Genomic DNA, 110,996 nt, shown 5'->3' on the forward strand with positions numbered 1-110,996 from the left:
CTGTCTCGCCCGCCAATAGTCGGCGGACCGCCTCAAGCTTGAATTCTCGATCGAACTTACGGGGAGATTTGTTGGGCATCCGTTCTCCTTTAGAGAACTGTCCCCGGTTTTTCTTGTCTCACTTTTGGGGTGCACTCCAGCGCATCGAAACGTCGGTCCCGGATTGCGCTGCGCTCCATCCGGGCTACGGCACCACGCCCTCGGCTACAGCCGAAACTCGTTCGTGAGCTCACCGATGCCGTCGATCGCGACGGTCACCGTGTTCACCGGCTCCTTCATCACGCCGACGCCGACCGAGGTGCCGACCGCGATGAGGTCGCCGGGCAGCAGGGTCATGTCATGGGAGATCTTGCTGACCAATTGCTGGGCGGTGAAGATCATGTCCGAGATCGGATAGTTCTGCCGCTCCGCCCCGTTGAGGATGGTGCGCACCACGAGCTTCGCCGGATCGAGGCCGGTCGTGATCACGGGGCCGAACGGGCCGTAATCGTCGATGCCCTTGGCGCGGGCCCATTGCGGGAAAGTCGGGTCGCTGGTCAGGATGTCGTTCGCGGTGATGTCGTTGACGCAGGTGTAGCCGAAGATGAAGCTGTCCGCTTCGTCAGGCGAGACGCGGGCGCAGGTCTTGCCGATGACGATGCCGAGCTCGCCCTCATAGGTGGTCTTGCCGTCGTAATAGGAGGGACGGCGGATCACGGCGCCGGGCGTCGTGATCGTGGTTGTGGCCTTGAGCAGATAAAGCGGCTCCGGCGGTTCGGGCTGGTTGAGCTTCGCGGCGAGCGCATGGAAGTTATTCCAGAGCGCGACGATCTTGCTGGGGGCGCAAGGCGCCAGCAGCTCGACCTCCGACACCGCCAGCGTTTTGCCGGTCGCGGCATTACGGCCGAACATCTCGCCTTCATGCACGCTGATATCAGATGCGGTCAGCGTGCCGAAGCCGGTCGCGCCGGCATGGCGGAAACGCAGCCATTGTTTCATCTCGCCCGCCATCACGCCACCGCCAGTGCGCGAGGATCGTTCGGGGCGGAGACGCCGTCATAGAGGCCGGCGATGCGGGCGCGCTGGGTCACCATCGCCAGCACCGAGTCGAGCGCGGGCGTGGCGATGCCGGTGAGGCGGCCCATCTCCTGCACCACGGTGACGAGCGGGTCGATCTCCATCGGGCGGCCACGCTCGAGATCCTGCAGCATCGAGGTCTTGTGTGCGCCGACCTTGCGGGCGCCTTCGATGCGGCGTTCGACGTCGACGCGGAATTTGACGCCGAAGGTCTCGGCGATGCCTTGCGTCTCCACCATGATCGCGCGCGACAGCGCGCGGGTGGACGGATCGGTGCAGATCACGTCGAGGGTTGCATGGGTCAGCGCGCTGATCGGGTTGAAGCAGACATTGCCCCACAGCTTGAGCCAGATCTCGTCGCGGATGCGGTCGAGCACCGGCGCCTTCAGCCCGGCGGCGACGAAGAGGTCGGCGAGGCGCTGCACGTCGGAAGTGATCTCGCCGGAGGGCTCGCCGAGCGGAAAATTGTTGCCGTAGACGTGGCGGATCACGCCGGGCGCCTCGATCTCGGTGGCGGGATAGACGATGCAGCCGATGGCGCGCTCGGCGCCGATCTCGCGCCACTGCCGCCCGCCGGGATCGATGCTCTCCAGCGTCGAGTTCTCGTACTGGCCGCCGTGCTTGTAGAAGTACCAATAGGGGATGCCGTTGACGGCGGTGACGATGCGGGTGTGCGGCCCGAGCAGCGGCTGCATCTTCTCGATCACGCCGGTGATCGAATGCGCCTTCAGCGTGATGATGATGTAGTCCTGCACGCCGAGCTCGGCGGGATCGTCGGTGCAGCGCGGATGCACGGTGTGCTTCTCCTCGCCCGCGAGCAGCGTCAGGCCGCGCTCGCGCATGGCGGCAAGATGCGCGCCGCGGGCGACCAGGCTGACGTCGGCGCCAGCGCGCGCGAGCTGAACCCCGAGATATCCGCCGATCGCGCCGGCGCCGTAGATGCAGATCTTCATGAAATCCTCGCGAGCAGTGACCGGATTTTGGGACGAAGGATCCGGTCCGGCTCGGAAGGGTCCGAGCCGGGGCCGGTAGTCGCAGGGGAAGTGTTATGCTCTAAAGCGCGATGCGCTTTAGTTCAGGCGGCTGCTTGCGGGGCGCCGTTGATCGCTTCGTCAACGGCAGCGGCGATGTCGCGCATGCTGATGACGGAGACGAGGCTGTAATCGTCGATCACGGGCAGGTGGCGGATGTGATGACGGTTCATCAAATGCCGGACGTGCTCGATCGTGTCGCTCGACGCGCAGGACACGAGCTGCTGCACCGAGACGAGCTGCGAGACCTTCACGTTGATGGCGTTGGCGCCGTGCTCGGCGACCGCGCGCACCACGTCGCGCTCGGTGAACATGCCGACCGCGGTGTTTCCTTCCGAGCGGACCACGTCCTTGACCACCAGCGCGCTGATGTTGTTCGCGCGCATCAGCTTGGCGGCGATACCCACCGTTTCGTTCATTCGCACCGTGACAACGCGCGGCGTCTTCTTGCGCAGAATGTCTCCGACCAGCATGGCAACCTCCCTGGGTGAACGATGAGGGAAATGTGGTATACATAATGCCAATCGTCAAGCATTGGATTTGGCTGATCCGAAAATTCTTGCGACAGCGATGCTGACGTTTGTCGTCGCGGCAAAAGAAAAAGGGGCGCATCGCTGCGCCCCTTTCTGACCGATGGACAGGCGTGTGGCGCCTTACGCCGTCTCGGTCTTGGCGTTGGCCGTCGCGTTGCTCTCGCTCTCGGCTTCCTTGCCGAGGATGAAGGAGCGGCGCAGCGGCTTGATCACGAACAGCGCCATCAGCGCCGCCGTCGCGTTGAGCGCCACCGCCACCACGAACACGGCCTTCCAGCCATAGGCGGCCGAGATCACGCTGGCGAGCGGGACGAGCAGCGATGCCGTGCCCTTCGCGGTGTAGAGCATGCCGTTGTTGGTGGTCGCGAACTTCGAGCCGAACGTGTCGCCGCAGGTCGCCGGGAACAGCGAGTAGATCTCGCCGAACACGCCGAAGTAAATCGCGGTCGCCAGCACGAACACGATCGGAATGTGACCGTAGGCCGACAGTGTCAGCAGCATCACCGCGGCGGTGCCGAAGGCGATGAACATGGTGTGCTCGCGGCCGATCGTGTCGGACACGAAGCCGAAGAACGGGCGGCCGAAGCCGTCGAAGATGCGGTCGAGCGAGATCGCGAACGTCAGGGCCGCCATCTGGAAGCCGGCGAGCGTGACCGGCGTGTCGGCGATCTTGAAGTCGTGCGCGATCGGGGCGATCTGCGCCGCGGTCATCAGGCCGCCGGAAGCGACCATGACGAAGACGAGATACATCACCCAGAAAATAGGGGCGCGCAGCACTTGCGGCGGGGTGAAGTCGATCTTGGTCTGCGGCAGGTTGAGCTGCTTCTTCTTCGGCGGGATCGAGAGCCGCGGCGGCTGGATGAAGAAGGCGAGCACGAACACGATCACGCCCTGGCCGATGCCGAAGACGAGGAAGGCGTGCTGATAGCCGCTCGAGGCGATCATGGTCGCGATCGGCACGATGGTGAGCGCAGCGCCGGCGCCGAAGCCGGCGGCGGTCGCGCCGGCGGCGAGGCCGCGGCGGTCAGGGAACCATTTCAGCGCGTTGCCGACGCAGGTTCCATACACCGCGCCCGCGCCCATGCCGCCGACCACGGCCGCCGTGTAGAGCAGGGCCAGCGAGTTGGCGTAGGAGTTGAGGATCCAGGAGAGCGCGATCATCACGCCGCCGAACATGATGACGATGCGCGGGCCGTATTTGTCGACGAACCAGGCCTCGACCGGCACCAGCCAGGTCTCGGTGACGACGAAAATGGTGAAAGCGAGCTGGATCGCGGCGCGACCCCAATGGTACTCGTGATCGATCGGATCGACGAACAGCGTCCAGCCGTATTGCAGGTTGGCAATCATCGCCATGCAGACGATGCCCATCGCGAGTTGGAGCCAACGGAAACCTGTGCGAAGCGGCGCGGCCGTGACGGCGCCATCCGTGCTGGAAATCATCAACAACCTCCCAACGCGCCTGATTGATTGCGACCTGGGATTGCAAGATGACCCGGTGTCGCAAATATTGTGGCTTATCGTCGCAAGCGCGGCGGGGACATTGGTATACCATATTCCAGAACGCAAGCCCAATCTTGTGATGCGCCGCAAGAAAAGTGCGTGGGTTCCCCGACGTCAGCGGTAGCGGGGCACGCGTTCTGCAAAAACGAAACGCCCGGCCGTGAGGCCGGGCGTCGTTGCTTGAAGGAGCTCGTCGCGCGTCAGGCGGTCGATTTGGCGACCACGATCCTGCGCCAGGGCTTGAGCACCGCGATCGCCAGTGCCGAAGCCAGGATGTTGGCGCCGGCTGCGATGATGAACACGCTGTCCCATGTGCCCGACGATTGCTGCATGTAGTTGGCGATCGGCACCAGCAGCGCGGCGGTGCCCTTCGCGGTGTAGAGCAGGCCGGCATTGGTGGTCGCGAACTTGGCGCCGAACGTGTCGGTGCAGGTCGAGGGGAACAGCGAGTAGATCTCACCCCAGGCGAAGAACACGAAGCCCGAGAGCAGCACGAACCAAACCGGATCGTGGCCCCAGAGGTAGAGCATCCAGATGCCGAAGCCTTCCATGCCGAAGGCGATGAACATCGTGTTCTCGCGGCCGATCATGTCGGAGATCCAGCCGAAGAACGGACGCGTCAGGCCGTTGAGCACGCGGTCGATCGTCGCCGCGAACGTCACCGCCGTCATCGTCACCGCCATCAGCGTGACCGGAACGCTGTCGACCTTCCAGTCCACCGCGATCGGCTTCAGGTTCGCCGTCACCATCAGGCCGCCGGCGCCGACGATCACGAACATGAAGTACATCAGCCAGAAGATCGGCTGACGCAGCACCTCGGTCGGCTGGTAGTTGCGACGCGTCTGCACCAGCGCGGCGTTCGCCACCACGGCCGGCACCTGGCCCGGCTTCGGCGCGAGCAGGAAGAAGGCGAGGATGCAGATGACGATGCCTTGTCCGAGGCCGAAATAGAGGAAGGTGGTCTGGAAGCCACTGTCCTTGATCATGGCCTGGATCGGCGCGACGGTCAGTGCGGAGCCTGCACCGAAGCCCGCGGCGGTGATGCCGGCCGCAAGACCGCGCTTGTCCGGAAACCACTTCAGCGCGTTGCCGACGCAGGTGCCGTAGACGCCACCGGCGCCGATGCCCGCGATGATCATGCCGAGATAGTAGCCGTTGAGCGAGGTCGCCTGCGCGTTGATAGTCCAGCCGAGGGCGCAGAGAATGCCGCCGATCAGCACGACGATGCGCGGGCCGTATTTGTCGACGAACCATCCTTCGACCGGCACGAGCCAGGTCTCGAACAGCACGAAGAGCGTGAAGGCCCATTGGATCGATGCGCGATCCCAGCCGAACTTCTTCTGGATGTCGGGGACGAAGAACGTCCAGCCGTATTGATAATTGGCGATCATCACCATCGCCGCTACACCGATCGCCAATTGCGCCCAGCGATACGTGTCGCTAACGCGCGCGGCTGTAGGGGCCGTTGCCTGCACCATGTCCGTCATAAAGCCTCCCGTGGCGCCTCTAATTTTTATGCGAGCGCTGGAGAGGCATTCTTGTATTCATTATGCCAAGGTTCAAGCGCTGGTCCGGTCACCGTGCGCAAATGCCGCAGGACCTTGCCCGGCTGCGGCTGTGACTCAGGGACAGCACAAGTAGAAATGGCCCCGCGCTGCGGGGCCATTCATCAAAAGTAGCATGTTGACGGTTCTAAAACCGGCGCGTCGTTCCCGCGATCGGGAATCGCCTGCTTACAGGCCGAAGCGCGGCAGGTCGCCGTTGTGATTCGAGATCTCGGCGCTGGCCATCAGGAAGCGGTCGACTGCAGCCATGAAGCGGGCGAACAGCGAGGCGGAGGGGGCGAGGGCGACGGCGGCGGTCTTGGACATCTGAATTTCCTTTCCCGAGACAGTCAGTATTGCTGTCTCATTTCGGAAGCCAATCTATGTATACCAGATGCCACTGTCTATGCATGCCATTGCATAGCAGCATTCGCCATCTCGCATTGCAGCATAATGCTGCGTTAACGGGGCCGGTTCGGCCTTAACGGCCACTGAGGCGACGCGATGCCGGCGAAAAAGCCTCCATCCAGCGCCAAAACGGGCCCGGAATCGCAGGAACCAAGCGAATTCCGACTGGAACCCGCCGGAGCGGGGTTGGCACCGCAGTGCAAAAACGTTAGTGGTTCGCCCCCTTTTCCAATCAACTGTCAGAGTGGTTCATGTCGAGCGCCTCGCCCGCCGTCTCGATCGGCATCGATTTTGGGACCAGCAACACGGTCGTCGCGCTTGCGGCGGACGACCGCCGGGTCGAGGCCATCCGTTTCGACCATGGTGGACAGCGCCACAGCGTCTACGTCTCGGCGCTCTGCTTCTGGGAGGACCGGCCGGGCGCCGGCGCCCAGGCCGAAGGCGGCCCGTGGGCGATCGAGACGTTCCTCGAAGGCCGCCACGTCTACCGCTTCCTCCAGTCGTTCAAGACCTTTGCCGCGAGCTCGAGCTTCCAGACCACCCAGGTGTTCCGGCAGCGCTTCAAGTTCGAGGACATCCTGGCGGCGTTCCTGCGCACGCTGGCGCGTCATGGCGGCGAGAAGTTCGGCTTCGAGACGTCCAACATCACGGTCGGCCGTCCCGTGCGCTTCGCCGGCGGCAATCCCGACGAGGCGCTGGCGATGCAGCGCTACCGCGCCGCGTTCGAGCGTTTGGGGGCCGGCCACGCGCGCTATGTCTACGAGCCCGTCGGCGCGGCGTTCTCGTTTGCGCGCCGGCTGGAGCGCGATGCGACCGTGCTGGTGGCGGATTTCGGCGGCGGCACCAGCGACTTCTCGGTGATGCGCTTCTCGCGCGCGGGCGGCACGCTGCGCGCCGAGCCGCTCGGTCACGCCGGTATCGGCATTGCCGGCGATACGTTCGACTATCGTATAGTCGACCACGTCGTCTCGCCGCGGCTCGGCAAGGGCTCGAGCTTCCGCTCGTTCGACAAGGTGCTGCCGGTCCCCAGCGGCCACTACACCAACCTCGCGCGCTGGCATCAGCTCGCGATGATGAAGAGCAACGGCGATCTGCGCGAGCTCCGCGAGCTGGCGCGCACCGCGCTGAAGCCGGAATTGCTCGAGGACTTCATCACCATCGTCGATCTCGACCTCGGCTTCTCGCTGTACCGCGCGGTGTCCGATGCCAAGGTCGCGCTGTCGGGCCACGACGAGGTCGACTTCCGCTTCAAGGGCGGCGGCGTCGACATCGGCGCGGCCATTCCCCGGAAGAATTTCGAATCCTGGATTGCCGACGACATCGCCCGGCTGGGCGCCACCGTCGACAAGGTGCTGGGCGAAGCCGGCATCACCGCGCGCGAGGTGGAGAAGGTGTTCCTGACCGGCGGCACCTCCTTCGTGCCCGCCGTGCGAAAACTGTTCGCCGATCGCTTCGGCAACGAGCGGCTGATGTCGGGCGACCAGTTCGAGTCGATCGCCTACGGCCTCGCGCTGATCGGACACAGTCCCGAGCCGGACAAGTGGACCGCGGATGGCGGGCTCAAGCCGAAGGGCATGTAGGCCTTTTTGCGCGATTTGAGTGCGCGCCTCGTCCTTCGAGACGACCGCTTCGCGGTCTCCTCAGGATGAGGCTAAGCAGCATCGGCGCCCGCTGAAATTGCGGCCGCGCCCTCCCTCCTCATCCTGAGGAGCCCGCAAAGCGGGCGTCTCGAAGGATGGCCGCGCAAAGGCTGCGCGCCAGGTCATTCCGCTCTTACTGATTGATCTCGGGCTCGACCAGCTTCGCCAGATTCCGCAGCGATTCCTGCCAGCCGAGATAGCAGGCCTCCGGCGGGATGACGTCGGGAATGCCCGCCTGCGTGATGTCCACCTCGGTGCCGACCGACACCTTCTTCAGGATCACAGTCACCTGGATCTCGCCGGGCAGATTGGGATCGTCGAACTTGTCAGTGTAGCGCAGCCGTTCGCCGGGAACGAGCTCGAGATATTCGCCGCCGAACGAGTGGCTGTTGCCCGTCGTGAAATTGCGGAACGACATCTTGAACGTGCCGCCGACCTTGGGCTCGAGATGGTGGACGGTGCAGGTGAAGCCGTTCGGCGGCAGCCACTTTGCAAGCGCGTCCGCCTCGATGAAGGCGCGGTAGACTTTCTGCGGGCTGGTGGCGAGAACGCGGTGCAGGCGGACAGTGCTCGGCATGTTCGTTTCCCTGTGAACTGATGGGCCCGACATTAACGTCTGTTGCCCCTTCATGCGCCGAGGACGAACGAGGTGCCGCCGATCCGACATCGCATCGCAAATAAAGCGAATAAAGAAGAGCCGCCGGAACCGCCGGCGATCGATCCGTCAGGCCGCGGCCACATCCTGCGACGTCATCGTGAACCCCAGCCTGTAGCGGCCGGTCATCGGGTCTTCGCGGCCGCCTGCCGTCTGCAGCGATGACGGTGAGAGCTGACCGGCGATCACAGCGTCAACCGCGTCAGGATCGTAGCCGGACAGCAGCACGATCCAGTCGGCCGCACCGTCCCTGCCGCGGATCTGCTGCTCGGTCGTGGGCGCGCTCGTCCGCGGCGTGTCGGTCAGGAGGAGGTGGGCGCCTGTCAGTCCCGGCTTCTGCGCCAATCCTGCCAGCGTCTCCGCAAGATGGGCCTGCAACTCCGCCTCGCGTCCGCTCTCCGGCGAGAGCCTGATGGTGGCGAGCGAGGTCGCGACGCCGCCGCCAAAGCTCGCGACGATCCGGCACTGGCTGCGGACCATGCCGACATGATGCGGCATCATCTTGGTCGACCAAAGCGTTGGTGCATTGAGCCGGTCGAGATAGCCCTTCGACGTGAGAACGTCATACTGTTCGAGCTCGTAGAGCACGAAAAAGCCATCGGCATCATCAGTGCTGGTCCAGCGCGATCCCCGCCGGAAGCCGGGAATGCTCATGCGCTCCGGAAAATGCTCGTGCGAGTGCCAGTCGCCGAACTCCGCGCGCTGCTCGGGGCGGATCGTCCACCACATCGCGACGGCTGCCTTGCCCAGCAGTGACATGCTGACCTCCCCCGTTTTCCGGCAGATTGCGTCAGGACGCGCGCCTGATCAACCGAAGCCACAATTTCGCTCTCGTTTCCCGCTCAACTCCTGCGCGAAATCGGGGGGACTTCCGTGCGCAGGATGCTTTGGGCTTTCGCCGTTACACTCTGCTGCCTTGGCTCACCCGCGCAGGCTGCGGGCATTCAGCTTCTCGAATCCGATCCGGCACTGTCAGGCGCGATCTGGTATCCGTGTGCGGCAGAGCCGGCGCATGTGGCGCTTGGACGTCTCTCGGGCGGGGTCGATTTCGACCTGAAGGGCGTCAGAGATTGTCCGGCCACGGGTGCGAAGCTGCCGCTGATTGTCTTCTCGCACGGTCGAGGCGGATTTTTCGGCCAGCACCACGACACCGCGGAGGCGCTGGCCGATGCCGGCTTTGTCGTCGCCGCCATCAATCATCCCGGCGACTCCCTCAACGACTCCTCGCGGCGCGACACCCTGTCGGTCTGGGGATCGCGGCCGGCGGACATGATCCGCCTGCTCGATTTTGTGCTGAACGACTGGAAGGATCGAGCGGTGATCGATCCCGCCAGGGTCGGCTTCTTCGGCTTTTCGCTCGGCGGCTATACCGGCCTGGCGCTGATGGGGACCAAGCCGGATTTCACCGCGCTTGCCCGCTTTTGTAACGAGACGATGCCGGCTTGCGTCCAGCTTCACAACGGAGAGGCGCCGCCCAATCCGCCGCAGGATGCGCGCATCCGCGCGGCGGTCATCGTCGACCCCGCGCCGATCGTCCTGACACGGGAAAATCTTGCCGCGGTCAAGCTTCCTTTCCAGTTCTGGCGCTCGCAGTTAGGAGGCCCCGGCGTCGGCGACGGTTCGCCCATAGCGCGCGTCGCCGAGTGGTTGCCGGGCAAGCCGGAAATCCATGTGGTCCCGGCCGGACACTTCGCGTTCCTCGCGCCGTGCTCCGCCGAGCTTGCGGCAGCCATCCCACGCATCTGTACCGACGTGCCCGCGAGGTTCGACAGGGCAGGCTTCCACCGCGAGTTCAACGCTGCGGTGGTGAAGTATTTTCGTGAGCAGCTCGGAGAGCACTGAGCATTGCGAAGCGACGACGTGTGAACCGCGGAGGCTGCGATGCGATCACGCTCGCCGATGGCAGCGAGGTGAGGCTCGGGCCATGATCCTCCGGCCGCACCGGCCCGGGGTGAGACCTCAGCTGAGATCGATGCGACGCGAAGCACGTTCGATGGAGGTCTTGCCTGCGCCTTCGACCAGTGCCGCCGTCAGCAGCGCGATCTTCCGGTCGAGCTGCCACACCTCGACATTGCCGCGCAACGCGAACTTCTGCGCATGGATGAGCGCGGCGGCATCGGAGGCCGCCTCGAAAGCCTCGGCGGACTGGAAGATGCCGTTCGCGCCAAGGAGATAAGCGCGATACTGCAGCGTCATGTCGGCGCTCTCAGGCCAGGAGAGCTGAGCCACGCATCGATCTGCATCGTTGTCTCGTCCTGCTGCGCCCTGCGCAGCAACATGTCGCGGCGAGGGCTTGGAGGAAGCATGCGCGCCTCTTCGCGCAGACGATTGATGTCGTCGACCAGCCGCTCCTCGAGCGATCGAGCTTGTTCGAAGTGACGGTGTTTCATGGCGAAGCTCCCTGGTTTCGGACAGGGCGGGAGCGCAATTGGCGTTCTCATCACCGGTGGAAGCCACGGGCCGGGCGGTGATCACGAACCATACCACGAATCCGCAGCATGTATGTTCACAAAGACACCCTGATCGCGCGGAACTTTCCGAGTCTCGGCGTTTGCAAACTACCTCAGTGGTACTTCCACATTCTGCCGGACTGGTGAGCTCGATGTTGCGATGCCCCGTTTGTTGCCGGTCGCGATCGGCTTTTTCGGCTTGACCACGATCAGTCCGTCGCGAATGGCCTGCTTCCGCGCCAGCTTTCGCAGGCGCCGCACGGCGTCGGATTTCCGTCGCACCGTCGCAGCCGACGGCTTCTCGTAGAAGCGTGCGCGACGCATCTCCTTGAAGAGGCCTTCACGCTGCATCTTCTTCTTCAATATGCGCAGTGCTTGATCGACATTGTTGTCGCGGACGAAAACCTGCATCGGCGGCTCCCTGTGTTGAGGCTGCCTTGGTCGACCAGGACTGCGCGACAGCCGCGTGCGCAGGGATGATTGGATCGTGGGAAGCAGGAGCCGCGATGACGTCGATCCGACATGGTCGCGCGGCTGCGTTCGTCGAGGTGATGCGAATTGGCTGCAGATGTCAAATCGAGGCTCGCGAAGCTCCGTCCGCCTCGCGTGAACTGCCTTGAGGTCTGAGTCCTCAAACCGGCAAAGGTTCCACGGAGGCCACGGCCCGATTAAATCTGCCCGAAGCCTTGCTAATGCCGATGGCGAGGTATAGCTTGACTGTGTTCGTTCAGCCGCTGTGCCTTGTTGAATGCGCCCGCGGGCTCCTTTTCCAGAGACATCGACGAATTGAAACGATCTGCGTGAGCGTCACGCGGAATGCGCGTCTATGCGCTTTGGAGAAGAAGAATGGCAACAGGTACTGTGAAGTGGTTCAACGGCCAGAAGGGCTTTGGATTCATTCAACCCGACGACGGCAGCAATGACGTGTTCGTTCACATCAGCGCAGTCGAGCGGGCCGGTCTTGCGGGTCTCGCCGAGGGCCAGAAGGTCAATTTCGAGACCAAGACCGACAAGATGCGGGGCAAGGTCAGCGCCGAGAATCTCTCGCTGGTCTGAGCTCTCGAAGGCGCGATGAGAACCCGACGAATGGTCATCGCGCTTCAGGTTGTTGTTCAAGTGCCGTTTCACGGATGTACTGAAACGGCCATGCGACCCGCTCGATCCCTGGGATTGAGCGGGTTTTGTCCGTTTGCCGGGCAGGGATCAGAGATGAGCGCCAAAAGATGAGCGCGAAGAGATGAACGCGAGGAAGTCGGCCGAACCGTCACCCGAAGCCATCGCGCGCTCGGAGCGTCAGCGTCTGGCGGCTGCAGAAGGCGCGCAGGCGATCGCGGATGTCGAGAGGCAGGCGATCGACGTTCGCAAGAACATGGCGCGGCTTCGAGAGCTGCGTGAAGCCAGGGAAGCGGCGGACGCCGATCTTCGTGCATCTTCGCCGCCGGAGCCGGCATTGAAGAAGCGCAAGAGGAAGCCGCCGCGGTAGCCGGCTTCAACGGCGCGGCGATCATTTCGAGGGGGCACTTCACATGCAAAAGAGTGCGGCTCGTGCCTAGGATCAAGCCGGATGGCGGCGGCACGATCACCTTCTTTCTCGCACACGGCGCCGGCCGGCAGATGTGCCGTCTCGCGACGACCTTTGCGACGCAGAAGCAGGCCTTCAGCTATCTCCAGAAATACCGGACGGAGTTCGAGCGTATCGCACGGGCGCGCCTCGCCTCGGGCGAGCTCGAAGACGGAGTCGTCGTCCTCTCGATGCTCTGAGGCATGATCCGGAAAAGTGCGCAGCGGTTTTCCGGAAAGATCTTCAGGCGACGAGAAATGCCGCTCGAAAGATCAGACCGTCGGCGTCGCGCACCTCGATGGCCAGACCGCGCCCGCTCGCGGACGGCGGAAGGTCCTTGGCGGAATCGGCAAGCGACAGCGCGGCCTCGATCTCGGCAGCCCTCCGGTTCGCCAGGGTCAGCCCCTCTTCGTCCACAGAGAGTGCGTTGCCGTCCCTGATGTCGAAGTAATAATGCGGCACCGGCATTCCCTTACCTGGGGCGCTTTCCCTGCTTGGCCTCTCGGGCCAGTCGTTCGGCTTTCAGGCGCTCGCGATTTTCGTGAAGGGATTGCTGCGTCTTCGCATAGTCGGTCATCGGCTTCTTCGTTTCGACCGGCTTGAACGCTTTATGGGCCTCCCGCAGAGCCCGGGACTCGGGATGATCTCTCATCATCTTGACCTCGATTGGGTGAACAGGCGCGATCTCGAAACGCGCCAGACCCGGCGTCGGCTCGCGGGCGGGTAACGATCGACTTGTTGTCGTTGGATGGCCGCCTGCGATTCCGCGGCGCGCCGGTGCAGGGAACAACGGGGCGACATCTCGTCTGTTCCTTGGAGACAGCCTTAAATCGGCATCGATCGCTCCGGGCGTCGTGCGAGCCGGTGCCGTGTGGGACAGAACATGCGCTGTTTCGGATGATGGCATCATACCCCTGTTTTGCCCGACGAGTCAAAATAAATTCGCTAAATACGAAATTCATTGGCAGCCAATGGGTTGGCTACTGTGCATGGGGTTGTTTTTCGACTTTTTGGTTTTGGCCTGCCATCACACGACACTGCGCATGCAAAAAGGGCCGCCCCGAGGGCGGCCCTTTCGTCTTGATCGAGGCAGTGTCGCTTACTCGGCGGCCTGCTTCTGCGGCGGGTCGAGCGCGCCGGACTTGTGGATATCGGCGACCTGGTGATCCGAGAAGCCGAGCACCGCGCGCAGGATCTCGTCGGTGTGCTCGCCGAGCAGCGGAGAGCGCGTGACGTCGGAGGGGCTGTCCGACAGCTTGATCGGGTTGCCGACCGAGATGTATTTGCCGCGGGTGGGATGATCGACCTCGACAACGGTGCCGGTCGCGCGCAGCGACTGGTCCTCGGCGATTTCCTTCATCGACAGGATCGGTCCGCAGGGGATGTCGTCCTTGTTGAGGATTTCCATCGCCTCGAACTTGGTCTTGGTCATCGTCCACTGTTCGATGCGGGCGAAGATCTCGTTCAGGCGCGGCAGGCGGGCGGCCGGCTTGGCGTAGTTCGGATCGGTCTTCCAGGTGGGCTCGCCGATCACGTCGCAGATCTTCTCCCAGACCGGGGCCTGGGTGATGAAGTAGATGTAGGCGTTGGGATCGGTCTCGTAACCCTTGCACTTCAGGATGCGGCCGGGCTGGCCGCCGCCGGAATCGTTGCCGGCGCGCGGCACGGCATCGCCGAACGGAATGCCTTCGCCGAACTGGCTGTATTCCTTGAGCGGACCGTGGGCGAGGCGCTGCTGGTCGCGCAGCTTGACGCGGGCGAGGTTGAGCACGCCGTCCTGCATCGCAGCCGTGACGCGCTGGCCCTTGCCCGAATGCGTGCGCTGGTAGAGCGCGGTGACGATGCCGAGCGCCAGATGCAGGCCGGTGCCGCTGTCGCCGATCTGCGCGCCGGTGACGAGCGGAAGACCGTCGCGGAAGCCGGTGGTGGAGGCGGCGCCGCCGGTGCACTGCGCGACGTTCTCATAGACCTTGCAGTCTTCGTACGGGCCAGGGCCGAAGCCCTTGATCGAGGCGACGATCATCTTCGGGTTGATCGACTGGATCTTCTCCCAGGGGAAGCCCATGCGGTCGAGCACGCCGGGGCCGAAGTTCTCGACCAGCACGTCGCACTTCTTGATGAGCTCGGTGAGGACTTCCTTGCCCTTGGGGTTCTTGGTGTCGAGCGTGATCGAGCGCTTGTTGTGGTTGAGCATGGTGAAATACAGGCTGTCCACGTTCGGGATGTCCTGCAGCTGGCCGCGGGTGATGTCACCCACGCCGGGGCGTTCCACCTTGATCACGTCGGCGCCGAACCATGCGAGCAGCTGCGTGCAGGTCGGTCCGGACTGGACGTGGGTGAAGTCGAGAATGCGAACGCCCTCGAGCGCTTTGGTCATTATGTTGCTCCGTACTCTGTGTCTGCCCCTGCACCCGGCAGGGAATAAGGGTTGAGGGGTGGACTTACTTCTTCTTCTGCAGAACGCTTTGCGGATTGAGGTTGCCGATGCGGCCGCTCTCGGAACCTGCAGCCGGATCGATCACCGCGTTGATGAGTGTCGGCTTGCGCGACGCCATCGCCTCGTTGACGGCGCGCTTCAACTCGTCCGGCGAGGTCGCATTCACGCCGACGCCGCCGAAGGCTTCCATCATCTTGTCGTAGCGCGCGCCCTTGACGAACACGGTCGTCGCGGGATCGGCGTTGGCGCCGTTGACGTCGGTGCCGCGATAGATGCCGTCATTGTTGAAGATGACGACGCAGATCGGCAAATTGTAGCGGCAGATGGTCTCGACCTCCATGCCGGAGAAGCCGAAGGCCGAGTCGCCTTCCACCGCCAGCACGGGGTGGCCGGTCTCGAGCGCCGCCGCGATCGCCTGGCCCATGCCGATGCCCATCACGCCCCAGGTGCCGACGTCGAGACGCTTGCGCGGGCGGTACATGTCGATGACGCCGCGGGCGAGGTCGAGCGTGTTGGCGCCTTCGTTGACGAGGATCGCCTCGGGGTGATCCTTGATGACGTTCTTCAGCACACCGAGCGCGCCGTGATAGTCCATCGGCGACTTGTTGTTCATCAGCTTCGGCGCCATCTTGGCGACGTTCTCGTCGCGCTTGGTCACGATGGCCTTGGTCCATTCGGCGGGCGGGGCAGTCCAGCCCGTTCCCATCGCCTGGTTGAAGGCGGAGACGACCGAGCCGATGTCGCCGACGACGGGCGCGACGATCTCGACGTTGGAGTCCATCTCACGCGGCTCGATGTCGACCTGGATGAACTTCTTCGGCGATTCGCCCCAGCTCTTGCCCTTGCCGTGCGAGAGCAGCCAGTTCAGCCGCGCGCCGATCAGCATGACGACGTCGGAGTCCTTCAGCACCGTCGAACGCGCCGCACCGGCGCATTGCGGATGCGAGTCGGGCAGCAGGCCCTTGGCCATGCTCATCGGCAGGAACGGCACACCGCTCTTCTCGACGAAGTTCTTGATCTCCTCATCGGCCTGCGCGTAGGCCGCGCCCTTGCCGAGGATGATGAGCGGGCGCTTTGCGCCCTTGAGCACGTCGAGCGCGCGCTTGACCGAAGCGGGCGAGGGGATCTGCGCGGGAGCTGCGTCGATCACCTTGACCAGCGACTTCTGGCCGGCATCGGCGTTCATCACCTGGCCGAACAGTTTTGCCGGCAGGTCGAGATAGACGCCGCCGGGACGGCCCGAGACCGCGGCGCGGATGGCGCGGGCGAAACCGATGCCGATGTCCTGGGCATGCAGCACGCGATAGGCCGCCTTGCACAGCGGCTTGGCGATCGCGAGCTGGTCCATCTCCTCGTAGTCGCCCTGCTGGAGGTCGACGATCTCGCGCTCGGAGGAGCCGGAGATCAGGATCATCGGGTAGCAATTGGTGGTCGCGTGCGCGAGCGCGGTGAGACCGTTGAGGAAGCCGGGCGCGGACACCGTGAGGCAGACGCCGGGCTTCTTGGTGAGATAGCCGGCGATGCCTGCGGCGTAGCCGGCGTTCTGCTCGTGGCGGAAGGAGATCACGCGAATGCCGGCGGCCTGCGCCATGCGGCCCAAATCCGTGATCGGGATGCCCGGCACATTATAGATGGTGTTGATGCCGTTCAGCTTGAGCGCGTCGATGACGAGATGGAAGCCATCCGTCAGTTCCTGCTCGGTGCCCGGTGCTTCGGACTTGGTCGCGGTGTTCAGCATGGGCCTTGTCTCCCTGGTCTCAATACTGGGGCGAGTTTTTCGCCCTTCTGGTGAAGGTTGCTAGGTGAAGAGTTCCTGGCCGTGCGCTTCGACGTAAGCGGCAAGGCCAAGGGTGTGGTCGCGGGCGCGCTTCTCGGCGAGCTCGGTGTCGCGCGCTTCCAGCGCCTCGATCATGGCGAGATGCTCGGGCAGGGAGGTCGCGGTGCGGTCCTTGCGTCCGATGGTGAGCTGGCGGTAGCCGCGCACGTGCAGCAGCAGGTCGTTGGTGAGGTCGACCAGCACCGGCGATTCCGACAGCGAGATCAGCGCCTGATGGAAGGCGATATTGGCGCGCGAATATTCCTCGACGTGATCCTCGGGCAGGCGGTCCTTGCCGAAGTCCTTGAAGTAATCGCGCAGCGCGGTGATGTCCTTCTTGCGCGCGGTGGTGGTGATGAGGCGCGCAGCCATGCTTTCCAGCGCCGCCCAGGCGCGGATCATGTCGACGATCTCGCTCTTGGTCCTGCGCACCACCATGATGCCGCGGCGCGGAACCGTCTTCACGAAACCGTCCTGCTCGAGCATCGCGATGGCTTCGCGGATCGGCGTGCGGCTGACACCCAGACGTTCGGACAACGCGCGCTCGTCGAGCATCACCGGCTCGGGCGTCGAATAGATGTCCATCTTGAGGATGGCTTCCTTCAAGGCGTCATACGCCTTGTTCTTGAAGCTGCTCTCCGGGGCAATACGAACGATTGCGATATCTGCCTCGGCCATGTTCGGCAACGCCTTGGTTGGTTTCCGCAGTGACACGACGAATCTCCTCCAGTGGGAGTCGTCTTTTACCCGATTATTAACGGGAAAGTTTTTGGCATACCACATGCCAGAATGTCAAGCTGCCTATTTTTTGCGGCGTTCTAAAGCATGCAGTAGCTTGACAAGTTGGCTTCTGGCATACCAAATGCCATCGCCAGCCATTTTTGATCCAAGGCGGCGGAGTAATCTCGGCTTTATGCCACTCCGTTCCGCGACATGGAACAGAGCGCGGCGAATGGCAAGCATTCACGGGCAGCCGCAACATGCGCGCGCTTTGAAAAGAACGAACTGAGGTCAAGGGAGAAGCCACATGTCCAATTCCAAAGATGCCGTCCGCAAAGTGCTTGACCAGGTCAAGGCGGACAACCGCACCAGCCTGACGGCGCCGGAAGGCAAGCTGGTCTGCGACGCCTACGGCATTCCGGTGCCGAAGGAGGGCGTGGCCAGGTCGGCGGGCGAGGCCGGCAAGATGGCCTCCTCGATGGGCTTCCCGGTGGTGATGAAGATCGTCTCGCCGGACATTCTCCACAAGACCGAAGCCGGCGGCGTCATCGTCGGCCTCAAGACGGCCGAGGATGCCGAGAAGGCCTACGAGACCATCCTCTCCAACGCCAAGAAATATAAGTCCGATGCCAAGATCGAAGGCGTCCAGGTGCAGCAGATGCTGGCCGGCGGCACCGAGGTCATCGTCGGCTCGATCACCGACGGCTCGTTCGGCAAGCTGGTCGCCTTCGGCCTCGGCGGCGTGCTGGTCGAGGTGCTGAAGGACATCACCTTCCGCCTCGCGCCCGCGACCAAGGAAGACGCGCTCTCGATGCTCGACGGCATCCAGGCCCACGAGATCCTGAAGGGCGTCCGCGGCGGCGAGCCGGTGAACCGCACGGCGCTCGCCGACGTCATCGTCAAGGTCTCGCAGCTCGTCACCGATTTCCCTGAAATCGTCGAGCTCGACCTCAACCCGGTGTTCGCGACGGCAAAGAGCGCGATCGCCGCCGACGTCCGCATCGTCGTCGACTTCGCCTACAAGCCGAAGCCCAAGCCGCGCCCGACCGAAGAGATCGTCGCCGCGATGAGCCGCATCATGCAGCCGAAGGCGGTCGCCGTGGTCGGCGCCTCCGCCGAGGACGGCAAGATCGGCAACTCCGTGATGAAGAACCTCATCAACGGCGGCTACAAGGGCGACATCTATCCGATCCATCCCAAGGCCGCGGAGATCCTCGGCTACAAGGCCTACAAGAGCGTCAAGGACGTGCCGGGTGTGATCGACACCGCGGTGTTTGCGATCCCCGCAAAATTCGTCGCTGCAGCGCTGACCGAATGCGGCGAGAAGAAAATCCCCGGTGCGGTGCTGATTCCCTCGGGCTTTGCTGAAGCCGGCGCGCCGGAGCTGCAGGCCGAGATCGTCGAGGTCGGCAAGAAGTACGACATCCGCCTGATGGGGCCGAACATCTACGGCTTCTACTATACGCCAGCGAATCTCTGCGCGACCTTCTGCACGGCCTACGACGTGAAGGGCCACGCGGCGCTGTCGTCGCAGTCGGGCGGCATCGGCATGGCCATCATCGGCTTCTCGCGCTCTGCCAAGATGGGCGTCTCCGCGATCGTCGGCCTCGGCAACAAGTCCGACATCGACGAGGACGATCTGCTCGCCTTCTTCGAGCAGGATCCGAACACCAACCTGATCGCGCAGCACTGCGAAGACCTCAAGGACGGCCGCGCCTTCGCGGAAGCCGCCAAGCGCGTCTCCAAGAAGAAGCCGGTCGTCGTGCTCAAGGCCGGCCGCACCTCAGCCGGCGCGAAGGCGGCCTCGTCGCACACCGGCGCGCTCGCCGGTAACGACAAGATCTACGAGGACGTGCTGGCGCAGTCGGGCGTGATCCGTGCCCGCTCGCTTCGTCAGTTGCTCGAATTCGCCCGCGGCGTGCCGGTGCTGCCGACGCCGAAGGGCGAGAACGTGCTGATCATCACCGGCGCCGGCGGTTCGGGCGTGCTGCTGTCGGACTCCTGCGTCGATAACGGACTGTCGCTGATGTCGATGCCGCCGGATCTCGATGCGGCCTTCCGCAAGTTCATCCCGCCGTTCGGCGCGGCCGGAAATCCTGTGGATATCACCGGCGGCGAGCCCCCGATCACCTACGTCAACACGGTGAAGCTCGGCCTGTCGGACGAGCGCATCCACTCGCTGATCCTCGGCTACTGGCACACCATCGTCACGCCGCCGATGGTGTTCGCCCGCAACATGGTCGAGGTGAAGAAGGAGATGGAGGCCAAGGGCTTCGTGAAGCCGATCGTCGCCTCGCTCGCCGGCGACGTCGAGGTCGAGGAAGCCGCCGAATATCTCTACCAGAACGGCATCCCGGCCTACGCCTACTCGACCGAGCTGCCGGTCGAGGTGCTCGGCGCCAAGTACAAGTGGGCGCGCGGGGCAGGGCTGCTCTGAGACTGTGTTCGCCTCTCCCCGCTTGCGGGGAGAGGCCGGAATTTGCGCCGCAAATTCCGGGTGAGGGGGACTCTCCGCGAGTCTAACTGCTACTGTCGCCGCAGAGACTCCCCCTCACCCTGACCCTCCTAGCGCGAGCGAGGCTCGTCGCGGCCCCGCAAGCGGGGAGAGGGGAAGAAGAACGAATGCAGGTCGCGATGAGGAAAAACGTGATCCGCCGCAGGACCGTCGAGCCGAAAACCGAGGCCGACCATGAGCCTGAGACCCGCGATGGCGGCGTGCAGTCGGTCGACCGCGCGCTGTCGATCCTCGAAACACTGGCCGAGGACGACGAAGGCTATCGCCTCAGCGATCTCGCCGTCCGCACAGGGCTATCGGCCTCCACCGTACATCGCCTGCTGGCGACGCTGGAAAGCCGCCGCTTCGTGCAGTTCGACCGCGCCGAATCCAAATGGCATGTCGGCGTGCGCAGTTTTACCGTGGGTGCGAGCTTTGCGCGGCGGCGCAATTTCTCCACCCAGGCGATTCCATATCTGCGCAAGCTGCGCGACCTCACCCGCGAGACCGCGAATCTCGCTGTCGTCGACGATGAATTCATCATCGTGCTGACCCGCATGGAGAGCCGCGAGATCATGCGCTCGCTGACCCAGGTCGGCGGGCGCGTCGCCATGGTGACGTCGGGGGTCGGCAAGGCGGTGCTCGCGACCTATTCCGACGAGGAGGTCGGCGCGGTCATCCGCCATCACGGCATGCCGCGCCTGACCGAGAAATCGATCGTACGGCCGAGCGACCTGTTCAAGGAGCTCGAAAAGATCCGCAAGCAGGGTTTTGCGCTCGACGATGAAGAGGCCTGTATGGGCCTGCGCTGTATTGCCGCAGTGGTCTACAACGACTGCGCCGAGCCGCTCGCGGCGATTTCGGTCTCGGGCATGACCAGCCGCCTGACCGACGATAGACTGCCTGAAATCGGCCAGATCGTGCGCGAAGTCGCGGGCGAGTTGACGCTCGCACTCGGCGGGGTGATGCCTAAATCAGGCTGACGGAGAACAGGCGCTGTCGCTGGACAGCATAGGTCGTTTTGGCTGATATGCGACCAAACGACACAATGCGGCAAACGATCAACACGTCCGCAAGAGCCTGGAGAATGCCCCGATGTTTCAATTTCCCGCGCGCCTTGTCGGCGCAGCCGTCGCGCTGACCCTTGCGGCGGCGACGCCTGCCTTTGCCCAGCAGCTCGAGCTCAAGCTGATGGCGCCGGCGGCTCCGGGCGGTGGCTGGGACCAGACCGCGCGCTCGATGCAGCAGGCGCTGGTGGCTTCCGGCGTGGCGCGCAGCGTGCAGGTCATCAACGTTCCCGGCGCCGGCGGCAGCGTCGGCATCGCCCAGTTCGTCAACGGTGCCAAGGGCGACGGCAACCAGCTGATGGTCAACGGCTTCGTCATGGTGGGCGCGCTCGCCATGAACAAGTCGCCTGTCACCCTCGAGCAGGTGACCCCGATCGCGCGCCTCACCGAGGAAATCCAGGTGATCGTGGTGCCCGCGAACTCGCCGATCAAGACAGCGCAGGATCTCGCCGCGGCGGTGAAGGCCGATATCGCCAAGGTCACCTTCGCCGGCGGCTCGGCCGGCGGCGTCGACCATGTGATGGCGGCGCTGTTTGCAGGCGCGGTCGGCGCCGACGCGAAGAAGATCAACTACATCCCGTTCTCCGGCGGCGGCGAGTCGCTCGCCGCGATCCTCGGCGGCAAGGTCACCGCGGGCATTTCGGGCTTGAGCGAATATGAAGGCCAGATCAAGTCCGGCAAGCTGCGCGCGATCGGCGTGACCTCGGAGAAGCGCATCGCCGGCAGCGACATCCCGACTTTCAAGGAACAGGGCATCGACCTCGTGATCGCCAACTGGCGTTCGGTGGTCGCGCCTCCCGGCATCACGCCTGAGCAGAAGAAGACGCTGAGCGATGCGGTCGAGAAGATGGTGAAGTCGGACGCCTGGAAGGAGATCCTCAAGCAGAAGGGGTGGGAGGATGCCTATCTCGGCGGCGACGCCTTCGCCGACTTCCTGAAGAAGGAAACCGTGCGCGTCACCGACGTGCTGAAATCGGTCGGCCTCGTCAAGTCATGAGCTCAGGCGATCCCGCCCAGCCGCCGCGGCGCGTCGACCGCGCCGGCATCGTCATCGCTGCATTGCTTGCGGCTCTTGCCGCGGTGCTGGTCTGGGACGCACGCGGCCTGCAATCGACCGCGATGTACGGCATGGGGCCGGAAGCGATGCCGGTGGTGATTGCCACCGGCCTTGCGCTGCTGGCGATCGGCAACTTTGTCGACGCGCTGCGCGGCAATCTGCCGGCGCGCGAGAGTGCCGATCCGGTGCCGGTGTTTCTGATCCTCATTGGCCTCGCACTGCTGATCGCCATCATCGGCTTCGGCGGCGGCTTCATCCTGGCGACGTCGGCGCTGTTCGTGACGACCTCGGCGGCCTTCGGGCGCCGTGCCATCCTCGTCGACAGCGTCATCGCGCTCGTGATGTCGACCCTCATCTATCTCGCGTTTGACCGGCTGCTCACGCTCAGCCTTCCGACCGGCCCGCTGGAGCGACTGCTGTGATGGACACTTTTGCGGCGCTGGCCCACGGCATGGCGGTCGCCATCCAGCCGATGAACCTGCTTTATGCGCTGATCGGCGTGTTCCTTGGCACGGCCGTCGGCGTGCTGCCTGGCATCGGCCCGGCGCTGACCGTCGCGCTGCTGCTGCCCGTCACCTACAAGCTCGACCCCGGCGGCTCGCTGATCATGTTCGCCGGCATCTATTATGGCGGCATGTATGGCGGCTCGACCACCGCGATCCTGATCAACACGCCCGGCGAGAGCGCCTCGATGGCGACCGCCCTCGAAGGCAACAAGATGGCCAAGGCCGGCCGCGGTGGGCCGGCGCTGGCGACCTCCGCGATCGGCTCCTTCGTCGCCGGCACCATCGCCACCATCGGGCTCGCCTTCCTCGCGCCATGGCTGGTGGATTTCGCCGTGCGCTTCGGCCCCGAGGATTATTTTGCCCTGATGTGCGTCGCCTTCGTCACGGTGTCCGCAACCTTCGGCGATTCCCCGGTCCGCGGTCTGACCAGCCTGTTCATCGGGCTGACGCTCGGCCTCGTCGGCATCGACAAGCTGACCGGACAGGCGCGGCTTGCATTCGGCGTGCCCGAGCTGCTCGACGGCGTCGAGGTGACGACGCTGGCGGTCGGCCTGTTCGCGGTGGGCGAGGCGCTCTACGTCGCTTCGCGTCGCCACCACACCGAGGAGAAGCTCGAGCCGGTGCGCGGCTCGCTATGGATGACCAAGGAAGACTGGAAGCGGTCGTGGAAACCGTGGCTGCGCGGCACGATGTTCGGCTTCCCGATCGGCGCGCTGCCGGCGGGCGGCGCGGAGATCCCGACCTTCCTGTCCTATTCGACCGAGAAGCGTCTGACAAAGCATCCCGAGGAATTCGGCAAGGGGGCGATCGAAGGCGTCGCCGGGCCTGAGGCTGCCAACAATGCTTCCGCTGCCGGCACGCTGGTGCCGCTGCTGACGCTGGGACTGCCGACCTCGGCAACCGCCGCGATGATGCTGGCGGGTTTCCAGCAATACGGTCTCAACCCGGGGCCGCTGCTGTTTGCCGAGCGGCCTGATCTGGTCTGGGGCCTGATCGCCAGCCTGTTCATCGCCAACTGCATGCTGCTCGTGCTCAACCTGCCGCTGGTCGGCCTGTGGGTGCGGCTGCTCGCGATCCCGCAGCCCTGGCTCTATTCCGGCATCCTCGTGTTCGCGACCATGGGCACCATCGCGGCAAAGCCGTCGGTGGTGGAATTGTCGATGCTGGCCGGTTTCGGCGTGCTCGGTTTCCTGATGCGCCGGTTCGATTTTCCGATCGCGCCTGTCGTCGTCGGCCTGATCCTCGGGCCGATTGCCGAAAGCCAGTTGCGAAGAGCGCTCGCGATCAGCCTCGGCGATCCCATGACGCTGCTGCAGAGCCCGATCTCGGCGACGCTGCTCGGAATCGCGCTGATCGCGCTGCTGGCGCCGTTCGTGCTAAAGGGGCTGGGGCGGTTCAAGGCGAACGAGGATTAGCCGTCCCGCCGCACGCATCTTCCGATGCTGCGTTCATCTTGTGGGGAAACGCCATGCCGTCGGAACTTCGCTCGCCTCGTCTCGCCGTCCTGATCGACGCGGATAATGCCTCCGCAAAAATCGCGGATGGACTGTTCGAGGAGATTGCCAAGATCGGCGAGGCGAGCGTGCGTCGCATCTACGGCGACTTCTCCAACGCGAGGTCCAGGGGGTGGGCCGATATCCTGTCGAAGCATGCGATCATCCCGCAACAGCAGTTCGCCTACACGACGGGAAAGAATGCCTCGGACATAACTCTGGTCATCGACGCAATGGACCTGCTTCACAGCGGCCGGTTCGATGGCTTTTGCCTGGTGTCATCCGATAGCGACTTTACCCGTCTCGCCGCCCGTATCCGCGAGCAGGGCGTCGATGTCTTTGGGTTCGGGGAGCAGAAGACACCGGAAAGCTTCAGGCAGGCTTGCCGAAGGTTCGTCTATACCGAGAACCTGCTCGCGGGCACCGCGACCACCCAGGATGCCGGCTCGAAGTCTGCGCCGCTGCAGCCGCCCGATGCGGCCACGCCGATTATCAAGAAAGTCATTACCCAGATGGAAAGCGAGGACGGTTGGGTCGCGCTCCGTGAACTCGGGCAGCGGCTCGCCAACCTGGCTTCCGATTTCGATCCAAGAACGTTCGGTTTCCGCAAGCTCAGCGACCTCGTCCGAAAGACGAATTCGTTCGAGATCGATGAGACGAACGGGCGGTCGGTGCGGATCCGGGTCAAGGCCGCCGCCGCGCCACCGCCGACAGCAAAGAAGTCGCGCAGACGTCCAAGGTCGAGGGCGGCAGGCGGTTCGGCGCCTAAGGCGTAAGCAGGGCGTGCCGTTATATTTGAGTTTGCCCGGTCTGGCGCAGGGCGTAACTATCGTTCGGCCGTAACGCCAAGCGAGGGTTCCCATGACCAAGCTCACCCGTTTTGCCGTCGCGCCGCTGCATAGCATGACGCGGCGCCTGGCCGATGTCGCCTCGGCGCGCGTCGCGCCGGAACTCGTCATCACCGGCGCGCGGGTGCTCTCGACCTATTCGGAGCGCATCCACGCGGACCGCGAGGTCTGGATCACCGGCGGCCGCATTGCGGCAGTGAAGCCGGCCGGTGCGGCGAAGAAGATCTGGAGTGGCGTGCCATCCTATGACGCAGCCGGCGGCATCGTCGCGCCGGGGCTGGTCGATCCGCACATCCACATCGAATCCTCGATGGTGACGGCCTGCGCCTATGCCGAGGCCGCGCTGCTCAACGGTACCACCACGATCTTCTGCGACAGCCATGAGATCGGCAACGTCATGGACGTTGCCGGTGTCGAGGCGATGCTGGAGGACGCGCGCGAGGCGCCGCTGTCGATCTTCCTGACGGTGCCGAGCACGGTACCGGCGACATCGGCCGCGCTGGAGACGGCGGGCGGCGATCTCACGCCCGACAAGATCGCCGGTCTGTTCGACCGCTGGCCTGAAGCCGTCGCGCTCGGGGAGAAGATGGATTTTGTCCCCGTCACGATGGGCGACGAGCGCAGCCATGCGATCCTCGCCGCGGCCTTGAAGCGCGGGCGCCCGGTGTCCGGGCATATCTATGGCCGCGAATTCGTCGCGGCCTATGCGGCCTCCGGCGTCACCGACACCCATGAGGCGATCGACCGCGACATCGCCGATGATCTGCTCGACGCCGGCGTCTGGATTTTCCTGCGCGGCGGCCCGCCGACCACGCCCTGGCATTCGCTGCCGCAGGCGATCCGGACGATCACCGAGCTCGGGGCCTCGCACAAGCGCACGGCCGTGTGCACGGATGATCGCGATGCCGACGATCTGCTGCTGTTCGGCCTCGATTGGGTGGTGCGCGAAGCGGTGAAGGCGGGAATGTCGCCGGAACAGGCCTGGTCGATGGGCTCGCTGCATGGCGCCACGCGCTTCGGCATGGAGGGCGATATCGGCGGTCTCGGCGGCGGCCGCCGCGCCGATCTCGTGCTGATGGACGATCAGCTCAAGCCGCAATGCACCTGGTATGGCGGCGAGCTCGTGGTCGAGCACAGCAAGATCACGCCGCTTCTCGATCAGGCGTTGTCACAGCGCTATCAGTATCCGAAGGCGGCTTATGCGACGGTCAAACTGCCGGAGACGATGAAGCTGACGCCGGAGCTTCCGGCGAAGGCCTGCACCGTCAACGCGATCAAGACCGCGCTGCCCGGCATCACGCTGATCCATGAGAAGGTCAGGATTGAGCCGGCCAAGGACTGGCCGTCGCTGTTTGAGCGCTACGGCCTCTGCTTCGTCGCGGTGGTCGAGCGTCACGGCAAGTCGGCCGGCAACGTCGCCCATGGCCTGCTCAAGGATTTTGGCCTGAAGCGCGGCGCGGTCGCCTCCAGCGTCGGGCATGACAGCCACAACATCATCGTTGCCGGAACCAATGAGCCGGATATGCAGGTCGCGATTTCGGCGATCAAGGAAAAGCAGGGCGGCGTCTGCGTCGTCGCCGACGGCAAGGTGAGGGCGCTGGTCCCGCTGCCGATCGCCGGCCTGCTCTCCGACAAGCGCGTCACCGAGGTGGCCGAAGAGGTCAAGGTGCTGAAGAAGGAATGGGCCGAGGCCGGCTGCACCATCCCCTACATGGGCTTCAATTTGATTCCGCTATCGGTCATTCCGGAAATTCGCATCACCGACAAGGGCCTCGTGCTTGTCCCGCAGATGGAGCTGGCGCCGCTGTTCGAGTGAGGTGCTTTCACGGATATCGCGGCTTAACCGATTGAGAGGGCCTTGCTTTTTCCACGGCTGCCGCATCGTGGAAAATAAAATCGATCTCGTTGAGATCGGTTTCTGCGCGCCCGATGATCTCGCTCGCTGACGTAACCGAGGGAGATCCGATATGGCGAAGATGCGTGCCATCGATGCTGCCGTGCGAATTCTGGAGAAGGAAGGCATCTCCACTGCCTTTGGCGTTCCCGGGGCTGCGATCAACCCGCTTTACTCGGCGCTGAAGAAGCGCGGGTCGATCCGCCACATCCTCGCGCGCCACGTCGAGGGTGCCTCGCACATGGCGGAAGGTTATACGCGGGCCAAGGCCGGCAATATCGGCGTCTGCATCGGCACCTCGGGGCCGGCCGGCACCGACATGATCACCGGGCTCTATTCGGCGATCGCCGATTCCATTCCGATCCTCTGCATCACCGGGCAGGCGCCGCGGGCGCGGCTCTACAAGGAGGACTTCCAGGCGGTCGACATCGAGTCGATCGCAAAGCCCGTGACCAAATGGGCGGTGACCGTGCGCGAACCGGCGCTGGTGCCGCGCGTGTTCAGCCAGGCGTTTCACGTGATGCGCTCGGGCCGGCCGGGGCCGGTGCTGATCGACATGCCGCTCGACGTGCAGCTCGCCGAGATCGAGTTCGACGACGAGACCTATGAGCCGCTGCCGGTCTACAAGCCGACGGCCACGCGCAAGCAGGTCGAGAAGGCGCTCGAGATGCTCAACGCCGCCGAGCGGCCGCTGATCGTCGCGGGCGGCGGCATCATCAACGCCGATGCCTCCGATCTGCTGGTCGAGTTCGCCGAGATCGCCAACGTCCCCGTTGTCCCGACGCTGATGGGGTGGGGGGCGATCCCCGACGACCACGTGCTGATGGCCGGCATGGTCGGCCTTCAGACCAGCCACCGCTATGGCAACGCCACGCTGCTGGAGTCCGATTTCGTGCTCGGCATCGGCAACCGCTGGGCCAACCGGCACACCGGCTCGGTCGAGACCTACACCAAGGGCCGCACCTTCGTGCATGTCGATATCGAGCCGACCCAGATCGGCCGCGTGTTCAATCCCGATCTCGGCATCGTCTCGGACGCGAAGGCTGCCCTCGAGCTGTTCGTCGCCGTCGCCAGGGAGTGGCGCCGGTCAGGCAGGCTTCGCGAGCGCCAGGCGTGGCCCGCGGCCTGCCGCGATCGCAAGAAGACGATGCTGCGCAAGAGCCATTTCGACAACGTCCCGATCAAGCCGCAGCGCGTCTATGAGGAGATGAACAAGGCGTTCGGCCGCGACACCACCTATGTCACCGTGATCGGCCTGTCGCAGATTGCCGGCGCGCAGTTCTTGGGCGTCTACAAGCCGCGCAACTGGATCAATGCCGGGCAGGCGGGTCCGCTCGGCTGGACGCTGCCCGCCGCGCTCGGCGTGCGCGCGGCGTGTCCGGATCGCGAGATCGTCGCGCTCTCCGGTGACTACGACTTCCAGTTCCTGATCGAGGAGCTTGCAGTCGGGGCGCAGTTCAATCTGCCCTACATCCACGTCGTCGTGAACAATTCCTATCTCGGCCTGATCCGCCAGGCCCAGCGCGGCTTCGAGATGGACTATCACGTCCAGCTCTCCTTCGAGAACATCAACGCGCCGGAGATCGGCGTCTACGGCGTCGATCATGTCACGGTCGCCGAAGGTCTCGGCTGCAAGGCGATCCGCGTCACCGATCCCAAGGACACCCAGGCGGCGTTCGCCACTGCGCGCGAATTGATGAAGAAGCACCGCGTGCCTGTCGTCGTCGAGTTCATCCTTGAACGCGTCACCAACATCGCGATGGGCACCGAAATCGACAACATCGTCGAGTTCGAGGAGGTGCTGGATCTGCCGCTCGACGAGGTCGGGACCAGGCAGCCCGGCGTGCTGCAGCCGGCGGAATAGGGGAGAGCACCATGCCGAAATTCGCCGCCAATCTCACCATGCTCTTCAACGAGATGCCGTTCCTCGACCGCTTCGCTGCGGCGAAGTCGGCCGGCTTCTCCGGAGTCGAATATCTCTTCCCCTATGATTTCGACAAGGCGCAGCTCCGCGAGCAGCTCGAAGCGCACGGGCTGACGCAGGTGCTGCACAATCTCCCCGCCGGCAACTGGGCCGGCGGCGAGCGCGGCATCGCGATCATGCCCGATCGCACCGCCGAATTCCGCGACGGCGTGTTCCGCGCCATCGACTATGCCAAGGCGCTCGATTGCGACCAGCTCAACTGTCTCGTCGGTATCGCGCCTGTCGATGCCGATCCACGCGAGCTTCAGGAGACGCTGGTCGGAAACCTGCGCTTCGCCGCCTCGACGCTGGCACGGGAGAACATCAAGCTGCTGGTCGAGCCGATCAACACACTCGACATTCCCGGCTTCTACCTCAACGGCACCGAGCAGGCGGTGCAGCTGATCTCCGAGGTGCGGTCGAACAATCTGTTCGTCCAGTACGACATCTATCACATGCAGATCATGGAGGGCGATCTCGCCCGCACCATGCAGGAATATCTGTCGCAGATCGCGCATATCCAGCTCGCCGACAATCCCGGCCGTCACGAGCCTGGCACGGGCGAGATCAACTATCCCTTCCTGTTCCGCCATCTCGACGCGATCGGTTATCGCGGCTGGATCGGCTGCGAATACAAGCCGCGCACCACGACCCTGGAAGGCCTGTCCTGGCACGCCGCGCAAACCTTCGAGACCTGAGGAACGAGTGACATGATCGACATCGGCTTCATCGGACTTGGCACCATGGGACGGCCGATGGCCGGCCATCTTCTGGCCGCGGGCCATCGCGTTCTCCTGCACGACGTCGCGCCGGTCCCGCCGGAGCTGGTCACCGCGGGCGGCGTTGTCTGCAAGTCGGCCAAGGAGGTCGCGGAGGAGGCGGATGCCGTCATCATCATGGTGCCGGATACGCCGCATGTGGAGGCCGTGCTGTTCGGCAAGGACGGCGTTGCGAGCGGCATCTCCAAGGGCAAGATCGTCGTCGACATGAGCTCGATCTCGCCGCTGGCGACCAAGGAGTTCGCGAAGAAGATCGAGGCGCTCGGTGCGGATTATCTCGACGCGCCGGTGTCGGGTGGCGAGGTCGGCGCGAAGGCTGCGAGCCTCACCATCATGGTCGGCGGGCCCGAGCGCGCCTTTGGCACCATGAAGCCGGTCTTCGACAAGATGGGCAAGAACGTCACCCATGTCGGCGCCAATGGGGACGGCCAGACGACCAAGGTCGCCAACCAGATCATCGTCGCGCTGACCATCGAAGCGGTGAGCGAGGCGCTGCTGTTCGCGTCCAAGGCGGGGGCTGACCCTGCGCTGGTGCGCAAGGCGCTGATGGGCGGCTTCGCCTCCTCGCGCATTCTCGAAGTGCATGGCGAACGCATGGTGAAGCGCAATTTCGATCCCGGCTTCCGCATCGAGCTGCATCAGAAGGATCTCAACCTCGCGCTCGAAGGCGCGCGCGCGCTTGGCCTGTCGTTGCCGAGCACGGCGGTGGCGCAGCAATTGTTCTCGTCCTGCACCGCGCATGGCGGCAAGGCCTGGGATCATTCGGCGATGGTGCGGGCGCTGGAACTGATGGCGGGTCACGAGATCGCCGCGGCCTGAACTGTTACGCGGTAACACTCTCCAGATGTGATGCAATTTTCGTCGCGGCGGAACTGGAACATTGGTTCGGCCCCGCGGTTGAAGGCGCATCAATAAACACTGGCAATAAACACTGGAGAGTGTGGACATGAAAACCCGTCTTGCGATTTCGTTGGCTGCTGTGTCGCTGCTGGCGTCGAGCGCAGCCTTTGCCCAGTCGACGACCGAACAGGGCGCCAGGGATGGCGCGCGTGCGGGCGGCGACATCGGCGGTCCCATCGGCGCAATGGTCGGCGGCACCGTCGGTGCGGCCGTAGGCGCCGGATTGGAAATTCCGAATGCGGTGCTGGGCGGAATCCCGCGCGATGATTCCGTCGTGATCCACGAGCGTGTCGTGGTCGGCGAGCCGCTGCCTCCGACCGTGGTGCTGCGCCCGGTGCCGAACTACACCGAGTATCGCTATGCGGTCGTGAACGATCGTCGCGTGATCGTCGAACCGCGCACGCGCCGCGTCGTCAAGATCATCGACTGATCGATCAGAGCGCAGGCTTTGAACAGCTGGGCCCTGCGGAGCATCGCTCCGCGGGGCCTTAGCTTGTGAGGGCGGAATTGGCGCGGACGCGGGTCATCACCCAGTCGGCGATCGCCGCGAGCGCAAAGCCGATGCAGGCCGTGCCGGCATCGACCAGAAAATCCTCCAGCCGCGCATGCCGGCCCGGCGCCAGGAACTGCATCAGCTCGAGCACGCCGATCAGGACTACCGCGACGGCGGCAACAGTCCAGCGCCGGTTGCGATAGGCGAGGCCAAAGGCCAGCCCCACCAGAATGAAGGCAAGCGCGTGCTCGCCGTCCTGACCGAGGTCGGAATGGGGCCGCAGGCCCGGGGGCCCGAGGGTTGCGAAGGTCACGGCGGCGGCGAGCAGCCAGGCAAAAGACCGAACGAAAATGGACATCCGATGCCAATAGCACGGATTTTGCAGCAGCCTGTCGCGGAGGCGGGATCAGATCGTCGTGTAGTTAATGACGAAACGTTAAAGCGGCTCACGCACGCCGAGGCCGTGCATGAAGCGTTCCCGGATCTGGACCGGATCGCGCCGCGTGGTTCCAACACCCGGCTTGTCGTCGATACGGACGGCGATCAGGCTCGGCTCCGAGGCGGCCATGGCCTCGTCCACCAGGCGATCGAAATCCTCCTCGTCCGCGGCCCAGGCACTGTTGGCAAGCCCCGAAGCGGTGGCGATGCCGACGATGTCGGCCACACTCGCAGCCGGCGTCGGCTGCGCTCCGGTAATCTGGTAGATGCCGTTGTCCATCACGATCATGATCAGGTTCTTCGGCTTCAGCGTCGCAATCGTCGAGAGCGCGCCGAGCTGCATGAGCAGCGAGCCGTCGCCTTCGAGCGCGAAGACGCGACGATCGGGCTGCGCCAGCGCCACGCCGAGCGCGATCGGGAAGGCGAGGCCCATGCTGCCGAGCATGTAGAAATTCTGCGGACGATGGCCCGCGGCCCAGAGATCGAAATTGGTGTTGCCGATGCCGCCGATCACCGCTTCCTCGTGCTTGAGTTTTGCGATCAGGCGCGAGGTCAGATCGAACCGGTTCATCACCTTGGTGTTGCGATTGGTCATGGCTGCGCTCACTTGTCGAAGGTCTTGCCGCCGGTGAGCAGCGGATTGAGGATCAGCGCCACCGGCGCCTGCGTGGTGACGGCCTGCTTGATCGAGCGGTCGGCGATGAATTCGAGCTCGTCGAGCCGGGTGATGGTGTGGTGCTCCAGCGCCAGCGAGTCCAGCACCGGGCGCATGGTGCGGCAGACCAGCGACTGGCCGTAATTGAACTCGCCCAGCGTGCCGCGTTCGGACACGAACATGATCAGCGGGATCTGGTAGGGCACCGCCAGCGAGGCCAGCACATTGGCGAGCGTGGCAAAGCCGGAGGTCTGCATCAGCACCGCGCCGCGCCGTCCGCCCATCCAGGCGCCGGAGACGATGCCGACGGCTTCTTCCTCGCGGGCAGTGGCAAAGGTCGTGAAGAAGGGATCGGCGTGGAGGTTCTTGATCAGCGGCGTCAGCACCCGGTCGGGCACGTAAGGAATGAGGCTGATCTCGTTCCGCTTCAGGGTCTGCAGGACGATGCCATGCCAGCTCTTGTCGCTGGACGCCTGTCCCGCCGAGGCCTGCTGTTCCGCAATCCCCATCGCGTTCTCCCTCATGCCGCGCATGCTTCTTCTTGGTCCGTCGCGGCGATCTGCCGAACTTGACGGAGCGGGCGGGATTGTCAACATGTCCGGGCCGGCACCGTGATCTGCGCCAGACGGCCTGCCGTGGCCGGCACCGCCATGTCATAAGCGGCGACAACGAGAAAACGGGAGGGACGCATGGACGGGGCGCGGGTTGCGCTGGCCTTGCGGGTCTCCGCGAGAGAGCCGGAAGGGTCCTGATGTCCGTCAACAGCAAGCGCGTCTTCTACGTCAAATACCTGGCCAATCCGATCTATATCGACATCCTGAAGGCGCGGCCCGACGTGCGGCTCGATCGCATCGAGAACGAGAGCCCCGAGGACTTCTACGCACCGATCCTGAGCGCGGCCCATGTCTACCAGATCGGCGCGGCCCGCGACGAGCTGGCGCCGCATTTCCATGTCGATGCCGCTCTCCTCAAGCGCACGCCGAACCTGCTGCTGGTCTCCAGCAACGGCGCGGGCTTCGACCCCGTCGACGTCGAGGCCTGCACCGATGCGGGCGTGCTGGTCGTCAACCAGTCCGGCGGCAACGCCCATTCGGTCGCCGAGCACGCGCTGGCGATGATGCTGACGCTGTCCAAGCGCATCATCCAGTCCGACCGCAAGCTCCGCCGCGAGGCCAACGTCAACCGCAACGACCTCGTCGGCAACGAGATCGAGCACAAGACCGTCGGCATCATCGGCCTCGGCAATGTCGGCCGCCGCATCGCCGCGCTGTGCAAGGGCCTGTTCGGCATGAAGGTGCTGGCCTACGATCCCTACCTCACGGCCGAGGTCATGGCCGAGCGGGGCGGGGAGAAGGTGGAGCTCGACGAGCTGCTGCGCCGCGCCGATTTCGTCTCGATCTCCTGTCCGCTCGACAAGCGCAGCCGTAACATGATCAGCACGCGCGAGTTCGCGCTGATGCAGCCGCATGCGTATTTCATCACCACGGCGCGCGGCTTCATCCACGACGAGGATGCGCTGCTCCAGGCCTTGCGCGACAAGCGCATTGCCGGTGCCGGCCTCGACGTCTGGTCGAAGGAGCCGCCGCCCCCGGAGCACCCGCTGCTCCAGTTCGACAACGTGCTGGCGAGCCCCCACACCGCGGGCGTCACCATCGAGGCGCGCCAGAACATGGGCCGCATCGCCGCCGAGCAGGTGCTCGATACGCTCGACGGCAAGCGTCCGCCGCGCATCATCAATCCCGAGGTCTGGCCGCGCTATGCCGAGCGCTTCAAGCAGGCCTTTGGCGTGATGCCGGGGTAGGGCGCGCGACGCCGGATCGCGCTCCGATCGCTGGTTACGAGGATCAAAACAGAAAGCTGCGGATTTTACTGATGGCGTGAATGAAGACGTATGACTTGTCCTGTAAATCAGGGGGCATGAGCATACTTTCGATCGCGACCTCAGGACTTTCCGCAGCGAGCTTGCGCGTCAGCGTGGCCGCAAGCAACATCGCCAATGCCAACACGACCGGCCCGCTGCCCGCGTCGGGCGGATCGGGCGCGTCGGCCGGTGCGGGCATTGCTCCGACCTTTCCCGCGGCCTATGTGCCGCTGCGGGTCGACCAGGTCTCCCAATCGAGCGGCACGATTCCGGGCGGTACGGCCGCGACCGTGTCGACGGTGTCCCCGAGCTTCACCGCCCAATACGATCCGAGCGCTCCCTACGCAAACCAGGATGGCCTGGTCGCCGCGCCGAATGTCGATATTGTCGGTGAATTCGTTGAGCTGGAGACTGCAAAGTACAGCTTCATCGCCGATGCGAAGGTCATCAAGGCCTACGCGGAAACGACGGACACGCTCCTCGACATCAAGACGTGACGGCTGACGCCGGGTAGCGCGTCTAGCCCAGCTTCGCGCCGAGCTGCTGGAACACGGCCTCGCACGTCATGAGGTCGAGATGGCCGCCGCCCGCGTTCTTGAAGAAGGTGATGTCGGACGGTGAGGTGCGCCCCTGCACGCGACCGCTGGCGAGATCGTAGTGATCGCCGAGGACGTCTGTCTCGCTGATCGCACCGCTCGCGATCGGTTGCAGGATGTCGCCGACGCCGTGGAAAGCGGATTCCCGCATGTCGACGAACACCCGCGACATCCTTGCTGCGTCATCATCAGCCTCGCGGGTTTGCGGCGTGTAGCCGCCGACGAGGTCGAGATGCGTGCCCGGCCGCAGATTGCGGCCCTTGATCAGCGGCTGATGCGCCCGGGTGCAGGTGGTGATGACATCAGCCTCGCGCGTCGCCGCATCGAGATCCGTGATCGTCTCCGCCTTGACGCCGTCCTTCGCCAGGCGCTGGACGAGCTCCGCGGCGCGATCCGGGCTGCGATTCCAGATCAGCACGCGCTGGAGCGAGGGTCGCGCGGTGCGATGTCCCCGGATCAGCCATTCGGACATCTCGCCGGCACCGACGCAGAGCAGCGTCTCGGGATGGGGCGGGGCGAGCAGCTTCGTGCCGAGCGCGGAATCCGCGGCAGTGCGCCAATGCGTGATCTCGGTCCCGTCCATCGCCGCCAGCGGCTTTCCGTTGGTGCCGTCGAACAGCACGCACACGGCCTGCACCGCGGGCATCTTCCCTTCCGCGAGGTTGGCGGGGAAGCTGGTGAACATCTTGCTTGCCATGTACCGGCCGGGATCGACGGCGCTGCGGATGACGTATTGCCCTTTCTCGTCGCCGAGGAAGGCGTCCAGCACCTCCATCTTCGGCCGGCGATGCGCCGCTTCCAGCGCCGCGATGAGAATCGGAAAGGTCAGAACTTTCGTGACTTCGGTGTCGGAGACAAAGTGCAAGGGGAAATCCTCAAAGCGAAGGCCGGCAACCCGCCTTTAGCCCCGGGCGGCCGGTTCCGCAACGGATTGTCCCCATCGCTCCCTCCGCCTTGATCCGCGTCAAAATCTCCTTCCCCGGTTCGGCCTAAATGAGATTAGAGTGCCTTTCGCCGGGGCAGCAGGAGGTCCTATGTCTACTTATGTCGTCAGGTTCATGAAGGACGTGCTTGGCGAGTACGGCCGGCAGAGCGAGGTCTGCCAGGGCACGCTGGAGATCGACGCGGCCGACGAGACCGAAGCCACGGAGCGGGCGAAGGCGAAATTCTGCAAGGACCAGGCGTTGCGTCACTGGTCGCTGCATGCCGATCGCATCCACGTCAGGCCGGCTGACTTTCCATCTTGAGTTTTATCGCCCTGGTGCGGTGACAGGCGGCGGCGCGGTGACGCCGGCGCCGAGCGAACGCTGCACCATGACGGTGTCTGACCAGCGGCCGTGGCGATAGGCGACGCCGCACAACAGGCCGGCGCGCGCGAAGCCGAACTTCTCGTGCAGCGCCAGCGAGGGCGCGTTGTCGGCATCGATATAGCCGATCATCTGGCGAAAGCCGGCGGCCGCGCACGCATCGATCAGCTCCTGGAGCAGGATCCGCCCGACCCCGCGGCCGAGATGCTCGTGGTGCACATAGATCGAGTGCTTGGCCGTGTAGCGATAGGCCGGGCGCTTGCGGAACAGCACCGCATAGGAATAGCCGACCACCTCGCCGCGCCAGGTCGCGACCAGATGCGGCAGGCGCGTCTGCTTCAGGTTCTTGCGGCGGTCGCGCAGGTCGTCCGGCTCGGGTGCGCCGGTTCCCTCGACGTCGCGCGGCACGCCATTGCGGACGTGATGGCGGTAGATCGCCAGCATCGCCTCGACATCGCTCTCGCGTGACGGCCTGACCAGGACCGGTTCGTCACTCGTGCGCGCAGCTGTTTCGTTCATCGGCACCTACTCGGCAACGACGTAAGTATAGAGCCCGATGCGGCCCTGTGCATCGATCTCCTTGTAGACGCCCTGGATTTCCACATCGAAACCCGGGAACGTGTTGAAGCAGGTCTCGAACATCTTGAGGTAATCCACCATGGGCTTGGCCCGTTCCGTCAGCCGCTCGCCGGGCACGATGGTGGCGATCCCTGGCGGATAGACCACGAAGGGCGTGGTGGCGATGCGGCCGGCGATCGCCTCGATCGGCAGATAATCGACGTCGTTCTTGAAGAGGAAGCGGGCCGCGTCGCGCGGCGACATCGCAATCTCGGGCATATGCTCGGGCATAAACTGCCGGGCCTGGAGGCCACTGACATCGGCGGCGCGGAAGAAGCGGTGCATCTCGCCGCAGAGGTCGCGCAGCCGCACGCCGGCATAGCGCGCCTGTCGCCGCTGGTAGAACTCCGGGATCACGTCGGCCAGCAGCGCATTGTCGTCGTGCAATCGCTTGAACGCGACGAGGCCGGAGATCAGCGTGCCGGCCTTGCTCGCCTCGACGCCGGGCGTGAGCAGGAAGAGCAGGGAGTTGAGGTCGTTCTTCTCGGGGACAATGCGGTTCTCGCGCAGGTACTGCGCGACGACGGGGGCGGGGATGCCGTGCTCGGCATAGGCGCCGGTGGCGCGGTCGAAGCCGGGCGTGAGCAGCGTCAGCTTGTTCGGATCCGTCATGGCAAAACCTTCCGCCAGACCGGGGAAGCCGTGCCAGTTGGTGTCCGGCGAGAGCTGCCACAGTGCGGGATTGGTCGCGAGCTCGTCGGTGGAGAGCGTTTCCCAGGCGACATTGTGCGCGGCGCCCGGGCGGCTGACATCGGGAATGGCGACGCGATCCGGAACGAAGGGCTCGAAGAACCAGCGCCGGTCCGGGTTCTGCTCCTTCTCCTCGAACTCCCGGCGCATGGCGCGGATCTTCTTGCGCAGCTCGATGCCGAGGCGGATCGTATCGTCCCACAGCACTTCACCGGAGCGGCCCTTCATCATCTGCGCGCCGACGTCGAGCGAGGCGAACAGCGGATAGAACGGCGACGTCGAGGCGTGCTGCATGAAGCTTTCGTTGAAGCGGCGATGCTCGACGCGGCGCTTCTGGCCGCGGATGTGGCGGTCCTTGATGTGGATCTGGGAGGCCTGGGAGAAGCTCGCGAGCTGCTTGTGGGTCGATTGCGTCGCGATGATGCCCGGCGCTTCCGGCGGAAGATTGGTCAGGCCCATGGCGAAGCGGCCGGCATAAAGCGGATGGAACTTCATGAAGCCCGCCCAGGCCTCGTCGAACAGGATGTATTCGCAGAGATGGCCGATGCGCTTCAGGATCATTTCGGCGCTGTGGATCGAGCCGTCATAGGTGCACTGCTCGACCACGGCGACGCGGAACGGCCGCTCCTTGCGCCAGGCCTCCTTGTCCGTGACCAGCGGATGGTTGCGGATCGCCTCGCGCAGGGCCTTCTCGTCGAGCACGTCCCAGCGCATCGGGCCGATCAGGCCCCAGGCGTTGCGGATGGTGGGCACGTAGACCGGGATGCCGCCGTTGATCATCAGCGCGCCATGGTGAGCGGCCTTGTGGTTGTTGCGGTCGAACAGCACGAGGTCGCCATCGGTGACGAGCGCGCCGAGCGCGACCTTGTTCGAGGTCGAGGTGCCGTTGAGCACGAAATAGGTCTTTTCCGCGCCGAAGATCTGCGCGGCCTCCTTCTGCGCCTTCAGCGCCGGGCCCTCATGGGTGAGGAGGTCGCCGAGATCGAGCACGGAATTGTCGAGATCGTCGCGGAACACGGATTCGCCGAGATGCTCGACGAAGACCCGGCCGATCGGGCTGCGGTTGTAGAACACGCCGCCATTGTGACCCGGGCAGGTCCAGAGCTGGTTGCCTTCCTCGGCATAATCGACCAGCGCGCCGAAGAACGGCGTCTTCAGCGTTTCGGCATATTGCTTGAGGCGGCTGATCAAATTCTTGGCGATGAAGGTCGGCGTCTCCTCCGACAGGAAGACATAGCCGTCGATGAAGTCGAGCACCTCGACCGGCAGATCCTCGAAGCGCTTGCGCCGGATCAAGAGGATGATCGGGAAGTCGAGGCCCCGGCGCCGCATCAGATTGATCAGCGCGGAGGTCTTGCCTTCGAGGCCCTTCTTGCCCCAGTCCACCACCATGCAGCCGATCGCGGCATCGGTCTGCACTGCGATCTCGGCATCTTCCAGCTTGCGGGCCCGGACCACCTCGAAGCCGGAGCGCTGGATCTCCTCGACGATCTGGTTGAAGCGGATGCCCTCGAGATCATCGGCGTCAAACACCGGTGCGGCGAACAGGAAGTTGAAGCGCTTGAAATAATCCATTGGCTGTCCCGAATATGCGGAGACTGACACGTCTCGGCACATTTGATGACAGTTCTATGACGGTAGGGATAGAGACAAGGGGAGAGAGTAGGGTGCGCTACCGCTTGCCTTCGCCAAACACCACCGTCGGCACCGCGCGGTTGACGATCTCGCGCAGCGCGAAGCTCGATTGCACCCGTGCGACGCGGGGTAGCCGCGACAGCTCGGTGCGGTGGATGCGCTCGAAATCCTGGATGTCGCGGGCGAGCACGATCAGGATATAGTCGTCGGTTCCCGACATCAGGAAGCAGCGCACCACCGAGGGGCATTTCACCACCTCCGCCTCGAACGCCTTCAGCGCTTCGTCGCTCTGGCTTTCCAGCGCGATGCGCACCAGCACGGTCGTGGTGAGGCCGAATTGCGTCAGGTCGAGCGCGGCCTGGTAGGCCTGGATGTAGCCGTCGTCCTCCAGCGCCTTCTGCCGCCGCGCCAGCGCGGTGCTGGACAGTCCGACCTTGTTGGCGAGCTCGGTGTGGCTGGCCCGCGCATTGGTGGTGAGTTCCGCGAGGATAGCGAGATCTTTCCGGTCGAGGGCCAATGTTTTGTTTCCAGCGTGAAAGATCATTTCCGCGCCGGAAACCGGCGCGCCAAGTCAGAAACTAGCGGATATTTGCACGAAACCAAACCAGCCCCCTCGCTACCATCAACACCGGAATCAATCCGTTGGTAGGAGCTCGAGATGCGCGTCGGTGTGCCCAAGGAGATCAAGGTCCAGGAATATCGCGTCGGGCTCACCCCGGGCGCCGTCCGCGAATATGTCGCGGCCGGGCATGAGGTGACGGTCGAGACCGGCGCAGGCAGCGGCATCGGCGCGTCCGACGAGGTGTATCAGCGGGCAGGGGCCTCCATTGCTGCGACTGCGCGCGACATCTTTGACAGGTCCGACATGATCGTGAAGGTGAAGGAGCCGCAGAAGGGCGAGTGGGCCCAGCTCCGGGACAGCCAGATCCTGTTTACTTACCTGCATCTTGCGCCGGATCCCGAACAAGCCAAGGGACTGCTCGCTTCCGGTTGTACGGCGATCGCCTATGAAACCGTCACCGACGCGGCTGGCCACCTCCCCCTGCTCGCGCCGATGAGCGAAGTCGCCGGCCGCCTCGCCATCGAGGCGGCCGGCGCCGCGCTCAGGCGATCGGCCGGCGGCCGCGGGCTGCTGCTCGGCGGCGTGCCCGGCGTGCAGCCGGCGCGGCTCGTCGTGCTCGGCGGCGGCGTGGTGGGAATGCAGGCGGCACGCATGGCGGCCGGCCTTGGCGCCGAGGTCACCGTGATTGATCGCTCCATCCCAAGGCTGCGCGAGCTCGATGATATCTTTGTCGGACGCGTGCGCACCCGCTTCTCCACGATCGAGTCCGTCGAGGACGAGGTGTTCAATGCCGACGTCGTCATCGGCGCGGTGCTGGTGCCGGGCGCCAGCGCGCCAAAGCTCGTCACGCGCGCGATGCTCGCATCGATGCGGCCCGGCGCCGTGCTGGTCGACGTCGCCATCGACCAGGGCGGCTGCTTCGAGACCTCGCACCCGACCACGCACACGGACCCGACCTACGAGGTCGACGGCATCGTGCATTATTGCGTGGCCAACATGCCGGGCGCGGTACCGGTGACGTCGAGCCAGGCGCTGAACAACGCGACGCTGCCGTTCGGCCTGATGCTTGCCAACAAGGGCTTTGCCGCGGTGCTGGAGAACCCGCATTTGCGCAACGGCCTCAACGTGCATCGCGGCCGCATCACCAACAAGGCGGTAGCGGAGAGCCTCGGGCTGGAGTTTGCACCGGTCGATAGTGGGCTGGCGGCGTAACTCTCATGCCGGCTTGCGATGGCGGCTGCCGAGCGCAGCCGCGACTGTCTCGGGCTTCTCGATGCGCTCGATCAGCATGTCGATGCGGTCGCCGCCCCAGAACAGCTCGCCGTTGAAGACCATGGTGGGAACGCCGAAAACGCCGAGCGTCTCGGCCTCGTCGATGATGCGGTCATGCTCGGCACGGGCAGGGCCGTTGACATAGGCTTCGAATGCGCTGGCCGAGCCGCCGCATGCGGTGATGACCTCCGTGATGGCGGCGAGGTCGTCGATCTCCAGCTCATGGCTCCAGAATTTGCGGAACACCGTGTCGTGGTAGGGGCGGAAGAACCCGTTGGCCTGTGCGAACAGCATGCCGGCGCTGGAATAGAAGGCGTCGTAGATCCGTCGCGGTCCCTTCATGACGAGCCCTTGCGCATTGGCGTAACGCCGTGCGTCCATATAGAGGTAGCGCACCTTGCGCCAGAAATGCGGCGTGCGCTCCTCGACCTTCCCCATGAACTCGGCGATGCGCAGCGTGTAGGGGAGCCATTCCAGCGCGACGCCGTGGGTCTCTTCGAGCTCGAACAGGCGCTTGTTGGCCACGAACGCGTAGGGGCTTTTGTAGTCGGTGTAGACGCGGACGATCGGCTTGGGCATGGCAGGCGTCCTTTCGGATGTGCGGCGCTGCTTACCGCAAGTCCCGTCATTGCGAGCGAAGCGAAGCAATCCAGGGTGTCTCCGAGGAAAGATTCTGGATTGCTTCGCTACGCTCGCAATGACGGTGTGGTGAGAGTGTAGCCTAAATCGACATCAAGTCCTCGTCGACGAAGGAGTTAAGCCTTCGTCAGCCTGTACTGCCCCAAATCCGGGTCATGGGTCATGCGCCAATAGTCCACGAAGCGCCAGGGCATCGCCGAAAACACGCGGCCGCTGGCGTTGCGGTAGTAGGTGCTCATGCCCGGGTGGGTCCAGATCATGGCCTCGTGCTCGGCGTCGACCTTGCGGACGTAGTCGTCGAGCACGTCCGGGCGGACGTCGATGGCGGCGACGTCGTGCTCGATCATGCCGGCGAGGCAGGCGGAGATATAGCGGCTCTGGCATTCCGACTGGAAGATGACGCTGCCGCCATGGGCGGGACCGGAGTTGGGGCCGAGCATGCAGAAGAAGTTGGGAAAGTCGGGCACGGTGAGGCCGAGGAACGCGGTCGGATTGTCGTTGGCCCAGGCCTCGCGCAAATTCTTGCCGTCGCGGCCTCTGATGTTGAGGCGTGCGGCCATCTCGGTGACCTTGAAGCCGGTCGCGACGACGATGATGTCGGCGGGACGGTGCTTGCCGTCGGCGGTGACGATGCCGCCTGCGTCGAAATGGTCGATCGTGTCGGTGACGAGCTCGACATTGTCGCGCGTCAGCGTCTTGAACCAGTTGTTGTCGAGCAGGATGCGCTTGCCGTAGGGCGGATAGGTCGGCACGCATTTCTCGATCAGGTCCGGCCGGCCTTGCAATTCGGACTGGATGAAATCAGTCAGCTCCTGGCGATGCCGGTCGTTGCCCTTGTTGACGGCGCGCTCGGGGTGCGGCCAGGTTGGGTCCTTGCGCAAGAACGGCAGCAGGCCGTCGCCGTAGCGCCAGAACATGTTGAAGCGATACCACTGCACATAGAACGGCAGGTGCGCGAGCAGCCAGCGCGCGCCCTCGGTAATTGGATCGGAATAGCCCTTCACCGGCCGCGCCCATTGCGCGCTGCGCTGATACACCGTGACGGAGGCAACGCGTCCGGCGATCGTCGGCACCAACTGCATCGAGGTCGCGCCGGTGCCGATCACGGCGACATGCTTGCCGTCGACATTGATGTCGCCGGACCACAGCGCCGAGTGCAGGATCGTTCCCTTGAAATTCTCCTCGCCCTTGAAGCGCGCGCGCGAGGGATCGTTGAGCTGGCCAATGGCCGAGACCAGCGCTGTGGATTCGAAGGTCTCTTCGCCATCCTTCGTCTTCAGCGTCGAGATCCAGCGCCGCTTGGCTTCGTCCCAGCGCGACGAGGTCAGCTCGGTGTTGACGCGCAAATGCTTGCGGATGCCGTATTCCTCGGCAACTTTCAGGAGATAGCCGAGCAGCTCCTCGCGCTGGCAGAAATAACGGGTCCACGCATTGCCCGAGCCGAACGAGTAGGAATAGGAGTGGTTCGGGGTGTCGACGCCGCAGCCGGGATAGCGGTTGATCCACCAGGTGCCGCCGAGCTCGGTATTCTTCTCGACGATGGTGTAGGGGATGCCGAGATGGCCGAGCGCCACGCCGAGCGCGATGGCGCAGACACCGGCGCCGACGATCAGGACATGCTGCGCGGCAAGCTTCTCATCCGAGGGCAGCTTGGTCCAACGCGCCTCGCGCGACACAAAACCCATCTCCTCGCGCATCAGCGGCGCATATTCCGGCGTGACGTTCTCACCGAGGCAGGCGCGCATCATCCTGAGCAGCAGCTCCTCGCCGGGATCGGTGATGACGGGCTTGGGTGTGCCGTCGGCAAACAGCCTCACCACCGCGGCGCGGATCTCGTCCTGGATCTCCCGGGGCACGCCGGCTTCAGGGTCGGGGATGAGGCGGATGTCGCGCTTGGGCAGGTAGGGCGGTTCGAGCCATTTCTCGTCACCGGTCATGTGCACCAGCACCATCAGCAGGCAGCGGATGTCGGCTTCGGCAATCGCCGATGCGAGGTCGAGCGGCTTATGCGAAGGTGCGATGTTCATGACTGGTCCCCGGATGCACTGAAGAGGCCGCGCGTCATCAGCTTGCGGTAGGCGGAGATGACGTGGTCGGGCACGGCGGTGACGCCGCCTTCCGAATAGGAGTAGCGGCGGCTGAGATAGCCGCGCGAGCCCATCAGCATGTGGACGATGGCTTCGAACTCCTCGTCGCTGTAATCGTGAATCGCGCCCGCCGCGCGCGCACGGCGCAAGATGCGGACATAGGCGACCGAGATGTTGTCGAGATGCTTCTGGTAGCCGGTGGGTGCGAAGAACTCGGCCTCGTTGAGGATGCGCAGGAACTCCGGGACTTCGCGGATGAAGTCAAAGAAGGCGGAGAAGCGCGAAATCTCCTGCCGCGCGGCATCCGCGGTGCCGGTGCGGGCGCGGATGAACTCGACCATGTCGAGACCGATCTTCGGCAGGAGCTGGTCCAGCAGCTCCTGGCGGTTCTCGAAATGATTGTAGAAGGTGCCCTGGGCGACGCCGGCCTCCTCGGTGATGCGGGCGACGGAGGCTTCGGCATAGCCGTGCTTGCCGACGACTTTCGTCGCGGCGTCGAAGATCTTTTGCTTGGTCCAGGCATTGCGCTCGACGCGGTTCAGCTTGGTCACCTTGGCGCTCGCTTGATTCATTCAGACGTCTCCAGCTCGGCGCGCAGCACGCGCTTGAGGATCTTGCCACTGGGATTGCGGGGGAGGCTGTCCCGGATGATCAGCTCTTTCGGCACCTTGAAGCTCGCCAGTCGGGCTCGGCAATGTTCGGTGAGGGCAGGGAGCGCGAGGCTCGCGCCTTCCGCCAGCACGACGATGGCGACGGGACGCTCGCCCCAGCGCGCATCGCGCAGGCCGATCACCGCGACCTCGCGCACTTCAGGCAGATCGTAGATGACGCGCTCGACCTCGGAGGAGGCGATGTTCTCGCCGCCGGAGATGATCATGTCCTTCTTGCGGTCGGTCAGGTACAGAAAGCCTTCGTTGTCGAGATAGCCGACATCGCCGCTGCGGAACCAGTCGCCGAAGAAGGCCGACGCCGTCTTCTCCGGATCCTTCCAATAGCCGCGCGTAATTTTCGGTCCGCGCAGGCAGATCTCGCCATTGACGTTCGGCGGCAGCGTCTTGCCGTCCTCGTCGCGGATCTCGATCTCGACATGGACGATGGCGCGCCCGGTCGAGCCGATCTTCTCGATCTCGCGCCCGGCTTCCATAAAGGTGTCGCCGCCGACGGTCTCGGTGAGGCCATAGGCGTCGATATAGCGCGCATTGCGGAAGTAGTCGGCGAAGGCGCGGATGCGGACTTCCGGCGTCTTCTCGCCGCCGCCGATCGCCCATGTCAGGCTGGAGACGTCGTAGCGATCGCGCGTGGGGCAGGTGAGCATCGCGGTGGTCATGACAGGCGCGAACCAGGCGGCGTTGAGCTTGTCTTCCGCAATCGCCTCAAGCGCGGTCTCCGGCTCGAAATTGCGCTCGATGCGGATGAAGCCGCCATGCCAGAGCACGGCGATGCCCGGCAGGTCGAGCGCGCCGACATGATAGAGCGGGCCGACGACGAGGAGGCGCGTGTCGGCGCTGAGGCCGAGCGCGATCGTCTGGTCGGCCGACTTCCAGTAGAAATTATCGTAAGAGAGCATCACGCCCTTGGGCCGGTCGGTCGTGCCCGAGGTGTACATCAGCCGCATCAGGTCGGACGGTGCGCGCGCATGCATCGGCACGGGCTCGGCGTCGCTCGCGAGTTGCGTGATGCTCAGCTGCGCAGCGTCGTTCAGTACGACGATCTTCGCGCCGGCCGCGTTCGCAGCCAATTCCTCATCGACGATCAACAGCCGCGCGCCGGCATTGCCGGCGATGTAGCCGACCTCGTCGCGCGAGAGGCGAAAATTGATCGGCAGGAACACCGCGCCGAGATGGCTGGTCGCAAACACCAGCTCCAGAAACGCCGCGCTGTTCTTCATCAGCACCGCCACGACATCGCCGGCACCGATGCCCTGCGACGCGAGCCAGCCGGCGGTGGTGCGAATGCGCGCATCGAACGCGGCGTAGCAGATCTCCTCGCCGCGGTATTTCAGCGCGGGCCGGTCCGGCGTTCGCCGGGCATGGAAGCCGATGAAGCTCGAAAGGTTGATCATTCCGCGGTTTCGGGCCGATTGGCGGCCTCGTTTCCTCCCGTTGTGAATGATGACTCATAATTCATGTTTGTCTTGACGTCACCCCCTGCCTCTGAAATTGTTGGGAACACGGAGACGAGACGATCTCCGACAAGGGACTGGAACGCCGACCCGAAAGAGGGAGGGGAAAATGACGAGAACCCGCACGCCGGGCATCAGCCGCCGTTCAACGCTGGCGCTGATGGGCGCCGGTGCGATGAGTGTTGCCGCGCCGTGGGTGGCGCGCGCCCAAGCCAAGACCATCAAGATCGGCATGCCGACGATTTTGTCGGGCCGCGTTGCGCAGCTCGGTACGTCCTCGCGCAATGCGGTGATGCTCGAGGTCGACAAGGTCAACGCCGCCGGCGGTCTTGCCGGCCGGCAGATCGAGATGGTGATCCGCGACTCCAAGGGCCAGCCGCAGGAAGCTGCCCGCGTCGCGCGCGAACTCGTCAACACCGACGGCTGCGAATGGCTGATCGACGGCGAGGCCTCGTCCGGATCGTTCGCGGTGCATGAAGTGGCGCGCGATCTCGGCGTGCTCTGCGTCCACACCTGCTCGGAGGCGTCCTCGCTCACCGCCGATCCCAAGCAGCACATCCCGAACGCATTCCGCTGCGTCCGGCAAGGCATCCACGATTCCATCGTCGGCGGCAGCTACGCCGCCTCGATCGCCAAGGCCAAGGGCCTGAAGAAGTGGGCGACCTGTTCGCCCGACTACGCCTATGGCCGCGACACCACCGGCGAGTTCACGCTGTACCTGAAGCGTTTCGCGCCCGACGTCGAGATCATCAGCGAGTCCTGGCCAAAGCTGTTCCAGCCCGACTACACCGAGGTCGTGACGAAGATCCTGCAGGCCAAGCCGCAGGCGCTGTACTCGTGCCTGTGGGGCGGCGATCTCACCTCCTACATCGACCAGGCCAACATCTACGCGATGTTCACCCAGATGGAGGTGTTCGCGGTCAACATGGCCGACTACACCGCGCTCACCGTGGTGAAGAACCTGCCCAAGGGCATCCACTCGGGCAACCGCTACATCAAGACGTTCCCGACCACCCCGGAGAACGCCGCCTGGGGCGATGCCTACAAGGCCAAGTACAACGAGTATCCGACCAACTGGTCGTGGCAGAACGCGACCGCGGTGATGTTCCTCAGCGAAGCCGCGAAGAAGGCGAACTCGACCGACGGCAAGAAGATCGCGGAAGTGCTGAAGGGCCTCACTATCAAGTGCCCGTTCGGCGCCGACGGCACCGTGACGATGCGCGGCGATGACCACACGCTGGTCGGCTACGCCATCGGCTGGGGCACCACGATCCCGCAGGAGCCTTACGTGCCCGAGGTGAAGGCCGGCGACTGGAAGACCATCTTCGAGCTCGAGGCCGAGTGGAAGAAGAGCAAGGGTTACACCTGATCGCGCGCAGGGCGGGGACGGGCGACCGTCTCCGCCATCTTCGTTTCGTTCTCCGCGCCGCTTCTGGCGCACGACAATGAAAGTGCTTCCGTGGATCTCGATGCGCTTGCCGGCTGCCTCACTAGCTCCGCCTGTCTGGTGACGCAAACCACCAGCGGCCTCATCATCGGCATGCTGCTGTTCCTGGTGGCTGTGGGGCTCACGCTGATCTTCGGCGTGCTGAAGGTCGTCAATTTCAGCCACGGCGCCTTCTACATGTTCGGCGCCTATTTCGCGATGACGGCCTATCAGCTCACCGGCAGCTTTGCGCTCGCGATGCTGGCGGGCGCGGCCGGCACCGCCATTCTAGGCCTGATCTTCGAGCGCGTCTTCATGAGCCGCGTCTATGGTGCCGACGTCCTGATGCAGCTTCTCGTCTGCTACGCCTTCGTCCTGATCTTCGACGATGTCGTGCGCTTGATCTGGGGACCCGAATTCAAGTCGATGGGCATGCCGTCCGCGTTCCAGGTGATGCCGCTGTTCATCGCGGGCGGCGTGGTGCCGCCTTATTACCTGCTGCTGATCGGCGTCGCACTTGTCGCAGCCGTCGTGCTCGGCATCGGGCTTTCCCGCAGCCGCATCGGCAAGGTGATCCGCGCCGCCGCGCATAATCCCGGCATGGTCTCCGCGCTCGGCATCAACACCGGCCTGATCTATGGCGGCGTATTTGCGCTCGGCGGCATGCTGGCGGGCCTCGCCGGTGCGCTGGCGGCGCCGGTGCGCTCGCTGACGCCGGGGATGGGATTCTCGGTGCTGATCGAATCCTTCATCGTCACCGTGATCGGTGGCATGGGCTCGATCCTGGGCGCGCTGATCGGCGCGCTGCTGCTCGGCCTTATCAGGTCCTTCGGCTCGCTCGGCTTTCCCCTGTTCACGGAAGGCCTGATGTACCTGTTCATGGTTATCGTGCTGGTCTCCAAGCCAACCGGCCTGTTCGGCAAGGAGGCGGCATGACCGAGCTCGAGGCCGGACGCGCCGAGAGGCTGGCGCCGGTGCGAAGCGGCGCGGCGCTTCACCGTTACCGTGACGTGCTGATCGCGCTGATTGCCTTCGCCGTGCTGGCGAGCCTGCCGCTGTTCACGGGCAGCAAGGCGTTGCTCGATTTCGTCATCCGCTGCTCGGCCTATGGCCTGTTCGCGACCTCGCTCAATCTGCTGGTCGGTTACACCGGCCTGACCTCGTTCGGCCACGGCATGTTCTTCGGCCTTGGCGCCTACAGCTTCGGCCTGATCATGCAGAAGCTCGGCGTGCCCATTCCGGTCGCCTTCGTCGCGACGCTGGCGATCACCGCGGTGATCGCCGCCGTCATCGGCGCGATCTGCGTGCGGCTGAAGGAGATCTATTTCGCCTTCGTCACGCTGGCCTTCCAGATGCTGATCCACTCGACCATCCTGTCCTGGGCATCCTTCACCGGCGGCGACCAGGGCCTGCGCGGCGGCATTCCGCGCCCGGTGTTCCTCGGCATCGATCTCGCCAATCATGTCCATCTCTACATCGCGAGCTGCGCGCTGCTGGTCCTCGGCCTGCTGGCGATGCGCCAGATCGCGCAATCGCCGTTCGGCTACACGCTGCGCATGATCCGCGATAACGCCGCGCGCGCGAGCTTTCTCGGCATCGACGTCTGGCGCACCAAGCTGACCGTGTTCGTGCTGGCGGCGCTGTTCGCGTCGATGGGCGGCATGGTGATGGCGCTGTTCGTCTCCGGCGCGTATCCGGAGTTCGCCTACTGGACCATCTCGGGCGAGGGCATCTTCATCAACATGCTCGGCGGCGTCTCGACCTTTTTGGGTCCGATGGTCGGCACCGTGCTGCTGCTGCTGCTCAACGACACCGTGACGCGCTTCACCGAATATCACGGCATCGTGCTCGGCGTGGTCATCCTGTTCTTCGCGCTCGGCCTGCGCAAAGGTCTGCTCGATTTCGTCGCCGAATGGTACGCACACCGGCGCGACGCAGGCGAGGGGCGCTAGCCATGCTTGAGATCCGCAACCTTGCAAGATCCTTCGGCGGCGTGAAAGCGACCAACGGCGTCTCGCTCGATTTCCCCGACGGCTCGCTCACCGCCGTGATCGGCCCGAACGGCGCGGGAAAAAGCACCTTCTTCAACCTCATCACCGGCGCCCTGAGGCCGGATTCCGGCCAGGTCCTGCTCGACAGCGTCGATCTCGCCGGTCGCTCGCCGCCGGAGATCGTGCGCCACGGCATCGGCCGGGCCTTCCAGGTCGCCAGCATCTTCAAATCGCTAACGGTGCAGGAGACCATGCTGGCCGCCGTCAGCGCCGACCAGCGCTCGTCCGCGGTGCTGCACAAGCGCTTTCCCTTGCCGGAGACACGCGATCGCGCCGAGCATGTGATGGAGCTGCTGGGCCTTGCGAGCAAGCGCAACCGCACAGCATCGACACTCTCGCATGGCGACCAGAAGCTGCTCGATATCGCGCTTGCGCTGGTGCTCGAACCCAAGGTGCTGCTGCTGGACGAGCCCACCGCCGGCATGGGCCCGGAAGAGCGCTGGCGCATGATCGACAAGGTGCGCGAGCTCTGGGAGACCCAGAAGATCACGGTCGTCTTCATCGAGCACGACATGGACATCGTGTTCAAGATCGCGCCAAAGATCGTCGTGCTCTGCTATGGCCGCATCCTCGCGACCGGCACGCCCGACGAGATCCGCAACAACAGCGCCGTGATCGACGCCTATCTCGGCACCGAGCATGCGGGGGCTGCCGCATGAGCGCCGCCGTCATCGAAGTCGCCGATCTCGACGTCTATTACGGCACCAGCCAGATCCTGTTCGGCGTCGGCCTGTCGGTGCGGCAAGGCGAGACCATGGCGCTGCTCGGGCGCAACGGTGCCGGCAAGTCGACGACGATGAAAGCGATCATGGGGCTGGCGCCGCCGCGGCGCGGCAAGGTCAGCCTGCGCGGCGCGGTGATCTCTGGCCGAAAGCCGCACCATATCGCGCGCGCCGGCCTCGGCTTCGTGCCGGAGGATCGCCAGATCTTTCCGGAGCACACGGTCGAGGACAACCTCGTCATCGGGCGCAAGAAGGGGCCGGAGGGCCAGGACGAATGGCCGATCAAGCGCATCTATGAGGTCTTCCCGCTGCTGGAGCCGCTGCGCCACCGCATCGCCGGGCGCCTGTCGGGCGGCGAGCAGCAGATGCTGGCGATCGCGCGCACGCTGATGGGCAATCCGGCGCTGCTGCTGCTGGACGAGCCGAGCGAAGGGCTCGCGCCGATCATCGTGCAGCGGATCGGCGAGCTGCTGCGCCAGCTCCGCCAGCTCGGCTCGACCGTGTTGATCGCCGAGCAGAACATGCATTTCTGCCTGGGGCTGGCGAGCCACGCCACGGTCATCGACAAGGGCCAGATCGTCTATGCCGCCGGAATCGACGAGCTGAAGGCCAATGAGGGGATTCGGCGGCGTTATCTGGCCCTTTAGGCAGGGTACCGGTGTCCAAGTAGGTCGGAAGAAGAAAACCATTGCCCGAGGGGTGCCCTACGGAAGGAGTTTCCCTCCGAGGGGGCAAAAACGCCAATCGCTTCCATTGCTGTTTAGGCCCGAAACGACGACATTCCATTCACAATTTGATGGATTGACGGCCATGGAACGCACTGGATTTGAGCCCTTCGGCGAGCAGCTGGTGTCCGCAACGGACACCCAGCCGAAATCGCGCGCCTCAAAGCTGCTGCTGCGGGCCGGCACCACGGTGTTCTGGTCGCTGGTCGCGGGCATCGTGCTCGCCCGTGCGGCGTTCTTTGAGCCCGGCGTTTATGACGGCTTCAGCCGCGTCGCCTCGCTGGCCAAGAGCTTGATCTTCTGAGGGCGATTATTCCGGGTCGAGGACGGAACTTCTCTCGGCCCTGATATGCCGAAAACTTATTCCCCAATCGGATCGTCGTGCGTATAAATCTTTCTCCTCTGGGAGAGATTTGTGTCGCAGAATCAAGCATCCAGCCCGGCCGACGCCAAGCCGACCACTGCTATTAGCCGCGTCGTGGCGCTGATTCCCGGCATTCTCCTTTGCGTCCTGGTCGCCGGCGTCTCGGCCCTGCTGGAGCGGGCGGAACTCGGCGTTTTCGAGCATCCCTATGTCGAGGCGCTGGTGATGGCGATCCTGCTCGGCATGGCGCTGCGCAGCTTCTGGAAACCGGCGCCGCGCTGGCAGGCCGGCATCGCCTTCAGCGCCAAGCAGCTCCTCGAAGTCGCGGTCATGCTGCTGGGGGCCTCGATCAGCTTCGCCGCCATTGCCGCCTCGGGCATCGCGCTGCTGGCATCGATCGCCGCGGTCGTCGTGATCGCGCTCTGCGTCTCCTTCGGCCTCAGCCGGATGCTCGGCCTGTCCACACGCCTCTCGATCCTGATCGCCTGCGGGAATTCCATCTGCGGTAATTCGGCCATCGCAGCCGTGGCGCCGATCATCGGCGCCAACAGCGACGAGATCGCGTCCTCGATCTCTTTCACCGCCATCCTGGGCGTGATGATGGTGCTGGGCCTGCCGCTGCTGATCCCGCTGCTGCAACTGTCCGCCACGCAATACGGCATCCTCGCCGGCCTGACCGTCTACGCCGTGCCGCAGGTGCTTGCTGCCACGGTCCCGGCCGGCCTGATCTCGACGCAGATCGGCACGCTTGTAAAACTGATGCGCGTCTTGATGCTCGGGCCGGTCGTCGTCGGCCTGTCGCTGGTCGCCTCGCGCTGGCAGACCGGCGCCAAGAAGTCCAATGTCGGCTTCTTCCGCCTGGTCCCGTGGTTCATCCTCGGCTTCCTCGCGCTGGCGACACTGCGATCGCTGGAGATCGTGCCTGTCACGGTGGTGGGGCCGGTGACGAAGATCACCAGCTTCCTCACGGTGGTCTCGATGGCCGCGCTCGGCCTCGGCGTCGACGTCCGCGTGCTCGCCAATGTCGGGGGACGGGTGACGGCAGCGGTGACGCTGTCGCTGATGCTGCTGCTCGGGATCAGCATCGCCTTGGTGCATTGGTTCAAGTAAGGACGCCGAGCTCCCGTAGGAGACGCTATCGCCTCCTCTTCCTTCTCCCCTTGTGGGAGAAGGTGGCATAGGCGGCCTCTGGCCGCCGTTCTCAAGAACGCCGAAGCGAAGCTTCGGCTATGGCGCCGGGGATGAGGGGTTCTCTCCGCGAGTGACCCTCTTAATACGTGCGCGCGGATGGATACCCCTCATCCGTCGCGCTACGCGCGCCACCTTCTCCCGCAAGGGGAGAAGGGAATTAGCAGCGCAAGCGTCGACTAGATTACATCCGCCAGCGAATGGCCGTGCAGCTCGATGTTCAGCCCCTGCATGCCCATGTCGTTGATCTCGCCGCCCATCGCCTTCAGGCTTTCCTCGCGGATCAGCGACATCAACCCACGGCGGAGCGCAAGAAACTCCGACGACATCATCATCGCTTGCTGCCGTGGCCGCTCCAGCGGGATAGGGATTTCCGCCTTGATCGAGCCCGGACGCGCCGTCATGCAATAGACGCGGTCGGACAGGAAGATCGCCTCGTCGATGTCGTGGGTGACGAACAGCACCGAGATCTTCAGCCGCTGCCACATGTTGGTGAGGATCTGCTGCATGATGACGCGCGTCTGCGCGTCGAGCGCGCCGAACGGCTCGTCCAGCAGCAGCACCTTCGGTCCCGTCGCGAGCGCGCGGACGATGCCGACGCGTTGCTTCATGCCGCCGGAGAGCTTTTCCGGATAGTGCTTTTCGAAGGCCTCGAGACCGGCAAGCCCGAGCAGCGTGCGCGCGGCGCGCTCGCGCTGCGAGCGGGGCATGCCGCGCATCTTCAGGCCGAACTCGACATTCTCGCGCACCGTTTTCCAGGGAAACAGCGAATATTGCTGGAACACCATGCCGCGCTCGGCGCTGGGGCCATTCACGCGCTCGCCGTCGACGGTGACGATCCCGGTGGTCGGCTTGAGAAAGCCCGCGACCGCATTGAGCAGCGTCGATTTTCCGCAGCCGGAGGGGCCGACGATCGAGACGAACTCGCCGGGCTTGACGTGGATCTGCGTGTCGGTGACGGCCTGAACCGGCCCCTCGATGCTGTCATAGCTGAGGGAGAAGTTTCTGACCTCGATATGGCCTTTCGGCTCGCTTGCCAGAATCTCGCTCATCTCGTCGACCTCCACGGCATCACCAATTGTCCCGCGCCGCGGATCAGCAGGCTCGATCCGAGCCCGAGCACGCCGATCGCGATCATGCCGAGCGCGATGTCGGCATACTGGACCAGCGAATAGGCCTCCCAGGTGAAATAGCCGATGCCGTACTGACCGGAGATCATCTCGGCCGCGATCAGCGACACCCAGGCCACACCCATGCCGACGGTGAGGCCGGTGAAGATGTGCGGCAGCGAGGCCGGAAAATACACTTCGCGGAAGATCGAGCGCTCGCGGGCGCCGAGACATTGCGCGGCGCGCACCAGCACGGGATCGACCAGCGACATGCCGTGCAGCGTATTGACCAGGATCGGAAAGAACGCGCCGAGGAAGGTGATGAAGACGATGCTCTGCTCGTTGGTCGGCCACAGCATGATCGCCATCGGTACCCAGGCGATCGCCGGGATCGGCCGCAGCACTTCCGCGACCGGGAAGATGATCTCATGCACCAGCTTGAAGCGGCCCATGATCAGGCCGAGCGGCACGCCGACGATGGCTGCCAGCGAGAAGCCGAAGAAGATGCGCCGGCAGCTCAGCAGGATGTGCATCAGGAATTTGGGATCGTGGATCGCCTTGGTGAAGCTCGCATAGACCGCGAGCGGCGAGGGCACGTTGGTGAAGCGCACGAAGAACACGACGCGATAGGTCGTGAGCAGGTGCCAGACCAGCAGGAAGGCGAGCAGTGAGATGATGCCGATCGCGGTGGCGCGCAGCCGGCCCTGGTTGAGCCGGTACCAGCGCAGCGCGAGCGTGCCGAAAGTGGGAGGTGTTGCGGGCGGGGTGACGGCGGGCACCGGGCCCGCCTCTGCAATTGCCGGCATGCTGTCCTCGGGATGTCTGACGAGGGCGGGACTGCTCACGTCTTGCCTCCGCCGACCGCCGCCTTCACCGCGTCGTCGAAGCCGAGCACCTTGCCGCTGATCTTGGCGGCATAGGCTTCCGCGTCCTTCTTCAGCAGGAACGGGGCGACCTCGCCATTGCCGACCGCGAAGAAGGCCTGGTCGGCGAACAGCTTGATGCCGCGCGTGGTGTCGAAGACATAGGCGACGTTGATCTTCTTGCCCTTGGCCTTGAAGTCGGCGTAGGCGCCGAGCGTGCAGCTTGCGGACGAGAACGGCATGATGCCTGTTTCGTCGACCCAGACCTCGCCGGCCTTGCGCGGATCGGCGATCGGCTTCTTGCAGAAAGCGTCTTCGCCGGAGATCTCGTAATTCTTGGTGCTACCGAGCTGCGCGTCGTAGTCTAGCTTCATCTCGGCATAGGCCTTGCGGATGTAGCTGTCGTCGACCCATTTCTTCGGATCGAACTCCTTCATGCGGCCGAGGTTCTGCAGTACCTTGACGTCGGTCGTTGCCGCTTCGATCAGCGCGGGCTTGACGGTGGGATCGGTGGTCATGTTGCCGCTGGGACCGAGGAAGATGTAGACGACTTCCTTGTTGATGCCGGTCCATTCCTGGATCTTTTCGGCGGCAAGCTTGGGATCGTCGCGCAGCCATTGGTTGGCGGCGATCAGCGCCTTGAAGTAGGCGACGACGACCTCGGGATATTTCTCGGCGAAGTCGGTGCGGACGACGATGCCGTGGAAGGTCGGCAGGTTGGTCTCGACGCCGTCGAAGATTTTTCGCGCAAAGCCGCGGAAGGGCAGCAGCTCGGCGAAGGGCACGAAGTCCGCATGCGCGTCGATCTTCTTCTCCTGGAGGTTGGTCGAGCCGACCTCCGGGCTCTGGCTGACGAGCTGGAAGAAGTCCGCGGGATAGCCGCGATCCTGCATCGCCTTCAGCACCATGCCGTGCGCGGCCGAGCCGAAGGGCACGCTGACGAGCTTGCCCTTGAGATCGGCGAGATCGTAATAGGGTGAGTCCTTGTGGACGACGAGGCCGTTGCCGGAGCCGGACAGGCTGTAGGCGGCGATGCCGATCAGCCGACTCTTGCTCTCCGGATTGCTCTCGAAGGTGAAGCCGTTCACGATCAGCGGATAGTCGCCCATCATGCCGATCTGCAGCTTGTTCGCCATCATCGCGTTGGTGACGGGCGGCCCGGACGTAAAATTCTGCCACTCCAGCTCGAACTTGATGTTGGCGTATTTGCCGTCCTTGGGCAGGTACTTTTCGAGGAGATGGAGCTGGCGGATGACGACGCCGGCGGTCACCGTGTTGGTCGTGGTGTCCTGCGTGCCGATGCCAAGCGTGACGGTTTCCGCCAAGGCCGGCTGCGCGGTTAGAAGCGCCAGCGACGTCACTGACATCGCGATCGAGAGCGTGGGAAGATGGCGGACCATTCTCATCCTCATTCGGTTGGATGTGCTGTGGTTGCCATGATTGGGTGAGGGCACCGGCAGGGCAAATCCGGAATGATGACCGCAGTCGATTAGTTGCCGGGAAAAGCTGATTGCATACTCCTTGGGCAGTCCTGCACTATAAAGCCGCTTGCCTGTGCACCGTCCCTGGTCGCAAATTTTCGTTAGTCGGAGGCGTGACCGCGCATCTCCTCCAGCACGTCGGTCCGGCAGACCACGATCTGCGACCGCTTGGTCAAGACGATTCCCTTCTCCTGCATCCGCTTCAGGCTGATCGTGACCCATTGCCGGGTCGCGCCGACCATGTGGGCGATGTCGGCGTGGGTGAAGGCGGCTGCGATCACGGTGCCGTCGGCGTCCTCGACGCCGTAGAGCTCGACGAGGTGCAACAGCAGATGCGCAAGGCGCTGGGTGATCGAGCGCGTCCCCAGCATCTGCGCCAGCGCCGAGTAGCATTTGCCCTTGAAGGTGAGGCCTTCAATGAGGCCGATCGCGAGGTTCGGGATCTCTGCGGCAAGCGACCGCAGTTCCTTTCCGGGCAGGTGCACCACGCTGCAATTGCTGGATGCGACACCGGACCATTGATGCACGGTGCCTTCGAACACTTCGGGACCGCCGACGAAATTGCCGACATGCCAATAGGCCAGCGTGATCTCGCGGCCGAGCGGCGAGGTGTAGAACACCCGGATGCGGCCGCTCTCGATCAGCCAGATGCCGTCATGCTTGCCGCCCTGGCTGAACAGTGTCTGGCCGCGATTGAGCACCTTGCGCCGGCCCTGCTTCAGCACCAGCTCGCGCTCGCGCGGCGAGAGCTTGTCCATCAGCGGCGGCGGTCCGCCGATCCATTGCTGGTTCTCGGTGAGCAGCAGCGAGGAACTGCCCGCAGGCCGGACAGCCGGGGGAGCCCCGCGACCCGCATTCGCCGCCTGCAACATGAGCCGCCTCCGGAACGTTCAAATCGTTCTAAAGAGGAGCAATGTCCGTGCCAGATGGGGTTGCTCGCGGCTAGCTTGTGGCACGCCCCCGCCATTTACTCAGCTGTCATCGCCCGCGCAGGCGGGCGATCCAGTATTCCAGAGACTTCAGTGGGATAAGGAGAGGCTGCGGCGTACTGGATTCCCCGCTTTCGCGGGGAATGACGGCGGAGTTTGGGGCCGCAGTCGTGCGAACCGCGAGACTGCGTTGATCTACCGCCCCGCCAGGCTCAGCAAATACGGCTTGGGATAAATCCCCCTGTTATGCCCATCCGAAAACGAGATGTTCAGCCCATAACCGAGATCACCGATCTCGGTGATCGCAATGCCCGGAAACGCTTGAGGGAAGCGCCCGTCGAAGCGGGCGCGGGTGCAGTGGGCGCATTTGCAGGAGAGACGGAGTGTCTCCGCAGGCAGGCTCAGCGTGTCGTCCTCCGTGGTGCGGACGAGGAGCGTCGCGAGATCGGCGCTGGCCTCATAGTCGGCCACGGTCGGTGCCACCAGGGTCATGGTCATGACGAACCTCCGACTTCCTTCTACGCTCGCGCGGGCGCGCGCGAATAGCAACTAATTGCCGGCGTGGCGCATTCGCGCTGCCTCATCTTCGGTCACCGCCCGCGAAATGTGAAACTAATCGACCGGGAATTTCAGTTCCGCGTTGCCGGAATCCCGTCTCTCCGAAAACCTTGCAACCGACAGCAAGCACGGAGAGACGTCGGATGAGCGCATTTCAGAAGGAAACGGTTTTGTCGGTTCGTCACTGGACCGAATCCCTGTTCAGCTTCACCGCGACGCGAGATCCCGGCTTCCGCTTCCAGAACGGCCAGTTCGCGATGATCGGCCTCGAGGTCGAGGGCAAGCCGTTGATGCGGGCCTACAGTATGGCGAGCGCCAATCACGAGGAGGCGCTCGAATTCTTCTCGATCAAGGTGCAGGACGGCCCGCTGACCTCGCGCCTGCAGAAGATCAGGGAAGGCGACATCATCCTGGTCGGCCGCAAGGCGACGGGCACGCTGATCACCGGCAACCTCATTCCGGGAAAACGCCTGCTGCTGCTCTCGACCGGCACGGGGCTTGCGCCGTTCGCGAGCCTGATCAAGGACCCCGACGTCTACGAGAATTACGAGACCATCGTGCTCGCCCATGGCTGCCGGCAGGTTTCGGAACTGGCCTATGGCGAGCACGTCGTCGACGGCCTGCGCAATCACGAGTTCTTCGGACCCCTGATCCGCGACAAGCTGGTCTATTACCCGACCGTCACCCGCGAGCCGTTCCGGAACCGCGGCCGCATCACCGATCTGATCGCCTCGAACCAGCTGTTCGACGACATCGGGTTGACAGGACTCGATATCGAGACCGACCGCATCATGCTGTGCGGCAGCCCGGCGATGCTGGAGGAGCTGCACGCGATGTTCGCCGCGCGCGGCTTCGTCGAGGGCAACCACAGCCAGCCCGGCCATTTCGTCATCGAAAAGGCCTTCGTCGAGCGCTGAGGCGCAAATCGTGGTCCGGCGACAACTAATTGCTATCGCCGGAAGGCCACCTGAACAAATCTGATGCAAAGGCGCCGGGGATCGGCGAACCAGGAGCAAGCGATGGCACTAGATCAGATCGTCGACGGACTTTCGGAGGTTTCCTGCGATGTGCTGGTGATCGGCGGCGGCACGGCCGGCCCGATGGCGGCACTGAAGGCGAAGCTGAAGAACCCGAAGGCCAACGTCGTCCTGCTCGAAAAGGCCAACGTCAAGCGCTCCGGCGCGATCTCGATGGGCATGGACGGGCTGAACAATGCCGTCATCCCGGGCTATGCGACGCCGGAGCAGTACACCAAGGAAATCACCATCGCCAACGACGGCATCGTCGACCAGAAGGCGGTCTATAAATACGCGCAGAACTGCTTTGAGATCATCGAGGAGCTCGACAGTTTCGGGATCCGCTTCCTGAAGAACGAGAACGGCGATTATGCCGTCAAGAAGGTGCACCACATCGGTACCTACGTTCTGCCGATGCCGAACGGCGAGACCGTGAAGAAGGCGCTTTATCGCCAGCTCCGCCGCGCCCGCATCCTGATCTCCAACCGCTACATGGCGACGCGGCTGCTGAAATCGTCCGACGGCCGCATCGCCGGCGCGATCAGCGTCAACACCCGCACTGCCGAGATCCTGGTGATCAAGGCCAAGGCCGTGATCCTCTGCATGGGCGCCGCCGGCCGCCTGGGCCTGCCGACCTCCGGCTACATGTTCGGCACCTACGAGAACGCCGCCAATTCCGGCGACGGCTATGCGATGGCCTATCACGCCGGCGCGGCGCTCGCGAACCTCGAATGCTACCAGATCAATCCGCTGATCAAGGACTATAACGGCCCGGCCTGCGCCTATGTCGCCGGTCCCTTCGGCGCCTTTACGGCCAACAATGAAGGCTCGCGCTTCATCGAATGCGACTACTGGTCCGGCCAGATGATGCTGGAGTTCTACAACGAGCTGCTGTCAGGCAAGGGCCCGGTGTTCCTCCAGCTCAAGCATCTCCACCCCGACACCATCTCCGAGATCGAATCCACGCTGCACAAGGTCGAGCGTCCGACGCGCGGCCTGTTCCAGCAGGGGCGTGGCGTCGACTACCGCAACGACTCGATCGAGATGCACATCTCCGAGATCGGCTTCTGCTCCGGCCACAGCGCTTCCGGCGTGTTCGTCGACGACAATGCCCGCACCACCGTGCCCGGCCTCTATGCCGCCGGCGACATGGCGAGCGTGCCGCACAATTACATGCTCGGCGCCTTCACCAACGGCTCGGTTGCCGGCATCGACGCGATGGAGTTCGCTGACAGCCATGACTTCGCGGAGTTTGACGCCGCCGATGTCGCCAAGGAGCGCGATCGCGTGCTGGCGCCGACCAAGCGCGAGGACGGCATTCCGCCCAACCAGGTCGAGTACAAGACCCGCCGTCTCGTCAACGACTATCTCCAGCCGCCGAAGGTCACGCGCAAATACGAGCTCGGCATGCGCCGCCTCGCCGAGGCGCGGGAGGACATGCAGGAGCGCATGATCGCGCGCAATGCGCACGAGCTGCTGCGTGCGCTCGAAGTGCAGTCGATCATGGATTGCGCCGACATGGCGGTGCATGCCTCGCTCTATCGCGAGGAGAGCCGCTGGGGCCTCTATCACTGGCGCACGGATTTCCCGGAGAAGGACAACGAGAACTGGTTCTGCCACACGCTGCTGTCCAAGCAGAACGGCAGGATGACAAGCGAGAAGCGGGCGGTCGAGCCCTACGTCGTGCCGATCGCCGACGACGAAAAGGACCTCTACGACAAGCAGCGCATCCGCGCCTCCGCCTGATCCACCGCACCAGCGCAACAGGAGACATGAAATGCCTCTCGCTTCCTATCAGACATCGGTTCCGGTGGTCGTCGACGACGCCAAATGCATCGCGGACAAGGGCTGTACCGTCTGCGTCGACGTCTGTCCGCTCGACGTGCTGCGCATCAGCGACATGACCAACAAGGCCTACATGGCCTATGACGAGTGCTGGTACTGCATGCCCTGCGAGGCCGATTGCCCGACCGGCGCCGTCACCGTCAACATTCCCTATCTGTTGAGGTGATCATGTCGAGCCCGTTCGAATCCTACGACGACCTCGAAGACGCCGACGAGCGGTTGCAGGCCGCCGATCCCGCCGAGCGCCGTGTCGCCATCATCGCCCTCGGCCATTCCGGCGATCCTGCGGCGGTCGCGCATCTCGCCAACATGGTCGCCGATCCCGATGCCGGCGTGCGCCAGCAGGTCGCGATGGCGCTCGGCGAGTTCGACGGGCCGGAAGCTGCGAGCGCGCTGGTCAAGCTGCTGGTCGATCCCGAGAGGATCGTCGCGGCGGCGGCGGCCGACAGCATGGCCGAGTTCAAGGATCCCGCCTGCGCCGGGATCATCCTGCCGCTGGTCAAGCATGCCCACGCCTTCGTCCGCATGGGGGCGCTGCGCGCGCTGAAGGAATTGCGCAGCAAGGACACGCTGAAACCGGCACTGGAAGCGCTGCAGGATACTGACGCCGCGGTGCGCGTGCAGGCGATCGGCGTGATCGGCTTCCTGAAGCTGGAGGAATCGATTCCCGCACTGACCGCGCTGATCAACGATCCCGATGCCCATGTGCGCCGCGCCGCCGTGAGTGCGCTGGCGTTCTCGCAGATGAAGCCGGCGGCGGAGACGATCACGCGCGCACTGAAAGATTCCGACTGGATGGTGCGCGAGATGGCGGCGGAGACTCTCGGCCTCAACGTCAATGGCTCGCTCGCCGCCGACCAGCTCGTCGGCGCGCTCGGTGACGAGTTCTGGCAGGTGCGGCTGAAGGCGATCCGCAGCCTCGGCAAGATGAAGATCGAGCGCGCGGTGCGGCCGATCGGCCAGTGCATCAATCACGACCAGGCGAATTTGCGGAAAGAAGCCGCCGCCGCGCTCGGCGAGATCGCCCATCCCGACGGCGAGGCATTTTTGGCCGTCATCGCCGACGATGCCGATCCGGATGTTCGGAAGAACGCGCGCTGGGCGCTGCAGCAGATCGCGGCCCGCAAAGCGCGAGCAGGAGCATAAGGGCGCGGGCAGGGGCATAGCGGCCCCTCGCGGCTGCTCTGGACTTCGTCCGCCAGACGTTTATTGGTCTTCGCCAATGGGATCGGACGCCGCGAAAGCGGCCGATCCCGAAGAAACAGCGAGGACGCCGGCCATGACGACATTGACTGTAAAGGACCTTCTGCCCGAGGACGGCACGCGGGGAACGCTCGTCGGCCGCGTCTGGCTGCCGCAGGTCAATGGTCCGGCCGTGGTCGCCGTGCGCGGCGATGGCGTGTTCGACGTTACCGCCAAGTTTCCGACCGTCAGCGCGCTTTGCGAGGAGGACAATCCGGCCAAGGCGCTGGCCGCGGTCAAGGGCGAGCGCATCGGCGATCTCGACGCCATCGTTGCCAACACCGCGCCCGATGGGCGCGATCCCAAAAAGCCCTGGCTGCTTGCGCCGGTCGACCTCCAGACCCTGAAGGCCGCCGGCGTCACTTTCGCGATCTCGATGCTGGAGCGCGTGATCGAGGAACGGGCCAAGGGCAATCCGGCCTCGGCCGAAGCGATCCGCAAAGAGGTGACGCGGCTGATCGGCGACGATCTGTCCAAGCTCAAGCCGGGCTCGGACCAGGCCATGCACCTGAAGCAGGTGCTGATCGATCAGAATGCCTGGAGCCAGTATCTCGAGGTCGGCATCGGTCCGGACGCCGAGGTCTTCACCAAGGCGCCGACCATGTCCTCGGTCGGCACCGGCATGGATGCCGGCCTGCATCCGAAGTCCACCTGGAACAATCCGGAGCCGGAGCTCGTGCTGTTCGTGTCGAGCCGCGGCAAGATCGTCGGCGGCGCGCTCGGTAACGACGTGAATTTGCGCGACTTCGAGGGCCGCTCGGCGCTCTTGCTGTCGAAGGCGAAGGACAACAACGCGTCGTGCTCGATCGGCCCGCTGCTGCGCCTGTTCGACGACAGTTTTACGCTCGACGATGCGCGCAAGCTGGACATCAGCCTGAACGTGAAGGGCACGGACGGCTTCGTGCTCGACGGGCATTCCTCGATCAGCAAGATCAGCCGCGATCCGACCGACCTCGTCGAGCAGACCATCGGCAAGGTGCATCAGTACCCCGATGGTTTCGTGCTGTTCCTCGGCACGATGTTCGCGCCCGTGAAGGATCGCGACGCGCCGGGGCAGGGTTTCACCCACAAGCGCGACGACATCGTCACGATTGCTGCCCCCCAGCTCGGCAAGCTGGTCAACCGCATGCGAACCAGTGACGAGTGCGAGCCCTGGACGTTCGGCATCGGCGCGCTGATGAAGAATCTCGCGCAACGGAAGCTGATCTAGCGCTTCGTCTCACCACGAGTCGATCTGCCCGATACACGTGGAGCTCTCTCCACATCGTCATTGCGAGCGCAGCGAAGCAATCCAGAGTCCCTCCGCGGAGACAGTCTGGATTGCTTCGCTGCGCTCGCAATGACGTGGAGGCAGCCTACCTCCATAAATTTTCCTTCATCCCCGCGTTGTATCTCTGGAACAAAATCGCGCTTGGCGTGTCGTCTCAGCCGCCAGCCCCGATGTCCGCGCCATTCCCCTAAATAGTAAAATAATATGACTATACGGAACCAGACTTCCGTGAAATAGTCCCTCCCGCCGCCGCAAAGGCCGGCCTGCGGGTGCCATCCTACCAATAGGCGCCCGAGATAACACTTGGGAGACACGCCTGATGACCCCTAAAGCCCTCTTTGCGGCCTGCGCCACGGCCGCTTTGCTGCTCGCGCTGCCGGCCAATGCGGCCGAGCTCACCATCGGCTTCTCGCAGATCGGATCGGAATCCGGCTGGCGCGCGGCCGAGACCTCGGTCTCCAAGCAGGAGGCCGCCAAGCGCAAGGTCAATCTCAAGATTGCCGACGCCCAGCAGAAGCAGGAGAACCAGATCAAGGCGATCCGCTCCTTCATCGCGCAGAACGTCGATGCGATCTTCCTCGCGCCCGTCGTGTCGACGGGGTGGGACTCGGTGCTGAAGGAAGCCAAGGAGGCCAAGATCCCGGTCGTGCTGCTCGACCGCGATATCGATCCCTCGGGCAAGGACCTCTATCTCACCGCCGTCACCTCGGACAGCGTGCACGAAGGCGAGGTCGCCGGCGACTGGCTGGCCAAGACGGTCGGAAACAAGGCCTGCAGCATCGTCGAACTGCAGGGCACGGTCGGCGCCAGCGTCGCGGCCAATCGCAAGAAGGGTTTTGACACCGCGATCGCCAAGCATGCCAATCTGAAGGTGGTGCGCAGCCAGACCGGCGACTTCACCCGCGCCAAGGGCAAGGAAGTCATGGAGAGCTTCATCAAGGCCGAAGGCGGCGGCAAGAACATCTGCGCGGTCTACGCGCACAATGACGACATGATGGTCGGCGCCATCCAGGCGATGAAGGAAGCCGGCCTCAAGCCCGGCAAGGAGATCCTCACCGTTTCGATCGACGCGGTGCCCGATATCTTCAAGGCGATGGCCGCAGGCGAAGCCAATGCCACCGTCGAGCTGACGCCGAACATGGCCGGCCCCGCGCTCGATGCCATCGCGGCCTTCAAGGGCAAGGGCACGGTGCCGCCGAAATGGATCCAGACGGACTCCAAGCTCTACACCGCCGCCGACGATCCGCAGAAGATCTACGACAGCAAGAAGGGCCTCGGCTACTGAGGCGACCATGCGCCGCCGGATGATTTATCGCGGCGGCGCGCTTCGAATCCGCTGCGCGAACGACTAGGCTGGGTGTCCGCGTCAGCAGCGGGCACCGGTGGGAGTGAATTTGTCATGGAGAACGGCCTTGATCCTGCTCCGCCCCTGCTGGAGGTGCGCGGGATCAGCAAAAGCTTCGGTGCGGTGCGTGCGTTGCAGGAGGTCGACTTCACGCTTCGCGCCGGCGAGATCCATGCGCTGCTCGGCGAGAACGGCGCCGGCAAGTCCACGCTGATCAAGGTCGTCACCGGCGTGTTTCCGCGCGATGCCGGCATCGTCAGGCTCGGTGGCGAAGAGGTTGCGCCGCGCTCGGCCAAGGCCGCGCTGGGGGCCGGCATTGCCACTGTTTACCAGGAGGTCAATCTGCTGCCGAACCTCTCGGTGGCGCAGAACCTGTTCCTCGATCGCCAGCCAATGCGGTTCGGCATCGTGCGCGAGGGCGAGATGCGCCGTCGCGCCAAGGCGCTGCTGGCGGATTTCGGCCTCGACATCGATGTCGCTGCACCGCTCGGCAGTTACTCCGTCGCCATTCAGCACGTCACCGCGATTGCCCGCGCGGTCGATCTCTCAGCCCGCGTGCTGATCCTTGACGAGCCGACCGCGAGCCTCGACCGCCACGAGGTCGAGATTCTCTTCGGAATCATGCGGCAGCTCGCGGGGCGCGGCATCGGCATCGTCTTCGTCAGCCATTTCCTCGACCAGGTCTACGAGATCTCCGACCGCATCACCGTCCTGCGCAACGGCCGTCTGGTCGGCGAGCGGGAGACCGCCTCGCTGCCGCGGCTCGAGCTGATCCGGATGATGTTGGGCCGCGAGCTGGCCGAGACCACCAGCGCGCGGGCGGCGACGCGCGAGCATCAGGCGCGCGAGGTCTGCGCGAGTTTCGAGAATTACGGCAAGGCCGGCTACGTCGCCCCGTTCAATCTCGAGCTGCGCCACGGCGAGGTCGTCGGCCTTGCCGGCCTGCTCGGCTCGGGCCGTACCGAGACGGCGCGGCTGGTGTTCGGCGCCGAGCGCGCCGATCGCGGGCAGGCGAAGGTGGAGGGGGCACCCGTGCGGCTGCAGTCGCCGCGCGATGGCGTGCGCCTCGGCTTCGGCTATTGCCCGGAGGAACGCAAGACCGACGGCATCGTCGCCGAGCTCAGCGTGCGCGAGAACATCGCGCTGGCGCTCCAGGCCAAGCGCGGCCTGCACCGGCCGCTGTCGCGCCGCGAGCAGGACGAGATCGCGCGCCGCTACGTCAGGATGCTCGACATCCGCCCGCCCGATCCCGAGCGTCCCGTCGGGCTATTGTCCGGCGGCAACCAGCAAAAAGTGCTGCTGGCGCGCTGGCTCGCGACCTCGCCGCGGCTCCTCGTGCTGGACGAGCCCACCCGCGGCATCGACGTCGGAGCGCATGCCGAGATCATTCGCCTGATCCGCGAGCTCTGCGACGACGGGCTGGCGCTGCTCGTGATCTCCTCCGAGCTCGACGAGATCGTGACCTATTCGGACCGCGTCGTCGTGCTGCGCGACCGCGCCCATGTCGAGGAGCTCGCGGGCGAGGCGATCGACGTCACCAATATTCTCGCCGCCATCGCCGCCGATGGCTCGGCCATCGCGCATGAGGGCCGGGCATGACAGCGCTGCTGCCGCGCCGCGGCCTCGCCCAGATCCTCGCGCTGATCGTCATCCTCGCGGTCGACCGCGTGGTGTCGCCACAATTCTTCGACCTGCGCCTTCAGGACGGCCGGCTGTTCGGCAGCCTGATCGACGTGCTCAACCGCGGCACGCCGGTGGCGCTGCTCTCGCTCGGCATGGTGCTGGTGATCGCGACGCGCGGCATCGATCTCTCCGTCGGTGCGGTGATGGCGATCTCCGGTGCGATTGCGGCGAGCCTTGCTGACAGCCACGGCCTGCCCGTGGTGCTGGCCGCGGCGCTCGGGGCGGGGCTCGTCTGCGGCCTGTGGAACGGGTTTCTCGTCGCCGTGCTCGGCATGCAGCCGATCGTGGCGACCTTGATACTGATGGTGGCGGGACGTGGCATCGCGCAGCTCATCACCGAAGGACGGATCGTCACGTTCTCCTCGCCGGATCTGGTCTGGCTCGGCAATGGCTCGGTGCTCGGCCTGCCGGTCCCGGTCGTGATCGCCTTGGGCATGCTGATCCTGACAGGCGCGGTGGTGCGCGGTTCCGCGCTCGGCCTCCTGATCGAGGCGACCGGCGGCAACGCGCGGGCGAGCGAGCTGGCCGGCGTCGGCACCCGCGCGATGATCCTGGCGGTCTATGTCTGGTGCGGCGTCTGTGCCGCGCTCGCCGGCGTGATCGCCGCGGCCGACATCATGGGCGCGGATGCCAACAATGCCGGCCTCTGGCTCGAGCTCGACGCCATCCTCGCGGTGGTGATCGGCGGCACGTCGCTGTTCGGCGGCCGCTTCAGCCTCGTGCTGGCCGTGCTCGGTGCGCTGATCATCCAGACCATGAACACCGGCATCCTGCTGTCCGGCTATCCGCCGGAGTTCAATCTGCTGGTCAAGGCGGTGGTGGTGCTCGCGGTGCTGCTGTTGCAATCGCCGAAACTGTCAGGCATTGCCGGTGTTGTGTCGCGGCTGCGGAGGACGAAAGCATGAAAGGCCTGCCGCCCGTCCTGATCACGGCCATTGTGCTCGTTGCGGGCTTTGCGCTCTGCGCGCTGCAATTCCCCAACATCGCTTCGACCCGCGTCGTCGGCAATCTCCTCACCGACAATGCCTTCCTCGGCATCGTCGCGATCGGCATGACTTTCGTCATCATCTCCGGCGGCATCGACCTCTCGGTCGGCTCGGTGATCGGATTCACCACCGTGTTCGTCGCGCTCGCGATCGAGCGCTGGGGGGTGCCGCCGCTGGTGGCCTTCGTCGCCATCCTCGCGCTCTCGGCGGCCTTTGGCGCGGCGATGGGCGCCGTCATCCACGTCTTCGACCTGCCGCCCTTCATCGTGACTCTTGCCGGCATGTTCCTGGCGCGCGGCGCGAGCTTCCTGCTCTCGACCGAATCGGTGCCGATCACAGCGCCGGTCTACTCCACCGTGTCGGACTTCGCGTTGCGGATGCCCGGTGGTGGGCGGTTGACGGCGATCGCGATCATCATGCTGGTCATCGTGATCGGCGGCGCCCTGCTGCTGCATCTCACGCGGTTCGGCGCCAACGTCTATGCGCTCGGCGGCAGCCGCACGACCGCGAGCCTGATGGGCGTTGCGGTCGGCAAGATGACGGTGAAAATCTACATGCTGTCGAGCCTGCTCGCAGGCATCGCCGGCATCGTCTTCTCCTTCTACACCAGCGCCGGCTATTCGCTCTCCGCCGTCGGCGTCGAGCTCGACAGTATCGCCGCCGTCGTGATCGGCGGCACGCTGCTCACGGGCGGGCAGGGCTCGGTGATCGGCACCTTCCTCGGCGTGCTGATCCAGGGCATGATCCAGACCTACATCAATTTCGATGGCACGCTGTCGAGCTGGTGGACCAAGATCGCAACCGGCGTCCTGCTGTTCGCCTTTATAGCCTTGCAGCAGGGGCTGGTCGCGCTGGCGCGCCGGCCGGTGACAAAGCGTGCGGGAGCAGCCTCATGACCTCGCGCATCGTCGTCATCCCGACGCGGCGGGCCCATTCCAACCATGCGGAGGTGGCCCGTTCGATCGGCGTCGACATCATCGCCGGCCGCTATGCGGAAGGCACGCGATTGCCGGGTGATGCCGAGATGATCGCGATGTTCGGCGTGTCGCGTCCGGTGCTGCGCGAGAGCGTGAAGACGCTGGTGGCCAAGGGCCTGCTCACGACCAAGGCGCGGGTCGGCACCGTCGTGCGCGAACGCGCGGCGTGGAACATGTTCGATGCGGACGTGCTGGCCTGGCATCTGGATGCCGGCATCGACAAACGCTTCCTCAACGATCTCGCCGAGATTCGTCTCGCGGTCGAGCCGCGCGCAGCGATGCTCGCAGCCGCCCAGCGGTCCGAAGAGGACATCGCCGAGCTTCGCCGCAGCATGGAGCGCATGCGGCTCGAGGCCTCGGATTCCGTCGGCTTTGCCGATGCCGATCTCGCGCTCCACGTTGCGGTGGCGCGGGCCTCCGGCAATCTGTTCATGCGCTCGATCGGGCATGTCATCGAGGCCGCGCTACGCGCCTCGTTCCTGCTCAGCGCCCCGGTCGAGCCTGAGGACCGCGACACCGTGCTGCTCTGGCACCAGAAGATCGTCGATGCCATCGCGGCCGGCGATGCGGACGCCGCATCGGAGGCCATGGTCTATGTCATTCACAACGGCATGCGTCGCCATGAGGGCACGGTGATCGAGACCGCCGCGGCGGGCCCGCTCCCAACTGCAGATACTGGAGATTAGGCGTGACAGACCTTCGCATCGCCATCGTCGGCTTCGGCAAGATCGCGCGCGACCAGCATGTCGGCGCGATTGCCGCTGTCCCGGGCGCGACGCTTGCCGCCGTCGCCAGCCGCAACGCCTCGCTGCCGGAGCTTCCGCATTTTGCCACCATCGAGGAATTGCTGGAGAAGGGGCCGCCGATCGATGCGGTCTCGCTCTGCACGCCGCCGCAGGTGCGGCGCGCGCAGGCCGCCGCGGCGCTCGCCGCCGGCAAGCATGTGATGCTGGAGAAGCCGCCGGGCACCGGCGTCGCCGAGCTGGACCCGTTGATCGCGATGGCGGCGGAGGCAAAGCGGACGCTGTTTGCGACCTGGCATTCGCGTTATGCGCCCGCGGTCGAGCCGGCCCGCGAATGGCTGGCGAGCCGCCGGATCACATCCGTGCACATCAACTGGAAGGAGGACGTCCGCGTCTGGCATCCCGGGCAGGCCTGGATCTGGGAGCCGGGCGGGCTCGGCGTGTTCGACCCCGGCATCAACGCGCTGTCAATCCTGACCCGTATCCTGCCGCGTCCCGTCTTCGTCACCGCGGCGGAGCTCGCCTTTCCGTCCAATTGCCAGGCCCCGATCGCCGCGAACCTGAGCCTGACCGACATCGGCGGCCTGCCGATCACGGCCGAGTTCGATTTCCGCCAGACCGGACCGCAGAGCTGGGATATCCTCGCCGAAACCGACGCGGGGCAGATGACGTTGTCCCGCGGCGGCCGGATCATGGCTGTTAACGGCAAGGTCGTTGCCGACGCGCCCGATGAGGAATATCGCGAGCTGTACCGGCGCTTCGTCAAGCTCGCCGCGTCAGGCGCGAGCGACGTCGACCTGGCGCCGCTGCGTCTCGTTGCCGATGCCTTCCTGGTCGGCAAGCGTACTCTGGTCGAACCGTTTGTGGACTGAACATGTCTGGCTCAAAGAAAATCGAAAAAGACGTTTTTGGTACGCTGCCTGACGGCCGCAATGTCGAGCGCATCGTGCTGCGCGGCGAGGGCGGCTTCGAAGCCCGTATCATCACCCATGGCGCGGTGATCCAGGCGCTGATCGCACCGGACGCCAGGGGCGGCTACGACGACGTCGTGCTCGGCCATGACGCCTTCGCCGGCTATCTCGCCGAACGCAAGTTTTTCGGCGCGACCGTCGGCCGCTATGCCAACCGCATCGCCAAAGGACAGTTCTCGCTCGACGGCGAGACCTTCCAGCTTCCCGTCAACAACGGCCCAAATGCGCTGCATGGCGGCCTCGACGGCTTCGACCGCAAGCTCTGGGACATTGCCGCAATCGAGAAGGGCGGCGAGCCCGCGGTGACGCTCACTTACACGAGCCCGCATGGGGAGGAGAATTATCCCGGCAAGCTCGATGTGCGCCTGACCTATCGTGTCACTGGCCCGGCCGAGCTGTCGCTCATGATGGAGGCGCGGACCGACCGTCCGACCATCGTCAACCTGACCAACCACAGCTTCTTCAATCTGGAAGGCGCGACCTCGGGTACGCCCATCCTCGACCACAAGCTGACGGTCGCGGCCGACCATTTCCTGGCGATCGATCCGACCGCGATCCCGCTGCCGGAGCCGCCGCGCAGCGTGGCCGGCACGCCGTTCGATTTCCGTAACCCGCATGCCGTGGGCGAGCGCATCCGCGAGAGCGATCAGCAATTGCGCAACGGCAAGGGCTACGATCACACCTATTGCCTCGGCCGTGACGGCAAGCTCGCGCTCGCCGCGCGGCTGGAGGCGCAGCGCTCGGGGCGCGTGATGGAGCTGTTCACCAATCAGCCCGGCGTTCAGGTCTATTCCGGCAACTATCTCGACGGCACGATCTCGGGCAAGGGCGGCAAGCTGGTCCGGCAATCGGACGCCATGTGCCTGGAGCCGCATATCTGGCCCGACGCGCCGAACCGGCCGGACTTCCCGAGCCCGCGCCTCGATCCCGGCAAGGTCTATCGGCATCACACGGTCTATCGTTTCGGTGTGAGGGCGCCATGATCGAACAGGTGCCGACCGCTGTTCTCTCGGACCATCCTTGCCATCTCGGCGAGGGGCCGACCTATGACGCGACCACCGACACCGCGTGGTGGTTCGACATTCGCGAGGGACAGTTGTTCGAGGCACAACTCGGCGGCGGCAGCATTCGCGTCCACGCGCTCGGCCGGATGGCGAGTGCGCTCGGGCGCATCGATGCCGAGCGGCAGTTGATCGTCGCGGAGGATGGCCTCTACGTCCGCAACGTGGCCGACGGCGCGACGGCGCTGCTCTGTCCGCTCGAAGCCGACAATCCCGCAACGCGCTCCAATGATTGCCGCGTGCATCAGTCCGGCACGTTCTGGATCGGCACCATGGGCAAGAAGGCCGAGCGCGGGGCAGGGGCGATCTACGCGTTCCATCGCGGCAAGATTTCGACGCTGTTTCCCGGCATCAGCATTCCGAACTCGATCTGCTTCTCGCCTGACGGAGCCACCGGCTATTTCACCGACACCGCGCGTGCGGTGCTCTATGCGGTGCCGCTCAATCCCGCGACCGGCCTGCCGCTCGGTGAGCCGGAGGTGCTGCTGCGCCACTCCGGCATTGGTGGTCTCGACGGATCGGTCTGCGACGCCGACGGGCAGATCTGGAACGCCTGCTGGGGCGCCGGCCGTATCGATGTCTATTCACCGCAGGGCGAACGGCTGCGCTCGCTGAGCGTGCCGGCGAAGCAGTCGAGCTGCCCCGCTTTCGTCGGCCCCGGCCTGTCGCGGCTTCTCGTCACCTCGGCCTGGCAGGACATGGACACGGCCGCGCGCGCTGCCGATCCGCAAGCCGGCTTCACCTTTCTGCTGGAGGCATCCGCGCGCGGCCGCGCGGAGCCCGACGTCAAGCTCGCATAGGAGATCCGAAGCCGACCTCTACCCCGTTCTCGACCACCCAAGAAACAGTCCGACACCCAAAGGGAGTGAAACATGCTGAAACTGAAGACCACATTCCTCGCGCTGGCGCTGGCCGGCGCTGCCACGATGGCCGCGGGCATCGCCTCCGCGCAGGAGAAGGCGACTGTCGGCATCGCCATGCCGACCAAGTCCTCGGCGCGCTGGATCGACGACGGCAACAACATGGTGAAGGTGCTGAAGGAGCGCGGCTACAACACCGACCTGCAATATGCCGAGGACGATATTCCGAACCAGCTCTCGCAGGTCGAGAACATGGTGACCAAGGGCGCCAAGGCGCTGGTGATCGCCGCGATCGACGGCACCACGCTGTCCGACGTGCTCAAGCAGGCGAAAGCAAAGGGCATCACCGTGATCGCCTATGACCGCCTGATCCGCGGCACGCCGAACGTCGACTATTACGCGACCTTCGACAATTTCCAGGTCGGCGTGCTGCAGGCGGAGTCGATCGTGCAGGGGCTCGGCCTCAAGGACGGCAAGGGCCCGTTCAACATCGAGCTGTTCGGCGGCTCGCCCGACGACAACAACGCCTACTTCTTCTACAACGGCGCGATGAGCGTGCTGAAGCCCTACATCGACAGCGGCAAGCTCGTGGTTGCCTCGGGCCAGATGGGCATGGACAAGGTCGCGACCTTGCGCTGGGACGGCGCCACCGCCCAGGCCCGCATGGACAATCTGCTCAGCGCCTACTACGGCAACAAGAAGGTCAACGCGGTGCTGTCGCCCTATGACGGCCTCTCGATCGGCATCATCTCCTCGCTGAAGGGCGTGGGCTATGGCAGCGCCGACCAGCCGATGCCCATCATCTCCGGCCAGGACGCCGAGGTGCCCTCGATCAAGGCCATGCTGCGCGGCGATCAGTATTCGACCATCTTCAAGGACACCCGCGATCTCGCCAAGGTGACCGCCGACATGGTCGACGCCGCGCTCGCCGGCAAGCAGGTCACCGTCAACGACAGCAAGACCTACGAGAACGGCGTCAAGACCGTGCCGTCCTATTTGCTCAAGCCGGTCGTGGTCTACAAGGACAATTGGGAGAAGACCCTGGTCGACAGCGGCTATTACAAGAAGTCGCAGTTCCAGTAGGGATTGCTTCTCCGTCATTCCGGGGGGCGATGCGTAGCATCGAACCCGGAATCTCGAGGTTCCGGGTTCGCCCTTCGGGCGCCCCGGAACGACGGCGATTTAGGGACACGAACACCATGACCGCCATGCTGGAGATGCGTAACGTCAGCAAGAGCTTTGCCGGTGTGCAGGCGCTGCGCGACGTCAATTTCTCGGTCGAGGCTGGCCAGATCCACGCCCTCGTCGGCGAGAACGGCGCAGGCAAGTCCACGCTGATGAAGGTGCTGAGCGGCGTCTATCCGGCCGGGAGCTACGAGGGCACCATCGTCTTCGAGGGTGAGGAGCGGCGTTTCCGCGACATCAACGATTCCGAGGCGCTCGGCATCATCATCATCCACCAGGAGCTGGCGCTGATCCCGCTGATGTCGATCGCGGAGAACATCTTCCTGTCGCATCCGCCGTCGAAATTCGGCGTGATCGATCGCGACGAAGTCTACCGCCGCACGCGCGAGCTGCTGGCGCAGGTCGGCCTCAAGGAATCCCCTGACACGCTGATCACCGATCTTGGCGTCGGCAAGCAGCAACTGGTCGAGATCGCGAAAGCGCTCTCAAAGCGTGTGCGGATGCTGATCCTGGACGAGCCGACCGCAAGCCTCAACGAGGCCGACAGCGCCGCACTGCTCGAACGCCTGATGGCGTTCCGGGAGCAGGGCATCGGCTCGATCCTGATCTCGCACAAGCTCAACGAGGTCGCCCGCGTCGCCGACCACATCACCGTGCTGCGCGACGGCCGCACCGTGGACAGCATCGATTGCCACGCCGAGCCGATCCAGGAAGACCGCATCATCCGCAGCATGGTCAACCGCGATCTCGCCCATCGCTTCCCGGAGCGGAGCGCGAAAATTGGCGAGCCCGTGCTCGAGGTGTCGAACTGGTCAGTCTATCACCCCATCCATCCCGAGCGGCAGGTGATCAAGACCATCAATTTCGGCGTCAGGCGCGGCGAGGTCGTCGGCATCGCCGGGCTGATGGGCGCCGGCCGCACCGAGTTCGCCATGAGCCTGTTCGGCCGCTCCTGGGGCACCAATATCAGCGGCCGCCTCAAGCTCGAAGGCCATGAGATCGCGTTGCCGAGCGTCGCGGCTGCGATCGACGCCGGCCTTGCCTATGTCACCGAGGACCGCAAGCAGCTCGGCCTGATCCTGGCCGACGACGTCCGCAAGAACATCACGCTTGCCAGCCTGAACCAGGTCGCGCCGGGGAGGGTGATCGACGACATCGCCGAGCTCAAGGTCGCCAGCGACTATCGCAACCGCATGCGCATCCGCTGCTCCGACGTCTACCAGGAGACGGGCCAGCTCTCCGGCGGCAACCAGCAGAAGGTGGTGCTGTCGAAATGGCTGATGACCGATCCGAAGGTGCTGATCCTGGACGAGCCGACGCGGGGCATCGACGTCGGTGCCAAATACGAGATTTACTGTATCATCAACGAGCTTGCGGAGGCCGGCCGCGGCGTCGTGGTGATCTCCTCGGAGATGCCCGAGTTGCTCGGAATCTGCGACCGCATCTGCGTCATGAACGAGGGCGCCTTTGTCGGGGAGTTCAAGGGGACGGAGGCGACGCAGGAGAAGATCATGCGCGCCATCATGCGCAACGAACGAAACAACGGCGTGCCTGAGGCCGCGGAGATGGGAGGATCGCAGCCATGACCGACAAGACGGTTTCGCTGCCCGAGGAGCGCCGCCACGGCAGCTTCATCAAGAACAATCTGCGCAATTACGGCATGCTGATGTCGCTGATCGCGATCATGCTGTTCTTCCAGGTCATGACCGGCGGCACGTTGCTGCAGCCACTCAACCTCACCAACCTGGTGCTGCAGAACAGCTACATCGTCATCATGGCGCTGGGCATGCTGCTGGTGATCGTGACCGGGCATATCGACCTCTCGGTCGGTTCGGTCGCGGGTTTCGTCGGTGCCGTCGCTGCCGTGCTGATGGTGAGCTGGAAGGTCGACTACACGCTCGCCTTCATCGCCTGCCTTGTGGTCGGCGCAGCCATCGGCGCGGCGCAGGGCTATTGGGTCGCCTATTTCAAGATCCCGTCCTTCATCGTCACGCTGGCGGGCATGCTGGTGTTCAAGGGCCTTGCGCTTGCGGTGTTGCAGGGCCAGTCGCTCGGGCCGTTCCCGCCGACCTTCCAGAAATTGTCCTCCGGCTTCATTCCGGAGCTGCTGCCCGAGGCCGGCACGCTGCATCCGACCTCGATGCTGATCGGCGCCGTGCTCGCGCTCGGCCTTGTCTATGCCAGCGCCAAGGGCCGCTCGCGCGAGCAGTCGCACGGCATCGAGGTCGAGCCTTACGCGTTCTTCCTCGGCAAGAGCATTCTGCTGGCCTGCGCCGTGCTCTATTTCACCTATCTGATCGCCTCGCACCGCGGCCTGCCCAACGTGCTGGTGATCATGACCGCGCTGATCGCGCTCTACGGCTTCGTCACCCGCCGCACCGTGATCGGCCGGCAGATCTATGCGGTCGGCGGAAATGCCAAGGCGGCGAGCCTGTCCGGCATCAAGACCGAGCGGCTGACCTTCCTCACCTTCGTCAACATGGGCGTGCTGGCCGCGCTCGCCGGCCTCGTCTTCGCCGCGCGGCTGAACACCGCGACGCCCAAGGCGGGTCTCGGCTTCGAGCTCGACGTCATCGCCGCCTGCTTCATCGGCGGAGCCTCAGCTTACGGTGGAGTAGGGCGCGTCGGCGGTGCCGTGGTCGGCGCCATGATCATGGGCGTGATGAACAACGGCATGTCGATCCTCGGCATCGGCATCGACTACCAGCAGGTCATCAAGGGACTGGTGCTGCTCGGGGCCGTGTGCATCGACGTGTACAATCAGCGGAGATAAGCCGCCGCAGTCCGGATGGAGCGGGCAATCCCGTGCGCCGATTGGTTCCCTTGAACCCCGTGATCTGTCTCGGTTTGGGCCAACGCCAGGCAGGCGTGTATTGTTGATCTAGATCAACCGATCACCAATTCCGTGCTAATCTCATGTGGTCGACGCAAGGGACCACGGGGAACCTGAGTGACGAGTACAGTGAGGTCATCACCGGCTTTGGAGGTGATGCTGGTCTCGACTTTGCCGGCGTTGCAGCTGATCTACGATACCGCCCCGATCGGGCTGGCCTGTCTGTCGCCGGACTGCCGCTATTTGCTGATCAACCAGCGTCTGACCGAGATCTGCGGCATATCCGTCGAAGGCCATCTCGGGCATACGGTCAGGGACTGCGTGCCGGCCCTGGCGGATTCCGTCGAGCAGATTGTGCGCTCGATCGTCGCGACGGGCGAGCCCGTGATCGGCATCGAGGTGGCGGGGCAGCGGGCCGATCAGGTCGAGGAGCGTTCCTGGGTCACCTATTGGCACCCGCTGCGAATGCCGGACGGCGAGATTGTCGCGGTCAACGTGGCGGCGGAGGAAATCACGGAACGCAAGCGCGCCGAGCGAGAGATTCGCAGCGCCAGGGACGCCGCCGAAACCGCGCTTCGCCATCTGCGCGATATCCAGGACACCCTGATCGAGGCGGAAAAGCTGGCGGCGCTCGGGCGCATGGTTGCCGGTGTCGCGCACGAGATCAACACGCCGCTCGGCAGCAGCCTGACGGTGGCATCGACGCTCCAGCGCAAGGCGGAGCAGTTCGCGGCGGAGGTCGCGCGGGGTAATCTCAAGCGCTCGACACTGACGGGGTTTCTGGAGCTGGTCAGCGATGCGTCGGCGCAGCTGGTCACGAATCTCGGCCGCGCCGCCGAGCGGGTGCAATCCTTCAAGCAGGTGGCGGCTGACCAGACCGAGTCACTTCGGCGGAGCTTCGACGCAGGCGAGCTGACCGGCCAGGTTCTGTCGCAGTTCGAGCGGCAGTTGCGGGCGCGCGACATCGCGTTCAGCCTCCACTGCGAAACGAATCTCGCCATGGACAGCTATCCCGGGCCTTTCGGCCAGGTGCTCACCAACCTCGCGGTCAATGCGATGACGCACGCGTTCTCCGACGGTGAGACCGGGACGATCAACGTCTCGCTCCGTGCGGTCAGTGATGAGCACGTTGAGCTGCTGTTTGCCGATGACGGCTGCGGCATGGCTCCCGATGTGGAGCGGCGGGCTTTCGACCCGTTCTTCACCACGCGCCGGCACGACGGCGCCAGCGGCCTCGGTCTGCATATCGTGCACAGCATCGTCGTCGACCGGCTGGGTGGGCAGCTCCGGCTCGAGAGCCTGCCCGGCGCGGGGACGCGGTTTCAGCTCATCCTGCCGAGAATGGCCCCCGACCGGCGATAGCTGATCGTTCCCTCATCGGCAGCGCGGCTACTGCGTCGTGAACAGCACCGTCGCAATCGCCACCGAAAGGCTCACCGCTGATACGGTCGCCACCGTCGACAGCACGCCCATGCGCCGGAGCGCGATGGCGAAGGCGATGATGATGGGTGTCGCGGTCATCAGCCCGATCTGTGCATCGCTCATGTCATTGCCCGCTCCTTGGGAACCCTGAGCCTGTTCGTACCGCGCTCCGGCGAGCCGGACGTTGCGTCGGCGCAAACATCTCCGCCGCCGTCCCCCAGTTTGTCCTGCGACAAATTCCGAACTGGACGGGTGAGTTAGGTCTGGCCGGTGTCCTGATCCGGAAAGACGATGTCCACAGCCGATTACGAACAACAGGGAACCGGCTGGGGAATCTTGGACGATCTCCCCGGTGATCCCATGATCTGGGTGCTGATCTTCAGCGAGCTCGTCGCCTTCGGCCTGTTCCTCGGCGCCTTCGTGGTCGCCCGGGCGATCCACCCCGCTGTGTTCACGGCGGGGCAGGCGGCGCTCAACGCGAATCTCGCGGGCCTCAACACGATCGTGCTGGTGACCAGCGGCTGGGCCGCGGCGAGGGCGACCAGATCTGCGCGCGCCAGCGAAAAGCGCGCATCGCGCCGCTGGCTCCTCACCGCCATGGCGCTCGGCGGCGTCTTCATCGCCATCAAGCTCGCTGAATATGCCGAAGAGATCGGCCGCGGCGTTGGCCTCGAGACCAGCCCCTTCTTTACGCTCTACTTCCTCCTGACCGGCTTCCATCTCCTGCACGTCTGCCTCGGCATCATCATCCTGGCCGTGGTCTGTCGTCGCGCCGAGATTTCCGGCGTCGAGACCGGCGCCGCGTTCTGGCACATGGTCGATCTGGTGTGGATCGTCATGTTCCCGATCCTCTATTTGGTGCGCTGACGATGCCAGGTCTGATGATGCTACGTCGTCTCGACATCGGCCGCCTCGACATGACTTGGCTCGTGCTGATCGGCCTCGCGCTCGCGACCATCCTGTTTCCGCCGCTGATGCCGCGCCCGCTGCTCGCCAACGCGCTTCTGCTGGTCCTCGCTGCCATCAAGGGCCGCCGAATCGCGCTCGATTTCATGGACCTTCGCGCGGTGCCGGCGCTCTGGCGCGGCCTCGTCAGCGCATGGATCGTCATCGTTGTGCTGTTCGCCTGGCTCGCCTCCGCATTCATCGCCCTGATCTGATGCGCTCAACGCAGCGCTCATTGCGCCCCGACAAAGAGCCATCCGCGCCATCAGGCAAGATACAGCATCACTGCTTCTTCATGACTGGAATCACAACGGAAAGGATTGGCAATGGCTGAACGCCTGACCAAGTCGGCCGCACGAAACGTCTTCTACGGCGGCTCGGCCTTTTTCTTCGCCATCTTCTTGGGCCTGACGGCGCACAGCCATTACTACATGGCGACGACCTCGACGGACGCCTCGACGCTGACATCGTCGGTCGCGCGCGGCAAGCATGTCTGGGAGAAGAACTCCTGCATCAACTGCCACACCCTGCTCGGCGAGGGCGCCTATTTCGCCCCCGAAGTCGGCAACGTCTGGGATCGCTGGGGCGGCAACGAGGATCCGGCCGCGGCGCGCGAGACGCTGAAGGCCTGGATGCAATCGCAGCCTTCGGGCGCGGAGGGACGGCGGCAGATGCCGCAGTTCAACCTCACCGACCAGGAGCTCAACGATCTCGCCGACTTCCTGCAATGGACCAGCAAGATCAAGCGCCAGGAATGGCCGCCGAACAAGGCCGGCTGAGCCCGCCAGCATTCGTCTTTCAAGCCAGAGAGAACACGAGATGAAATACCAAACCCAGAAGGTCGCGATGCTGTATTTCTACGGCGCGCTGACGCTGTTCCTGGCCCAGGTCCTGTTCGGCCTGCTCGCCGGAACGATCTACGTCCTGCCCAACACCCTGTCGGTCATCCTGCCGTTCAACATCGTCCGGATGATCCACACCAACGCGCTGATCGTGTGGTCGCTGATCGGATTCATGGGCGCGACCTACTTCCTGCTGCCCGAGGAAACCGAGACCGAGCTCTACAGCCCGCTGCTCGCAAAGATCCAGTTCTGGATGTTCTTTGGCGCGGCGGGCGTCGCCGTCGTCGGCTATCTCTTCCACTACCACGAGGGCCGCGAATTCCTCGAACAGCCCTTCATCATCAAGGTCGGTATCGTCGTCGTCTGCCTGATGTTCCTGTTCAACGTCACCATGACGGCGTTGAAGGGCCGCAAGACCACGGTCACCAACATCCTGCTGTTCGGCCTGTGGGGCGTCGCGATCTTCTTCCTCTTCGCCTTCTACAACCCGGCCAATCTCGCCGTGGACAAGATGTACTGGTGGTACGTCGTCCATCTCTGGGTCGAGGGCGTCTGGGAGCTGATCATGGCCTCCGTTCTCGCCTTCCTGATGATCAAGCTCAACGGCATCGACCGCGAGGTCGTCGAGAAGTGGCTCTATGTCATCATCGGCCTGGCGCTGTTCTCAGGCATCCTCGGCACCGGCCATCACTTCTACTGGATCGGCGCGCCCGGCTACTGGCAGTGGATCGGTTCGCTGTTCTCCACGCTCGAGGTCGCACCCTTCTTCACCATGGTGATCTTCACGGTGCAGATGACCTGGAAGGCCGGCCGCAAGCATCCGAACCGCGCTGCGCTGTTGTGGTCGGTCGGCTGCTCGGTGATGGCGTTTCTCGGCGCCGGCGTCTGGGGCTTCCTGCACACGCTGTCCTCGGTGAACTACTACACCCACGGCACCCAGGTCACCGCGGCGCACGGCCATCTCGCCTTCTTCGGCGCCTATGTGATGCTGAACCTGTCGGTCATGGCCTATGCGATCCCGCAGCTGAAGGGACGCGCGCCCTATAATCAGTGGCTCAGCATGGCGAGCTTCTGGATCATGTGCACGGCCATGATGACCATGACCTTCGCGCTGACCTTTGCCGGCGTGGTCCAGGTCCACCTGCAGCGCGTGCTCGGCCAGAGCTACATGGACGTGCAGGACCAGCTCGCGATGTTCTACTGGGTCCGGCTCGGCTCCGGCGTGTTCGTCGCGATCTCCGCCCTGATGTTCGTCTGGGCCGTGCTGGTGCCCGGCCGCGAGAAGGCGGCGACGATCCCGGCCGCCTTGCAGCCGGCTGAGTAAACGCAAACGGTGGCCGCGGTTCGCCGCGGCCACCGGGCTCCCTGGAAATTTCGGAGAGACATCATGAAACCTGCTCTTCACACCGTGACCTCGGCCCCCGCGCTGCCGGCCTATGTCGCAAGCGGCAATGAATGCGCGCTGTTCGAGCATGCCTGGCGGCATCAGCTTCCGGTCCTGCTGAAGGGACCGACGGGCTGCGGCAAGACGCGCTTCGTCGCGCATATGGCGGCGCGGCTCGGGCTGCCGCTCCACACCGTCGCCTGCCACGACGATCTCACTGCAGCCGATCTCACCGGCCGCTATCTGCTGAGGGGCGGCGACACCGTCTGGACCGACGGTCCGCTGACGCGGGCGGTGCGCGAAGGCGGCATCTGCTATCTCGACGAGGTTGTGGAAGCGCGCAAGGACGTCACCGTGGTGCTGCATCCCTTGACCGACGACCGCCGCATCCTGCCGCTGGAACGCACCGGCGAGGAGCTCGCAGCTCCCAACAGCTTCATGCTCGTGGTCTCCTACAATCCCGGCTACCAGACGCTGCTCAAGGCGCTGAAGCCGTCGACGCGCCAGCGCTTCGTCGCCATCGAGTTCGGATTCTTAGCCCCGGAGCAGGAGATCGCTGTGGTCGCAGCCGAGAGCGGGCTCGCGCCCGATTATGTGCGGCCGCTGGTGGCGCTGGCCGGCCGGCTGCGCGCGCTGAAAGGCCACGATCTGGAGGAGGGCGTCTCGACCCGTCTCGTCGTCTATTGCGCCACCCTGATTGCCGCGGGCGCCTCGATTGCCGATGCCGTGCTTGCCGGCATGATCGAACCGTTGACCGACGATGCCGACGTCAAGGCCGCGCTGCTCGACGTTACCCGCGCGGTGATTTCCTGAAGGTGATGTGATGCTCGACTTCCTCGAGCTTGAAGAAACCGTAGGCCGCGCCTGGCATCGCCTGGTCGGTGGCACCGCGAGCTATCCCGTTTATCCCGACCACGCGGTGTCGCTCACGGAGCTGCGCAGCCGGATCGCGATCATGTTCCGCGCGCTCGGCGGCGAGACCGGCGTGCAGATCGCAAGCGCCAGCGCCCGCCGGGCGGGGCACCGGCTCGGCTGGCGCCAGCGCATCGGGCTCGGCGACGAGCGGCTGGAGCAGCCGGGGCGCGATGCCGCGACGATCTTCCTGCCTGACAGCATCGCGATCTTCGCCGACCGCGAGCTGAACGCCGCGCTGTACCGCTGGCTCGCCGCATGGTTCGCATATGCGCCCACGGATACGATCGCGGAGACCGATCCGCTCCGGCGCGATCTCCTGACGCTGCGCCGGACCAGCGAGATCGCAGTGCTGGTGCTGACGGAATGCCCGGGCCTTGCCGAAGACTACGCCCGGCTCGCCGCGGCCACGGCCATGGCGCGGCCGCACCGCCCGTTGCCACGCATCGAGCAGGACATGGAGCAGATCGTGCTCACTCTGCTGGGTGCCGACACGCCGCCCGCAGGCAATCTGTGGCCGGCGATGATGGGGACGGGTCCGCTGCCGGACAAGGCGCCGCCCGGCTATCATGCGATCCTGCCTTGCCCGCTCTGGGGCGATTGCTGGACGCGCGAGCTGTCGCCGGCGCATACAGGCGAGGACGAGAGTGCGGGTAATGCAGCGCCGGCAGCCCAGGATAATCGCAAGCGCTTCGCCGTCCGCGAGCGCGAGGACGGCGCCAACCGCCGCGATCCTTTCGTGCTCAATCGCTTCGAAAAGATCCTGGCCATGGCCGAGATGGTCAATGTCGATCGTCCGTCCGACGACAGCGACGACGAGGACGCGCAGAAGGCGGCCGACGATCTCGACGAGATCACGCTCAGTCGCCGCAGCGGCAAGCCCGCGAGCCGGCTCAAATTCGATCTCGACCTGCCGCCGGAGGCCCTCGATGCCACGCGACTGAACGCGGACGTGACCTATCCCGAATGGGACTATCGCAGCAGCACCTATCTGCCGGATCATTGCCGCGTGCTCGCCGCACCAGCCTCCGAAACCGGCGAGAGCTGGACGCCCGACGAGACCATGCGCCGGCACATCCGCCAGGTGCGCCGCCGCTTCGAGATCCTGCGGCCGCGTCACGAATTGATGCGCGCGCAGGCTGATGGCCATGATCTCGACCTCGACGCGCTGGTGCGTGCGCAATGCGATCTTCGCGCCGGCGGCAATGGCGCCGGTCTCGACCGCGTCCACATGGCGATGCGGCCGCAAGGGCATGATCTCGCCGTCACGCTGCTGGTCGACGTCTCGCTCTCGACCGATGCCTGGGTCGACGGCTATCGCGTGCTCGACGTCGAGAAGGAGGCGCTGCTCGTGCTCGCCCACGGCCTTTCGGCCTGCGGCGATCACCACAGCATCCTGACTTTCACCTCGCGCCGGCGGTCCTGGGTGCGGCTCGAAACGGTCAAGGCGTTCGGCGAGCCGATGAGCGGTGCGGTGGAGCGCCGCATCGGCGCGCTCAGGCCGGGCTATTACACAAGGATCGGCGCCGCCGTGCGCCACGCCGCGGCCGAGCTCGCGCGGCAGCCGCAGCGCAAGAAGCTGCTGCTCGTCCTCACCGACGGCAAGCCGAACGACGTCGACCATTACGAGGGACGTTTCGCGGTCGAGGACACCCGCAAATCCGTGCAGGAGGCGCGCCGGCTCGGCATCGCCGCGTTCGGCGTGACGGTCGATGCCGCCGCGCAATCCTATTTTCCGACGCTGTTCGGCCATAGCGGCTACGCCATCGTCGGCAACATCCGCCGGCTGCCCGCGGCGCTGCCGGCGATCTACCGGCAGGTGGCGCATTGACGGAGCGACACGAGGACCATCTCGCGATGGACGTCATGCCCGGGCTTGTCCCGGGCATCCACGTTCTTCGGCACCGCTAAGGAAGGTCGTGGATGGCCGGGACAAGCCCGGCCGCGACGCTGGGGAACGGCCTGCATCACAGTTGCGTCCATTTGTGAACTATTGCTCACAGGATGGGTATATGATCGAATGGCCGGATGAACCCGATCCGGCCAAAGCCCGAGCTGATCATCTTCGATTGCGACGGCGTCCTCGTCGACAGCGAGCTGCTGAGCTGCCGCTGCCTGTCCGACGAGCTGTCGGAATTTGGCATATCGCTGACGCTTGCGCAGGCGCTCGAGCTGTTTCTCGGACGAAGCGTGAGCGCGGTCGTTCAGCATTATCGCGAGCTCGGCCGGACGGTGCCGGTCGATTTTCCCGTCCGGCTGAAGGCTCGCGTGCTCGCCGCCTTCCGCGCGGCACTCCGACCGATTCCGGATGTCGATACTGTTTTGTCCGACCTGCGCATGCCCCGTTGCGTGGCGTCGTCGAGCGATCTCGACCGCGTCGTGCTGTCGCTCGATGTCACCGGCCTCGCGCCGCATTTCGGCGAGCGGATCTACACCGCGCAAATGGTCGAGCGCGGCAAGCCGGCGCCAGATCTGTTTCTCTACGCGGCCAGCAAGATGGGCGCGCAGCCCGCGCGGACGCTGGTGATCGAGGACAGCGTCAGCGGCGTGCAGGCCGCCAAAGCGGCCGGCATGATCGTCTGGGGATTTGTCGGCGGCAGCCATTATCCGGGACGCGACGGCCACGCTATATTGTCGGCCGCCGGAGCGGATCGGGTCTTCGCGCGCATGAGCGATTTCTGGAAGGAGGCGTGACGCCTTGGCTGGCGAGAACGACAAGTCGAGGCTGGACGATGCCGCGCGGGCCGGCTGGCTCTATTTCATTGCCGGTCATACCCAGGATGAGATCGCAAAAATGCTCCAGGTCTCGCGCGCCTCGGCGCAGCGGCTGGTCTCGCTGTGCCTTGCCGAGCGTCTCATCACCTTCCGGCTCGAACATCCTATCGCCGCCTGCATGGAGCTGGCCGCGCGTTTGAAGGAGCGGTTTGATCTCGTCCATTGCGAGGTTGTCCCGGCCGATCCTGCTGCGCCGCAGGCGACCGCCGGCATCGCCGAGCGCTGCGCCAATCTGCTGGACTCGACGCTGCGTTCGGAGACGCCGGTCATTGTTGCGCTCGGCACCGGCCGTGCCGTGCGCGCCGCGGTCGAGCGCGTCACCCCGATCGACCGCCCCAATCACCAGATCGTCTCGCTGGTCGGGAACATCTCCGCCGACGGCTCGGCGAGCTTCTACGACACCGTCGGCCGGCTCGCTGACCGCACCGGCGCGCGGCATTATCCGATGCCGCTGCCATTCCTGATGTCGTCGGAAGACGAGCGCAACAAGATGGTCCGCATCGAGCCGATCGCCAAGGTGAAGGCGGTCGCGGCCAAGGCGGATCTGCGCCTCGTCGGCATCGGCCAGATGGACCAGAAGGCGCAGGTCCATGTCGACGGCTTCGTGACCCGCGACGAGCTGTTCGAGATGATGCGGCAGGGCGCCATCGGCGAGATCACCGGCTGGGCCTATGATGCCAAGGGACGCCTGCTCAAGGCCGGCACCAACAAGCGCCTCACCAGCATCCCGCCGGAAGTGCCGGCGAAGGCCACGACCATCGGCGCCGCCATCGGCGCCGCCAAGGTGCCCGCGATCGCCGCGGCGCTGAGCGGGGGCCTGATCAACGGCCTGATCACGGATGAGGCGACGGCGAGGGCGATTCTGGAGCGGTAGTCGGCCGGGAGGCCTAGCCACTCGCCCCACTGTCATCGCCCGCGCAGGCGGGCGATCCAGTACGCCGCGGCCCCACTTGCGGCAAACAACTCACGACACGGAGTACTGGATGCCCCGCCGGAGCCTGTCATCGGGCTCGCCGAAGGCGAGACCCGGTGGCGGGGCATGACGGGGGAGGGATGTCGCACCGCAGCACTCATAAGTTGCGCGCAGGCCCTTGCGCCTGCTTGACAACCGTCGCCCCTCATCCGAACATACGCTCAACGCGTGGGCATATGCTCAAAACGCGAATTGAGGGAGGTCACCGTGAAACATGTTCTCGGCGCCGTCTGCGGCGCGTCCGTCCTGTTGGCCGTCCCCGCGATGGCCGAAACGACCCTGACGATCGCGACCGTCAACAACGGCGACATGATCCGCATGCAGGGCCTGACCAGCGAGTTCACCAAGAAGAATCCCGACATCACCGTGAAATGGGTGACGCTCGAGGAGAACGTGCTGCGCCAGCGCGTCACCACCGACATCGCCACCAAGGGCGGCCAGTTCGACGTGCTGACCATCGGCACCTATGAGGTGCCGATCTGGGCCAAGAAGGGCTGGCTGGTGCCGCTCGCCAATCTCGGCGCCGATTACGACGTCGCCGACCTCCTGCCCAAGATCAAGGATGCGGTCTCCGCGGACGGCAAGCTCTATGCCGCGCCGTTCTACGGCGAGAGCTCGATGGTGATGTACCGCACCGACCTGTTCGAGAAGGCCGGCCTGAAGATGCCGGAAAAGCCGACCTGGGATTTCGTCATCGACGCCGCCAAGAAGCTCACCGACAAGACCGCCGGCGTCTACGGCATCTGCCTGCGCGGCAAGGCCGGCTGGGGCGAGAACATGGCGTTCCTCTCTGCCATGGCCAATTCCTACGGCGCGCGCTGGTTCGACGAGAAGTGGGAGCCGCAGTTCAACACGCCGGAATGGAAGACGACGCTCACGACCTACGTCAATCTGATGAAGGAAGCCGGTCCTCCCGGCGCGAGCTCGAACGGCTTCAACGAGAACCTGGCGCTGTTCAACGCCGGTAAATGCGCGATGTGGATCGACGCGACGGTGGCGGCGTCCTTCGTGACCAACCCGAAGGACTCCAGGGTCGCCGACAAGGTCGGCTTCGCGCTCGCGCCCAACACCGGGCTCGGCAAGAACGCCAACTGGCTGTGGGCCTGGAACCTCGCGATCCCCGCCGGCTCGAAGAAGACCGAAGCCGCCGAGAAGTTCATCGCCTGGGCGACCAGCAAGGACTACACCAAGCTCGTGGCGTCCAAGGACGGCTGGGCCAACGTGCCGCCGGGCACGCGCACCTCGCTCTACCAGAACGATGAGTATCTGAAGGTCGCGCCGTTCGCGAAACTGACGCTGGCCTCGATCGACGCGGCCGATCCGAACAAGCCGACCGTGAAGCCTGTGCCCTATGTCGGCGTGCAATATGCCGCCATTCCTGAATTCCAGGGCATCGGCACCCAGGTCGGCCAGCAGTTCTCCGCCGCGCTTGCGGGCTCGATGACGGTCGATGCTGCGCTCACCGCCGCGCAATCCGCCACCGAGCGCGAGATGAAGCGCGCCGGCTACATCAAGTAGACCCGAGCTCTCCCTGAGCTCCAACTCGCGGCCATCCGCCAGCCCAGCCCCGGGTGGATGGCCGCCTCTTCCCCGCCCGAGGAGAAGTTGATGGCAACCCGGCAGACGCAGCTTCTTGCGCGGTCGCTCTTGACCCCGGCCGTCGGGCTCCTGTTCATCTGGATGATCGTCCCGCTTGCGCTGACGATCTATTTCTCGACGCTGCATTACAGCCTGCTCGATCCCGGCTCCGAACAATTCGTCGGGCTGGAGAATTTCCGCTACTTCCTCACCGATCCCGCCTTCCTCGCCTCGCTGCAGAACACGCTGGTGCTGGTCGGCTCGGTGCTGGCGCTGACCACCCTGCTCGGCATTCCCCTGGCGCTGCTGCTCGACCAGCCCGTGGTGGGGCGCAACTTCGTGCGGCTGATGGTGATCGCGCCGTTCTTCGTGATGCCGACGGTGAGCGCGCTGGTCTGGAAGAATTTGCTGATGCACCCGGTCTCCGGCCTGTTCGCCTGGCTGGCAAAGCTGGTCGGGCTGACCCCGGTCGACTGGTTCAACGACGTGCCGCTGTTTGCGGTGATCCTGATCGTCGCCTGGCAATGGCTGCCATTCGCGACGCTGATCCTGCTCACCGCATTGCAGTCGCTCGACGAGGAGCAGAAGGAAGCCGCCGAGATGGACGGCGCCAGCGCCGTCTCGACCTTCATCTACATCACGCTGCCGCACCTGGCGCGGCCCATCACCGTGGTGATCCTGATCGAGACCATCTTCCTGCTAACGGTGTTCGCCGAGATATTCGTCACCACCGGCGGCGGGCCGGGCCTGCAGACCACCAACATCGCCTTCCTGATCTATTCGCAGGCGTTGATCCAGTTCGACGTCGGCAGCGCATCCGCGGGCGGCCTCGTTGCGGTGGTGATCGCCAACATCGTCGCCTTCTTCCTCGTCCGCATCGTCGGCCGCAATCTGGAGGCGTGACACATGGCGCGGATGGCGACGACGCAGCGGGTGGTGGTCTCGACGATCGGGGCGTGGTTCTTCGGCTTCCTGATCTTCTTCCCGATCCTGTGGATGGTGCTGGCGAGCTTCAAGACCGAGCTCGAGGCCTTCGCCATCCCGCCGTCCTTCCTGTTTTTCCACTGGACCACCGAGAACTACGCGACGGTGCAGGAGCGCAGCGACTATCTGCATCATGCGATGAACTCGATCATCATCGCCGGCGGCTCGACCTTGATCGCGCTCCTGATCGCGATCCCCGCGGCCTGGTCGATGGCGTTCTCGCCGACCAAGCGCACCAAGGACATCCTGCTCTGGATGCTCTCGACCAAGATGATGCCGCCGGTCGGCGTCCTGGTGCCGATCTACCTGATCTTCAAGACCTTCGGCCTGCTCGATTCCCGCATCGGTCTCGTCTTCATTCTGTGCCTCGGAAACTTGCCGATCGTGATCTGGATGCTCTTCACCTATTTCAAGGAGATCCCGCGCGATATTCTCGAAGCCGCGCGGATGGACGGCGCCACCATCGGCCGCGAGCTGGTCTACGTCCTGACGCCGATGGCGATCCCGGGCCTCGCATCCACGCTGCTGCTCAATCTGATCCTGGCCTGGAACGAGGCGTTCTGGACGCTGAACCTGTCGACGTCCAACGCGGCGCCGCTCACCACGTTCATCGCGTCCTATTCCAGTCCGGAAGGACTGTTCTGGGCGAAGCTGTCGGCGGCCTCGACGCTGGCGATCGCGCCCATTCTTGTCCTCGGTTGGTTCAGCCAGAAGCAGCTCGTGCGCGGGCTCACCTTCGGCGCGGTGAAGTAGAGGGGCTGCCGGATCATGGGTCAGATCACACTTCAGGGCGTGCAGAAATCCTTCGGCCCCGTGCACATCATCAAGGGCGCCGATCTCGACATTGCCGACGGCTCCTTCGTCGTGTTCGTCGGTCCCTCCGGCTGTGGCAAGACCACGCTGCTGCGGCTGATCGCAGGCCTCGAGGACGTCTCCGGCGGCAGCATCCTGATCGATGGCAAGAACGTGGTGGACACCCCGCCGGCGAAGCGCGGGCTCTCCATGGTGTTCCAGTCCTACGCGCTCTACCCGCATATGAGCGTGCGCGGCAATATCGGCTTCGGGCTGAAGATGGCCGGGCTGCCGAAGGACGAGATCAACCGCAAGGTCGAGGCCGCCGCCGCCACGTTGAACCTGTCGCCCTATCTCGACCGCAAGCCGCGCGAGCTCTCCGGCGGCCAGCGCCAGCGCGTTGCGATCGGCCGCGCCATCGTCCGCGAGCCCAAAGCGTTCCTGTTCGACGAGCCGCTGTCCAATCTCGATGCGGCGCTGCGCGTGCAGATGCGCATCGAGGTGACACGGCTCCAGAAGCAGCTCGGCACCACCGCGATCTACGTGACGCATGACCAGGTCGAGGCCATGACCATGGCCGACAAGATCGTCGTGCTCAACGGCGGCAAGATCGAGCAATATGGCTCGCCGCTGGAGCTCTACGAGCGGCCCGCAAATCTCTTCGTCGCGGGCTTCATCGGCTCGCCGAAGATGAATTTCGTGACCGGCGAGGACGCCCTGCAGCGCGGTGCGGCCACGATCGGCGTGCGGCCGGAGCATCTCAAGATCGAGCGCGATGGCGCCGGCGGCTGGCAGGGCACGATCTCGGTCGCCGAGCATCTCGGCAGCGACACGTTCCTTTATGTCGATGCCGGCCCGCTCGGGATGCTGACCGCGCGCTACATCGGCGAACTGGGCCTGCATGCCGGCGACCGCGTGTCGCTGGTGCCTGACCCCGCACGTATCCACCGCTTCGACCAGAGCGGCAACGCACTTCGCGGCTAACAAGAAACGGAAGACGGCCATGTATCTCGAAAAATTCAAACTGAACGGCAAGACCGCGTTCATCACCGGCGGCGGGCAGGGCATCGGCCTCGGCTGCGCGGAGGCGCTGGCTGAAGCCGGCGCCAAAGTGATCATCGGCGACCGCGACAGCAAGGTCGCCGACACCGCGAAGGCCGAGCTGAAGGCGAAAGGCTACGACATCGAGACCGCGATCATGGACGTGACCGACACCAAACGGGTCGCGGAGGTCGCGGGCGATCTCGTCGCCCGCCACGGCAGGGTCGACATCCTCGTCAACAACGCGGGCATCGCCCGCAGCGAGACGCCGGCCGAGACCGTCACCGACGAGCACTGGCTCAACGTCATCGACGTCAATCTCAACGGCACCTTCTGGTGCTGCCGCGAATTCGGCAAGCACATGCTGAAGGCGGGAAGCGGCGCCATCGTCAATGTCGGCTCGATGTCCGGCTTCATCGTCAACAAGCCGCAGGAGCAGTGTTTTTACAACGCCTCCAAGGCCGGCGTGCACCATCTCACCAAGTCGCTCGCCGCCGAATGGGGGGCGCGCGGCATCCGCGTCAACGCGGTGGCGCCGACCTATATCGAGACGCCACTCAACGCCTTCGTGAAGAGCAATCCGAGAATGTACGACGCCTGGATCGGCGGAACCCCGATGGCACGGATGGGACAGGTCGAGGAGATCGCCTCCGTCGTGCTGTTCCTTTCGTCCGAGGCCGCGAGCCTGATGACCGGCAGCATCGTGCTGGTGGATGGCGGCTACACTTGCTGGTAGGCTTGCGTCAAAACTGACGGAAAGCGACCGGGAGCGACAATGCCGCGAGCGTATATCGGCGTCGACGTGGGGACCACGAGCACGCGGGCAGGGGTGTTTGACGAGGCCGGCACGATGCTTGCGACGGCGAAGCATCCGATCCGGATCTGGCACGAGGCCGGCGACATCGTCGAGCAGTCGTCCGAGGATATCTGGGACGCCTGTGTCAAATCCGTGCGGGCGGCGATGGCCGAGGCTGCCATCGCCCCCGATAGTGTCGGCGGCATCGGTTTCGACGCCACCTGTTCCCTGGTCGTGCTCGACAAGCAGGGCGCGCCGGTTTCCGTTAGCGCCTCCGGCGAGGCGCAGCGCAACGTCATTGTCTGGATGGACCATCGCGCCACCGCCGAGGCCCGGCTGATCAACGAGACCGGCGACGACGTGCTGCGCTATGTCGGCGGCTCGATCTCGCCCGAGATGGAGATGCCGAAACTCTTGTGGCTCAAGCGCCATATGCGCGCGAGCTTCGATGCCGCCGGGCACTTCTTCGATCTGGCAGATTATCTGACCTGGCGCGCGACCGGCTCGCTGCAGCGCTCGACCTGCACCGTCACCTGCAAATGGAACTATCTCGCCCATGACGGCGGCGGCTGGAGCGCGCCGTTCTTCCAGCGTATCGGCCTGTCCGATTTCGTCGCCGAGAGCTACGCCCGCATCGGCACCGACATCGTCGCGCCCGGCACGCGGCTCGGCGCTGGTCTCACGCGCGCCGCCGCGGCCGATCTTGGCCTCTCGCCGGGCACGCCGGTCGGCGCCTCCCTGATCGACGCGCATGCCGGCGGCATCGGCGCGATCGGCGGCCGCGACGGATCAGGCGGCACGACAGACGTCACCGATCGCCTCGCCTACATCATGGGAACGTCGGCCTGCATCATGGCGACGACGAAGGAGCCGTGCTTCGTCCCCGGCGTGTGGGGGCCTTATTACTCCGGCATGGTGCCGGACTTCTGGCTCAACGAGGGCGGCCAGTCCGCCGCGGGCGCCGCAATCGACCATCTCCTCAAGTCGCATCCCGGCCATGCGGAAGCGAGTGCCGCGGCGAAGAACGAGGGCGTCGACCTCATCGAGTTCCTCGAACGCCGCATCATCGCGCGCGCCGGCGATGCCAGCCGCGCCGCGCTGCTCGCCCGCGACGTCCACGTGCTGCCCGAATTCATCGGCAACCGCTCGCCTTACGCCGACCCCGACACGCGCGCGGTGATCGCGGGCCTCGATCTCGACACCGATATCGGTTCGATGGAGCGGCTGTTCGTCGCCGGCCTCTGCGGCCTCGCCTATGGGCTCGCCGAAGTGATCGAGGCCTTTGCCGCGCACGGCGTCCGCGCCGGCATCATGATCATGGGCGGCGGCGCCAGCCGCAGTCCGCTGGTGCGGCAGATCATGGCTGATACCACCGGCCTCACCGTCGCGCTGCCGCAGACGAAAGAGCCGGTGCTGCTCGGCGCCGCGATGCTCGGCGCGGTGGCCGGCGGCGCTTATGCCTCGATCGGCGAGACCATGGCAAAAATGTCGGCGCTCGGACGCAAGAGCGAGCCGACCGCGCCCGACATGGCCGCCTTTCACACCCGCAAGCGCGAGGTCTACAAGCTGCTGCGCGATGTCGATCGCGGCAGCCGCGCGGCGATGCGCGATGGTCCCAAGGGTTGAAAAGAATGCTGATTGCCTGCGGCGATGCGCTGATTGATTTCGTGCCGACGAAGAATGCCGACGGCCGCGAGGCGGTGATGCCCGCTGTCGGCGGCTCCTGCCTCAACGTCGCGATCGGCGTGGCGCGGTTGGGCGCACCGACCGGCTTTGTCGGCGGCATCTCGACCGATTTGTTCGGCCGCATGATCGCCGATCACGCGGCCGCGTCGAACGTCGAGCTCGGCCTCGCCACCCGCAGCGATCACCAGACCACGCTCGCCTTCGTGCGCATCGTCGCCGGCGAGTCGCATTATGCCTTCTATGACGCCGGGACCGCGACGCGGAACTGGACGTATCGGCGCGGCACCATTCCCTTCGATAATGTCGAGGCCGTCCATGTCGGCTCGACCACGCTCGTCAACGACCAGGGCGCGGCTGAGACCAAGGCGCTGATCGCTGACGCGCGGGCGTCCTCGACCATCTCCTTCGATCCGAACTGCCGGCCCAACCTCGTCACGGACAAGCCGGCCTATCTCGCGCGCATGGCCGAGTTCGCGGCGAGCGCCGATCTCATCAAGATGTCGGACGTCGACTTCGCCTATCTCTTCGGCGACGAGCCCTACGCGCAGCGCGCGAATGCCCTGCTCGGGCAGGGCACCAGTCTCGTCGTCATCACCCGCGGCAACAACGGCGCCATCGCCTGGCACGCGGGAGCGGGGCAGATCGAGGTCGCTGCGCCCAAGGTCGAGGTCGCCGACACCATCGGCGCCGGCGACAGCTTTCAGGCCGCGCTGCTGTTCGCCCTGCACAAGCAGGGAAGGCTCGCCCGCTCACACTTGAAGCACATCAGCGCCGACGAACTCCGCCGCGCGCTCACCTTTGCCGCCAATTGCGCCGGCCTGACCTGCACCCGCCCGGGCGCCGATCCGCCCTGGAGCCATGAGATCACGTGGAGCCTCTAGCGCCGTTTCACAGCGACGCGACCACCTTCTCGGCGCATTTGAGGAAGGTCTTGATCAGCGGGCTCTGCGAATCCCGCCGCCAGCAGACCGCGATGTCGATGGAATCGGTCGCGTCACGCAAGGGCCGGAACACGATGCCGCGCGGCGCGCCGAGTTGCGCGCAGGCCGGCAGGATGGCGAGGCCTTCGCCGGCCAGCACCAGGCTCATCGCCGAATGCACCGTCTCGACCCGGCTCGCGATCGGCATCACCACCTGGTGCCGGCGCAAGAGGGCGACGACAGCGGAGGAGGCGGGGCCATGGTCCGGATGCGGCAGCGCGATCAGCGGACGACCCTGCAATTTCGCCATCGGCACGGCGCTCAGGCGGGCGAGCGGCGAGCTGGTCGGCATCACCAGCATGAAGGGCTGCGCGCCGATCCGCGCCACCTGGATTTCAGGATGGTTGATGGCGGGCATGCACAGCGCGACCGTGACGCTGCGGTCGAGCAGCCGCGCCTCGCGCGTCGAGGCGCTGAGCTCGGCGAAGTCGAGGTCGACGCCGGGAACCGCGCGGCGCAGCTCGGGGATCAGCCGCGGCAGCATAGCATTCGCCAGCACGAACATGTAGCCGACCGACAGCCGCCCGCGCCGCCCCGAGGCGACCGCGCGCGCGGCCTCGGCGCCGTCGGCGGCGAGCGCCAGTGCTTCGCTGGCGCGCGCCAGCAGCGCCTGGCCGGCTTCGGTGAGGTCCATGCCGCGCGTGCCGCGGCGGAACAGCGGAGCGCCGATCTCGGCCTCGAGCTTGCGGATCTGCACCGAGAGTGGCGGCTGCGCCATCCGCAGCCGCTCGGCGGCCATGCCGATGCTGCGCGCCTCGGCGACGGCGACGAAATAGCGGAGCCTGCGAAGATCCATTGGCATACCGAAAACGTATGGGTTGTCGATCAAAATCGTATTGGACGGCGAGTTAACAAAACTGTCATTCTCGCTGTCAATGCCATCGGCCAACGGCGGCCGGCTTCGGAGCGAATTGACGATGAACGGCGATCCCTGTCTGCTGTCCGCAACTGAACTGCGCGGCCTCATCGTGCAAAAGCAGATTTCGCCCGTCGAGATCACCCGAGCCGTGCTCGCCCGCGCCGAGGCGCTCCAGCCCGAATTGAACTGCTTCATCACGCTGTGCGGCGACGAGGCGATGGCGCAAGCCCGCGCGGCCGAGCGCAAGGTGATGGCCGGCGAGCCGCTCGGCCTGCTGCACGGCATCCCCGTCACCGTCAAGGATATCGTCAACACCAAGGGCGTGAAGACCACCTTCGGCGCCGTACCCTACAAGGACAACGTGCCGGCGGAGGACGCCGTCGCGGTCGCGCGGCTGCGCAGCGAGGGCGCGATCCTGATCGGCAAGACCACGACGCCGGAATTCGGCAGCAAGTGCCTGACGGATTCGCCCCTGTTCGGCCGCACCCGCAATGCGTGGGACGCCTGCCGCTCCTCCGGCGGCTCCAGCGGCGGCGCGGCGGTGGCGGTGGCGAGCGGCATCGCGCCGCTGGCGATCGCGACCGACGGCGGCGGCTCGACGCGCATTCCGGCCGCCTGCAACGGCGTGGTCGGCTTGAAGCAGAGCAACGGCGTCATCCCGCACAGCCAGGCGCTCGATGTGTTCGGCAACCAGACCTATGTCACCCCGATGACGCGCACCGTGGCCGACACCGCGCTGATGATGCAGGCGATGGCCGGCGAGGACCCGGTCGATCCCTGGTCGATCGGCCTGCCGGTGCCCGATTTCGTCGGCACTGCCGTCCCGCATGGCGATCTGCGCGGGCAGAGGATCCTGTACTGCCTGACGCCGCCGGGCCGTCCGGTGTCGGCCGAAGTCCAGGCCAGCTTCCGGGCGAGCCTCGATCGTCTGGCCGGCCTCGGCGCCGAGCTCGAGGAATTCTCCGGCGAGGGCTTTGACATCGAGCCGATCTGGCGCGCCATCAACCACACGGTCTGGCGCACGCGCTTTGCCAAGCTCGCGGCCGAGCACGGCGACGAGCTGAGCGAAGCCTTCCTCAAGCAGCTCGCGCTCGCCACCGAAGTCAGCGGCGTCGATTACCAGGAGGCGATGTTCGCGCGCACCGCGCTGTTCCGCCGCGTGCAATCCCTGCTTGCGCGCGGGGACTTTCTGGCGATGCCGACGCTCACCCGCACCGCGCTGCCGATCAAGCAGGACCTGTTCGGCACGATCGAGATCGACGGGACGCATTTCGACAGCGTCCGGCCGCACTGGTTCCCCTGGACCATGCCTTTCAACATGACCGGACACCCCGCCATCAGTCTGCCCGGCGGCTTCGGCCGCGACGGCTTGCCGATCGGCCTCCAGCTCGTCGGCCGCTTCCGGGCCGACGCCGAATTGCTGCGCGTGAGCGCGCTGTTCGAGGCCGCCACTGGCCTCCTGTCCCGCTGGCCGGAATGACGACATGCGCAGCCCGCAAAGCCCTTGCGTGCAAAGGACTTGCGTCCGCCGTCCGGACATGTTGATCGTGCCGCCGAAGAGCCCTGAATCAGAGCGCGTATGAGCGTATTTGTCCTCCGACGTCTGTTGACCTTGCTGGCGACGCTGGTCGGCGCATCCTTGATCATTTTCCTGGTGATGGACGCGTTGCCGGGCAATGCCGCGCAGATGCTGATGGGCGCCGATGCCTCGGCCGATGCGGTCCGCGCGCTCACCGTCAAGCTCGGGCTCGACCAGCCGCTGGCGGTCCGCTACCTGCAATGGATCAAGGGCCTTCTCGTCGGCGATCTCGGCAACTCCTATGTCTACGGCACGCCGGTCGCCGGCCTGATCGCGGAGCGGCTGGTGCTGACCATCCCGCTCGCGATCATGTCGATGCTGATCACCGTGACCCTGGCGCTCTCGGCCGGCATCTACACCGCCGCCAACCACAACAAGCTCGGCGATGTCGGCGTGATGTCGCTGACGCAAGTGGGCATCGCACTGCCGAACTTCTGGTTCGCGATCCTGCTGGTGCTGCTGTTCGCGGTACGGCTGCAATGGCTCTCCGCCGGCGGCTTCGCGGGCTGGGAGGACGGCATCTGGCTGGGGATCAAGTCGCTGCTCTTGCCGGCGATCTCGCTCGCGGTGGTGCAGGCCGCGATCCTCGCGCGCGTTACCCGCTCGGCCGTGCTCGAAGTGCTGCGCGAGGATTTCGTCCGCACCGCGCGCGCGAAGGGGCTCGGCAAGCGCGAAGTGCTGTGGAGCCACGTGCTGCGCAATGCCATGATCCCCGTGATGACGGTGATGGGCCTGCAATTCGCCAATCTGCTCGCCGGCACCATCGTGATCGAGAACGTGTTCTATTTGCCGGGCCTCGGCCGCCTGATCTTCCAGTCGATCGCCAACCGTGACCTGATCGTGGTGCGCAATTGCGTGATGCTGCTCGCGACCATGGTCGTCATCGTCAATTTCGTGGTCGACGTGCTCTATGCGCTGATCGATCCCCGCATCAAGGTCCACGACCTGTGAGCGCGCCCCTGACCACACCGATCGATGCGCCGGCCGCGACGCGCCGTCTGCCGGCCAAGACCTTCTGGGGCCGCGCGCTGCGCCACCGAAGCTTCGTGCTCGGCGGCGCGCTGAGCCTGCTGGTGCTGGCCTCGGCGTTGCTCTCGCTGGTGTGGACACCGTGGTCGCCCTACGAGATCGACATCGCCTCAAAGCTCCGGCCGCCTTCGGCCGAGCACTGGCTCGGCACCGATGCCTTCGGCCGCGACATCGTCTCGCTGCTGCTCGCCGGCGCCCGCTCCACCATCATGGTCGGCATCATCGCGGTCAGCATCGGTCTCACCTTCGGCGTCTGCCTCGGCCTGATCGCCTCGGCAAAGCGCGGCTGGACCGAAGAGATCATCATGCGTTTCTCCGACTTCACCTTCGCCTTTCCGGCGGTGCTCTCCGCGATCATGCTCGCCGCGGTCGCGGGGCCGGGCATGCTGACCTCGATCATCGCGATCGGCATTTTCCAGATCCCGACGCTGACGCGCCTGACGCGCGGCTCGGCCAATGCGATCTGGGCGCGCGAATTCGTGCTGGCCGCGCGCGCCTCGGGCAAGGGCAAATTCCGTATCACCATCGAGCATGTCCTGCCCAACATCCTGTCGATCCTGATCGTGCAGGTGACCATCCAGTTCGCGCTCGCGATCCTTGCCGAAGCCGCGCTGTCCTATCTCGGCCTCGGCACGCAGCCGCCGCAGCCGTCCTGGGGCCGGATGCTGAACGATGCGCAGACGCTGCTGTTCCAGTCGCCGATGCTCGCGGTCTATCCGGGTGCGGCGATCGCAATCGCCGTGCTCGGCCTCAATCTTCTTGGCGACGGATTGCGCGACCTGCTCGATCCGCGCCTGGCGCGGGAGCGATGACGATGGCCGAGCGCTCCGACATGCCGCTGATCGAGGTTGCCGATCTCGGCGTCCGCCTCAACACCAGCCGCGGGCCCGCACAGGCCGTGCGCGGCGTCAGCTTTGCGCTCAAGCGCGGCGAGACGCTCGGGCTCGTCGGCGAATCCGGCTGCGGCAAGTCGGTCACCGCGATGTCGCTGATGGGCCTGCTGCCGGACAGCGCCGTCGTCACCGGCAGCATCAGGCTCGATGGCAACGAGCTCGCCGGACTTGCCGACGCAGATTATTGCCGTCTGCGCGGCAACCGCATCAGCATGATCTTCCAGGAGCCGATGACCGCGCTCAATCCGATGCACACGATCGGCCATCAGGTCGCCGAGCCGCTGCGGCGTCACAAGAAATATTCGGCGGCGCAGGCGAAGAAAGAGGCCATTGCCTTGCTCGACCGCGTCGGGCTGCCTGACCCGGCACGGCGCGTCGATGCCTATCCGCACCAGTTTTCCGGCGGCCAGCGCCAGCGCATCACCATTGCGATGGCGCTCGCCTGCGAGCCGGACCTCCTGATCGCGGACGAGCCGACCACCGCGCTCGACGTCACCATCCAGGGCCAGATCCTCGACCTCATCGCCGATCTCGTCGAGGAGCGCGGCATGTCGATGATCCTGATCTCGCACGATCTCGGCGTCATCGCCGAGAACGTGCAGCGCATGATGGTGATGTACGGCGGCACCGTCGTCGAGAGCGGGCCGACCGACGAGGTGTTCCGCCGCATGGGCCATCCCTACACGCAGGGCCTGTTCCGCGCGCGTCCAAAACTCGGCGCGCGCAAGGGGACGCGGTTGACGACGATCTCGGGCACCGTGCCGGAGCTCGCCGACCTGCCGGCGGGCTGCACCTTTGCCGATCGCTGTCCGCTGGTGATCGATCCGTGCCGCGCGGCGCTGCCGCCGATGGCGGATGTCGGGCCCGGCCATGTCGTGCGCTGCATCAGGACTGACGTCTCGATGGCCGCAAATGTCGGAGCGCTGTCCGCATGAGCACCGCGCCCCTTCTCGACGTCAGGGATCTCGAGCAGCGCTACACGCTGCCGCGCGAGAGCCTGTTCCGCCCGCCCGGCCAGGTGCGTGCGCTCAATGGCGTCAGCGTGCGGGTCGAGGCCGGCAAGAGCCTCGGCATCGTCGGCGAGTCCGGCTCCGGCAAATCCACTTTCGCGCGCGTCGTGATGGCGCTGGAGCGGCCGACCTCGGGGCAGGTCGCGCTGCTCGGCCGTGATCTCAATCGCATCCCGCCCGACGAGCTGCGCCGCGCCCGCCGTGATTTCCAGATGGTGTTCCAGGACCCCTATGGTTCGCTCGACCCGCGTCAGACCATCGCGCGCATCGTCGCCGAGCCTCTCACCGTGCTGGAAGGCGCCGATCGCAGCACCTTCCGCGAACGCGTCGCAGCGGTGTTGAAGCAGGTAGGCCTGCGCGAAGCCGACATGGACAAATATCCGCACGAATTCTCCGGCGGCCAGCGCCAGCGCATCGCGATTGCGCGGGCGCTGATCACCCAGCCGAAGCTGATCGTCGCCGACGAGCCGGTCTCCGCGCTCGACGTGTCCGTGCAGGCGCAGGTGCTGAACCTGATGCAGGATCTGCAGGAGCAGTTCGGCCTCAGCTACATCCTGATCAGCCACGACCTCGCGGTGGTCGACTATCTCTGCGACGAGGTTGCGGTGATGTATCTCGGCCGCATCGTCGAGCAGGGGCGGCCGGAGGATCTGTTCGAGCGCTGCGCCCATCCCTATACGCGGGCGCTGCTGGATGCCGTGCCGCGGGCCCGCGCCGGGGGCGGCCGGCGCCGCCGCGGGGCCCAGGCGATCGCCTCGCAATCGGCGGCGGCAGCGGGGTGTCCCTATGTCGCGCGCTGTGCACTCGCCGACCAGCATTGCCGCGACGCCCTGCCTGAGCTACGCAGGGTGGGTGAGGGACATCTTGCCGCCTGTCACAAGGCTGAGGCCGTGATGGCGTTGCCGCAGGCGAGCATGGAAGGTTAGCGTCCCAAACGGGATTGGCGTAGTCTCGAGAAGACATAGGGCCGGAGAGTTGGGCATGTTCAAGAAATTATCGATCGTCGCATTCGCCGCTGCGCTTCTCGCAGCGCCGCTGCCGGTTCTGGCGCAGAGCAAGAAGGACAGCGTCGTCATGGCGATGGCGCTGGAGCCGCCGGGGCTCGATCCCACCAATGCGGCCGCCGCCGCGATCGCCGAGGTCACGCTCTACAACATCTACGAGACGCTGACCAAGATCAACGAGGACGGCACCGCCTCGCCGCTGCTGGCGGAGAGCTGGACCTCTTCGCCCGACCTGAAGACCTATACGTTCAAGCTCCGCAAGGGCGTCAAATTCCAGAATGGCGAGCCGTTCGATTCCGCAGCCGTAAAATTCTCGTTCGAGCGCAACGCGGTCGCCACCAGCACCAACAAGGACAAGAGCCTGTTCCAGGGCTTCGAGTCCGTTGCCGCGCCCGATGCCGATACGGTCGTCATCACGCTGAAGAATTCCGAGCCGAACCTGCCGTTCCTGCTGGGGCAGGCGAGCGGCTCGATCGTCGAGCCGAAGAGCGCAGCCACCAACGTCACACAGCCGGTCGGCACCGGGCCTTATCAGCTCGGCGCCTGGGCCAAGGGCTCTTCGATCACCCTGACCAAATGGGCCGACTATCGCAACGCTTCGGCGATCAAGCTGTCGAAGGTGACGATCCGCTTCATTTCCGATCCGGCGGCGCAGGTGGCGGCGCTACTGTCGGGCGACGTTGACGCATTCCCGCGCGTCGCCGCGGCGCGCGCCTTGCCCCAGTTCAAGTCCGATCCGCGTTTCTCGGTTCTGGTCGGCGGCTCCAAGGCCAAGACCATCGTTGCGTTCAACCACCGCAAGAAGCCGCTCGATGACGTCCGCGTCCGCCGCGCGATCATTGCCGCGATCGACCGCAAGGCCATGATCGACGGCGCCGTCGACGGCTTCGGCACGCCGATCGGCAGCTTCTACGTGCCGGGTTCGCTCGGCTATGTCGACACCACAGGCGTCAACCCCTACGACCCCGAGAAGGCCAAGAAGCTGCTCGCGGAAGCCGGCGTCACCACGCCGCTCGAGCTCTCCCTCAAGCTGCCGCCGCCGTCCTATGCGCGTCAGGGCGGCGAGATCGTCGCGGCCCAGCTCGCCAAGGTCGGCATCATCGCCAAGATCGAGAACGTCGAATGGGCGCAGTGGCTGTCGCAGGTGTTTGCCGGCAACGGTCCGCACAATTTCGACCTCACCATCGTCAGCCATGTCGAGCCGTTCGACCTCGTCAAGGTCACCGAGCCTGACTACTACCTCGGCTACAACAACGAGGCGTTCAACGCGCTCTACAAGCAGATCGTCTCGACGCCGGACGAAGCCTCCCGCGCCAAGCTGCTCGGCGACGCCCAGCGCATGCTGGCCACCGACGCCGTCTCCGCCTACCTCTACCAGCCGCAGCTCATCACCATCACCAGCAAAAAGCTGAAGGGTGTCTGGAAAGACGTCCCGCAATACGAGAACGATTTCTCGACCTGGCATTGGGAGTAGGGGGCGAAGCCCGCTTTCTTTTGTGGGCGTGCATCCATCACCGTCACCCTGAGGTGCGCGCTCTGCGGCGCATCGCGCCGCTGAGCAAGCCTCGAAGGGCGACGGCCCAGCTGCATCCCGGCCGTACATCCTTCGAGGCTCCCGGTGGGACGCACCGCGTCCCACCGCTCGCACCTCAGGATGACGGGGTGACAAAGCCCGTCAGCCCCGAAGCCCTCTGATCGAAATAGAAGCAGCGGTACGGCTCACAAGCTGCTCCAGCTTGCTTTGCCGACAAACCCGCCGCCGTCACCCTGAGGCGCGCGCTCTGCGGCGCATCGCGCCGCTGAGCAAGCCTCGAAGGGCGACGGCCCGGCTGCATCCCGGCCGGACATCCTTCGAGGCTTGCTCGGCAGTGCGGTCGCATTGCCGAACTCGCACCTCAGGATGACGGGGTAGGTAGCTGCTCCGACTCCGAAGCGCTCTCACCAAAATAAAGGCAGCGGTACACTCATAAGTTGCCACATGTCGCATTGACAACAAGCGCGCTGCCGTCATCCTGAGGTGCGAGCCGTGCGGTGCGTAGCACCGTACGGGGAGCCTCGAAGGATGATGCTGTGCGTGAAGGATGATGTTGTGGGCATCTATGTCTACATGCTGCGCTGCGCGGACGGCTCCTTCTACATCGGGAGCGCTACGGGCGACGATGTCTCCAGGCGCGTGGACGAGCACAATGCCGGTGCTCATCAAGGATATACCTACTCGCGACGGCCCGTCGTTCTCGTGTGGTCGGAATACTTCGATCGGATCACCGACGGCATTGCGGCCGAGCGGCAGCTCAAGGGATGGAGCCGCGCCAAGAAGGAAGCGCTTATTCGCTCGGATTGGACTTCGGTGAGTCAGCTTGCGCAGCGACGCGCCGGAGCACCCAGGTCGAAGACGTAAGCGCTCGTCCGGATGAATCTCGGCCGTACATCCTTCGAGGCTCCCCGTGGAACGCGTTGCGTCCCACGGCTCGCGCCTCAGGATGACGGGTAGGAAGCTGCTCCGACTCCGAAGCGCTCAGAACGGAGTAACAGCAGCGGCACGGCTCACAAGTTGCTCCGGCACGCCTAGCTGACAAGCGCGCTACCGTCACCCTGAGGTGCGCGCTCTGCGGCGCATCGCGCCGCTGAGCAAGCCTCGGAGGGCGACGGCCCGGCTGCACCTCGGCCGTTCATCCTTCGAGGCGCGCAAGAGCGCGCACCTCAGGATGACGGGGGAGGACGGTACTGCGGATTTTCCGATGTTGGCAACATACCCCTGTTTTGCCCGACGAGTCAAACCGCGGGCCTGCGCGCCTAACCCATTGATCTTGCTATCCCCGCCTACTGTGCATGGGGTTGTTTTTCAACTTTTGTGTTCGCCTACGCGGCCGCCGGCAGATCCGGATCGGCGATCGCACCGGCGACGCGAACGCGAACGCGCAGGGCGTTGCCCGGCAGATACGCGATCGGCATGTCCTCGACGTCGACGGTCTTGAGGCTGTCGCGCGCGGCACCCGCCTGCACGGCGCGGTCGGCTGCGATGTCGCGCGCGGCTGCGATCGCATCCTCGCGGGTGAGGTCGCGGAACACCTGGTCGGCCTCGCCGGAGACCTGCGCGATCGCGGCACCCACCGCATTGGCGCAATCGCCATGCGGCACGCGAACGATCTCGGAGATGCCGGGCAGACGATCCGGCACCAGGAAGGCGCCGCCGCCGACCGCGAGTAGCGGGACGTCGCCGGCTTCCGTCTTCATGCGGTCGATGTCTTCTTCCAGCTTGCGCCAGGCATCGCGCAGCGCGGCGTCGATCAGGCGCTTCGGTAGATTGGCGACGCGGGAGCGGTCGCCGATGTCGATCAGGCCTGCGGCGACCGCAATGTCGGTTGCGGTGAGGCGGGATCCGCCGAACACCAGTGCGTCCGAGGTCAGGCGATAGCCGACGCTGAGCGGGCCGACGCGGACCGGGTCCTCGTCGACATGGCTGCCGCCGCCGAGACCGATCGAGAGCAGGTCGGGCATCCGGAACAGCGTGCGCACGCCGCCGACCTCGACCACGGCATTCGCTTCGCGCGGAAAGCCGTGACGAAGCTGGCCGATGTCGCTGGTGGTGCCACCGACGTCGACCACCATGGCATCGTCGAGCCCGGAGAGATGCGCCGCGCCCCGCATCGAATTGGTGGCGCCGGAGGCAAAGCTCATCACCGGGAAGGCGGTGGCGATCTCGGCCTGCATCACGGTGCCGTCGTTCTGCGTCAGGAACAGCGGCGCATCGATGCCGCTGTCGGCGATGGCCTTGCGGAAGGCCGCGACCGTGGTGACAGCGAGATCGTGCAGCGAGGCATTGAGCAACGCGGCATTCTCGCGTTCGAGCAGGCCGATGCGGCCGAGATCGTGCGACAGCGTCACCGCGACGTCAGGGCAGATGTCGGCGAGGATCTCCCGCGCCGTGGTCTCGCAGGAGGGATCGAGCGGAGAGAAGCTCGAGCACACCGCGACCGAGCGCAGGCCGGCGTTCTTGATCTTTCGCGCGGCGTCCTTGAGGCCGGCGATGTCGAGCGGCATGAACGGACGGCCGTCGTAATCGTGGCCGCCTTCCAGCATGAAGATCTCGCCGTTGACGAGCGTGGCGAGATCGGTCGGCCAGTCGCAGAACGGCGGCAGCGAGGCGCTGGCGGGCATGCCGATGCGGATCGCGCCGATCTTCTGCACGTGGCGGCGCTGCACCACGGCGTTGATGAAATGCGTCGTGCCGATCACGACCGCGTCGACCTTGACCGCAGCGGCGGGCTCGGCGCGGAGCGCCTTGAGGGCATCGAGGATGCCCGAGGTCACGTCGGCCGTGGTCGGCCGCTTGACGGAATGAACGACCTTCTCGTCGACGATCAGCACGGCGTCCGTGTTGGTGCCGCCGACATCGATGCCAATACGCTTCATGGGATCTTAAGCTCCGGCCGCAGCGGGCGAGAAGAGGGAACGGAAGTCGAGGTCGTAGCCGAAGGCGCGCGGACCGACGAATTCGAGGCCGCGGGCGCTCGTCAGCACCGGCGGCGCGGGCAGGGCGACGACGGTGACGCGCTGTCCGTAGCGGATGGTCTCAGTGCCGATGCCGTGGCCGTTGACGCTGTCGAGCACGCAGATCAGGTCGGGCGACGTCGCGATCGCGTCCTCGCCGCGCCAGGCCACGATCCATTCGTTCTGGAACGAGAGCTTGAGCTTGGTGCCGCGATCTGCATCGCTGCCGTCGACCATCGCGGTGCCGCGCAAGAATCCTTCCGTGGTGCGCCGGGCGACGTCGACGATCTTGCCGGTGAACAGCTTCTGGCCGCCTTCCGTCGCCAGCAGCGCGGCGATCGGGTCCTCGTGACGGCGGTTCGCCTCCTGCACGGCGCGGCCGATGCGGATCGCCTTGGTGGTGGTGAAGTGAATGCCCCAGTCCTTGACCTCGCGCCCGGTGCGCGGCGCCTTGCTGGTGGAGGCGATCGAGCCCATCTCGACGCAGATCTTGCGGCTCGCCCGCTCCATCCACTTCCAGGTCGGCACCTTGGTGACGACAGCCTCGATGCCGCGCGGATCGTACAGCGTACAGGGATAGGGGCGCAAATCGCCGATCGCGACCGAGGTCATCTGCGCCTCGGGGAAGGCGCGGCCCATGCAGTCGGCGTCGACGACGGGAATGCCGAGATGCGCGGCCGCCATCAGCGCCTGCACGCCGTTGCCGCCGCCGATCTCGACCGACATCACCGCGCGGAACTTGATGTTGTTGATCTCCTCCTGCATGCACACGGCGCGCGCGATGTTGCGGCTGTCGGCGAGGCGCTCCTGTCCGACCAGCGGCGCGCCCATGTTGGAGACCACGGCGACCCAGTCCTGGTCATCGAGATCGAGCGGTGACATCAATTGCACGCGATGGCCCTCGGCATAGAGCCGGCGCAGATTGAGCAGGCCGAGATAGGGGCTGCCGCCGCCGCCGGTGCCGAGAATCCATGCACCGACTGCGAGCGCCTCGATCTCCTCGAGGCTGATCGTCTTCAATTCCGTCTTGCTCACGAGACCAGCTCCTCGACGATACGGGCCGCGGCGGCAATGCCGAGGATCACGGGACCCGGATAGGCTTTGCGCACACGCGCCTTGTTGGCGCTGGTGTAGCTGATGCAGTCCATCACCACGAGATCGGGCGCGAGGTCGGCCATCGTGCGCGCGGCTTCGTCGACGGCGTCATCGCTGGAGCCGGGACGCAGCGTGATGCCGACGACCTCGACGCCGTCGCGCTGCCATTTCTTGTCGATCAGCGCGGTCTGCTCGGCGAGCGGCGAGAACACGCCGAGCCGTCCGTTCGGCAGCACGGCCTCGACGAGATTGTGCAGGATGGCCGAGGGCAGGATGACGAGGCCGTCGGCCGCGAGATTGGGAAACTTTCCGGTGCACGCCATCAGCGTCACACCGACGCCCTCGTGCTTGAAGCGGGTGATCTGCTGGCTCGCGCGCCGCTCGACCTCCTTCTTGCTGATGGTGACGCCGTCGCCGCTCGGCAGCAGCGTGAACAGCGTGTCGTAGCCGTCCATCGGCGGGATGGCGTCGATCTCGGCGCGGCTCATGCCGTCGAGCGCGCCGCGCAGCTCGATCTGGATGCCGGGCGAGAGCACGGCTGCGATCTCGGAGGCGACGGTGGGGCGCGGGCTCTGGCCGATCACGACCACGCCGATGCGCTGGTGCTTCAATGGCATATTCATCTGGTCTAGTCCTTCAAGACGACGAGATCGGCCGGCGTCCATTCGAGCGTGACACCGTCGCCGGGAACGAACAGGCGGCTCGTGCCCGCATTGGGCTGTTGCACGAGGACGCGATGGCCACCCTCGAGGGTGATGCGGTAGAGCACGGCGCCGCCGAGGAAGTTGGTGTTCTCGACGGTGCCATGGGCGGAGCTGCCCGCCGTTGTCGGGGCATCGGCGCGAGGCGAGAGCCGGATCTTTTCGGGCCGCAGCGCGACCGAGAGCACGCCGGTGCCTTGCGCTTCGGAGGGCGGCAGCGCCAGGATCAGGCCCTTGCCGACGTCGAGCGCAGAGGCGACGCTGCTCGTCGTCGTGCGCTCGCCGCGCAGGATGTTGGTGTCGCCGATGAAGTCGGCGACGAAGCGCGTGGTGGGCTGGTTGTAGATCTCGGTCGGCGTGCCGACCTGCTCGACGCGGCCGCCGTTCATCACGGCGATGCGGTCGGACATCGCCAGCGCCTCTTCCTGGTCGTGGGTGACGAAGACCAGCGTCAGGCCGAGCTTCTTCTGCAGCTGCTTGAGCTCGAACTGCATCTGCTGGCGCAGCTTCTTGTCCAGCGCCCCGAGCGGCTCGTCGCAGAGCAGCACGCGCGGCGCGATCACGATGGCGCGGGCGAGTGCGACGCGCTGCTGCTGGCCGCCGGAGAGCTGCGCTGGGCGGCGATCTTCCAGCCCGGACAGCTCGACCATGGCGAGCGCCGCCTTCACCTTGGTCGCGATGCTCGCCTTGTCGAGCCCGCGCATGCGCAGGCCGAAGGCGACGTTCTCGACGACGGTCCGATGCGGAAACAGCGCGTAGTTCTGGAACACCATGCCCATGTCGCGCTTGTGCGCGGGGACGTGGGTGATGTCGGCGCCGTCGACGCGGATCGCGCCCGAGCTTGGCATCTCGAAGCCGGCGATCATGCGCAGCGTCGTGGTCTTGCCGCAGCCGGACGGGCCGAGCAGGGAGAAGAACTCGCCCTGCCGGATGTCCATCGCGACAGCGTCCACCGCGCGCACGCCGCCGTCATAGACCTTGCTGACGCCGGCGATCTCGATCGATGCGCTCATGCGCGGAAGATCCGGTTGACGCGCTGGTCGATCTCGTCCTTGCGCTCGTTGTACCACTTCCAGTCGACCTGGATCAGCTTCGAGACCTTCTCCGGCGTGGTGAGCAGCTTGGCGTCGTACTTGGCATCGAGCTTCACCTTCTTGTTCGCCGGCGAGTACCACACGGTCTCGGCGAGGCGCTTCTGCACCTCGGGACGGAGCATGTAGTTGACGTAGGCGTTGGCGAGCTCCTTCATCTTGCTGCCGGGCGTGATGGTCAGGACCTGCTCCAGCGACAGCACGCCTTCGCTCGGCGAGACGAAGTCGGTCGGCTGGTTCTGGCCGTCATAGCGATAGATACCGGAATCGTGGATGACGCAGAGGCCGACTTCGCCCGACAGCAGCATCTTCTCCATCGCGCCGGTGAAATCGACGATCTTGATCGGCTTCAGCTTCTCCAGCGCGGCATAGGCCGCGTCGAGATCGGTCTGGCCCTTGCCGAACAGCGTGCCGCACATCATCAGGAAGGCTTGGCCGAGGCTGTTGACCGGAATGACATAGCCACCGCGGACGCCGTTGTACTTGGCGTCCCACAGCTCCTTCCAGGAGGTGACGCCGCTATAGCCCGTGTCGGTGCGCATGCCGAGGCCGATGGCGCTGGTGAAGATCGAGACGCCGACGATCTTGTCGCTGATGGCGTAGGGATAGACGTCGGCGAGGTTCGGCACGAGCTTGGGATCGATCTTCGGCTCGACCAGGCCCATTTCGGCCGCAGCCCACTGCTCGTTGGAATTGGTGTGCATCACGTCGTAGATCGGCGCCGAGCGCGAGCTCGCCTGGAGCTTCGGCAGGTAGGGGAAGGCGGAGTCGATCTGGAGCTTGCACTTGAACTCGCTCTCGAAGGCGGGACCGATCTCGGCCTTCATGACTTCGCCCCACTTGCCGCCCCAGCCGGTGATGCGCAGCGTCGGATCGTCGGCGCGCGCGACGTAGGGCGCGGCGATCGTGCCGATGCCGAGCGAGGCGCTCGCGGTCAGAAAGCGGCGGCGGCTGAGCCGTGACGATCCCAGAGCTTTCATCATGTCTCGATTCCTTCGATGCAATGAGCGGTTACAATTTGACGTAGGAGCGCAGGCCGACCGTGCGGTCGAGCCCGATGACGACGACAAAGGCGAGCACGATCGAGACCACCGAGGCGGCGCCGATGGTGCCGTCCAGATCGAATTTGAGATAGTTGAACAGCGTGACCGGCAGCGTCTCGTTGCCCGGCGAGACCAGGAACAGCGAGACCGGAAACTGGTCGAACGAGACGATGAAGGCGAAGATCGCGCCGGCGAGCACGCCCGGCTTGATCAGGGGCAGTGTCACCTCGAAGAAGGTGCGCAGGGGACTTGCGCCGAGATTGCGCGCGGCTTCCTCGAGGCGCGTGTCGAAATTGTGCAGCACCGCGAGCGTCGTGCGCACCACGTAAGGCAGCGTCACCAGCGTGTGGCCCGCGACGAGGCCCCAGGTAGGACGGCCGACATCGAGCAGCACGTAGGTCTGGAACAGGGCGAGGCCCGTCAGGATCGCCGGCAGCATCAGGGGCGAGAGCATGGTCGCCACGATCAGCCGCGTGCCCGGCAGATTGCCGCGCGCCAGCGCCAGTGCTGCGGAGGCGCCGAGGATCGTTGCGGAGAGAGTGGTGAGCACGGCGACTTCGAGGCTGAACCAGAGCGCATGCATGAAGTCGCGCGAGGCGAAGAACTTTTCGAACCAGCGCGTCGATATTCCGACCGGCGGGAACTGAATGAACGGCGTGGGGTTCAGGGCGAACACGACGACGATCGCGATCGGTGCCAGCAGGAAGACCAGGATGGCGATGTTGATCGCGAGATAGAGGTAGCGGCCGTAGGGCCGTGCGGGCGCGGCTGCGCGTGTTGCCTGCCGGGGCGCCGCCAGTGATGGACCGTGTGAGGTGGACGTGCTCATCACCGGCCTCACTGCAATTCGCGCTGGCCGGAGACGAGGCCGAGCGCGCGGTTATAGGCGATGACGAGCAGCAGCGAGATCACGAGCAGCACGATGCCGAGCGCGGCGGCGAAGCCGACGTTGAAGTTCGCCGAGATCTGCTGGTAGATCAGGATCGGCAGCGTCATGATCTGGAAGCCGCCGAGCAGGATCGGCGTGACATAGGCGCTGATCGCGAGCGCGAACACCAGCAGCGAGCCGGCGAGGATGCCCGGCAGGCTCAGCGGCAGCGTCACCTCGAGGAAGGCGCGCAACGGGCTCGCGCCGAGATTTTCCGCAGCCTGCTCGAGACGCTCGTCGATGCGGCCGATTACGCCGGTGAGCGTCAGCACCATGAAGGGAACGTAGATGTGGACGAGGCCGACCACGATGCCGGTCTCGGTGTACATCAGCTTGAGCGGTTGGGCGATGAGGCCGAGCGACATCAGGGTCTGGTTGACCACGCCCTTGTCGGACAGCAGCGTCATCCAGGCGAAGGTGCGCACCACGATGCCGGTCAGCATCGGCGCCAGCACCGCCATCAGCAGCAGGGCGTGTCCGGTGCGGCTCTTGATGCGCGCCATCCAGTGCGCCAGGGGATAACCGATCGCGAGCGCGACCAGCGTGGTCACGAGCCCGATCCGGATCGTGGTCCAGATCACCTCGAGATAATAGGGATCGTCGATCATGCGGGCGTAGTGGCGCGTGGTGAAGGCGACCTTCGGCATCACCACCGGATTGCCGGTGAGCACGCTCATCACCGCCATCAGCCCGATCGGCAGGAAGAAGAACAAGGCGAACAGCAGCGCGCTCGGCAGGATGAAGAGCGCAAGGCCGTTGGGGCGTATGGTCGCGGCGTTGCTCATCGCGTTCCCGTCCGGATGCTTGCTGCCTCCTGATCGAGCGGGTCGCCGGTCAGCCGTCGCAATTTCGTCGCCATCGCCGCCAGCTCGCGGCGGACATTGGCGCGCTCGGCGGCGGTGGTCGCCTGTACCGAATACGACACCGCGATGCCGATCATCTCGCCGGTCTCGCCGCTCTTCAGCGCAAAGCCCTGCGAGCCGACGCCCTCGATCGATTCATCGGATGCTTCCGACACGCCGGTGTCGCGAATCTCGTTCAGGCGCAGCATCAGCTGCTTGAAGCTCTGCGGCGAGTTGCGCGGCAGCTTCGGATAGGCCGCTGGCACCCGCGCGCGGATGTCCTCGTCCGAGAGCCGCGCGAGCATGGCGCGGCCGTTCGAGGTCGCAAGCGCCGGCGTGCGCTGGCCGGGCGGGTTGACGACGCGCAGCGGATTGGAGCCCGGTACTATTCTCAGCACGACCTGCTCGAAACCGTCGAGCACGGCGATGTAGCCGGTGTGGCCGGTGCGCGCGCAGACTTCGCGCAGCTCGCGCTCGGCCATGCTGATGAGATCGTCATGGGCGCGGTGCAGGCGGCCGAGCTCGAAGGTGAGCAGGCCCGGACGGTAGCGGCGGGTGTGCGGATCCTGCTCGAGCAGTCCGCAATCGCGGAGCGACCGCAATAGGCGCGAGGTCGAGCTCTTCGGCTTGCCCGTCAACGCCATCACATCCGCAAACGACAGATCCGGCCGCGCGCTGGAGAAGCAGCGGAGAATCTCGATCGCGTTGGTGAGGGCGCTCATGCAGGCTGGTCCAAGGGAGTTCCAAATTTCGGAACCTTGTCCCAAATTCTAAGCCTGACGAGGAAACGGGCAAGCGGAAATTTCGCGCAGGGTGGCGCCCGATTGCGCAGATGCGGCGGAACGTCGCTTGCTGGTTGGCGTGGCGCATCGCGGACGATGCGCCACGCCAAATGTCAGGCCGCCTCAGTGACTACGTTGCCGATCCAGTTGCGGGCGAGCGTCACATCGGCCTGTGACAATTGATGGCCCGCCGGCAGCACCTTGTGGGTCACGCTGGCCCCTGCCTGCGTCAGCAGCGCAGCGAGCTGCGCCGAGTTGCTCGCCGGCACGATCGGATCAGCTTGCCCGGACAGGAGCAGGACAGGCTTGCCGCCGAGCTCCGCCTTGGGCGGATCCGACAGCGGCACCATCGCGCGTAGCAGGATCGCACCCGAAAGCACGTCCGGCTTCAACAACAGCAGCGCAGCGGCGATGTTGGCGCCGTTGGAGAAACCGACCGCAACGGGTGCGGCGATGCCGTACTGCTTCCGCGCCTCCGCGACGAACTCCCCGAGTTCGAGCGCACGACGGCGCACGTCCTCCTCGTCGAACACGCCTTCCGCAAGGCGGCGAAAGAAGCGCGGCATGCCGTGCTCGAGCACGCGGCCGCGCGGCGAGAGCAGGGCCGAGCCGGGCGAGATCATTTTGCCCAGGCCAAGCAGGTCGTTCTCGTCGCCGCCGGTGCCGTGCAGCAGCAGGAGCGGAGGGGAGCCCGCGCTGGTCGCGGGCTCGAAACGATGGATGAAGGTACTTTCGGTCATGACACGCTTTCTTCGAGGCTCGGCAGCACGTCCTCGATCTGCTTGCGGTGCTGCTCGAGGAAGCTGGGCAGCTTCAGGTCACGTCCCAGCGTCGCGACGGGTTCGTCGACGGCGAAGCCGGGGATGTCGGTCGCGATCTCGAACAGCACGCCGCCGGGTTCGCGGAAGTAGATCGAGCGGAAGTAGTTGCGATCCCTCTGCTCGGTCGGATGCAGGCCGTGTTGGTTCACGAGCTTTTGCGCCATCTGGCCCTGCTCGGCGTCGTCAGCCGCGCGGAAGGCGATGTGATGCACGGAGCCTCCACCTTGGTGCCCGCGCAAAAAGCCCTTGGCCTCGTAGATGTCGACGACGCTGCCCTCGGCATCACCCGCCGCCTTGAAGCGGATCACCGAGCCTTCGCGGCCCGTCTCCTTGAAGCCGAACACGTCGGTGAGGACGGCAGCCGTCTTCGCCGCGCTGTCGAGCAGCAGGGTCACGCCGTGGAAACCACGGATCGCATGCTCGGCGGGCACGTCGCCATTGCTCCAGCCGGGCTCGTTCTCGGCGCCGGGAATGCCGACCAGCGCGAGCGCCATGCCGTCAGGATCGGTGAACGGCAGCACGGATTCACCGAAGCGCTTTTCGAGCGCCTCATAGGCGATGCCCTTCTCGATGAAGCGTTGGGTCCAGTAGCCGAGCGAGCGCTGCGGCACACGGAAGGCGGTCTGATGGGTCTCGCCGACGCCGCGGCGGCCGGGCGACACGCCGGCCCAGGGGAAGAAGGTCAGGATGGTGCCGGGGCGGCCGGTCTCGTCGCCATAATAGAAGTGATAGGTGCCGGGATCGTCGAAATTGACCGTCTTCTTGACGAAGCGCAGCCCGAGATCCCGGGTGTAAAAGCCGAAATTGCGGATGGGGTCGCCGGCGATCGCGGTCACATGGTGCAGTCCAGACATTGTCGTCCTCCAAATGCGGGGAGCGGTCTTGCTCTGGCCGGAAATATCGTTCCGCTTTGGATTGGAGACAATCCGTGCAAATATGACTGCTATGTCTACGA

At 65.2% G+C, this 110,996-nt stretch carries 111 protein-coding genes; 67 read left to right on the top strand and 44 right to left on the bottom strand.

Annotation, left to right across the window (positions count from 1 at the left end):
* Positions 1–204: 204 nt before the first annotated feature.
* From VGR99_RS11745 to oxlT (VGR99_RS11760), 4 genes are all read right to left on the bottom strand, one after another.
* Complete coding sequence (locus VGR99_RS11745; RefSeq protein ID WP_326898535.1) at positions 205–978, bottom strand: fumarylacetoacetate hydrolase family protein; 774 nt, start codon at positions 976–978, stop codon at positions 205–207.
* An 11-nt stretch (positions 979–989) separates the two neighbouring features.
* Positions 990–2,009, bottom strand: a complete 1,020-nt coding sequence (locus VGR99_RS11750; RefSeq protein WP_326898536.1) for a 2-dehydropantoate 2-reductase — start codon at positions 2,007–2,009, stop codon at positions 990–992.
* Between the two features lie 122 nt (positions 2,010–2,131).
* Positions 2,132–2,560, bottom strand: a complete 429-nt coding sequence (locus tag VGR99_RS11755; RefSeq protein ID WP_326898537.1) for a CBS domain-containing protein — start codon at positions 2,558–2,560, stop codon at positions 2,132–2,134.
* Between the two features lie 180 nt (positions 2,561–2,740).
* Positions 2,741–4,063, bottom strand: a complete 1,323-nt coding sequence (gene oxlT, locus VGR99_RS11760; RefSeq protein ID WP_326898538.1) for an oxalate/formate MFS antiporter — start codon at positions 4,061–4,063, stop codon at positions 2,741–2,743.
* Between oxlT (VGR99_RS11760) and VGR99_RS11765 the strand changes: the two genes are divergently transcribed.
* Positions 4,050–4,247: a hypothetical protein gene (locus tag VGR99_RS11765; RefSeq protein WP_326898539.1), complete on the top strand. Its 198-nt coding sequence runs from the start codon at positions 4,050–4,052 to the stop codon at positions 4,245–4,247. The genes oxlT (VGR99_RS11760) and VGR99_RS11765 overlap by 14 nt on opposite strands.
* Before the next feature lie 76 nt (positions 4,248–4,323).
* Here the strand turns inward: VGR99_RS11765 and oxlT (VGR99_RS11770) are convergent, their stop codons facing one another.
* Positions 4,324–5,610: an oxalate/formate MFS antiporter gene (gene oxlT, locus VGR99_RS11770; RefSeq protein WP_326898540.1), complete on the bottom strand. Its 1,287-nt coding sequence runs from the start codon at positions 5,608–5,610 to the stop codon at positions 4,324–4,326.
* Positions 5,611–5,856: 246 nt separating this feature from the next.
* Positions 5,857–5,994 (bottom strand): hypothetical protein, encoded by a 138-nt coding sequence (locus VGR99_RS11775; protein ID WP_220009704.1) that lies wholly within the window; start codon positions 5,992–5,994, stop codon positions 5,857–5,859.
* A 332-nt stretch (positions 5,995–6,326) separates the two neighbouring features.
* Between VGR99_RS11775 and VGR99_RS11780 the strand changes: the two genes are divergently transcribed.
* Complete coding sequence (locus tag VGR99_RS11780) at positions 6,327–7,655, top strand: Hsp70 family protein (RefSeq protein WP_326898541.1); 1,329 nt, start codon at positions 6,327–6,329, stop codon at positions 7,653–7,655.
* 193 nt (positions 7,656–7,848) lie between these two features.
* Here VGR99_RS11780 and VGR99_RS11785 read toward each other — a convergent pair whose 3' ends face one another.
* On the bottom strand, positions 7,849–8,292 hold the full coding sequence (locus VGR99_RS11785; RefSeq protein WP_326898542.1) for an SRPBCC family protein: 444 nt from the start codon (positions 8,290–8,292) through the stop codon (positions 7,849–7,851).
* Between the two features lie 147 nt (positions 8,293–8,439).
* On the bottom strand, positions 8,440–9,129 hold the full coding sequence (locus VGR99_RS11790) for a hypothetical protein (protein ID WP_326898543.1): 690 nt from the start codon (positions 9,127–9,129) through the stop codon (positions 8,440–8,442).
* A gap of 123 nt (positions 9,130–9,252) precedes the next feature.
* On the opposite strand from VGR99_RS11790, the gene VGR99_RS11795 reads away from it, so the two are divergent.
* A complete protein-coding gene (locus VGR99_RS11795) occupies positions 9,253–10,212 on the top strand; it encodes an alpha/beta hydrolase family protein (protein ID WP_326898848.1) in 960 nt (319 codons plus the stop codon).
* 117 nt (positions 10,213–10,329) lie between these two features.
* Here the strand turns inward: VGR99_RS11795 and VGR99_RS11800 are convergent, their stop codons facing one another.
* From VGR99_RS11800 to rpsU, 3 genes are all read right to left on the bottom strand, one after another.
* A complete protein-coding gene (locus VGR99_RS11800; protein WP_326898544.1) occupies positions 10,330–10,566 on the bottom strand; it encodes a hypothetical protein in 237 nt (78 codons plus the stop codon).
* Complete coding sequence (locus tag VGR99_RS11805; protein ID WP_326898545.1) at positions 10,563–10,760, bottom strand: hypothetical protein; 198 nt, start codon at positions 10,758–10,760, stop codon at positions 10,563–10,565. The genes VGR99_RS11800 and VGR99_RS11805 overlap by 4 nt, the downstream gene beginning before the upstream one ends.
* A gap of 168 nt (positions 10,761–10,928) precedes the next feature.
* Positions 10,929–11,231 carry a 30S ribosomal protein S21 gene (gene rpsU, locus VGR99_RS11810; RefSeq protein WP_326898546.1) on the bottom strand — a complete coding sequence of 101 codons (303 nt, stop codon included), beginning with the start codon at positions 11,229–11,231 and terminating at the stop codon, positions 10,929–10,931.
* 435 nt (positions 11,232–11,666) lie between these two features.
* Between rpsU and VGR99_RS11815 the strand changes: the two genes are divergently transcribed.
* From VGR99_RS11815 to VGR99_RS11825, 3 genes are all read left to right on the top strand, one after another.
* Positions 11,667–11,876: a cold-shock protein gene (locus tag VGR99_RS11815; RefSeq protein ID WP_326898547.1), complete on the top strand. Its 210-nt coding sequence runs from the start codon at positions 11,667–11,669 to the stop codon at positions 11,874–11,876.
* A 181-nt stretch (positions 11,877–12,057) separates the two neighbouring features.
* Positions 12,058–12,303 (top strand): transcriptional regulator, encoded by a 246-nt coding sequence (locus VGR99_RS11820; protein WP_326898548.1) that lies wholly within the window; start codon positions 12,058–12,060, stop codon positions 12,301–12,303.
* Between the two features lie 53 nt (positions 12,304–12,356).
* Positions 12,357–12,581 carry a hypothetical protein gene (locus VGR99_RS11825; RefSeq protein WP_326898549.1) on the top strand — a complete coding sequence of 75 codons (225 nt, stop codon included), beginning with the start codon at positions 12,357–12,359 and terminating at the stop codon, positions 12,579–12,581.
* 43 nt (positions 12,582–12,624) lie between these two features.
* On the opposite strand, the gene VGR99_RS11830 is transcribed toward VGR99_RS11825, so the two are convergent.
* The 5 genes from VGR99_RS11830 to VGR99_RS11850 all read right to left on the bottom strand — a co-directional run bounded on the left by VGR99_RS11830 (position 12,625) and on the right by VGR99_RS11850 (position 17,312).
* On the bottom strand, positions 12,625–12,849 hold the full coding sequence (locus tag VGR99_RS11830; RefSeq protein ID WP_326898550.1) for a DUF6894 family protein: 225 nt from the start codon (positions 12,847–12,849) through the stop codon (positions 12,625–12,627).
* 4 nt (positions 12,850–12,853) lie between these two features.
* The gene (locus tag VGR99_RS11835) at positions 12,854–13,036 is read right to left on the bottom strand and encodes a hypothetical protein (protein WP_326898849.1); all 183 of its coding nucleotides are present in this window, start codon (positions 13,034–13,036) and stop codon (positions 12,854–12,856) included.
* A gap of 444 nt (positions 13,037–13,480) precedes the next feature.
* Positions 13,481–14,758, bottom strand: coding sequence for a formyl-CoA transferase (gene frc, locus VGR99_RS11840; protein WP_326898551.1), 1,278 nt, complete (start codon positions 14,756–14,758; stop codon positions 13,481–13,483).
* 64 nt (positions 14,759–14,822) lie between these two features.
* The gene (oxc, locus tag VGR99_RS11845) at positions 14,823–16,556 is read right to left on the bottom strand and encodes an oxalyl-CoA decarboxylase (protein ID WP_326898552.1); all 1,734 of its coding nucleotides are present in this window, start codon (positions 16,554–16,556) and stop codon (positions 14,823–14,825) included.
* A 60-nt stretch (positions 16,557–16,616) separates the two neighbouring features.
* Positions 16,617–17,312 carry a GntR family transcriptional regulator gene (locus VGR99_RS11850; RefSeq protein WP_200495029.1) on the bottom strand — a complete coding sequence of 232 codons (696 nt, stop codon included), beginning with the start codon at positions 17,310–17,312 and terminating at the stop codon, positions 16,617–16,619.
* Positions 17,313–17,661: 349 nt separating this feature from the next.
* Here VGR99_RS11850 and VGR99_RS11855 point away from each other — a divergent pair, with 349 nt between their 5' ends.
* The 11 genes from VGR99_RS11855 (at position 17,662) to VGR99_RS11905 (ending at position 30,785) form a co-directional block, all read left to right on the top strand.
* Positions 17,662–19,791: an acetate--CoA ligase family protein gene (locus VGR99_RS11855; RefSeq protein WP_326898553.1), complete on the top strand. Its 2,130-nt coding sequence runs from the start codon at positions 17,662–17,664 to the stop codon at positions 19,789–19,791.
* A 197-nt stretch (positions 19,792–19,988) separates the two neighbouring features.
* Positions 19,989–20,831 (top strand): IclR family transcriptional regulator, encoded by an 843-nt coding sequence (locus VGR99_RS11860; RefSeq protein WP_326898850.1) that lies wholly within the window; start codon positions 19,989–19,991, stop codon positions 20,829–20,831.
* Between the two features lie 112 nt (positions 20,832–20,943).
* Complete coding sequence (locus VGR99_RS11865; protein WP_326898554.1) at positions 20,944–21,912, top strand: tripartite tricarboxylate transporter substrate binding protein; 969 nt, start codon at positions 20,944–20,946, stop codon at positions 21,910–21,912.
* The gene (locus VGR99_RS11870; protein WP_326898555.1) at positions 21,909–22,394 is read left to right on the top strand and encodes a tripartite tricarboxylate transporter TctB family protein; all 486 of its coding nucleotides are present in this window, start codon (positions 21,909–21,911) and stop codon (positions 22,392–22,394) included. The genes VGR99_RS11865 and VGR99_RS11870 overlap by 4 nt, the downstream gene beginning before the upstream one ends.
* Positions 22,394–23,893 carry a tripartite tricarboxylate transporter permease gene (locus VGR99_RS11875; RefSeq protein WP_326898556.1) on the top strand — a complete coding sequence of 500 codons (1,500 nt, stop codon included), beginning with the start codon at positions 22,394–22,396 and terminating at the stop codon, positions 23,891–23,893. The genes VGR99_RS11870 and VGR99_RS11875 overlap by 1 nt, the downstream gene beginning before the upstream one ends.
* A 53-nt stretch (positions 23,894–23,946) precedes the next feature.
* The gene (locus tag VGR99_RS11880) at positions 23,947–24,747 is read left to right on the top strand and encodes an NYN domain-containing protein (protein WP_326898557.1); all 801 of its coding nucleotides are present in this window, start codon (positions 23,947–23,949) and stop codon (positions 24,745–24,747) included.
* Between the two features lie 85 nt (positions 24,748–24,832).
* Positions 24,833–26,635: an adenine deaminase C-terminal domain-containing protein gene (locus tag VGR99_RS11885; protein WP_326898558.1), complete on the top strand. Its 1,803-nt coding sequence runs from the start codon at positions 24,833–24,835 to the stop codon at positions 26,633–26,635.
* Between the two features lie 151 nt (positions 26,636–26,786).
* Positions 26,787–28,577: a glyoxylate carboligase gene (gene gcl / locus VGR99_RS11890; protein WP_326898559.1), complete on the top strand. Its 1,791-nt coding sequence runs from the start codon at positions 26,787–26,789 to the stop codon at positions 28,575–28,577.
* 11 nt (positions 28,578–28,588) lie between these two features.
* Complete coding sequence (gene hyi / locus VGR99_RS11895; RefSeq protein WP_326898560.1) at positions 28,589–29,374, top strand: hydroxypyruvate isomerase; 786 nt, start codon at positions 28,589–28,591, stop codon at positions 29,372–29,374.
* A gap of 12 nt (positions 29,375–29,386) precedes the next feature.
* Positions 29,387–30,274, top strand: coding sequence for a 2-hydroxy-3-oxopropionate reductase (locus VGR99_RS11900; RefSeq protein WP_326898561.1), 888 nt, complete (start codon positions 29,387–29,389; stop codon positions 30,272–30,274).
* A gap of 127 nt (positions 30,275–30,401) precedes the next feature.
* Positions 30,402–30,785, top strand: a complete 384-nt coding sequence (locus VGR99_RS11905; protein WP_014496647.1) for a DUF1236 domain-containing protein — start codon at positions 30,402–30,404, stop codon at positions 30,783–30,785.
* A 58-nt stretch (positions 30,786–30,843) separates the two neighbouring features.
* Here VGR99_RS11905 and VGR99_RS11910 read toward each other — a convergent pair whose 3' ends face one another.
* The 3 genes from VGR99_RS11910 to VGR99_RS11920 form a co-directional block, all read right to left on the bottom strand.
* Positions 30,844–31,206 (bottom strand): VanZ family protein, encoded by a 363-nt coding sequence (locus VGR99_RS11910; RefSeq protein ID WP_326898562.1) that lies wholly within the window; start codon positions 31,204–31,206, stop codon positions 30,844–30,846.
* Between the two features lie 78 nt (positions 31,207–31,284).
* Positions 31,285–31,881 carry a thiamine pyrophosphate-dependent enzyme gene (locus VGR99_RS11915; RefSeq protein WP_326898563.1) on the bottom strand — a complete coding sequence of 199 codons (597 nt, stop codon included), beginning with the start codon at positions 31,879–31,881 and terminating at the stop codon, positions 31,285–31,287.
* Positions 31,882–31,889: 8 nt separating this feature from the next.
* On the bottom strand, positions 31,890–32,450 hold the full coding sequence (locus VGR99_RS11920; RefSeq protein WP_326898564.1) for a decarboxylase: 561 nt from the start codon (positions 32,448–32,450) through the stop codon (positions 31,890–31,892).
* Positions 32,451–32,692: 242 nt separating this feature from the next.
* Between VGR99_RS11920 and VGR99_RS11925 the strand changes: the two genes are divergently transcribed.
* Positions 32,693–33,742, top strand: coding sequence for a hydroxyacid dehydrogenase (locus VGR99_RS11925; RefSeq protein WP_326898565.1), 1,050 nt, complete (start codon positions 32,693–32,695; stop codon positions 33,740–33,742).
* 116 nt (positions 33,743–33,858) lie between these two features.
* The gene (locus VGR99_RS11930) at positions 33,859–34,299 is read left to right on the top strand and encodes a flagellar basal body rod protein FlgC (RefSeq protein ID WP_326898566.1); all 441 of its coding nucleotides are present in this window, start codon (positions 33,859–33,861) and stop codon (positions 34,297–34,299) included.
* 22 nt (positions 34,300–34,321) lie between these two features.
* Here the strand turns inward: VGR99_RS11930 and VGR99_RS11935 are convergent, their stop codons facing one another.
* On the bottom strand, positions 34,322–35,263 hold the full coding sequence (locus tag VGR99_RS11935) for a dehydrogenase (RefSeq protein ID WP_326898567.1): 942 nt from the start codon (positions 35,261–35,263) through the stop codon (positions 34,322–34,324).
* Positions 35,264–35,432: 169 nt separating this feature from the next.
* Here VGR99_RS11935 and VGR99_RS11940 point away from each other — a divergent pair, with 169 nt between their 5' ends.
* Positions 35,433–35,645, top strand: a complete 213-nt coding sequence (locus VGR99_RS11940; RefSeq protein ID WP_326898568.1) for a hypothetical protein — start codon at positions 35,433–35,435, stop codon at positions 35,643–35,645.
* A gap of 3 nt (positions 35,646–35,648) precedes the next feature.
* Here the strand turns inward: VGR99_RS11940 and VGR99_RS11945 are convergent, their stop codons facing one another.
* From VGR99_RS11945 to VGR99_RS11955, 3 genes are all read right to left on the bottom strand, one after another.
* Positions 35,649–36,224 (bottom strand): GNAT family N-acetyltransferase, encoded by a 576-nt coding sequence (locus VGR99_RS11945; RefSeq protein WP_326898569.1) that lies wholly within the window; start codon positions 36,222–36,224, stop codon positions 35,649–35,651.
* A gap of 6 nt (positions 36,225–36,230) precedes the next feature.
* On the bottom strand, positions 36,231–38,588 hold the full coding sequence (locus VGR99_RS11950; protein WP_326898570.1) for an Orn/Lys/Arg decarboxylase N-terminal domain-containing protein: 2,358 nt from the start codon (positions 38,586–38,588) through the stop codon (positions 36,231–36,233).
* A 97-nt stretch (positions 38,589–38,685) separates the two neighbouring features.
* Positions 38,686–39,165 (bottom strand): Lrp/AsnC family transcriptional regulator, encoded by a 480-nt coding sequence (locus VGR99_RS11955; protein ID WP_326898571.1) that lies wholly within the window; start codon positions 39,163–39,165, stop codon positions 38,686–38,688.
* A 141-nt stretch (positions 39,166–39,306) separates the two neighbouring features.
* On the opposite strand from VGR99_RS11955, the gene ald reads away from it, so the two are divergent.
* On the top strand, positions 39,307–40,422 hold the full coding sequence (gene ald, locus VGR99_RS11960) for an alanine dehydrogenase (RefSeq protein ID WP_326898572.1): 1,116 nt from the start codon (positions 39,307–39,309) through the stop codon (positions 40,420–40,422).
* 3 nt (positions 40,423–40,425) lie between these two features.
* Here ald and VGR99_RS11965 read toward each other — a convergent pair whose 3' ends face one another.
* The 4 genes from VGR99_RS11965 to VGR99_RS11980 all read right to left on the bottom strand — a co-directional run bounded on the left by VGR99_RS11965 (position 40,426) and on the right by VGR99_RS11980 (position 45,270).
* Positions 40,426–41,061 carry a 2-hydroxychromene-2-carboxylate isomerase gene (locus VGR99_RS11965; RefSeq protein ID WP_326898573.1) on the bottom strand — a complete coding sequence of 212 codons (636 nt, stop codon included), beginning with the start codon at positions 41,059–41,061 and terminating at the stop codon, positions 40,426–40,428.
* 176 nt (positions 41,062–41,237) lie between these two features.
* The gene (locus tag VGR99_RS11970) at positions 41,238–43,148 is read right to left on the bottom strand and encodes an NAD(P)/FAD-dependent oxidoreductase (RefSeq protein ID WP_326898574.1); all 1,911 of its coding nucleotides are present in this window, start codon (positions 43,146–43,148) and stop codon (positions 41,238–41,240) included.
* Positions 43,145–43,780: a TetR/AcrR family transcriptional regulator gene (locus tag VGR99_RS11975; protein WP_326898575.1), complete on the bottom strand. Its 636-nt coding sequence runs from the start codon at positions 43,778–43,780 to the stop codon at positions 43,145–43,147. Before VGR99_RS11975 ends, VGR99_RS11970 begins: the two co-directional genes overlap by 4 nt.
* Entirely contained in the window at positions 43,777–45,270 is a 1,494-nt protein-coding gene (locus tag VGR99_RS11980) for an AMP-binding protein (RefSeq protein ID WP_326898576.1), read from the bottom strand. Before VGR99_RS11980 ends, VGR99_RS11975 begins: the two co-directional genes overlap by 4 nt.
* Before the next feature lie 169 nt (positions 45,271–45,439).
* Between VGR99_RS11980 and VGR99_RS11985 the strand changes: the two genes are divergently transcribed.
* The 7 genes from VGR99_RS11985 to VGR99_RS12015 all read left to right on the top strand — a co-directional run bounded on the left by VGR99_RS11985 (position 45,440) and on the right by VGR99_RS12015 (position 51,728).
* Positions 45,440–46,699, top strand: coding sequence for an ABC transporter substrate-binding protein (locus VGR99_RS11985; RefSeq protein ID WP_326898577.1), 1,260 nt, complete (start codon positions 45,440–45,442; stop codon positions 46,697–46,699).
* A 90-nt stretch (positions 46,700–46,789) separates the two neighbouring features.
* A complete protein-coding gene (locus tag VGR99_RS11990) occupies positions 46,790–47,692 on the top strand; it encodes a branched-chain amino acid ABC transporter permease (RefSeq protein WP_326898578.1) in 903 nt (300 codons plus the stop codon).
* Entirely contained in the window at positions 47,689–48,708 is a 1,020-nt protein-coding gene (locus VGR99_RS11995) for a branched-chain amino acid ABC transporter permease (RefSeq protein ID WP_326898579.1), read from the top strand. The genes VGR99_RS11990 and VGR99_RS11995 overlap by 4 nt, the downstream gene beginning before the upstream one ends.
* Positions 48,709–48,710: 2 nt before the next feature.
* Positions 48,711–49,466 carry an ABC transporter ATP-binding protein gene (locus VGR99_RS12000; protein ID WP_326898580.1) on the top strand — a complete coding sequence of 252 codons (756 nt, stop codon included), beginning with the start codon at positions 48,711–48,713 and terminating at the stop codon, positions 49,464–49,466.
* Positions 49,463–50,176 carry an ABC transporter ATP-binding protein gene (locus VGR99_RS12005; protein ID WP_326898581.1) on the top strand — a complete coding sequence of 238 codons (714 nt, stop codon included), beginning with the start codon at positions 49,463–49,465 and terminating at the stop codon, positions 50,174–50,176. The genes VGR99_RS12000 and VGR99_RS12005 overlap by 4 nt, the downstream gene beginning before the upstream one ends.
* Positions 50,177–50,339: 163 nt before the next feature.
* A complete protein-coding gene (locus VGR99_RS12010) occupies positions 50,340–50,558 on the top strand; it encodes a hypothetical protein (RefSeq protein ID WP_211417564.1) in 219 nt (72 codons plus the stop codon).
* A 111-nt stretch (positions 50,559–50,669) separates the two neighbouring features.
* Positions 50,670–51,728 (top strand): YeiH family protein, encoded by a 1,059-nt coding sequence (locus VGR99_RS12015; protein ID WP_326898582.1) that lies wholly within the window; start codon positions 50,670–50,672, stop codon positions 51,726–51,728.
* A 257-nt stretch (positions 51,729–51,985) separates the two neighbouring features.
* On the opposite strand, the gene VGR99_RS12020 is transcribed toward VGR99_RS12015, so the two are convergent.
* From VGR99_RS12020 to VGR99_RS12040, 5 genes are all read right to left on the bottom strand, one after another.
* Positions 51,986–52,858, bottom strand: a complete 873-nt coding sequence (locus VGR99_RS12020; RefSeq protein ID WP_326898583.1) for an ABC transporter ATP-binding protein — start codon at positions 52,856–52,858, stop codon at positions 51,986–51,988.
* Entirely contained in the window at positions 52,855–53,760 is a 906-nt protein-coding gene (locus tag VGR99_RS12025; RefSeq protein WP_326898584.1) for an ABC transporter permease, read from the bottom strand. Before VGR99_RS12025 ends, VGR99_RS12020 begins: the two co-directional genes overlap by 4 nt.
* Complete coding sequence (locus tag VGR99_RS12030) at positions 53,757–55,178, bottom strand: ABC transporter substrate-binding protein (RefSeq protein WP_326898585.1); 1,422 nt, start codon at positions 55,176–55,178, stop codon at positions 53,757–53,759. The genes VGR99_RS12025 and VGR99_RS12030 overlap by 4 nt, the downstream gene beginning before the upstream one ends.
* A gap of 182 nt (positions 55,179–55,360) precedes the next feature.
* On the bottom strand, positions 55,361–56,131 hold the full coding sequence (locus VGR99_RS12035) for a Crp/Fnr family transcriptional regulator (protein ID WP_326898586.1): 771 nt from the start codon (positions 56,129–56,131) through the stop codon (positions 55,361–55,363).
* Between the two features lie 252 nt (positions 56,132–56,383).
* The gene (locus tag VGR99_RS12040) at positions 56,384–56,680 is read right to left on the bottom strand and encodes a DUF971 domain-containing protein (RefSeq protein ID WP_326898851.1); all 297 of its coding nucleotides are present in this window, start codon (positions 56,678–56,680) and stop codon (positions 56,384–56,386) included.
* 209 nt (positions 56,681–56,889) lie between these two features.
* Between VGR99_RS12040 and VGR99_RS12045 the strand changes: the two genes are divergently transcribed.
* From VGR99_RS12045 to VGR99_RS12125, 17 genes are all read left to right on the top strand, one after another.
* The gene (locus VGR99_RS12045) at positions 56,890–57,663 is read left to right on the top strand and encodes a ferredoxin--NADP reductase (protein ID WP_326898587.1); all 774 of its coding nucleotides are present in this window, start codon (positions 56,890–56,892) and stop codon (positions 57,661–57,663) included.
* Between the two features lie 102 nt (positions 57,664–57,765).
* Positions 57,766–59,508, top strand: coding sequence for a fumarate reductase/succinate dehydrogenase flavoprotein subunit (locus VGR99_RS12050; protein ID WP_326898588.1), 1,743 nt, complete (start codon positions 57,766–57,768; stop codon positions 59,506–59,508).
* A 31-nt stretch (positions 59,509–59,539) separates the two neighbouring features.
* Positions 59,540–59,773, top strand: a complete 234-nt coding sequence (locus tag VGR99_RS12055; RefSeq protein ID WP_007593252.1) for a 4Fe-4S dicluster domain-containing protein — start codon at positions 59,540–59,542, stop codon at positions 59,771–59,773.
* 2 nt (positions 59,774–59,775) lie between these two features.
* Positions 59,776–60,753 (top strand): HEAT repeat domain-containing protein, encoded by a 978-nt coding sequence (locus VGR99_RS12060; RefSeq protein ID WP_326898589.1) that lies wholly within the window; start codon positions 59,776–59,778, stop codon positions 60,751–60,753.
* A 133-nt stretch (positions 60,754–60,886) separates the two neighbouring features.
* Entirely contained in the window at positions 60,887–62,059 is a 1,173-nt protein-coding gene (locus VGR99_RS12065; protein WP_326898590.1) for a fumarylacetoacetate hydrolase family protein, read from the top strand.
* 379 nt (positions 62,060–62,438) lie between these two features.
* Positions 62,439–63,404 (top strand): galactofuranose ABC transporter, galactofuranose-binding protein YtfQ, encoded by a 966-nt coding sequence (gene ytfQ / locus VGR99_RS12070; protein WP_326898591.1) that lies wholly within the window; start codon positions 62,439–62,441, stop codon positions 63,402–63,404.
* A gap of 114 nt (positions 63,405–63,518) precedes the next feature.
* Positions 63,519–65,063 (top strand): sugar ABC transporter ATP-binding protein, encoded by a 1,545-nt coding sequence (locus VGR99_RS12075; RefSeq protein ID WP_326898592.1) that lies wholly within the window; start codon positions 63,519–63,521, stop codon positions 65,061–65,063.
* A complete protein-coding gene (locus tag VGR99_RS12080; protein ID WP_326898593.1) occupies positions 65,060–66,052 on the top strand; it encodes an ABC transporter permease in 993 nt (330 codons plus the stop codon). Before VGR99_RS12075 ends, VGR99_RS12080 begins: the two co-directional genes overlap by 4 nt.
* Entirely contained in the window at positions 66,049–67,029 is a 981-nt protein-coding gene (yjfF, locus tag VGR99_RS12085) for a galactofuranose ABC transporter, permease protein YjfF (protein WP_326898594.1), read from the top strand. The genes VGR99_RS12080 and yjfF overlap by 4 nt, the downstream gene beginning before the upstream one ends.
* Positions 67,026–67,796 carry a FadR/GntR family transcriptional regulator gene (locus VGR99_RS12090; protein ID WP_326898595.1) on the top strand — a complete coding sequence of 257 codons (771 nt, stop codon included), beginning with the start codon at positions 67,026–67,028 and terminating at the stop codon, positions 67,794–67,796. Before yjfF ends, VGR99_RS12090 begins: the two co-directional genes overlap by 4 nt.
* Before the next feature lie 2 nt (positions 67,797–67,798).
* Complete coding sequence (locus VGR99_RS12095) at positions 67,799–68,725, top strand: Gfo/Idh/MocA family oxidoreductase (protein WP_326898596.1); 927 nt, start codon at positions 67,799–67,801, stop codon at positions 68,723–68,725.
* Positions 68,726–68,727: 2 nt separating this feature from the next.
* Positions 68,728–69,807 (top strand): aldose epimerase family protein, encoded by a 1,080-nt coding sequence (locus VGR99_RS12100; protein WP_326898597.1) that lies wholly within the window; start codon positions 68,728–68,730, stop codon positions 69,805–69,807.
* Entirely contained in the window at positions 69,804–70,685 is an 882-nt protein-coding gene (locus tag VGR99_RS12105) for an SMP-30/gluconolactonase/LRE family protein (RefSeq protein WP_326898598.1), read from the top strand. The genes VGR99_RS12100 and VGR99_RS12105 overlap by 4 nt, the downstream gene beginning before the upstream one ends.
* Before the next feature lie 72 nt (positions 70,686–70,757).
* Complete coding sequence (gene chvE / locus VGR99_RS12110) at positions 70,758–71,828, top strand: multiple monosaccharide ABC transporter substrate-binding protein (RefSeq protein ID WP_326898599.1); 1,071 nt, start codon at positions 70,758–70,760, stop codon at positions 71,826–71,828.
* Positions 71,829–71,944: 116 nt separating this feature from the next.
* The gene (gene mmsA / locus VGR99_RS12115) at positions 71,945–73,516 is read left to right on the top strand and encodes a multiple monosaccharide ABC transporter ATP-binding protein (protein ID WP_326898600.1); all 1,572 of its coding nucleotides are present in this window, start codon (positions 71,945–71,947) and stop codon (positions 73,514–73,516) included.
* Positions 73,513–74,703, top strand: a complete 1,191-nt coding sequence (gene mmsB / locus VGR99_RS12120) for a multiple monosaccharide ABC transporter permease (RefSeq protein ID WP_326898601.1) — start codon at positions 73,513–73,515, stop codon at positions 74,701–74,703. Before mmsA ends, mmsB begins: the two co-directional genes overlap by 4 nt.
* A 216-nt stretch (positions 74,704–74,919) precedes the next feature.
* Positions 74,920–76,125 (top strand): sensor histidine kinase, encoded by a 1,206-nt coding sequence (locus tag VGR99_RS12125; protein ID WP_326898602.1) that lies wholly within the window; start codon positions 74,920–74,922, stop codon positions 76,123–76,125.
* A 27-nt stretch (positions 76,126–76,152) separates the two neighbouring features.
* On the opposite strand, the gene VGR99_RS12130 is transcribed toward VGR99_RS12125, so the two are convergent.
* Positions 76,153–76,308: a hypothetical protein gene (locus VGR99_RS12130; protein WP_085965373.1), complete on the bottom strand. Its 156-nt coding sequence runs from the start codon at positions 76,306–76,308 to the stop codon at positions 76,153–76,155.
* A 168-nt stretch (positions 76,309–76,476) separates the two neighbouring features.
* Between VGR99_RS12130 and VGR99_RS12135 the strand changes: the two genes are divergently transcribed.
* From VGR99_RS12135 to VGR99_RS12205, 15 genes are all read left to right on the top strand, one after another.
* On the top strand, positions 76,477–77,052 hold the full coding sequence (locus VGR99_RS12135) for a cytochrome c oxidase subunit 3 family protein (RefSeq protein WP_326898603.1): 576 nt from the start codon (positions 76,477–76,479) through the stop codon (positions 77,050–77,052).
* 14 nt (positions 77,053–77,066) lie between these two features.
* Positions 77,067–77,345: a cytochrome C oxidase subunit IV family protein gene (locus tag VGR99_RS12140; protein ID WP_414645115.1), complete on the top strand. Its 279-nt coding sequence runs from the start codon at positions 77,067–77,069 to the stop codon at positions 77,343–77,345.
* 111 nt (positions 77,346–77,456) lie between these two features.
* Positions 77,457–77,909 (top strand): c-type cytochrome, encoded by a 453-nt coding sequence (locus VGR99_RS12145; protein WP_283080596.1) that lies wholly within the window; start codon positions 77,457–77,459, stop codon positions 77,907–77,909.
* Between the two features lie 40 nt (positions 77,910–77,949).
* Positions 77,950–79,296 carry a cbb3-type cytochrome c oxidase subunit I gene (locus VGR99_RS12150; RefSeq protein WP_326898604.1) on the top strand — a complete coding sequence of 449 codons (1,347 nt, stop codon included), beginning with the start codon at positions 77,950–77,952 and terminating at the stop codon, positions 79,294–79,296.
* 63 nt (positions 79,297–79,359) lie between these two features.
* Complete coding sequence (locus tag VGR99_RS12155; protein WP_326898605.1) at positions 79,360–80,169, top strand: CbbQ/NirQ/NorQ/GpvN family protein; 810 nt, start codon at positions 79,360–79,362, stop codon at positions 80,167–80,169.
* Positions 80,170–80,179: 10 nt separating this feature from the next.
* Positions 80,180–82,099 (top strand): nitric oxide reductase activation protein NorD, encoded by a 1,920-nt coding sequence (locus VGR99_RS12160; protein WP_326898606.1) that lies wholly within the window; start codon positions 80,180–80,182, stop codon positions 82,097–82,099.
* Positions 82,100–82,296: 197 nt separating this feature from the next.
* On the top strand, positions 82,297–82,962 hold the full coding sequence (locus VGR99_RS12165) for an HAD family hydrolase (protein ID WP_326898607.1): 666 nt from the start codon (positions 82,297–82,299) through the stop codon (positions 82,960–82,962).
* 4 nt (positions 82,963–82,966) lie between these two features.
* Positions 82,967–83,917 (top strand): sugar-binding transcriptional regulator, encoded by a 951-nt coding sequence (locus tag VGR99_RS12170; RefSeq protein ID WP_326898608.1) that lies wholly within the window; start codon positions 82,967–82,969, stop codon positions 83,915–83,917.
* A 306-nt stretch (positions 83,918–84,223) separates the two neighbouring features.
* Positions 84,224–85,534 carry a sugar ABC transporter substrate-binding protein gene (locus VGR99_RS12175; protein ID WP_326898609.1) on the top strand — a complete coding sequence of 437 codons (1,311 nt, stop codon included), beginning with the start codon at positions 84,224–84,226 and terminating at the stop codon, positions 85,532–85,534.
* Between the two features lie 90 nt (positions 85,535–85,624).
* Positions 85,625–86,497 (top strand): sugar ABC transporter permease, encoded by an 873-nt coding sequence (locus VGR99_RS12180; RefSeq protein WP_326898610.1) that lies wholly within the window; start codon positions 85,625–85,627, stop codon positions 86,495–86,497.
* 3 nt (positions 86,498–86,500) lie between these two features.
* A complete protein-coding gene (locus VGR99_RS12185; RefSeq protein WP_326898611.1) occupies positions 86,501–87,331 on the top strand; it encodes a carbohydrate ABC transporter permease in 831 nt (276 codons plus the stop codon).
* A 15-nt stretch (positions 87,332–87,346) separates the two neighbouring features.
* Entirely contained in the window at positions 87,347–88,354 is a 1,008-nt protein-coding gene (locus VGR99_RS12190) for an ABC transporter ATP-binding protein (RefSeq protein WP_326898612.1), read from the top strand.
* A gap of 19 nt (positions 88,355–88,373) precedes the next feature.
* Positions 88,374–89,147, top strand: coding sequence for an SDR family NAD(P)-dependent oxidoreductase (locus VGR99_RS12195; RefSeq protein WP_326898613.1), 774 nt, complete (start codon positions 88,374–88,376; stop codon positions 89,145–89,147).
* 39 nt (positions 89,148–89,186) lie between these two features.
* Positions 89,187–90,833, top strand: coding sequence for an FGGY-family carbohydrate kinase (locus tag VGR99_RS12200; protein WP_326898614.1), 1,647 nt, complete (start codon positions 89,187–89,189; stop codon positions 90,831–90,833).
* A gap of 5 nt (positions 90,834–90,838) precedes the next feature.
* A complete protein-coding gene (locus VGR99_RS12205; protein ID WP_326898615.1) occupies positions 90,839–91,774 on the top strand; it encodes a carbohydrate kinase in 936 nt (311 codons plus the stop codon).
* Positions 91,775–91,781: 7 nt separating this feature from the next.
* Here the strand turns inward: VGR99_RS12205 and VGR99_RS12210 are convergent, their stop codons facing one another.
* Positions 91,782–92,669 carry a LysR family transcriptional regulator gene (locus tag VGR99_RS12210; protein ID WP_326898616.1) on the bottom strand — a complete coding sequence of 296 codons (888 nt, stop codon included), beginning with the start codon at positions 92,667–92,669 and terminating at the stop codon, positions 91,782–91,784.
* Positions 92,670–92,790: 121 nt separating this feature from the next.
* Here VGR99_RS12210 and VGR99_RS12215 point away from each other — a divergent pair, with 121 nt between their 5' ends.
* The 7 genes from VGR99_RS12215 (at position 92,791) to VGR99_RS12245 (ending at position 100,645) form a co-directional block, all read left to right on the top strand.
* Positions 92,791–94,212, top strand: a complete 1,422-nt coding sequence (locus tag VGR99_RS12215) for an amidase (protein WP_326898617.1) — start codon at positions 92,791–92,793, stop codon at positions 94,210–94,212.
* 99 nt (positions 94,213–94,311) lie between these two features.
* Entirely contained in the window at positions 94,312–95,262 is a 951-nt protein-coding gene (locus VGR99_RS12220; RefSeq protein WP_326898618.1) for an ABC transporter permease, read from the top strand.
* Positions 95,259–96,152, top strand: a complete 894-nt coding sequence (locus tag VGR99_RS12225; protein ID WP_326898619.1) for an ABC transporter permease — start codon at positions 95,259–95,261, stop codon at positions 96,150–96,152. Before VGR99_RS12220 ends, VGR99_RS12225 begins: the two co-directional genes overlap by 4 nt.
* Positions 96,153–96,154: 2 nt before the next feature.
* The gene (locus VGR99_RS12230) at positions 96,155–97,168 is read left to right on the top strand and encodes an ABC transporter ATP-binding protein (RefSeq protein WP_326898620.1); all 1,014 of its coding nucleotides are present in this window, start codon (positions 96,155–96,157) and stop codon (positions 97,166–97,168) included.
* Entirely contained in the window at positions 97,165–98,169 is a 1,005-nt protein-coding gene (locus tag VGR99_RS12235) for an oligopeptide/dipeptide ABC transporter ATP-binding protein (RefSeq protein ID WP_326898621.1), read from the top strand. Before VGR99_RS12230 ends, VGR99_RS12235 begins: the two co-directional genes overlap by 4 nt.
* Before the next feature lie 55 nt (positions 98,170–98,224).
* On the top strand, positions 98,225–99,721 hold the full coding sequence (locus tag VGR99_RS12240) for an ABC transporter substrate-binding protein (RefSeq protein WP_326898622.1): 1,497 nt from the start codon (positions 98,225–98,227) through the stop codon (positions 99,719–99,721).
* A gap of 615 nt (positions 99,722–100,336) precedes the next feature.
* Positions 100,337–100,645, top strand: coding sequence for a GIY-YIG nuclease family protein (locus VGR99_RS12245; RefSeq protein ID WP_326898853.1), 309 nt, complete (start codon positions 100,337–100,339; stop codon positions 100,643–100,645).
* A gap of 461 nt (positions 100,646–101,106) precedes the next feature.
* Here VGR99_RS12245 and VGR99_RS12250 read toward each other — a convergent pair whose 3' ends face one another.
* The 10 genes from VGR99_RS12250 to VGR99_RS12295 form a co-directional block, all read right to left on the bottom strand.
* Positions 101,107–102,660, bottom strand: a complete 1,554-nt coding sequence (locus tag VGR99_RS12250; RefSeq protein ID WP_326898623.1) for a hydantoinase/oxoprolinase family protein — start codon at positions 102,658–102,660, stop codon at positions 101,107–101,109.
* 6 nt (positions 102,661–102,666) lie between these two features.
* Entirely contained in the window at positions 102,667–103,773 is a 1,107-nt protein-coding gene (locus VGR99_RS12255; RefSeq protein WP_326898624.1) for a DUF917 domain-containing protein, read from the bottom strand.
* On the bottom strand, positions 103,770–104,456 hold the full coding sequence (locus VGR99_RS12260) for an AroM family protein (RefSeq protein WP_326898625.1): 687 nt from the start codon (positions 104,454–104,456) through the stop codon (positions 103,770–103,772). Before VGR99_RS12260 ends, VGR99_RS12255 begins: the two co-directional genes overlap by 4 nt.
* A gap of 5 nt (positions 104,457–104,461) precedes the next feature.
* Positions 104,462–105,547 carry an ABC transporter ATP-binding protein gene (locus VGR99_RS12265; protein ID WP_326898626.1) on the bottom strand — a complete coding sequence of 362 codons (1,086 nt, stop codon included), beginning with the start codon at positions 105,545–105,547 and terminating at the stop codon, positions 104,462–104,464.
* Positions 105,544–106,608, bottom strand: coding sequence for an ABC transporter substrate-binding protein (locus tag VGR99_RS12270; RefSeq protein ID WP_326898627.1), 1,065 nt, complete (start codon positions 106,606–106,608; stop codon positions 105,544–105,546). The genes VGR99_RS12265 and VGR99_RS12270 overlap by 4 nt, the downstream gene beginning before the upstream one ends.
* A gap of 28 nt (positions 106,609–106,636) precedes the next feature.
* The gene (locus VGR99_RS12275) at positions 106,637–107,497 is read right to left on the bottom strand and encodes an ABC transporter permease (RefSeq protein WP_326898628.1); all 861 of its coding nucleotides are present in this window, start codon (positions 107,495–107,497) and stop codon (positions 106,637–106,639) included.
* A gap of 8 nt (positions 107,498–107,505) precedes the next feature.
* Complete coding sequence (locus VGR99_RS12280) at positions 107,506–108,381, bottom strand: ABC transporter permease (RefSeq protein WP_326898629.1); 876 nt, start codon at positions 108,379–108,381, stop codon at positions 107,506–107,508.
* Positions 108,378–109,160 (bottom strand): IclR family transcriptional regulator, encoded by a 783-nt coding sequence (locus tag VGR99_RS12285; protein WP_326898630.1) that lies wholly within the window; start codon positions 109,158–109,160, stop codon positions 108,378–108,380. The genes VGR99_RS12280 and VGR99_RS12285 overlap by 4 nt, the downstream gene beginning before the upstream one ends.
* A 173-nt stretch (positions 109,161–109,333) precedes the next feature.
* Positions 109,334–109,960 carry an alpha/beta hydrolase gene (locus tag VGR99_RS12290; RefSeq protein ID WP_326898631.1) on the bottom strand — a complete coding sequence of 209 codons (627 nt, stop codon included), beginning with the start codon at positions 109,958–109,960 and terminating at the stop codon, positions 109,334–109,336.
* Positions 109,957–110,895: a ring-cleaving dioxygenase gene (locus VGR99_RS12295; protein WP_326898632.1), complete on the bottom strand. Its 939-nt coding sequence runs from the start codon at positions 110,893–110,895 to the stop codon at positions 109,957–109,959. The genes VGR99_RS12290 and VGR99_RS12295 overlap by 4 nt, the downstream gene beginning before the upstream one ends.
* Positions 110,896–110,996 lie beyond the last annotated feature (101 nt).

Source organism: Bradyrhizobium sp., assembly GCF_035935975.1.
GTDB lineage: Bacteria > Pseudomonadota > Alphaproteobacteria > Rhizobiales > Xanthobacteraceae > Bradyrhizobium.

Excerpts from the sequence above, each read along its gene's own strand:
- VGR99_RS11745 (WP_326898535.1), bottom strand. The coding sequence starts at position 978 with ATGAAACAATGGCTGCGTTTCCGCCATGCCGGCGCGACCGGCTTCGGC.
- VGR99_RS11750 (WP_326898536.1), bottom strand. The coding sequence starts at position 2,009 with ATGAAGATCTGCATCTACGGCGCCGGCGCGATCGGCGGATATCTCGGG.
- VGR99_RS11755 (WP_326898537.1), bottom strand. The coding sequence starts at position 2,560 with ATGCTGGTCGGAGACATTCTGCGCAAGAAGACGCCGCGCGTTGTCACG.
- oxlT (WP_326898538.1), bottom strand. The coding sequence starts at position 4,063 with ATGATTTCCAGCACGGATGGCGCCGTCACGGCCGCGCCGCTTCGCACA.
- oxlT (WP_326898540.1), bottom strand. The coding sequence starts at position 5,610 with ATGACGGACATGGTGCAGGCAACGGCCCCTACAGCCGCGCGCGTTAGC.
- VGR99_RS11775 (WP_220009704.1), bottom strand. The coding sequence starts at position 5,994 with ATGTCCAAGACCGCCGCCGTCGCCCTCGCCCCCTCCGCCTCGCTGTTC.
- VGR99_RS11780 (WP_326898541.1), top strand. The coding sequence starts at position 6,327 with ATGTCGAGCGCCTCGCCCGCCGTCTCGATCGGCATCGATTTTGGGACC.
- VGR99_RS11785 (WP_326898542.1), bottom strand. The coding sequence starts at position 8,292 with ATGCCGAGCACTGTCCGCCTGCACCGCGTTCTCGCCACCAGCCCGCAG.
- VGR99_RS11790 (WP_326898543.1), bottom strand. The coding sequence starts at position 9,129 with ATGTCACTGCTGGGCAAGGCAGCCGTCGCGATGTGGTGGACGATCCGC.
- VGR99_RS11795 (WP_326898848.1), top strand. The coding sequence starts at position 9,253 with ATGCTTTGGGCTTTCGCCGTTACACTCTGCTGCCTTGGCTCACCCGCG.
- VGR99_RS11800 (WP_326898544.1), bottom strand. The coding sequence starts at position 10,566 with ATGACGCTGCAGTATCGCGCTTATCTCCTTGGCGCGAACGGCATCTTC.
- VGR99_RS11805 (WP_326898545.1), bottom strand. The coding sequence starts at position 10,760 with ATGAAACACCGTCACTTCGAACAAGCTCGATCGCTCGAGGAGCGGCTG.
- rpsU (WP_326898546.1), bottom strand. The coding sequence starts at position 11,231 with ATGCAGGTTTTCGTCCGCGACAACAATGTCGATCAAGCACTGCGCATA.
- VGR99_RS11815 (WP_326898547.1), top strand. The coding sequence starts at position 11,667 with ATGGCAACAGGTACTGTGAAGTGGTTCAACGGCCAGAAGGGCTTTGGA.
- VGR99_RS11820 (WP_326898548.1), top strand. The coding sequence starts at position 12,058 with ATGAACGCGAGGAAGTCGGCCGAACCGTCACCCGAAGCCATCGCGCGC.
- VGR99_RS11830 (WP_326898550.1), bottom strand. The coding sequence starts at position 12,849 with ATGCCGGTGCCGCATTATTACTTCGACATCAGGGACGGCAACGCACTC.
- VGR99_RS11835 (WP_326898849.1), bottom strand. The coding sequence starts at position 13,036 with ATGATGAGAGATCATCCCGAGTCCCGGGCTCTGCGGGAGGCCCATAAA.
- frc (WP_326898551.1), bottom strand. The coding sequence starts at position 14,758 with ATGACCAAAGCGCTCGAGGGCGTTCGCATTCTCGACTTCACCCACGTC.
- oxc (WP_326898552.1), bottom strand. The coding sequence starts at position 16,556 with ATGCTGAACACCGCGACCAAGTCCGAAGCACCGGGCACCGAGCAGGAA.
- VGR99_RS11850 (WP_200495029.1), bottom strand. The coding sequence starts at position 17,312 with ATGGCCGAGGCAGATATCGCAATCGTTCGTATTGCCCCGGAGAGCAGC.
- VGR99_RS11855 (WP_326898553.1), top strand. The coding sequence starts at position 17,662 with ATGTCCAATTCCAAAGATGCCGTCCGCAAAGTGCTTGACCAGGTCAAG.
- VGR99_RS11860 (WP_326898850.1), top strand. The coding sequence starts at position 19,989 with ATGAGGAAAAACGTGATCCGCCGCAGGACCGTCGAGCCGAAAACCGAG.
- VGR99_RS11865 (WP_326898554.1), top strand. The coding sequence starts at position 20,944 with ATGTTTCAATTTCCCGCGCGCCTTGTCGGCGCAGCCGTCGCGCTGACC.
- VGR99_RS11870 (WP_326898555.1), top strand. The coding sequence starts at position 21,909 with ATGAGCTCAGGCGATCCCGCCCAGCCGCCGCGGCGCGTCGACCGCGCC.
- VGR99_RS11875 (WP_326898556.1), top strand. The coding sequence starts at position 22,394 with ATGGACACTTTTGCGGCGCTGGCCCACGGCATGGCGGTCGCCATCCAG.
- VGR99_RS11880 (WP_326898557.1), top strand. The coding sequence starts at position 23,947 with ATGCCGTCGGAACTTCGCTCGCCTCGTCTCGCCGTCCTGATCGACGCG.
- VGR99_RS11885 (WP_326898558.1), top strand. The coding sequence starts at position 24,833 with ATGACCAAGCTCACCCGTTTTGCCGTCGCGCCGCTGCATAGCATGACG.
- gcl (WP_326898559.1), top strand. The coding sequence starts at position 26,787 with ATGGCGAAGATGCGTGCCATCGATGCTGCCGTGCGAATTCTGGAGAAG.
- hyi (WP_326898560.1), top strand. The coding sequence starts at position 28,589 with ATGCCGAAATTCGCCGCCAATCTCACCATGCTCTTCAACGAGATGCCG.
- VGR99_RS11900 (WP_326898561.1), top strand. The coding sequence starts at position 29,387 with ATGATCGACATCGGCTTCATCGGACTTGGCACCATGGGACGGCCGATG.
- VGR99_RS11905 (WP_014496647.1), top strand. The coding sequence starts at position 30,402 with ATGAAAACCCGTCTTGCGATTTCGTTGGCTGCTGTGTCGCTGCTGGCG.
- VGR99_RS11910 (WP_326898562.1), bottom strand. The coding sequence starts at position 31,206 with ATGTCCATTTTCGTTCGGTCTTTTGCCTGGCTGCTCGCCGCCGCCGTG.
- VGR99_RS11915 (WP_326898563.1), bottom strand. The coding sequence starts at position 31,881 with ATGACCAATCGCAACACCAAGGTGATGAACCGGTTCGATCTGACCTCG.
- VGR99_RS11920 (WP_326898564.1), bottom strand. The coding sequence starts at position 32,450 with ATGGGGATTGCGGAACAGCAGGCCTCGGCGGGACAGGCGTCCAGCGAC.
- VGR99_RS11925 (WP_326898565.1), top strand. The coding sequence starts at position 32,693 with ATGTCCGTCAACAGCAAGCGCGTCTTCTACGTCAAATACCTGGCCAAT.
- VGR99_RS11930 (WP_326898566.1), top strand. The coding sequence starts at position 33,859 with ATGAGCATACTTTCGATCGCGACCTCAGGACTTTCCGCAGCGAGCTTG.
- VGR99_RS11940 (WP_326898568.1), top strand. The coding sequence starts at position 35,433 with ATGTCTACTTATGTCGTCAGGTTCATGAAGGACGTGCTTGGCGAGTAC.
- VGR99_RS11945 (WP_326898569.1), bottom strand. The coding sequence starts at position 36,224 with ATGAACGAAACAGCTGCGCGCACGAGTGACGAACCGGTCCTGGTCAGG.
- VGR99_RS11950 (WP_326898570.1), bottom strand. The coding sequence starts at position 38,588 with ATGGATTATTTCAAGCGCTTCAACTTCCTGTTCGCCGCACCGGTGTTT.
- ald (WP_326898572.1), top strand. The coding sequence starts at position 39,307 with ATGCGCGTCGGTGTGCCCAAGGAGATCAAGGTCCAGGAATATCGCGTC.
- VGR99_RS11965 (WP_326898573.1), bottom strand. The coding sequence starts at position 41,061 with ATGCCCAAGCCGATCGTCCGCGTCTACACCGACTACAAAAGCCCCTAC.
- VGR99_RS11970 (WP_326898574.1), bottom strand. The coding sequence starts at position 43,148 with ATGAACATCGCACCTTCGCATAAGCCGCTCGACCTCGCATCGGCGATT.
- VGR99_RS11975 (WP_326898575.1), bottom strand. The coding sequence starts at position 43,780 with ATGAATCAAGCGAGCGCCAAGGTGACCAAGCTGAACCGCGTCGAGCGC.
- VGR99_RS11980 (WP_326898576.1), bottom strand. The coding sequence starts at position 45,270 with ATGATCAACCTTTCGAGCTTCATCGGCTTCCATGCCCGGCGAACGCCG.
- VGR99_RS11985 (WP_326898577.1), top strand. The coding sequence starts at position 45,440 with ATGACGAGAACCCGCACGCCGGGCATCAGCCGCCGTTCAACGCTGGCG.
- VGR99_RS11995 (WP_326898579.1), top strand. The coding sequence starts at position 47,689 with ATGACCGAGCTCGAGGCCGGACGCGCCGAGAGGCTGGCGCCGGTGCGA.
- VGR99_RS12000 (WP_326898580.1), top strand. The coding sequence starts at position 48,711 with ATGCTTGAGATCCGCAACCTTGCAAGATCCTTCGGCGGCGTGAAAGCG.
- VGR99_RS12005 (WP_326898581.1), top strand. The coding sequence starts at position 49,463 with ATGAGCGCCGCCGTCATCGAAGTCGCCGATCTCGACGTCTATTACGGC.
- VGR99_RS12010 (WP_211417564.1), top strand. The coding sequence starts at position 50,340 with ATGGAACGCACTGGATTTGAGCCCTTCGGCGAGCAGCTGGTGTCCGCA.
- VGR99_RS12020 (WP_326898583.1), bottom strand. The coding sequence starts at position 52,858 with ATGAGCGAGATTCTGGCAAGCGAGCCGAAAGGCCATATCGAGGTCAGA.
- VGR99_RS12030 (WP_326898585.1), bottom strand. The coding sequence starts at position 55,178 with ATGGTCCGCCATCTTCCCACGCTCTCGATCGCGATGTCAGTGACGTCG.
- VGR99_RS12035 (WP_326898586.1), bottom strand. The coding sequence starts at position 56,131 with ATGTTGCAGGCGGCGAATGCGGGTCGCGGGGCTCCCCCGGCTGTCCGG.
- VGR99_RS12040 (WP_326898851.1), bottom strand. The coding sequence starts at position 56,680 with ATGACCCTGGTGGCACCGACCGTGGCCGACTATGAGGCCAGCGCCGAT.
- VGR99_RS12045 (WP_326898587.1), top strand. The coding sequence starts at position 56,890 with ATGAGCGCATTTCAGAAGGAAACGGTTTTGTCGGTTCGTCACTGGACC.
- VGR99_RS12050 (WP_326898588.1), top strand. The coding sequence starts at position 57,766 with ATGGCACTAGATCAGATCGTCGACGGACTTTCGGAGGTTTCCTGCGAT.
- VGR99_RS12055 (WP_007593252.1), top strand. The coding sequence starts at position 59,540 with ATGCCTCTCGCTTCCTATCAGACATCGGTTCCGGTGGTCGTCGACGAC.
- VGR99_RS12060 (WP_326898589.1), top strand. The coding sequence starts at position 59,776 with ATGTCGAGCCCGTTCGAATCCTACGACGACCTCGAAGACGCCGACGAG.
- VGR99_RS12065 (WP_326898590.1), top strand. The coding sequence starts at position 60,887 with ATGACGACATTGACTGTAAAGGACCTTCTGCCCGAGGACGGCACGCGG.
- ytfQ (WP_326898591.1), top strand. The coding sequence starts at position 62,439 with ATGACCCCTAAAGCCCTCTTTGCGGCCTGCGCCACGGCCGCTTTGCTG.
- VGR99_RS12075 (WP_326898592.1), top strand. The coding sequence starts at position 63,519 with ATGGAGAACGGCCTTGATCCTGCTCCGCCCCTGCTGGAGGTGCGCGGG.
- VGR99_RS12080 (WP_326898593.1), top strand. The coding sequence starts at position 65,060 with ATGACAGCGCTGCTGCCGCGCCGCGGCCTCGCCCAGATCCTCGCGCTG.
- yjfF (WP_326898594.1), top strand. The coding sequence starts at position 66,049 with ATGAAAGGCCTGCCGCCCGTCCTGATCACGGCCATTGTGCTCGTTGCG.
- VGR99_RS12090 (WP_326898595.1), top strand. The coding sequence starts at position 67,026 with ATGACCTCGCGCATCGTCGTCATCCCGACGCGGCGGGCCCATTCCAAC.
- VGR99_RS12100 (WP_326898597.1), top strand. The coding sequence starts at position 68,728 with ATGTCTGGCTCAAAGAAAATCGAAAAAGACGTTTTTGGTACGCTGCCT.
- VGR99_RS12105 (WP_326898598.1), top strand. The coding sequence starts at position 69,804 with ATGATCGAACAGGTGCCGACCGCTGTTCTCTCGGACCATCCTTGCCAT.
- chvE (WP_326898599.1), top strand. The coding sequence starts at position 70,758 with ATGCTGAAACTGAAGACCACATTCCTCGCGCTGGCGCTGGCCGGCGCT.
- mmsA (WP_326898600.1), top strand. The coding sequence starts at position 71,945 with ATGACCGCCATGCTGGAGATGCGTAACGTCAGCAAGAGCTTTGCCGGT.
- mmsB (WP_326898601.1), top strand. The coding sequence starts at position 73,513 with ATGACCGACAAGACGGTTTCGCTGCCCGAGGAGCGCCGCCACGGCAGC.
- VGR99_RS12125 (WP_326898602.1), top strand. The coding sequence starts at position 74,920 with ATGCTGGTCTCGACTTTGCCGGCGTTGCAGCTGATCTACGATACCGCC.
- VGR99_RS12130 (WP_085965373.1), bottom strand. The coding sequence starts at position 76,308 with ATGAGCGATGCACAGATCGGGCTGATGACCGCGACACCCATCATCATC.
- VGR99_RS12135 (WP_326898603.1), top strand. The coding sequence starts at position 76,477 with ATGTCCACAGCCGATTACGAACAACAGGGAACCGGCTGGGGAATCTTG.
- VGR99_RS12140 (WP_414645115.1), top strand. The coding sequence starts at position 77,067 with ATGATGCTACGTCGTCTCGACATCGGCCGCCTCGACATGACTTGGCTC.
- VGR99_RS12145 (WP_283080596.1), top strand. The coding sequence starts at position 77,457 with ATGGCTGAACGCCTGACCAAGTCGGCCGCACGAAACGTCTTCTACGGC.
- VGR99_RS12150 (WP_326898604.1), top strand. The coding sequence starts at position 77,950 with ATGAAATACCAAACCCAGAAGGTCGCGATGCTGTATTTCTACGGCGCG.
- VGR99_RS12155 (WP_326898605.1), top strand. The coding sequence starts at position 79,360 with ATGAAACCTGCTCTTCACACCGTGACCTCGGCCCCCGCGCTGCCGGCC.
- VGR99_RS12160 (WP_326898606.1), top strand. The coding sequence starts at position 80,180 with ATGCTCGACTTCCTCGAGCTTGAAGAAACCGTAGGCCGCGCCTGGCAT.
- VGR99_RS12165 (WP_326898607.1), top strand. The coding sequence starts at position 82,297 with ATGAACCCGATCCGGCCAAAGCCCGAGCTGATCATCTTCGATTGCGAC.
- VGR99_RS12180 (WP_326898610.1), top strand. The coding sequence starts at position 85,625 with ATGGCAACCCGGCAGACGCAGCTTCTTGCGCGGTCGCTCTTGACCCCG.
- VGR99_RS12185 (WP_326898611.1), top strand. The coding sequence starts at position 86,501 with ATGGCGCGGATGGCGACGACGCAGCGGGTGGTGGTCTCGACGATCGGG.
- VGR99_RS12190 (WP_326898612.1), top strand. The coding sequence starts at position 87,347 with ATGGGTCAGATCACACTTCAGGGCGTGCAGAAATCCTTCGGCCCCGTG.
- VGR99_RS12195 (WP_326898613.1), top strand. The coding sequence starts at position 88,374 with ATGTATCTCGAAAAATTCAAACTGAACGGCAAGACCGCGTTCATCACC.
- VGR99_RS12200 (WP_326898614.1), top strand. The coding sequence starts at position 89,187 with ATGCCGCGAGCGTATATCGGCGTCGACGTGGGGACCACGAGCACGCGG.
- VGR99_RS12205 (WP_326898615.1), top strand. The coding sequence starts at position 90,839 with ATGCTGATTGCCTGCGGCGATGCGCTGATTGATTTCGTGCCGACGAAG.
- VGR99_RS12210 (WP_326898616.1), bottom strand. The coding sequence starts at position 92,669 with ATGGATCTTCGCAGGCTCCGCTATTTCGTCGCCGTCGCCGAGGCGCGC.
- VGR99_RS12215 (WP_326898617.1), top strand. The coding sequence starts at position 92,791 with ATGAACGGCGATCCCTGTCTGCTGTCCGCAACTGAACTGCGCGGCCTC.
- VGR99_RS12220 (WP_326898618.1), top strand. The coding sequence starts at position 94,312 with ATGAGCGTATTTGTCCTCCGACGTCTGTTGACCTTGCTGGCGACGCTG.
- VGR99_RS12230 (WP_326898620.1), top strand. The coding sequence starts at position 96,155 with ATGGCCGAGCGCTCCGACATGCCGCTGATCGAGGTTGCCGATCTCGGC.
- VGR99_RS12235 (WP_326898621.1), top strand. The coding sequence starts at position 97,165 with ATGAGCACCGCGCCCCTTCTCGACGTCAGGGATCTCGAGCAGCGCTAC.
- VGR99_RS12240 (WP_326898622.1), top strand. The coding sequence starts at position 98,225 with ATGTTCAAGAAATTATCGATCGTCGCATTCGCCGCTGCGCTTCTCGCA.
- VGR99_RS12250 (WP_326898623.1), bottom strand. The coding sequence starts at position 102,660 with ATGAAGCGTATTGGCATCGATGTCGGCGGCACCAACACGGACGCCGTG.
- VGR99_RS12260 (WP_326898625.1), bottom strand. The coding sequence starts at position 104,456 with ATGAATATGCCATTGAAGCACCAGCGCATCGGCGTGGTCGTGATCGGC.
- VGR99_RS12265 (WP_326898626.1), bottom strand. The coding sequence starts at position 105,547 with ATGAGCGCATCGATCGAGATCGCCGGCGTCAGCAAGGTCTATGACGGC.
- VGR99_RS12270 (WP_326898627.1), bottom strand. The coding sequence starts at position 106,608 with ATGATGAAAGCTCTGGGATCGTCACGGCTCAGCCGCCGCCGCTTTCTG.
- VGR99_RS12275 (WP_326898628.1), bottom strand. The coding sequence starts at position 107,497 with ATGAGCACGTCCACCTCACACGGTCCATCACTGGCGGCGCCCCGGCAG.
- VGR99_RS12280 (WP_326898629.1), bottom strand. The coding sequence starts at position 108,381 with ATGAGCAACGCCGCGACCATACGCCCCAACGGCCTTGCGCTCTTCATC.
- VGR99_RS12285 (WP_326898630.1), bottom strand. The coding sequence starts at position 109,160 with ATGAGCGCCCTCACCAACGCGATCGAGATTCTCCGCTGCTTCTCCAGC.
- VGR99_RS12290 (WP_326898631.1), bottom strand. The coding sequence starts at position 109,960 with ATGACCGAAAGTACCTTCATCCATCGTTTCGAGCCCGCGACCAGCGCG.
- VGR99_RS12295 (WP_326898632.1), bottom strand. The coding sequence starts at position 110,895 with ATGTCTGGACTGCACCATGTGACCGCGATCGCCGGCGACCCCATCCGC.